Origin of the sequence: Mesorhizobium sp. B3-1-8 (assembly GCF_006439495.1) — a bacterium.
In the GTDB taxonomy this organism is placed as follows: domain Bacteria; phylum Pseudomonadota; class Alphaproteobacteria; order Rhizobiales; family Rhizobiaceae; genus Mesorhizobium.
Genome location: NZ_VFTK01000007.1, coordinates 114,224 through 205,487, shown reverse-complemented (window position 1 = coordinate 205,487; position 91,264 = coordinate 114,224). Strand labels below are relative to the sequence as shown.

At 63.5% G+C, this 91,264-nt stretch carries 88 protein-coding genes (1 of these 88 only partly in view); 51 read left to right on the top strand and 37 right to left on the bottom strand.

Going from position 1 to position 91,264, the window contains the following annotated elements:
• Positions 1-127 precede the first annotated feature (127 nt).
• From FJ424_RS09300 to FJ424_RS09285, 4 genes are all read right to left on the bottom strand, one after another.
• The gene (locus FJ424_RS09300; RefSeq protein WP_140652923.1) at positions 128-499 is read right to left on the bottom strand and encodes a VOC family protein; all 372 of its coding nucleotides are present in this window, start codon (positions 497-499) and stop codon (positions 128-130) included.
• Positions 500-895: 396 nt separating this feature from the next.
• The gene (locus FJ424_RS09295) at positions 896-1,501 is read right to left on the bottom strand and encodes an ImmA/IrrE family metallo-endopeptidase (RefSeq protein ID WP_140652925.1); all 606 of its coding nucleotides are present in this window, start codon (positions 1,499-1,501) and stop codon (positions 896-898) included.
• Positions 1,498-1,863, bottom strand: coding sequence for a helix-turn-helix transcriptional regulator (locus FJ424_RS09290; RefSeq protein WP_140652927.1), 366 nt, complete (start codon positions 1,861-1,863; stop codon positions 1,498-1,500). The genes FJ424_RS09295 and FJ424_RS09290 overlap by 4 nt, the downstream gene beginning before the upstream one ends.
• A 78-nt stretch (positions 1,864-1,941) precedes the next feature.
• Entirely contained in the window at positions 1,942-5,718 is a 3,777-nt protein-coding gene (locus FJ424_RS09285) for a vitamin B12-dependent ribonucleotide reductase (RefSeq protein ID WP_140652929.1), read from the bottom strand.
• Between the two features lie 714 nt (positions 5,719-6,432).
• Here FJ424_RS09285 and gltX point away from each other — a divergent pair.
• Positions 6,433-7,806, top strand: coding sequence for a glutamate--tRNA ligase (gene gltX, locus FJ424_RS09280; RefSeq protein WP_140652931.1), 1,374 nt, complete (start codon positions 6,433-6,435; stop codon positions 7,804-7,806).
• Here gltX and FJ424_RS09275 read toward each other — a convergent pair.
• Positions 7,724-8,950, bottom strand: coding sequence for a DUF2865 domain-containing protein (locus FJ424_RS09275; RefSeq protein WP_140652933.1), 1,227 nt, complete (start codon positions 8,948-8,950; stop codon positions 7,724-7,726). The two genes, gltX and FJ424_RS09275, sit on opposite strands and share 83 nt — an antisense overlap.
• Positions 8,951-9,253: 303 nt before the next feature.
• Here FJ424_RS09275 and FJ424_RS34295 point away from each other — a divergent pair, with 303 nt between their 5' ends.
• Positions 9,254-9,400, top strand: a complete 147-nt coding sequence (locus FJ424_RS34295; protein ID WP_140653160.1) for a DUF1287 domain-containing protein — start codon at positions 9,254-9,256, stop codon at positions 9,398-9,400.
• Positions 9,401-9,417: 17 nt separating this feature from the next.
• Here the strand turns inward: FJ424_RS34295 and FJ424_RS09265 are convergent, their stop codons facing one another.
• Positions 9,418-11,742, bottom strand: coding sequence for an NADP-dependent malic enzyme (locus tag FJ424_RS09265; protein ID WP_140652935.1), 2,325 nt, complete (start codon positions 11,740-11,742; stop codon positions 9,418-9,420).
• Positions 11,743-11,904: 162 nt separating this feature from the next.
• Positions 11,905-12,684 (bottom strand): SDR family oxidoreductase, encoded by a 780-nt coding sequence (locus FJ424_RS09260; protein ID WP_140652937.1) that lies wholly within the window; start codon positions 12,682-12,684, stop codon positions 11,905-11,907.
• Positions 12,685-12,805: 121 nt separating this feature from the next.
• On the opposite strand from FJ424_RS09260, the gene FJ424_RS09255 reads away from it, so the two are divergent.
• Both FJ424_RS09255 and FJ424_RS09250 read left to right on the top strand, forming a co-directional pair.
• On the top strand, positions 12,806-13,636 hold the full coding sequence (locus FJ424_RS09255) for a UDP-2,3-diacylglucosamine diphosphatase (protein WP_140648087.1): 831 nt from the start codon (positions 12,806-12,808) through the stop codon (positions 13,634-13,636).
• 198 nt (positions 13,637-13,834) lie between these two features.
• The gene (locus FJ424_RS09250; protein ID WP_140652939.1) at positions 13,835-15,049 is read left to right on the top strand and encodes an MFS transporter; all 1,215 of its coding nucleotides are present in this window, start codon (positions 13,835-13,837) and stop codon (positions 15,047-15,049) included.
• On the opposite strand, the gene dgcA is transcribed toward FJ424_RS09250, so the two are convergent.
• Entirely contained in the window at positions 15,020-16,003 is a 984-nt protein-coding gene (gene dgcA / locus FJ424_RS09245) for an N-acetyl-D-Glu racemase DgcA (RefSeq protein ID WP_140652941.1), read from the bottom strand. The genes FJ424_RS09250 and dgcA overlap by 30 nt on opposite strands.
• 77 nt (positions 16,004-16,080) lie before the next feature.
• On the opposite strand from dgcA, the gene FJ424_RS09240 reads away from it, so the two are divergent.
• From FJ424_RS09240 to FJ424_RS09225, 4 genes are read left to right on the top strand one after another with little or no spacing between them, the layout of a single operon-like run.
• Positions 16,081-17,265 (top strand): ABC transporter permease, encoded by a 1,185-nt coding sequence (locus tag FJ424_RS09240; protein ID WP_140648090.1) that lies wholly within the window; start codon positions 16,081-16,083, stop codon positions 17,263-17,265.
• Position 17,266: 1 nt separating this feature from the next.
• Positions 17,267-18,079: an ABC transporter ATP-binding protein gene (locus FJ424_RS09235; protein WP_140652943.1), complete on the top strand. Its 813-nt coding sequence runs from the start codon at positions 17,267-17,269 to the stop codon at positions 18,077-18,079.
• A gap of 14 nt (positions 18,080-18,093) precedes the next feature.
• A complete protein-coding gene (locus FJ424_RS09230; RefSeq protein WP_140648092.1) occupies positions 18,094-19,467 on the top strand; it encodes an MlaD family protein in 1,374 nt (457 codons plus the stop codon).
• Entirely contained in the window at positions 19,448-20,158 is a 711-nt protein-coding gene (locus FJ424_RS09225) for an ABC-type transport auxiliary lipoprotein family protein (RefSeq protein ID WP_140648093.1), read from the top strand. Before FJ424_RS09230 ends, FJ424_RS09225 begins: the two co-directional genes overlap by 20 nt.
• An 81-nt stretch (positions 20,159-20,239) precedes the next feature.
• On the opposite strand, the gene FJ424_RS09220 is transcribed toward FJ424_RS09225, so the two are convergent.
• Positions 20,240-26,542, bottom strand: a complete 6,303-nt coding sequence (locus FJ424_RS09220) for a kinesin (RefSeq protein WP_140652945.1) — start codon at positions 26,540-26,542, stop codon at positions 20,240-20,242.
• A gap of 301 nt (positions 26,543-26,843) precedes the next feature.
• Here FJ424_RS09220 and FJ424_RS09215 point away from each other — a divergent pair, with 301 nt between their 5' ends.
• From FJ424_RS09215 to FJ424_RS09205, 3 genes are all read left to right on the top strand, one after another.
• Entirely contained in the window at positions 26,844-27,212 is a 369-nt protein-coding gene (locus FJ424_RS09215; RefSeq protein WP_140652947.1) for an Hpt domain-containing protein, read from the top strand.
• Between the two features lie 213 nt (positions 27,213-27,425).
• Complete coding sequence (locus tag FJ424_RS09210) at positions 27,426-27,746, top strand: 2Fe-2S iron-sulfur cluster-binding protein (RefSeq protein ID WP_140642970.1); 321 nt, start codon at positions 27,426-27,428, stop codon at positions 27,744-27,746.
• 90 nt (positions 27,747-27,836) lie between these two features.
• Positions 27,837-28,868, top strand: coding sequence for an NAD(P)/FAD-dependent oxidoreductase (locus FJ424_RS09205; RefSeq protein ID WP_140652949.1), 1,032 nt, complete (start codon positions 27,837-27,839; stop codon positions 28,866-28,868).
• Between the two features lie 59 nt (positions 28,869-28,927).
• On the opposite strand, the gene FJ424_RS09200 is transcribed toward FJ424_RS09205, so the two are convergent.
• Together FJ424_RS09200 and FJ424_RS09195 are read right to left on the bottom strand one after the other, a co-directional pair.
• Entirely contained in the window at positions 28,928-30,412 is a 1,485-nt protein-coding gene (locus tag FJ424_RS09200; protein WP_140652951.1) for an MDR family MFS transporter, read from the bottom strand.
• Between the two features lie 222 nt (positions 30,413-30,634).
• On the bottom strand, positions 30,635-31,255 hold the full coding sequence (locus FJ424_RS09195; RefSeq protein ID WP_140652953.1) for a DUF922 domain-containing protein: 621 nt from the start codon (positions 31,253-31,255) through the stop codon (positions 30,635-30,637).
• 84 nt (positions 31,256-31,339) lie between these two features.
• Between FJ424_RS09195 and folP the strand changes: the two genes are divergently transcribed.
• From folP to folK, 3 genes are read left to right on the top strand one after another with little or no spacing between them, the layout of a single operon-like run.
• A complete protein-coding gene (gene folP, locus FJ424_RS09190) occupies positions 31,340-32,194 on the top strand; it encodes a dihydropteroate synthase (protein WP_140653162.1) in 855 nt (284 codons plus the stop codon).
• 2 nt (positions 32,195-32,196) lie between these two features.
• Positions 32,197-32,556, top strand: coding sequence for a dihydroneopterin aldolase (gene folB, locus FJ424_RS09185; RefSeq protein WP_140642958.1), 360 nt, complete (start codon positions 32,197-32,199; stop codon positions 32,554-32,556).
• Entirely contained in the window at positions 32,540-33,052 is a 513-nt protein-coding gene (gene folK, locus FJ424_RS09180) for a 2-amino-4-hydroxy-6-hydroxymethyldihydropteridine diphosphokinase (protein ID WP_140652955.1), read from the top strand. Before folB ends, folK begins: the two co-directional genes overlap by 17 nt.
• A gap of 10 nt (positions 33,053-33,062) precedes the next feature.
• On the opposite strand, the gene FJ424_RS09175 is transcribed toward folK, so the two are convergent.
• Both FJ424_RS09175 and FJ424_RS09170 read right to left on the bottom strand, forming a co-directional pair.
• Positions 33,063-33,611, bottom strand: coding sequence for a DUF924 family protein (locus FJ424_RS09175; RefSeq protein ID WP_140652957.1), 549 nt, complete (start codon positions 33,609-33,611; stop codon positions 33,063-33,065).
• A 10-nt stretch (positions 33,612-33,621) separates the two neighbouring features.
• A complete protein-coding gene (locus FJ424_RS09170; protein WP_140652959.1) occupies positions 33,622-35,457 on the bottom strand; it encodes a monovalent cation:proton antiporter-2 (CPA2) family protein in 1,836 nt (611 codons plus the stop codon).
• A 366-nt stretch (positions 35,458-35,823) separates the two neighbouring features.
• Between FJ424_RS09170 and FJ424_RS09165 the strand changes: the two genes are divergently transcribed.
• Positions 35,824-36,090 (top strand): hypothetical protein, encoded by a 267-nt coding sequence (locus tag FJ424_RS09165; RefSeq protein ID WP_140652960.1) that lies wholly within the window; start codon positions 35,824-35,826, stop codon positions 36,088-36,090.
• Positions 36,091-36,164: 74 nt separating this feature from the next.
• On the opposite strand, the gene FJ424_RS09160 is transcribed toward FJ424_RS09165, so the two are convergent.
• From FJ424_RS09160 to FJ424_RS09145, 4 genes are all read right to left on the bottom strand, one after another.
• On the bottom strand, positions 36,165-36,719 hold the full coding sequence (locus FJ424_RS09160; RefSeq protein WP_181175520.1) for a hypothetical protein: 555 nt from the start codon (positions 36,717-36,719) through the stop codon (positions 36,165-36,167).
• A gap of 99 nt (positions 36,720-36,818) precedes the next feature.
• The gene (locus FJ424_RS09155; RefSeq protein WP_140652964.1) at positions 36,819-37,901 is read right to left on the bottom strand and encodes a TIGR01620 family protein; all 1,083 of its coding nucleotides are present in this window, start codon (positions 37,899-37,901) and stop codon (positions 36,819-36,821) included.
• A complete protein-coding gene (locus tag FJ424_RS09150) occupies positions 37,898-39,370 on the bottom strand; it encodes a YcjX family protein (protein WP_140652966.1) in 1,473 nt (490 codons plus the stop codon). Before FJ424_RS09150 ends, FJ424_RS09155 begins: the two co-directional genes overlap by 4 nt.
• Positions 39,371-39,433: 63 nt before the next feature.
• Positions 39,434-39,937, bottom strand: a complete 504-nt coding sequence (locus FJ424_RS09145; RefSeq protein WP_140652968.1) for a histidine phosphatase family protein — start codon at positions 39,935-39,937, stop codon at positions 39,434-39,436.
• A 248-nt stretch (positions 39,938-40,185) separates the two neighbouring features.
• On the opposite strand from FJ424_RS09145, the gene dksA reads away from it, so the two are divergent.
• Positions 40,186-40,602: an RNA polymerase-binding protein DksA gene (gene dksA, locus FJ424_RS09140; RefSeq protein ID WP_095765270.1), complete on the top strand. Its 417-nt coding sequence runs from the start codon at positions 40,186-40,188 to the stop codon at positions 40,600-40,602.
• Between the two features lie 117 nt (positions 40,603-40,719).
• Here dksA and FJ424_RS09135 read toward each other — a convergent pair whose 3' ends face one another.
• The gene (locus FJ424_RS09135; RefSeq protein WP_140652970.1) at positions 40,720-41,430 is read right to left on the bottom strand and encodes a flagellar biosynthetic protein FliO; all 711 of its coding nucleotides are present in this window, start codon (positions 41,428-41,430) and stop codon (positions 40,720-40,722) included.
• Positions 41,431-41,641: 211 nt separating this feature from the next.
• Here FJ424_RS09135 and FJ424_RS09130 point away from each other — a divergent pair, with 211 nt between their 5' ends.
• Together FJ424_RS09130 and FJ424_RS09125 are read left to right on the top strand one after the other, a co-directional pair.
• Positions 41,642-44,224, top strand: coding sequence for an ATP-binding protein (locus tag FJ424_RS09130; protein WP_140652972.1), 2,583 nt, complete (start codon positions 41,642-41,644; stop codon positions 44,222-44,224).
• A 77-nt stretch (positions 44,225-44,301) separates the two neighbouring features.
• Positions 44,302-45,009 carry a purine-nucleoside phosphorylase gene (locus tag FJ424_RS09125; RefSeq protein ID WP_140652974.1) on the top strand — a complete coding sequence of 236 codons (708 nt, stop codon included), beginning with the start codon at positions 44,302-44,304 and terminating at the stop codon, positions 45,007-45,009.
• Here the strand turns inward: FJ424_RS09125 and FJ424_RS09120 are convergent.
• Positions 45,006-45,311, bottom strand: a complete 306-nt coding sequence (locus FJ424_RS09120; RefSeq protein WP_140652977.1) for a ribbon-helix-helix domain-containing protein — start codon at positions 45,309-45,311, stop codon at positions 45,006-45,008. The genes FJ424_RS09125 and FJ424_RS09120 overlap by 4 nt on opposite strands.
• Positions 45,312-45,651: 340 nt before the next feature.
• Here FJ424_RS09120 and FJ424_RS09115 point away from each other — a divergent pair, with 340 nt between their 5' ends.
• The 3 genes from FJ424_RS09115 (at position 45,652) to FJ424_RS09105 (ending at position 48,295) form a co-directional block, all read left to right on the top strand.
• Positions 45,652-46,047: a VOC family protein gene (locus FJ424_RS09115; RefSeq protein WP_140642927.1), complete on the top strand. Its 396-nt coding sequence runs from the start codon at positions 45,652-45,654 to the stop codon at positions 46,045-46,047.
• A 79-nt stretch (positions 46,048-46,126) separates the two neighbouring features.
• Positions 46,127-46,675, top strand: a complete 549-nt coding sequence (locus FJ424_RS09110; RefSeq protein WP_140652979.1) for a gluconate 2-dehydrogenase subunit 3 family protein — start codon at positions 46,127-46,129, stop codon at positions 46,673-46,675.
• A gap of 48 nt (positions 46,676-46,723) precedes the next feature.
• Complete coding sequence (locus FJ424_RS09105; protein WP_140652981.1) at positions 46,724-48,295, top strand: GMC family oxidoreductase; 1,572 nt, start codon at positions 46,724-46,726, stop codon at positions 48,293-48,295.
• A gap of 58 nt (positions 48,296-48,353) precedes the next feature.
• Here the strand turns inward: FJ424_RS09105 and FJ424_RS09100 are convergent, their stop codons facing one another.
• Positions 48,354-48,737: a hypothetical protein gene (locus FJ424_RS09100; protein ID WP_140642919.1), complete on the bottom strand. Its 384-nt coding sequence runs from the start codon at positions 48,735-48,737 to the stop codon at positions 48,354-48,356.
• Between the two features lie 307 nt (positions 48,738-49,044).
• On the opposite strand from FJ424_RS09100, the gene urtA reads away from it, so the two are divergent.
• The 6 genes from urtA to FJ424_RS09070 all read left to right on the top strand — a co-directional run bounded on the left by urtA (position 49,045) and on the right by FJ424_RS09070 (position 55,405).
• Positions 49,045-50,355, top strand: coding sequence for an urea ABC transporter substrate-binding protein (gene urtA, locus FJ424_RS09095; RefSeq protein ID WP_140652983.1), 1,311 nt, complete (start codon positions 49,045-49,047; stop codon positions 50,353-50,355).
• Between the two features lie 118 nt (positions 50,356-50,473).
• Positions 50,474-52,090, top strand: a complete 1,617-nt coding sequence (gene urtB, locus FJ424_RS09090; RefSeq protein ID WP_140653164.1) for an urea ABC transporter permease subunit UrtB — start codon at positions 50,474-50,476, stop codon at positions 52,088-52,090.
• Positions 52,087-53,310, top strand: coding sequence for an urea ABC transporter permease subunit UrtC (urtC, locus tag FJ424_RS09085; RefSeq protein WP_140652985.1), 1,224 nt, complete (start codon positions 52,087-52,089; stop codon positions 53,308-53,310). Before urtB ends, urtC begins: the two co-directional genes overlap by 4 nt.
• Before the next feature lie 7 nt (positions 53,311-53,317).
• Positions 53,318-54,064 (top strand): urea ABC transporter ATP-binding protein UrtD, encoded by a 747-nt coding sequence (gene urtD / locus FJ424_RS09080; RefSeq protein WP_140642910.1) that lies wholly within the window; start codon positions 53,318-53,320, stop codon positions 54,062-54,064.
• 72 nt (positions 54,065-54,136) lie between these two features.
• Positions 54,137-54,832 (top strand): urea ABC transporter ATP-binding subunit UrtE, encoded by a 696-nt coding sequence (gene urtE / locus FJ424_RS09075; RefSeq protein WP_140652986.1) that lies wholly within the window; start codon positions 54,137-54,139, stop codon positions 54,830-54,832.
• Between the two features lie 396 nt (positions 54,833-55,228).
• Positions 55,229-55,405, top strand: coding sequence for a hypothetical protein (locus FJ424_RS09070; RefSeq protein WP_095765283.1), 177 nt, complete (start codon positions 55,229-55,231; stop codon positions 55,403-55,405).
• A 44-nt stretch (positions 55,406-55,449) separates the two neighbouring features.
• On the opposite strand, the gene FJ424_RS09065 is transcribed toward FJ424_RS09070, so the two are convergent.
• A complete protein-coding gene (locus FJ424_RS09065) occupies positions 55,450-56,487 on the bottom strand; it encodes a DUF1254 domain-containing protein (RefSeq protein ID WP_140652988.1) in 1,038 nt (345 codons plus the stop codon).
• 112 nt (positions 56,488-56,599) lie between these two features.
• Between FJ424_RS09065 and FJ424_RS09060 the strand changes: the two genes are divergently transcribed.
• On the top strand, positions 56,600-57,499 hold the full coding sequence (locus tag FJ424_RS09060) for a LysR family transcriptional regulator (protein ID WP_140652990.1): 900 nt from the start codon (positions 56,600-56,602) through the stop codon (positions 57,497-57,499).
• A 20-nt stretch (positions 57,500-57,519) separates the two neighbouring features.
• Here FJ424_RS09060 and FJ424_RS09055 read toward each other — a convergent pair whose 3' ends face one another.
• The 11 genes from FJ424_RS09055 to FJ424_RS09005 all read right to left on the bottom strand — a co-directional run bounded on the left by FJ424_RS09055 (position 57,520) and on the right by FJ424_RS09005 (position 66,852).
• Positions 57,520-58,671 carry a GGDEF domain-containing protein gene (locus FJ424_RS09055; RefSeq protein WP_140652992.1) on the bottom strand — a complete coding sequence of 384 codons (1,152 nt, stop codon included), beginning with the start codon at positions 58,669-58,671 and terminating at the stop codon, positions 57,520-57,522.
• Positions 58,672-58,775: 104 nt separating this feature from the next.
• Positions 58,776-59,033 (bottom strand): hypothetical protein, encoded by a 258-nt coding sequence (locus FJ424_RS09050; RefSeq protein ID WP_140642900.1) that lies wholly within the window; start codon positions 59,031-59,033, stop codon positions 58,776-58,778.
• A gap of 216 nt (positions 59,034-59,249) precedes the next feature.
• Positions 59,250-60,053, bottom strand: coding sequence for a DUF72 domain-containing protein (locus FJ424_RS09045; RefSeq protein WP_140652994.1), 804 nt, complete (start codon positions 60,051-60,053; stop codon positions 59,250-59,252).
• Between the two features lie 26 nt (positions 60,054-60,079).
• Positions 60,080-60,538: a GNAT family N-acetyltransferase gene (locus FJ424_RS09040; protein ID WP_140652995.1), complete on the bottom strand. Its 459-nt coding sequence runs from the start codon at positions 60,536-60,538 to the stop codon at positions 60,080-60,082.
• Positions 60,535-60,945: a DUF302 domain-containing protein gene (locus tag FJ424_RS09035; protein WP_140652997.1), complete on the bottom strand. Its 411-nt coding sequence runs from the start codon at positions 60,943-60,945 to the stop codon at positions 60,535-60,537. Before FJ424_RS09035 ends, FJ424_RS09040 begins: the two co-directional genes overlap by 4 nt.
• Positions 60,945-63,866 (bottom strand): excinuclease ABC subunit UvrA, encoded by a 2,922-nt coding sequence (gene uvrA, locus FJ424_RS09030; RefSeq protein WP_140652999.1) that lies wholly within the window; start codon positions 63,864-63,866, stop codon positions 60,945-60,947. The genes FJ424_RS09035 and uvrA overlap by 1 nt, the downstream gene beginning before the upstream one ends.
• 795 nt (positions 63,867-64,661) lie before the next feature.
• Complete coding sequence (locus FJ424_RS09025) at positions 64,662-64,943, bottom strand: hypothetical protein (protein WP_140653166.1); 282 nt, start codon at positions 64,941-64,943, stop codon at positions 64,662-64,664.
• Positions 64,944-65,019: 76 nt separating this feature from the next.
• A complete protein-coding gene (locus FJ424_RS09020) occupies positions 65,020-65,622 on the bottom strand; it encodes an ATP-dependent Clp protease proteolytic subunit (protein WP_140642887.1) in 603 nt (200 codons plus the stop codon).
• A 20-nt stretch (positions 65,623-65,642) separates the two neighbouring features.
• Complete coding sequence (locus tag FJ424_RS09015) at positions 65,643-66,116, bottom strand: SRPBCC domain-containing protein (protein WP_140653001.1); 474 nt, start codon at positions 66,114-66,116, stop codon at positions 65,643-65,645.
• Complete coding sequence (locus tag FJ424_RS09010) at positions 66,113-66,427, bottom strand: metalloregulator ArsR/SmtB family transcription factor (protein ID WP_140642883.1); 315 nt, start codon at positions 66,425-66,427, stop codon at positions 66,113-66,115. Before FJ424_RS09010 ends, FJ424_RS09015 begins: the two co-directional genes overlap by 4 nt.
• A 44-nt stretch (positions 66,428-66,471) precedes the next feature.
• Positions 66,472-66,852, bottom strand: a complete 381-nt coding sequence (locus FJ424_RS09005; protein WP_246677190.1) for a cupin domain-containing protein — start codon at positions 66,850-66,852, stop codon at positions 66,472-66,474.
• Positions 66,853-67,046: 194 nt separating this feature from the next.
• Here FJ424_RS09005 and FJ424_RS09000 point away from each other — a divergent pair, with 194 nt between their 5' ends.
• Genes FJ424_RS09000 through FJ424_RS08990 form a run of 3 tightly spaced genes read left to right on the top strand, consistent with a single transcriptional unit; the run spans position 67,047 to position 68,460 of the window.
• Positions 67,047-67,562, top strand: a complete 516-nt coding sequence (locus FJ424_RS09000; protein ID WP_140653002.1) for a single-stranded DNA-binding protein — start codon at positions 67,047-67,049, stop codon at positions 67,560-67,562.
• Between the two features lie 34 nt (positions 67,563-67,596).
• Positions 67,597-67,995 (top strand): DUF2306 domain-containing protein, encoded by a 399-nt coding sequence (locus FJ424_RS08995; protein WP_140653004.1) that lies wholly within the window; start codon positions 67,597-67,599, stop codon positions 67,993-67,995.
• Positions 67,996-68,025: 30 nt separating this feature from the next.
• Positions 68,026-68,460, top strand: coding sequence for an OsmC family protein (locus FJ424_RS08990; RefSeq protein ID WP_140653005.1), 435 nt, complete (start codon positions 68,026-68,028; stop codon positions 68,458-68,460).
• Between the two features lie 50 nt (positions 68,461-68,510).
• Here the strand turns inward: FJ424_RS08990 and FJ424_RS08985 are convergent, their stop codons facing one another.
• From FJ424_RS08985 to FJ424_RS08975, 3 genes are all read right to left on the bottom strand, one after another.
• Complete coding sequence (locus tag FJ424_RS08985; RefSeq protein WP_140653007.1) at positions 68,511-69,140, bottom strand: MarC family protein; 630 nt, start codon at positions 69,138-69,140, stop codon at positions 68,511-68,513.
• A gap of 94 nt (positions 69,141-69,234) precedes the next feature.
• A complete protein-coding gene (locus tag FJ424_RS08980) occupies positions 69,235-69,612 on the bottom strand; it encodes a VOC family protein (protein ID WP_140642871.1) in 378 nt (125 codons plus the stop codon).
• A 32-nt stretch (positions 69,613-69,644) separates the two neighbouring features.
• Positions 69,645-70,175, bottom strand: coding sequence for a hypothetical protein (locus FJ424_RS08975; RefSeq protein WP_140653009.1), 531 nt, complete (start codon positions 70,173-70,175; stop codon positions 69,645-69,647).
• 85 nt (positions 70,176-70,260) lie between these two features.
• Between FJ424_RS08975 and FJ424_RS08970 the strand changes: the two genes are divergently transcribed.
• Positions 70,261-71,088 (top strand): AraC family transcriptional regulator, encoded by an 828-nt coding sequence (locus FJ424_RS08970; protein ID WP_140642866.1) that lies wholly within the window; start codon positions 70,261-70,263, stop codon positions 71,086-71,088.
• A gap of 385 nt (positions 71,089-71,473) precedes the next feature.
• A complete protein-coding gene (gene gyrA / locus FJ424_RS08960; protein ID WP_140653011.1) occupies positions 71,474-74,263 on the top strand; it encodes a DNA gyrase subunit A in 2,790 nt (929 codons plus the stop codon).
• A 51-nt stretch (positions 74,264-74,314) separates the two neighbouring features.
• On the opposite strand, the gene FJ424_RS08955 is transcribed toward gyrA, so the two are convergent.
• Positions 74,315-74,467 (bottom strand): hypothetical protein, encoded by a 153-nt coding sequence (locus FJ424_RS08955; protein ID WP_095765297.1) that lies wholly within the window; start codon positions 74,465-74,467, stop codon positions 74,315-74,317.
• A gap of 191 nt (positions 74,468-74,658) precedes the next feature.
• On the opposite strand from FJ424_RS08955, the gene coaD reads away from it, so the two are divergent.
• The 7 genes from coaD to tgt all read left to right on the top strand — a co-directional run bounded on the left by coaD (position 74,659) and on the right by tgt (position 79,241).
• Entirely contained in the window at positions 74,659-75,159 is a 501-nt protein-coding gene (coaD, locus tag FJ424_RS08950) for a pantetheine-phosphate adenylyltransferase (protein WP_140642862.1), read from the top strand.
• A gap of 77 nt (positions 75,160-75,236) precedes the next feature.
• Complete coding sequence (locus tag FJ424_RS08945; protein WP_246677191.1) at positions 75,237-75,767, top strand: peptidylprolyl isomerase; 531 nt, start codon at positions 75,237-75,239, stop codon at positions 75,765-75,767.
• 31 nt (positions 75,768-75,798) lie between these two features.
• Positions 75,799-76,311, top strand: a complete 513-nt coding sequence (locus FJ424_RS08940; RefSeq protein ID WP_140653014.1) for a peptidylprolyl isomerase — start codon at positions 75,799-75,801, stop codon at positions 76,309-76,311.
• A 10-nt stretch (positions 76,312-76,321) separates the two neighbouring features.
• Entirely contained in the window at positions 76,322-76,771 is a 450-nt protein-coding gene (locus tag FJ424_RS08935; RefSeq protein ID WP_140653015.1) for a DMT family transporter, read from the top strand.
• Complete coding sequence (gene queA, locus FJ424_RS08930; protein ID WP_140653017.1) at positions 76,771-77,859, top strand: tRNA preQ1(34) S-adenosylmethionine ribosyltransferase-isomerase QueA; 1,089 nt, start codon at positions 76,771-76,773, stop codon at positions 77,857-77,859. The genes FJ424_RS08935 and queA overlap by 1 nt, the downstream gene beginning before the upstream one ends.
• Positions 77,849-78,118 (top strand): hypothetical protein, encoded by a 270-nt coding sequence (locus FJ424_RS08925; RefSeq protein WP_140653019.1) that lies wholly within the window; start codon positions 77,849-77,851, stop codon positions 78,116-78,118. The genes queA and FJ424_RS08925 overlap by 11 nt, the downstream gene beginning before the upstream one ends.
• Positions 78,111-79,241 (top strand): tRNA guanosine(34) transglycosylase Tgt, encoded by a 1,131-nt coding sequence (gene tgt / locus FJ424_RS08920; RefSeq protein WP_140653021.1) that lies wholly within the window; start codon positions 78,111-78,113, stop codon positions 79,239-79,241. Before FJ424_RS08925 ends, tgt begins: the two co-directional genes overlap by 8 nt.
• A gap of 84 nt (positions 79,242-79,325) precedes the next feature.
• Here the strand turns inward: tgt and FJ424_RS08915 are convergent, their stop codons facing one another.
• Positions 79,326-79,745 carry a DUF4864 domain-containing protein gene (locus tag FJ424_RS08915; protein WP_140653023.1) on the bottom strand — a complete coding sequence of 140 codons (420 nt, stop codon included), beginning with the start codon at positions 79,743-79,745 and terminating at the stop codon, positions 79,326-79,328.
• 216 nt (positions 79,746-79,961) lie between these two features.
• On the opposite strand from FJ424_RS08915, the gene FJ424_RS08910 reads away from it, so the two are divergent.
• The 11 genes from FJ424_RS08910 to FJ424_RS08860 all read left to right on the top strand — a co-directional run.
• The gene (locus FJ424_RS08910; protein ID WP_040995065.1) at positions 79,962-80,198 is read left to right on the top strand and encodes an Lrp/AsnC family transcriptional regulator; all 237 of its coding nucleotides are present in this window, start codon (positions 79,962-79,964) and stop codon (positions 80,196-80,198) included.
• A 167-nt stretch (positions 80,199-80,365) separates the two neighbouring features.
• Positions 80,366-81,778 carry a circularly permuted type 2 ATP-grasp protein gene (locus tag FJ424_RS08905; protein ID WP_181181547.1) on the top strand — a complete coding sequence of 471 codons (1,413 nt, stop codon included), beginning with the start codon at positions 80,366-80,368 and terminating at the stop codon, positions 81,776-81,778.
• A 130-nt stretch (positions 81,779-81,908) separates the two neighbouring features.
• Complete coding sequence (locus FJ424_RS08900) at positions 81,909-82,850, top strand: alpha-E domain-containing protein (protein WP_140642842.1); 942 nt, start codon at positions 81,909-81,911, stop codon at positions 82,848-82,850.
• A gap of 21 nt (positions 82,851-82,871) precedes the next feature.
• Positions 82,872-83,666, top strand: coding sequence for a transglutaminase family protein (locus FJ424_RS08895; RefSeq protein ID WP_140653025.1), 795 nt, complete (start codon positions 82,872-82,874; stop codon positions 83,664-83,666).
• Between the two features lie 134 nt (positions 83,667-83,800).
• Positions 83,801-84,532: a peptidase gene (locus FJ424_RS08890; RefSeq protein ID WP_140642836.1), complete on the top strand. Its 732-nt coding sequence runs from the start codon at positions 83,801-83,803 to the stop codon at positions 84,530-84,532.
• Positions 84,533-84,630: 98 nt separating this feature from the next.
• The gene (locus FJ424_RS08885; RefSeq protein WP_140653027.1) at positions 84,631-86,043 is read left to right on the top strand and encodes a pyridoxal-dependent decarboxylase; all 1,413 of its coding nucleotides are present in this window, start codon (positions 84,631-84,633) and stop codon (positions 86,041-86,043) included.
• Positions 86,044-86,168: 125 nt separating this feature from the next.
• Entirely contained in the window at positions 86,169-86,936 is a 768-nt protein-coding gene (locus FJ424_RS08880) for a DeoR/GlpR family DNA-binding transcription regulator (protein ID WP_140653029.1), read from the top strand.
• Positions 86,937-87,062: 126 nt separating this feature from the next.
• Entirely contained in the window at positions 87,063-88,589 is a 1,527-nt protein-coding gene (gene glpD, locus FJ424_RS08875; RefSeq protein ID WP_140653032.1) for a glycerol-3-phosphate dehydrogenase, read from the top strand.
• 39 nt (positions 88,590-88,628) lie between these two features.
• On the top strand, positions 88,629-89,708 hold the full coding sequence (locus tag FJ424_RS08870) for an ABC transporter ATP-binding protein (RefSeq protein WP_140653034.1): 1,080 nt from the start codon (positions 88,629-88,631) through the stop codon (positions 89,706-89,708).
• Positions 89,709-89,718: 10 nt separating this feature from the next.
• Positions 89,719-90,786 (top strand): ABC transporter ATP-binding protein, encoded by a 1,068-nt coding sequence (locus tag FJ424_RS08865; RefSeq protein WP_140653036.1) that lies wholly within the window; start codon positions 89,719-89,721, stop codon positions 90,784-90,786.
• Positions 90,787-91,264: the 5' portion of a sugar ABC transporter permease gene (locus FJ424_RS08860; protein WP_140653038.1), read on the top strand. The gene runs 389 nt beyond the window's last position; only the first 478 of its 867 coding nucleotides appear in the window; it begins with the start codon at positions 90,787-90,789; its stop codon lies off the right edge, out of view.

Here is a 91,264-nt window from a genome sequence, read left to right as displayed (position 1 = left end):
CAACGGTTCAGAATTCTGCGCCGTTGCGCCCTACGATAAAGGTCACGGCATGAATCCTCGGGTCTGCGCGCGTCGCTGCGCTCCTTGCTCCGCCCTGGAATGACGAAGCGGAGGGTTCTCTGCCACACTATGCCTCGTTGATCATCGCCTCGATGTTGTAGCCGTCGGGATCGAGCACGAAGCAGGCGTAGTAATGCTCCGCATAATCCGGACGCGGCCCGGGCGCGCCATTGTCCGCCGCGCCGGCATCGAGCGCCGCGCGGTAGAACGCATCGACCTCGGCCTTGCTCTTCACCCGGAAGGCGACATGCAGATGGGTGAGCGGCGGCTTCTCGCTCGTGCTCTGGATCTCGAACAGGCAGCCATTGCCGACATCAAAGGCCCAGAAGATGCCTTCCTTGCCGAAGGCGAGGCTGTAGCCCAACAACGCAAAAGCCTGTTCGTAGAAGAGCTTGCTCCGTTCGAGGTCGGTCACCTCGATGGTGATGTGGTCGATCATACGCTACATGATTTGTCAGGTATCAGAGAGGGTGGGCGGCTGTCAGGCTACCCACCCATATGCAGTTTTCGGCTATTTTTTCCGAGATGGCTCGTTTCTTGTGTCACCGTACCCGGGTTTTGGGACCCGCTCTACAGTGGTCGTGTTAGGCCGGCGTTCGGCCTCTTTGACCGGAACAAACTGACCGGATTTGGAGTCTCGGCCAACATCGAAGGTTTTGCGCTCTTTGCTCGACATATCCGCTTCCTCATAGCTGTCATGCGCCGGAGCTATCTCGACTCCAAGGAAGATGTTCCCCTATAATGACCTTGCTACAGGAGAGGGAAATCAACCTCTTCGCCCCGCGTGGGCTTCGGCTTTTTCGCGGTATCTGAAGCCGGCTCTTTGGAGTCGGCTTCAGTGTTTTCCATCTTTGAACGTGTCAATCGTGCTACGAATTTCGGGCACAATGATTCGCTTCTCTGAAATCTTTAGCTGATCAAGTCGTATTTCCGCTGCTTTCCGGCTTACCGAGAAAAAGTCCACCACTTCCGAAATATTTTTGAAGTCGCGAATTAGCCATTGTGGCATCAGAAATGCCGCTGCAAATGCATTTGCTTGCCATTCCGCACTCGCAAATGCCGGAAGCTCTTTCATTTTCGAATATTTGACGGGCGCGCGTTCCATTGGAACGGCAGCCTCGTGCTGGACTAAATGCCCGAGTTCATGAGCAGCGGTCCACCGTCCTCGACCGCCATAGTTGGAAGCGTCGATATATGTACTCTCCGAGAGGACGATCTTTGGCGGTGCAAATTCCGTGTAGCCTTCTGCACCTTTCATCGCACTATCGGGCTTAACGAGGAGCGCGAAATGGCCAAACAATTTGGGTATTTCGTTTTCCAGTAAGCCTACCATGTCCGGCGCTTGGCAATCCATTGAGACCCCAAGTGCTTGCCGCCAAGCAGCAGCTGATTGCTCCACATCGATACGGCTCTTAGCCGGAACATAGTAGTCGTGACTCATTTATCGTCTCCATTAAGGGACATATTTAGCTTTTTGATATCTGACGGCGACATCTTATTGATTGTTCGGAATAGTCTTCTGGCAAGTGCCGCGCGCTCTCTATCTACAGGTACAAACCGAATTACATTCGACCTAGCATCTGCGAGAAGCTGCAAGTGCTTTCTTGTTACATTGTCCAACCTGAGCCAATCGCAAAATTTCTGGACATATCCTTCAGGGGGTTGCTTCTCCCCCGTTTCAACTGACGAAATGAATGAAGGAGAGCAAGAGAATTGCTTAGCTTGGTCAATCATTCTCATCTTGGCGGTGATGCGGATATCTCGGCATGCCGATCCAAAGGGGGTCAGGTTTTCATTAGGCATTCTTATCTCCCAATATTTTCACCTGGAGGTGAAATTTCTTTTCAAAAGAAAGCCCGGCCATAGGCCGGGCCAAAATTCTCAGCTGCACCCGCTCGTGGAACCACACGTGTCGCACTTCTCGCAGGTGCCGTTCCGGACCATGGTGAAGTTGTGGCACTCGGAGCATTCGTTGCCGGTGTAGCCCTGGAGCAGCGACTGCTGGCGCCTTGTTGCGGCGAGCTTCTTCGCCTCGGCGGCTTCGTTGGCGGCGGCGTCGGTGAAGAGTGCATCGGTGCCGCCGGCGGCCTCGGCTTCCTCTTCCACCATATCCTCGGCCAGTTCCCTGGCGCGCTCCTCATAGTCGCGCTTGTAGGCGATGGCCTCGTCGCTGGCCGGCTTCAGCGCCAGCACGTTGGAGCCTGAGAAGGCGGTGGGCGCCGCGCGGGCAGGGGCGGTCGACGGCCCCGAGCCGCCGAAACCCTTCGGGTCTGAGCCAGCAGCTGACACCAGCTTCACCGGCGAGGCGCCGCGATAGAGACCCTTGGAGAAGGGCGTCGCCTTGCCTTCGGTGATGCCGCGGCCGAGCGCGGTCTTGTCGAAGTCCGACTGGTCGACATGGGCGAGGTCGTGGCGGCCGAGATAGGAGACGGCGAGCTCGCGGAACACATAGTCGAGGATCGACGTCGCGTTCTTGATCGCGTCATTGCCCTGCACCATGCCGGCCGGCTCGAATTTGGTGAAGGTGAAGGCCTCGACATATTCATCGAGCGGCACGCCGTATTGCAGGCCGAGCGAGATGGCGATGGCAAAATTGTTCATCATGGCGCGGAAGGCGGCGCCTTCCTTGTGCATGTCGATGAAGATCTCGCCCAGGCGGCCGTCGTCAAACTCGCCGGTGCGGAGATACACCTTGTGGCCGCCGACGACGGCCTTCTGCGTGTAGCCCTTGCGGCGGTTCGGCAGTTTTTCGCGGTCGCGGTAGAGCCGCTCGATGACGCGCTCGACGATCTTTTCCGTCACCTGCACGGCGCGCTGCGCGGCGGGCGCGGCGATCAGCTGCTCGACCACCTCGTCCTCGTCGTCCTCGCCGTCGGCGAGCAGCGAGGCATTGAGCGGCTGCGACAGCTTCGAGCCATCGCGATAAAGCGCGTTCGCCTTCAGCGCCAGCTTCCAGGACAGCATATAGGCGTTCTTGGCGTCCTCGACCGTCGCCTCGTTCGGCATGTTGATGGTCTTGGAGATAGCGCCCGAGATGAAGGGCTGCGCCGCCGCCATCATCAGGATGTGGCTGTTGATCGAGAGCGAGCGCTTGCCGATCTTGCCGCAGGGGCTCGCGCAATCGAACACCGGCAGATGCTCGGCCTTGAGGAAGGGCGCGCCTTCCAGCGTCATGGCACCGCAGACATGAATGTTGGCGGCGTCGATGTCCTTCTTCGAGAAGCCGAGCGCGGGCAGCATCTCGAAGGAGATGTCGCCGAGCTGCTCGTCGGTGAAGCCGAGCGTCTCCTTCACCCAGTCGGCGCCGAGCGTCCACTGGTTGAACACGAACTTGATGTCGAAGGCCGACTTCAGCGCCGCATTCAGCGCCGCGATCTTCTCGTCGCTGAAGCCCTTGGCCTTGAGCGAGGACGGGTTGATGCCGGGCGCCTGGTTGAGGTTGCCGTGGCCGACCGCATAGGCCTCGATCTCGGCGATCTGGCTTTCGGAGTAGCCCAGCGTGCGCAGCGCTTCCGGCACAGCGCGGTTGATGATCTTGAAATAGCCGCCGCCGGCGAGCTTCTTGAATTTCACCAGTGCGAAGTCGGGCTCGATGCCGGTGGTGTCGCAATCCATGACGAGACCGATCGTGCCGGTCGGCGCGATGACAGTCGCCTGCGCGTTGCGGTAGCCATGCTCCTCACCGAGCTCGATGGCGCGGTCCCAGGCGGCGCGGGCATGCTCGGCCAAAGCCTGCTGCTTAAGGTCGGAGGCAACCAGCGGCACCGGGTTGACGGCGAGCTTCTCGTAGCCGTCCTTGTCGCCGTAAGCGGCGCGGCGGTGATTGCGCATGACGCGCAGCATGTTCTGTGCGTTGCGGTCATAGTCCGGGAAGGCGCCGAGCTCGGCGGCCATCTCGGCCGAAGTCGAATAGGCAACGCCGGTCATGATGGCGGTAAGCGCTGCACAGATGGCGCGGCCCTCGTCGGAGTCGTAAGGGATGCCCGAGGTCATCAGCAGGCCGCCGATATTGGCGTAGCCGAGGCCGAGCGTGCGGTATTCGTAAGAGAGCTTGGCGATTTCCTTGGACGGGAACTGCGCCATCATCACCGAGATTTCGAGCACGACAGTCCACAGGCGAACGGTATGCTCGTAAGCGGCGATGTCGATCGTGCCGTCTTCGCGGCGGTAGGGCAAAAGGTTGATCGAGGCGAGGTTGCAGGCCGTGTCGTCGAGGAACATGTATTCCGAGCACGGGTTGGAGGCCCGGATCGCACCGGCGGAGGCGCAGGTGTGCCAGTCGTTCATCGTCGTGTTGAAGTGCAGGCCCGGATCGGCGGAAGCCCAGGCGGCGTAGCCGATCTTTTCCCACAGGTCGCGCGCCTTCAGCGTCTTCAGCACCTTGCCGTCCTTGCGGGCGGTAAGCTGCCAGTCGCCATCGGCCTCGACGGCGCGCAGGAAATTGTCCTTCAGCGACACCGAGTTGTTGGAGTTCTGGCCGGAGACGGTGAGATAGGCGTCCGAATCCCAGTCGGTGTCGTAGGTCTTGAACGACATCGAGGTGTAGCCTTGCTTGGCGAACTGGATGACGCGGTAGATGTAGTTCTCCGGCACGGCGTCCTTCTTGGCCGCCTTGATCTCGCGCTTCAGCGCGGTGTTCAAAGCCGGATCGAAGCAGTCGTCGCCATGGCCTTCGCAATTGACGCAGGCCTTCATGATGGCTTCGAGATGCTTCTTGACGATCTTGGAGCCGGTCACCAGCGAGGCGACCTTCTGCTCTTCGTTGACCTTCCAGTCGATGAAGTCCTCGATATCCGGGTGGTCGGCGTCGACGATGACCATTTTCGCCGCACGGCGCGTCGTGCCGCCCGACTTGATGGCGCCCGCCGCGCGGTCGCCGATCTTGAGGAAGCTCATCAGGCCGGACGAGCGGCCGCCGCCGGACAGCTTTTCGCCTTCGCCGCGCAACATCGAGAAGTTCGAGCCGGTGCCGGAGCCGTATTTGAACAGGCGCGCCTCGCGCACCCACAAATCCATGATGCCGCCCTCGTTGACGAGATCGTCCTGCACGCCTTGGATGAAGCAGGCATGCGGCTGCGGATGCTCGTAGGAGGACTTCGACTTGGTCAGCTTGCCGGTGAAGGGGTCGACATAGAAGTGGCCCTGGCTCGGGCCGTCGATGCCGTAGGCCCAGTGCAGGCCGGTGTTGAACCACTGCGGCGAGTTCGGCGCGACGCGCTGTGTGGCGAGCATATAGGCGAGCTCGTCGCGGAAAGCGCGCGCGTCATCCTCGGATTTGAAGTAGCCGCCCTTGTAACCCCAATAGGTCCAGGTGCCGGCGAGGCGATCAAAGACCTGACGGGCGTCGGTTTCCGAACCATAGCGCTCAGCCTCGGGCAGCTTGGCGAGCTCAGCCTCGTCGGCCACCGAGCGCCACAGGAAGGAGGGGACGTCGTTCTCCTCGACCTTCTTCAGGCGCGCCGGCACGCCGGCCTTGCGGAAATATTTCTGCGCCAGGATGTCGGCCGCGACCTGGCTGAACTGCGCCGGCACATCGATATTGTCCAGGCGAAACACCACCGAGCCGTCGGGATTCTTGATCTCCGACAAAGCCTTGCGGAATTCGATCTCCGCATAGGCAGACTGATCTGGCTTGGTGAAGCGACGCTCGATGCGCATTGGTCCCGTTCCTTTGTGTCTATATATAGCGCTTTTCCCCAGGGATTGCTGCCCCACATGGCGAAAAGCGCAGTCCGCCGTTTGCCGGCACTGCAAGCAGCGCCGGCACTCTCCTCGTCGCAAGTGCCGGCACGCAGACAGCAAGACGCTTTCCCAAGCATCCGCCCGGGCTGCAGGCCGACCCTCGCGGGTCCCTAAACTGAAACTTTTGTCGATTCCCTCCGTAGAGGGAGGTTCACACTATCTAGCGTCGAGCCTGCCTGCAAACACTAAATATAGTGTTAACACATCATTTTTTCCAGACCGACAATTCTCCCTTTCGCCCACCCAAGCCCTAAAGGATCCCCACGCCTCCGCCGGCCTCGTGAACAGGCGGAAATCCGGGCAAAACGCACAAAATCCGGGAAAAAAGACCGGGCTCGAAACTCTCCGGTCGCGCCCGCAACAGGAGCGCATGGCCTATAAAAAGCGACTCGTTCCGACCCGTCAAGGATTCGTTTTTGTAGCTTTTGTGACCCCAACATCTTGTGTGTCACATATGTGGATAACGGGGACATAGGAAGCTTGGGTTCGCAGGCACTTGACGCGGTTTATCAGTCTGCCGCGAAGCCGTGTCGGGCCGTCGGCTTTTCATTTTAGCTGGCTTGCACTATCTGTTGCGTTCGCGCGGGGGCGCGCCTTGTCAACACCAAAAGCATCCGCTACGCCCCGCTCATGACAGTTACTGTACGTTTTGCCCCATCGCCGACCGGCCGCATCCATATCGGCAATGCGCGCACCGCGCTGTTCAATTGGCTTTTCGCCATGAACAACAAGGGCCGTTTCATCCAGCGCTTCGACGACACCGACATTGCCCGCTCGAAGCAGGAATATGCCGATTCCATCCTGTACGACCTGCATTGGCTGGGCATCTTCCCGGATGTCACCGAGTACCAGTCGCGTCGCTTCGAGATTTATGACGCTGCGGTCGAGCGGCTGAAGGCGGCGCGGGTGCTCTATGCCTGCTACGAAACGCCTGAAGAACTCGACCTGCGCCGCAAGGTGCGCCGCACGCGCGGCCTGCCGCCGGTCTATGGCCGCGAGGCGCTGACGCTGACGCCGGAGCAGGTGGGCGAATACCAGTCGGATGGCCGCCGGCCGCATTGGCGTTTCCTGCTGCCCAACTTCACCAGCGATCCGCTGCAGCCGGAGCGCACCGACGTGCATTGGAATGACCTGGTCCGCGGCGAGGAGACCGTCGACCTCGCTTCGCTGTCGGATCCCGTCCTGGTGCGCGAGGACGGCACTTATCTCTACACGCTGCCTTCGGTGGTCGACGACATCGATATGGGCGTCAGCCACGTCATTCGCGGCGACGACCACGTCACCAACACCGGCGTGCAGATCGCCATCTTCAAGGCGCTCGGCGCCGAGCCGCCGGTCTTCGGCCACCACAATCTGCTCACCACCGTGTCGGGCGAGGGGCTGTCGAAGCGCACCGGCGCGCTGTCGATCGAAAGCCTGCGCGAGGACGGCATCGAGCCGATGGCGGTGGCTTCGCTGGCGGTGCTGGTCGGCACGTCGGAAAATGTCACCGCCGCGCATGATCTCAACGAGCTTGCCGGCCATTTCGACCCGGCGGCGACGTCCAAGTCCGCCTCCAAATTCGACCCGGACGAGCTCTTCGTGCTCAACCGCGCGCTGATCCATCATATGCCGTTCGAGGAAGCGCGCGACCGGCTGATGGTGCTGGGCATTTCCGGCGACAAGGCCGAGCCGTTCTGGATGGCCGTGCGCGGCAATCTCGATCGCCTGTCGGACGCGGTCGCCTGGTGGCGAATCCTGAGCGAGGGCCCGCAGGAGCCGGCCGAGTTTTCCGGCGAGGACCGTGATTTCCTCAATCTGGCTTTCGAGCTTTTGCCGGAGGAACCGTGGAACGGTACGGTGTGGAAGGACTGGACCGGCAAGATCAGGGAAGCAACCGGGCGCAAGGGCAAGCCGCTGTTCATGCCGCTGAGGCTCGCCCTTACCGGGCGGACTTCGGGGCCGGAGCTTTCAGATCTATTGCCGCTGATGGGTCGGGAAGGAACGCTGGCCCGACGACCCTGACCTTGCGCTGATCCGGCGGCAGCGCCGAGACCGGCGACACCGGCACCTTGGTGGTCAGCCTCTTGATCGCAGCCTGGTCCAGCCCGCCCTCGGCATTGGCGAGCGTTTCCGGATCAGCGCCGGGATCCGGCTTGGACGCCGGCACGGGAATGAAGGGCGCTGCCTCGCCGTCGGGCTGCGACTGTTCGGGGTTGGGCGGGTTGCCGCCGATGATCGTGAAGTTGCCGGCTTGCGCGTTGCAGCCGCAGGTCGGCGGCCGTGAATAATTGGCCTGCTTGTAGAGATAGGCGGTCGGCAGCTCGCTGTAGGGTTGACCGGTCGCCGACGAGGTCATCGAGCCAGAGTCGTCGTCCATTCCACGCGAATAGAAGACCTGCATTTCGGTGCCCGGGCAGCTCGATTCGCAATTCTTCTGGTCGCGCTCGAAGTCGCCGATGGAAGCCGCGTTGGACATCGGGAAGAAATAGCCGTCGCAGGTGCGCACGCACATGGTGTGGAACTCGCCGCCCAGTCGCGGCAGGTCCATGCCGTCCGGCTGGTTGATGACGCGGCGGATGTTGCGCTCGCCGGGATCATCGGAAGGCACCTCCGAGTCCGGCATATCGGGGGCGTCGGGCGTTTCGAGCTGCTGGTCCTGGCGGCCGAAAAGCTGCTCGAACAGATTGCCGCCGCCATTGTCGCGGGCCGCCTCCCGAAGCGGGGCGCGGCGCGGCGCGATCTCGTCGTCGCGGCAGCCATTGGCGTCGAGCGCCGCGAGGATACGGCTGCGGTCGCGCCGCGTGCCACCGGCGGCCAGCCGCTCGCGCTTGGCCTGCAATGTGTCGAGGTTGGCGTTCATGCGCTGGATCGAGGCATTGATTGCGGCGCATTGGCTGACATTGCGCGAAAACAGCGTGAAGCCGCAATTGGCGTCGCCCGCCCGGCTCCGGGCCTTGGCAAGCTGCTCGCGCTGGCGCTGGATGGCATCGTCATATTTGCGCACGATGTCCGGCCGTCCGCCGTCACCGCGTGTCGCGGCGAGTTCGGCTTCGAGCTGCCTGCAAGCGCGCGGGGCCGCCTCGGACTCGGTCACGGCGACGACCGAGCCTGCAAGCGCTGCAAGCAGCGCCATCAGGTGGGTCAGCTTCAACCCCGCGCCTTTCATCCGAAACCCCAAATCGCCTGTTCGACCCGAAGCTACGCTGCCGTGGTTAATCGACTATGCCAGAGTCGGAGCCACCGAGCTCAAGGACAATTCGGCGCGAAACGTTTTCAACCGGAAACACAACCTTCCGTCGCCGGCCGCAAACGGTGAGAGCCTAAAAAAGACGCTTTCGCGCGGGACCAATTGCGCGAATTCGGCTTGCAAGAGAGGGGCCGTGCATGATCCCGATTACCCGTCGAAGCGCGCTGCAGCTCGGCCTTCTGTTCCTGGCCGTGCCGTACGCGATGGCCAGCAAAGCCACGCCTGAGGCGATGGCGAAGATCGCCACGCCGCTCGGCCGAGGCACCGGAACGGCCGCTGGTCATCCACAATATCGGCCGGGGCGCCCGCGAGGAGGACACGCTCTTTGTTTTCAGGCGGACGGGACATTTCCGCTTCGCGCCTGCCTAGGGAGGCCTCAACACACCCTAACCCAGATCGACCACCGCCTGCGCCTTGTGCGCCGCCTCGACCACGGCGAGCGCGGTCATGTTGACGACGCCGCGCGAGGTCACCGACGGCGTCAATATATGCGCGGGCTTGTCCGTGCCGAGCAGGATCGGACCGACATGCAGCGCGTCCATCATGGCGCGCAGCGCCGTCAGCGTGATGTTGGCCGAATCGAGGTTCGGGAAGACCAGCAGATTGGCTTCGCCCTTCAGCCTGGAATGCGGATAGACGCGCTGGCGCAGATGCTCCGAAAGTGCTGTATCGGCATGCATTTCGCCGTCGCACTGCAAGCCGGGCGCGATGCGGCCGAGGATTTCCGCCGCGCGGCGCATCTTCAGCGCGCTCGGGGAATCGCGCGAGCCGAAATCCGAATGCGACAGAAGCGCTGCCTTCGGCTCGATGCCGAAGCGCTGGATTTCCTCCGCCGCCAGCACCGTCATTTCGGCGATCTCCTCCGCGGTCGGGTCGACCGAGACATGTGTGTCGGTGAGGAAGACGATGCCGCGCTGCGAGATCAGCATCGACAGCGTCGACAGGTCATGATCCTTGATGCCGGCGCGCGGCCCGATGATCAGCGTGACATTGCGCAGATGCCGCTCGAAGCGGCCTTCGAGGCCGCAGACCATGGCGTCCGCGTCGCCGCGCTTCAATGCCAGGGCCGCGATCACCGTGTTGTCGGTACGCACCATGGTGCGGGCGGCTTCCGTCGTCACGCCGCGGCGGCCGGCCAGCTCGATCAGGAGGTCGACATAGTGGCGATAGCGCGGATCGTCCTCCGGGTTGATCAGCGCGAAATCGACGCCCGGCCGGATGCGCAGACCGTAGCGTTTCAGCCTGACCTCCACCACATGCGGGCGGCCGATCAGGGTCGGTTCGGCGATGCCTTCCTCCAGCACCACCTGCGCCGCGCGCAGCACGCGCTCGTCCTCGCCGTCGGCATAGATGACACGCTTGGCGCTTGAAGCCTTGGCCGAGGAGAACACCGGCTTCATCACCAGGCCGGAGCGGAAGACGAAGCGGTTGAGCTTGTCGATATAGGCGGCGAAGTCGGCGATCGGTCGCGTCGCGACGCCGGTGTCGCAGGCAGCCTTGGCCACCGCCGGCGCGATGCGCAGGATGAGGCGCGGATCGAAGGGTGAGGGAATCAGGAAATCGGGGCCGAACATCGGCGTCTCACCGGAATAGGCGCGCGCCGCGACATCCGATGGCTCCTCGCGCGCAAGGGCGGCGATGGCGCGGACCGCCGCCATCTTCATCTCCTCGTTGATGGCGCTGGCGCCGCAATCGAGCGCGCCGCGGAAGATGTAAGGAAAGCAGAGCACGTTGTTGACTTGATTGGGAAAATCCGAGCGCCCGGTGCAGATCATGGCGTCCGGTCGCGCGGCTCTTGCCGCTTCCGGCATGATCTCGGGATTAGGGTTGGCCAAAGCCAGGATCAGCGGCTTCGGCGCCATATGCTGCAGCAACTCCGGCTTCAGCACGCCGGCGGCGGAAAGGCCGAGGAAGACGTCGGCGCCGGGGATGACGTCGGCCAGCGTGCGCGCCTCGGTATCCTTCACATACGGGTCTTTCCAGCGATCCATCTCCTCGACGCGACCCTTGTGGGCGACGCCGAAACGGTCGGTGACCCAGATGTTTTCGACCCTGGCGCCAAGCGAGACCAAAAGGTTGAGGCAGGCAAGCGCTGCGGCACCCGCGCCGGAGGTGACGATCTTGATGTCGGAGATTGCCTTGCCGGCCAGTTCCAGCCCATTGAGCACCGCGGCTGCAACGATGATCGCGGTGCCGTGCTGGTCGTCGTGGAAGACCGGGATGCCCATGCGGGCTTTCAGCCGCTCCTCGACTTCGAAACATTCGGGCGCCTTGATGTCCTCGAGGTTGATGCCGCCGAAGGTCGGTTCGAGCGCCGCGACGGTCTCGACCATGCGGTCGATCTCCGGCGCGTCGATCTCGATGTCGAAGACGTCGATGCCGGCGAATTTCTTGAACAGCACCGCCTTGCCTTCCATCACCGGCTTGGAGGCGAGCGGACCGATATTGCCGAGCCCAAGCACGGCGGAGCCATTGGAAACGACGCCGACGAGGTTGGCGCGCGCGGTGTAGTCGGCGGCGGTTGCCGGATCGTCGCGGATCTCGAGACAGGGCGCGGCGACGCCCGGCGAATAGGCAAGCGCGAGATCCCGTTGGTTGCCGAGCGGCTTCGTCGCCTGGATTTCGAGCTTTCCCGGCGTCGGGTGCTTGTGGAAGAAGAGGGCGGCCTCGTCGAGGTCCGACCGGGCCGTTTTCTTGCTCTCGCCGTCCATCCGGCCCTCCCTCTGTTCCTGATTTGGAGCCTTTTAGCATGCGCCGACGAGTTTTCGCGACGGCAAATCGCGGACCCCGGCCTTCACAATGCCGGAGCAAAAATAATCAACCGATTCCAGACGGTTGGCTCGGAAGCCTCAGGCGTATTGGATTGGCGGCGGTCAAAACGCGCTGACGTAGAGACCGCCGTCGACCGGGATGTTCTGGCCGGTGAGGTAGCCGGCATGGACGGAGCAGAGGAAGGCGCAGATCTGACCGAATTCCTCCGGCGTGCCGAGACGTTTTGCTGGCACGTCGGCGCTGATGCGGGCCTTGCGCGCGGCGGCCGCGGCCGGATCTTCCTCGGTGCCGGCCTCATGCGGGCCGCGCAGCCGGTCGGTATCGAGCTTGCCGGGCAAGAGGCTGTTGATGGTGACGTTGCGGTCGATCACCGTGCGCGCCACGCCGGCGAGGAACGAGGTCAGGCCGGCGCGCGCGCCGGACGACAGGTCGAGGCCGGGGATCGGCACATAGACCGACAGCGAGGTGATGTTGACGATGCGGCCGAAGCCGCGCTTGGCCATGCCGTCGATCACCGCCTGGACGAGTTCGATCGGCGTGACCATGTTCTGCGTAACGCCCTCGAGGATCTTTGTGCGGTCGAGCTCGCGAAAATCGCGCAGCGGCGGGCCGCCATTGTTGTTGACGAGGATGTCGGGATCGGGGCAGGCGGCGAGTATCGCTTTCTGCACGTCCGGCTTCGACACGTCGCCGGCAACTTCGATGACCTTGACGCCGAACCGGTCGCGGATGTCCTTGGCGGTCTTGGCCAAGAGTTCGGCGTTGCGGCCGTTGACGACGAGATCGACGCCGGCTTCGGCAAGTGCAATGGCGCAGCCGCGCCCCAGTCCCTTGCTCGAGGCGCAGACGATGGCCTTCTTTCCGCGAATGCCGAGATCCATGACGGTTTTCTCCTGATTGACTTGCGCGCAAGCTAGCGCCTGGGCTGGACCAACCGCAACCGTCATACGGTTGTTGCATGAATCGGGGCATAGGCACGCGAAAGCAAAGGGTAAAATCGTCATGTCAGACCCAGAGCCCCGCACTTTCCGCGCCCTGTTCATTTCCGACGTGCATCTCGGCTCGAAAGCGGCCAAGGCCGATTTCCTGATCGACTTCCTGCGCTATCACGACGCCGAAATCATCTATCTGGTCGGCGATATCGTCGACGGCTGGCGGCTGCGGCGCAGCTGGCACTGGCCGCAGAGTCACAACGACGTGGTTCAGAAGCTGCTGCGCAAGGCGCGCAAGGGCGCTTCGATCACCTACATCGCCGGCAATCACGACGAGTTCGCCCGCCAGTTCCAGGGCGTGCATTTCGGCGGAATCGTCGTTGCCGACCGTGCCATCCACGAGACCGCCGACGGCCGGCGCCTGCTGGTTATCCACGGCGACCAGTTTGACACGGTGGTGCACAACCAGCGCTGGCTCGCCTATCTCGGCGACTATGCCTATGACACGGCGATGGTGATCAATCGGGTGGTGACCAAGCTGCGCCACCTGCTCGGCCTGCCTTACTGGTCGTTCTCGTCATGGGCGAAGGTCAAGGTCAAGAAGGCGGTGAACTTCATCGGCTCGTTCCAGACCGTGCTTTCAGAAGAGGCACGGCGCTCGCATGTCGACGGCGTGATCTGCGGCCACATCCATCACGCGGCGATCGAAAGCTATGGCGACGTGCAATACATCAACACCGGCGACTGGGTGGAAAGCTGCACGGCGGTGGTCGAGCATTTCGATGGCCGCATGGAGATCCTGACTTGGGCGCATGTCCTACCTGAGACCACGGCAGGCAGCGACGTGCTGGTGCCAGTCGACATCATCGACCTGAAAGGCAGGGCGGCTCAGGCGGCTTGAATGCAGCTGCCTTTTCGCGGTTCTGCCTGCTTCCCTGGTCGCGCTGACATGGGGCGCGAGCCGCGCTCGCCCCCAGGCCCCGTCCGTCAACAGCTTTGCTCTTGATCGATTGTTCCAGCCAGTTCCGCCGCGCTTTGCCTCATGTTAGGGATCGAGACACGTTGCATGGAGTTGAATGCAGCGATATTGGATCGATTCATGTCGCTGCCGCCGCTATCGCCCGAACAACTTGTCAAGCCAAGCCATTTCGAACTGCGCATGAGCCTGATCTTCGCGACCCTGTTCGTGTCGCAGGGCACCCATCTGCCTTATTTTCCGCTCTGGCTGCAGGCGAAAGGTTTTCATGCCGAGCAGATCGCGGTCATCCTGGCGGCGCCAATGTTCCTGCGTGTCGTGACGACGCCGGTGCTGACCGCGTTCGCCGACCGCGCGAATGACCGCGCGAATGTCTATATCGCATTGGTCGCCGGCTCGATGGTCGTCTCCGCCGGCTATTTCCTGCCGGCCACCTACGCCATAGTGCTCGCCGTGTCGCTTTTGCTGACGATCGTCTGGACGCCGCATTCGCCGATGGCCGATTCGCTGGCGCTGTCAGGCGTGCGGCGCTTCGGCTCGAATTACACGGCGATGCGCAAATGGGGCTCGATCTCGTATCTCGGCGCCAATGTCGTGGGTGGCTTCATCCTGGCGGCCACGGGTCCGCGGGCGGTTCCGGTCATCATCTTCATTGCGCTCGGCGCGGCCCTGGTCGCGGCGCTGCTGTCGCCGCGCATGGGGCGGCCACGCAAGGCCTCGCCGCTTTCGGCAACCGAGATCCAGCATAAGGCGCCGAGCCTGTTCAACGCCTATTTTCTCTATTTCACGCTCGGCGTCGGCATCATCACCGCCAGCCACGCCTTCCTCTACGGCTTCGTCTCGATCTACTGGAAATCGATCGGTATCGGCGACTCCGTCGTTGGCCTGCTATGGGCTTGGGGCGTGGTCTCCGAAGTCTGCATGTTCCTGTTTTTCAACCGTATTTTTGCGTCCATCTCGGTCGTCAGGGTGATGGTGATCGCCGGTATCGGTTCGATCGTGCGCTGGATCGCCTTTCCGCTGGTCTGGCCGCTCGGCCTGGGCGTCGCCGGCTTCTTCCTTGTCCAGACGCTGCATTCGGTGTCGGTGGCGATGGTGCTGATTGGCCTGCAGAAGATGATCGGCGAGACGGTCTCCGAAGAGCGGACGGGCGCTGCGCAAGGCATCGCCTATTTCTTCAACGGCTTCTTCATGGCGGCGGTGACGCTCGCTTCCGGCCCGCTCTATGAGCGGCTTGGCGTCGACGGTTTCCTGGCGATGATCCCGATCGCGATCATCGGCATGGTGCTGATAGGTCTCGCTTCCCGCTCAGCCCCAAAGTACCCGCTCAGGGGGTGAAACCAGCGATCCCCGGTAGACAAGGCCGGGCTCGCGATCGCGCGCAAGCAGCAGCGGGCCATCGAGATCGACGAAGTCCGCGTCTTGCGCCAGGAGCACCGCCGGCGCCATGGCGAGCGAGGTGCCGACCATGCAACCCACCATGATGCCGAAGCCAAGGTCGCGCGCGCGGTCGCGCAGCTTCAACGCCTCAGTCAGGCCGCCGGATTTGTCGAGCTTGATGTTGACGGCGTCGTAGAGGCCGACCAGCGCATCGAGGTCGTTTGCGGCGTGCACGCTTTCGTCGGCGCAGACCGGCACCGGATGCGCGATCCGGCGCAGGATGTCGTCCTCGCCCGCCGGCAGCGGCTGCTCGACCAGCGCTATGCCGTGCTGCGCGGCGAAAGCGAGGTTCGCCTCGACATTTTCGTCGGTCCAACCCTCATTGGCATCCAGGATGATGCGGCTTTCGGGAGCGGCTTCCGTCACCGCGCGGATTCTGGCCATGTCATTGTCGCCGCCGATCTTGACCTTGAGCAAGGGCCGCGTGGCGTTGGCGCGCGCCTGCGCGGCCATGGCCTCCGGTGTGGCGAGCGACAGGGTGTAGGCGGTTTCCAGCGGCTCGGCAGGAAGGGCCCCGATCGCCGCCGCCACGGACGTACCGGTCAGCTTGGCTTCCAGGTCCCATAGGGCGCAGTCGATGGCGTTCCGCGCCGCGCCCGCGGGCATGGCCGCAAGCAGGGCGGTTCGGTCGATGCCAGCGACGATCGGATCGTGCATCGCCTCGATGGCCGCGCGCACCCCCTCCATGGTCTCGCCGTAGCGCTTGTAGGGCACGCATTCGCCACGGCCGGAACGTCCCCCGTCAGCGATCGTTACGGTGATGACTTCGGCCTCGGTTTTGGATCCGCGCGAGATGGTGAAGGTGCCGGCGATCGGAAATCGCTCCATTTCGACCGAAATGACACGCGCCATAATTTTCTTCTCCGGCTATGCGACACCAGTCTGCAGGCAAATCGACACGCCAGTCCGGTCACGCTAAACAGGACGCCATGTTGACCATCCGCAAACGCGACGCAAGCGGCGAGGCCAAGGACGCCGAGCATCGGCCACGCGTTGCCGTGGGCGAGGAAGGGGGCGTGCTGGGCTGCGCCTTTTCCGGTGTGTGGACGACGCGCACCGTGGCTCTGGTCGATGCCGACATGCGCAAGATCGAGGGGAAAAGCGGCGCAAAGCAGCTGATGCTCGATCTTTCCCACATCGAAAAGATGGACACAGCCGGCGCCTGGCTTATCGACCGACTGGCGAGCGCCTTCGAGAAGAAAGGCGTCGAGGTCCATTTGCAGGGGCAGAGCGAGATCGCCTCGATCCTGCTCGGCGCTGTCGGCGATGCGGTTCGCCGGGAGCCCGAATCGGGGCCGTCCGGGCCGCCCAACATCATCCTGCGCGCGCTGGAGCTGGTTGGCCGGCGGGTCTATGAGATGCGCGACGATTTCCTCGCTTCGATGAACATCCTCGGCGCCACGATCCGCGGCGCGCAGATGAAGCTTGGCCGCGGCCACGCGGTCAACCTGGCCGCGATCTTCAACCAGATCGATCGCATGGGCGTCGGCGCGATACCGGTGGTGGTGCTGATGTCGGCCATTGTCGGCGCCATCGTCGCCCAGCAGGGCGCCTACCAGCTCAGCTATTTCGGCGCCAACATCTTCGTCGTCGACCTAGTCGGGGTGCTGATCCTGCGCGAGCTCGGCGTGCTGATGACGGCGATCATGCTCGCGGGACGTTCGGGCAGCGCCATCACCGCCGAGATCGGCTCCATGAAGATGCGCGAGGAAGTCGACGCGCTGAAGGTGATCGGCCTCAATCCGATCGGCGTGCTGGTCTTTCCGCGGCTCGTCGCGTTGGTGATCGGGCTGCCGTGCCTCACCATCATCGCCAATTTCGCCGCGCTTGCCGGCGGCATCGTCGCCGCCTGGCTCTATTCCGATATTCCACCCGCCGCGTTCATCGACAGGCTGCGCGTCGCCATCGATCTCAGCACGATCTTTGCCGGCCTGATCAAGGCGCCGTTCATGGCCCTGATCATCGGTATCATTGCCTCGGTCGAGGGCATGAAGGTCGGTGGCAGCGCCGAATCGCTCGGTCTGCACGTGACCGCATCGGTGGTGAAGTCGATCTTCGTCGTCATCATCCTCGATGGGCTTTTCGCCATGTTCTACGCAGCGATCGGGTTCTGAGATGGCGAACGGCAACGGCGCAGCGACAGCGCAGGATACCAACGACGACGAAATCGTGCTTTCGGTGCGCAACGTCACCGTGGCCATCGACGGCAAGCTGATCCTCGACAAGCTCTCGCTCGACATCAAGCGCGGGGAGATTCTTGGCTTTGTCGGCGCTTCGGGCGCCGGCAAATCGGTGCTGTTGCGCACCATATTGGGGCTAATGCCGAAGCAATCGGGGACGATCAGCCTGTTCGGCGTCGATGTCGACAAGGCGAGCGACGCCGACCGCCTGCGCATCGACATGCGGCTCGGCGTCCTTTTCCAGCATGGCGCGCTGTTTTCGGCGCTGACGGTGCTGGAAAACGTGCAGGTGCCGATGCGTGAATATCTCGACCTGCCCAGGGCGCTTATGGATGAGCTCGCCTTGCTCAAGATCGAGCTGGTCGGGTTGCCGGCCGACGCCGCACAGAAGTTTCCGTCCGAGTTGTCCGGCGGCATGATCAAGCGCGCGGCTCTCGCCCGCGCGTTGGCGCTCGACCCTGACATCGTCTTTCTCGACGAGCCGACCTCCGGCCTCGATCCGATCAGCGCGGCCGAATTCGACGAGTTGGTCGTCAAGCTGCGCGACACCATGGACCTGACCGTCTACATGGTCACGCACGATCTCGACACGCTGTTCACCGCTTGCGACCACGTGGCGGTGCTCGGCAAGAAGCGGGTGCTGGTCGAAGGCACGATCGACGATATGCTGAAGAGCGAGGAACCGTGGGTGAAGTCCTATTTCCGCGGAAAACGCGCCCGGCAACTTGATCTTGCGGCGCGCGCATAGCCATAAGTGAGGCGATGGAAACAAGAGCCAACTACATTATTGTCGGCATCTTCACGCTGGGTGCGATCCTGGCGGCCTTTGCCTTCGTCTATTGGACCGCGGCGATCGGCGACAGAGGCGAAACGACAATGCTGCGCGTGCGCATTCCAGGTTCGGCCTCGGGCCTCGGCCGCGGCAGCTTCGTGCTGTTCAACGGCGTCAAGGTCGGTGACGTCAAACGTGTGTATATCGACGTCGACAATCCGACGGTGGCCATTGCCGACACCGAGATCGACCGCATGACGCCGATCACCAAGTCGACACAGGCCGATATTGGCCTTGCCGGCTTGACCGGCCAGGCCAATATCGAACTCCGGGGCGCCGACCCCAAGGAAGCGAAGCTGCTCGACGAGGCGGAAAAAGAGGGCAGGATCCCCGAGATAACCGCCAATCCGTCGGCGGTCACCAACCTTCTGCAGACGGCGCAGAACATCTTCACCCGCGCCGACAAGGTGCTGAGCGAGCTCGAAGGCTTCACCAAGGACGTTCGCGGCCCGCTGACGCAGACGGTCAAGAATGTCGAGACCTTCTCGGATGCGCTGGCCAAGAACTCCGACGGGATCGACAAGTTCCTGTCGGCGGTGAGCTCGCTTTCGGATCAACTGAAGAACGTCTCGGGCCGACTCGACAGCACGCTGAAGGCCGCCGAAGGCCTGCTCAATTCCGTCGACAAGGACCAGATCAAGAGCATCGTGGCCAATGTCGACACGGTGACGGCGAATCTGAAGGAGACCTCGAAGCAGTTCGATACAGTTATCGGCAACGTCAACACGGCAGTCGGCTCGATCAACGATTTCGCCAAGCAGACGCAAGGGACATTGGCCAAGGTCAACGGCGTGCTCGACGGCATCGATCCGGCCGACGTCAAGGCCGCTTTGGCCAACATCCAGAAGGCCAGCGCCAGCGCCGACAAGGCGGCCTCGGACATCGCCAAGGTGACCGACAAGATCGCCAACCGCTCCGACGATATCGACCAAACCATCAAAGACGCCCGCCAGCTCGCGCAGCGGCTCAACGACGCCTCGGTGCGCGTCGACGGCATCCTGGCCAAGGTCGACAAGATCCTCGGCTCCGGCGAGGCCGACGGCGTGATGGCCGATGCCAGGGCGACGCTGAAATCCTTCAAGCAGGTGGCCGACACGCTGAATGCGCGGCTCGGCACCATCACCGACAATCTGGCGCGTTTTTCCGGCCAGGGCCTGCAGAACGTCGAGGCGCTCGTGCAGGACAGCCGGCGCTCGATCAACCGCATCGAGGAAGCGGTGACCGACCTCAGCCGCAATCCGCAGCGCATTCTGTCCGGTGGCGACGGCGAGGTTCGGCAGTTCGATGGAAGGACACGGCGTTGACTTCGGCTGCCGCGACCGCCAAGAAAATGAACCGCGAATGCGGGTTGATCGTAAGATCCGGGGACAACGGGGATCACGCGTGAAGTCGGTCAGGGTGGGAGCGGGTCGTCTGAGATTGTCCGCGGCAGCGTTGCTGGTGCTTTCGGTTGCCGGTTGCGCGGCCCTGGGCGGCAAGCCGGCGCCGCTCGACACGTTCGAATTGTCGGCGCCGTCGGTCGACATGCATGCCCACAGCCGCCGCCAGATCCTGATAGCCCAGCCGTCGGCGCTCAAGGCGCTGGACAGCCAGAACATCGTCATCAGGCCTTCCGACCGATCGATCCAGTTCCTCAAGGGCGCGCAATGGGCGGACCGGCTGCCATTGATCGTGCAGGCGAGGCTGGCCGAAACCTTCCAGCGCTCCGGCAGCTTTGCCGGCGTCGGCAAGCCGGGTGAGGGGCTGGCGATCGACTACCAGATCATCGTCGAGGTACGCTCCTTCGAGGTGCGCGTCGATGGCGGCGAGCATGCCGATGTCGACCTGTTCGTACGCATCCTCAACGATCGCGATGGCGAGGTGCGCGCCTCAAAGAACTTCACCGCGAGCGCGCCGGTCTCCGGCAGCGGCAACGCTGCCTATGTCGGCGCGCTGGACAACGCCTTCGGCCAGGCGGCGACCGACATCGTCCGCTGGACGGATTCGACGATCTGAGCGCCGGACAGGCAATCAAACTCCAACATAAAAAAAAGGCGGGCCCCGGCCCGCCTTTTTGTTTCAGTCCGCCGATCGGCTTCAGTGCAGGCGGCCGCTTGCATGGGCCAGCATGGTGTAGACCTTGCCGGTGTCGGACGTCAGATAGGTCTGCGCCATGATGTTGTCGCGGTCGTTGCGCGAGACATCCTTGAGCAGCTTCTCGAAATCCTCGCAGTAGCGATCGACCGCGGCGCGGAATTCCGCCTCTGCCTGGTACTTGCGACGGATCTCGTCAAAAGTCTGCTGGCCCTTCAGCGTGTAGAGGCGGCGCGTGAAGACGTCGCGCTCGCCGCGCCGGTAGCGGTTCCAGAGCTCGATCGAAGCGTCATGGTCGATGGCGCGGGCGATGTCGACGGAGAGCGAATTGAGCGACTCCATGACATGCAGCGGCGAGCGCTGGGCAGGGGTCGCGCGCGGCGCTTCCGCCGGCGCTGCCGGCCGCAGCTCCTCCTCGCGCGAAGCGTTGGTCAGGAGGTCGCGCACCCAGCCGCCCTGCGGCGGCTTGCTGTTCGGGTCGCGGCGCGGCGCCTCGGCAGGACGTTCGAGGTCGAGCGTGCCGCGCAGCGTGGTCTCGGCGAGCGGCGCCTGAGGGGCGCGAGCCGTGGGCTGCGGCTGGGGCTGAGGGGCCGGCGGACGGCGCAGCGGCGGCTCGGCGGCGCGGGCCGGCGCCTGCGGAGCAGGCCGCAGACCGCGCGGTTCGCCCTGTTCGCTGCTGCCGCTGCGGCCGGATTTCGCAACGATATCCGACAGTTCCTTGAGCGCATTGATCTGCTCGGCGACGGCGCGACGGATGGCCGAGGTCGATTCCTTGGCCTCTTCCGGCATCTCGATGACGCCCTTCTTCAGCTCGGCGCGGGTCAGGTCGAGCTCGCTCTTGATCGAGCCCGCGGTGCGGCGCATCTCCTCGGTCGCGTCGGCAAAGCGACGCGTCGCCGAATCGACGACCTCGGCGATGGCGGTGCGGATCTTTTCCGCCGATTCCATCGTGCGGCCCTCCGCGGTCTGCATCGTCTGGCCGACAAGGCTTTCGAAGGAACGCATCACCTTCTCGAGGTCTTCCGACTTCTTGACCAGGCCGACGGCGAGGTCTTCCAGCGAGGACTGACGCTCCAGCGTGTGCTCGAGATTGCTCTGCGCGGAGCTGAGCAGGTTAGAGGCGCTGGAGAGCAGGCGGCTGTGCTCGTCGAACTTGGTCGCGATCGAGGCCACCTCACGCAGCGTTGCCGAGGACAGATCGGTGAGCCGCGTCGTGTTGGAATCGACGAGACGCGCGGAGCTGGCGAAGGTCTGGGCGGCCTTCTCCGTGGTCGTGGCGAAGCTCTGCGTGCTGCCGGAGAGCCGCTCCTCGACCTGGCCGAGGTTGACGGCAGCCTGCTCGATCAGCTGGCCGAGCTGCGCGCTGGAGGTCGTCATGCGGCCGATGAGATCGGCCACGCTGTCGGCAAGCGAGGAACGCGCGCCTTCGACGGCCGACAGGGTCTCGGCCGTGCGGTTGGCCAGCGCGTTGACGAGGTTCGTGTTCTCGCTGCGCAGCTTCTCGGCCGCCCGTTCGGTGACCTCTTCCATGCTGCGCTGCAGTTCGGAGCCGCCCTGGGCGAAGCGCTCGACCAGCGGCTTGGCCGTCTCGTCGAGGATTTTCGCCATCTCGGCCGAACGCGCCGCCAGCATTGTGTTGAGCTCGCGGGTGTTGGCGCCGATCGTGCGCGCGGCCTCGTTGGTGCTCTGGCCGATATGCTGGCCGACCGCCGTGAAGGTCTCGGCGATGACATTGGCGCGCGAGATGAGCTGGGCCTCGGCGCTGGAGACCTGCTCGTTGAGCTTCTGGCCCATGGTCTCGGCGGTGTAGGCGAGCCGGTTTTCCACGCTCGCGACCTGGTCCTCGACACGGGCGGCCGCGGCAGAGGCGCTTGCGGCCAGCCGCTCGTCGGCGCCGGCCAGCGCCTGCTCGATCTCGCGGGCATGCACGGCAAGCTCCTGGCCGGTCTGGCGGGCGCGGTCTGCGACACGCTGCTCGGTGGCGGCGAAGGCGCTGACGATCGTGTCGGCATGCTCGCCGATGGTCGAGCTACTCGAGGCAATGCGCGACACCAGGCGGTTGTCGGCGTCGTCGAAGATGCGGCCGATCTCGCCGGCACGAGCGGAAAGCGCTTCCGAACCCTCGGCGATGCGCGACATGAGCTGCTGGTCGGCGCTGTCGAAGATGCGGCCGAGATCGGAGGCGCGGGCGGCCAGCGCTTCGGCCGATTCCGTGATGCGCATCGAGAGCCGCTCGTCGGCGCCCTCGAAGTTGCGCAGGATGTCGCCGGCGCGGGCGGCCAGCGACTGCGCCGTTTCGACGGCGCGGGCAACCAGCTTCTGGTCGGCCGTGTCGAAGGTGTTGGCGATCTCGCCGGCGCGCGTCGCCAGCTTGTCCGCGGTTTCCTCGGCGCGGGCCATCATCGCGCTCGACGCATCGTCGGCGCGCGCCATCAGCATGTTGGACGTATCCTGGGCACGCTCGTGCAGGCGGCGGTCCGCCGCCTCGAAGGCCTGGGCGATGTCCTCGGCCCTGGAAAGCAGCGCGGCGGACGTCTGCTCGGCGCGTTCGGCGATCTTGCGGTCCGCGTCGCTGAAGGCAGCACCTGCCTGCTCATGCAGGGCACTGGTGACTTCCATGACCTTGTCGCGCAGCGCGCCCGCCACGAACACTGCGGTCTTTTCCAGCACGCCGCGGACATTGTCGACGCCGGTCGACAGCGCGCGCTCCATGGTGCCGGCGCGTTCTTCGATCACACCGGTCTGCCGGCTGAAGGCCTGCTCGATCTTCTCGACGTCGGCGGCAATCGCCGCCGAGATGTCGCTGCTCCTGGCGGCGATCTGGTCGATATGCCCGGAAACCGAACGATCGACGTCCTTGCGCGCGTCGGCGAGCTTGACGAGATCGTCCTCCAGGGCCCTGGCAAGCATGTCGCGGCCCTCGGACAGCTTGCCGACATGGCCGGCGATGACGTCGTCGATCTCCGAGCGGCTCTCGGTCAGCTTCTGGAGATCGGCTTCGAGGGCGCGCCTGAGGATATCGCGGCCTTCGGCGAGCTTCTCGACCTGGCCGGCGACAAGGCCGTCGATGCCGGAACGGCTCTCGGCGAGCTTGGCGAGGTCGGCTTCAAGTGCGCGCGTGAGGATGTCGCGGCCTTCCGAAAGCTTCTCGACCTGGCCAGCGACGAGGCCGTCGATCGAGGCGCGGCTTTCGGCCAGCTTGGCAAGGTCGGCTTCCAGCGCACGCTTGAGGATGTCACGGCCCTCGGCGAGCTTTTCGACCTGGCCGGACACCAGGCCGTCGATGCCAGCGCGGCTCTCGGCGAGCTTGGCAAGATCGTCCTCAAGCGCCTTGGACAACGACGTGCGGTTCTGCGACAGCTGGTCGGCATGGGTCTGCATGAGGCCGCTGGCATTGGCCATATCGGCTTCGAGCGCACGCGAAAGCTCGGCGCGATGGTCGGTGATCTTCTGCGAATGATCGACGATCGCGCCCTGGATGGTGTTGAGGTCGGCTTCCAGCGCGCGCTTGAGGATATCGCGGCCCTCGGCGAGCTTCTCGACCTGGCCGGCGACCAGCCCATCGATGCTGGAGCGGCTTTCGGCCAGCTTGGCGAGATCGTCCTCCAGCGACTTCGACAGCACCGAACGATCCTGGACGAGCCTGTTCTGGTGGTCGGCAATGGCGCCGCTCACATTCTGGAGGTCGTCCTGCAGAGCCCTCGACAAGGTCGAGCGATCCTGCGCGAGCCTGTCCTGGTGATCGGCGATGGCGCCGCTGACGGCTTGCAGGTCGGCTTCGAGCGCTTTCGACAGCTGCGAGCGATCTTCCAGCACCTTGTCCGAATGTCCCGCAATGGCACCCTTGATGGTGTTGAGGTCGGCCTCCAGGGCGCGCTTGAGGATATCGCGGCCTTCGGCGAGCTTCTCGACCTGGCCGGCGACAAGACCGTCGATCGAGGCGCGGCTTTCGGCCAGCTTGGCGAGGTCGGCTTCCAGCGTCTGCGAAAGCAGGCCGCGGTCATCGGCGAGCTTGCCGGCGTGGCTGTCGATGAGGCCGCGGATGCCGCTCAGATCGTTTTCAAGCGCGCGGCTGAGTTCGCCGCGGTCCTCGGCGAGCTTGCTCGAGTGCGTCTCGATCAGGGTCCTGATGCCGATGATGTCGGTTTCGAGCGCCTTGGCGAGCACGGCGCGACCTTCGGCGATCTTCTCGACCTGACCGGCGACAATGCCGTCGATCGAGGCGCGGCTGTCCTGCAACTTGCCGAGATCGGCCTCCAGAGCGCGTGCCAGGATGTTGCGGCCCTCGGCCAGCTTCCCGACATGGCCGGCGACCATTTCGTCAATCATTGTACGGGCTTGGACGAGCCTGCCAGAGTCTTCATTCAAGGCCTGGGACAGGCGATTGCGGCCTTCCTCGAGCTGCTCCAGATGGCCGCCCAGCGACGCATCGATAGCTGCGCGCGACTCGTTGACCTTGCGCAGATCTTCTTCGAGCGCGCGCGAGATCAGGCCGCGGCCTTCCGCCAGCTTCTGCACCTGGTTGGTGACGGCGGAATCGATCGCCGCGCGGCTTTCGGCGAATTTCGCCAGGTCCGCCTGCATGGCGGTGGCCATGCGTTCGCGGCTCTCCGAGAGCGCGCGGCTGTGGTTCTCGACCGCTTCCTCGATGCCGACACGGGCATTGGCCAGCCGCTGGATGTCGGAATCGAAGGAGCGCGACACCACATGCCGGGCCGCTTCCATGCGCCCGGCGAAGTCGGTGGCGCGGGCTTCGAGCATGGAGGAGGTCGACGAGATGATGTCGGCCATATCGGCGCCGATCTGGGTCTTGCCCTGATCGATCATCGCCGACAGCGTGTCCTTGCTCTCCGCGAAGGCGTGGGCGATTTCCTTCGCGCGCTCCACCATCGTCTCGTTGATCTGGCGGGCGCGCGCCTCGAGGGCGGCATTGAGCTTCTGCGTGCCGGTGTCGAGCGCCTCGGCGCGGGTCTGGAATTCGCTGATCAGCGCCTGGCCGCGTTCGGCAAGCGTCCGTTCGATACCGCTGAGGCTCGTCTCGAATTCCGAGCTCAAGGTGCGCGCCGCGCCGCCGAGCAGCGAGACCATGCCATTGGTGCGGTCATCGAGCAGGTCGGTCAGCGAGCGGGTGAGGCCGTCCGTGGTGTCGGTCAGCTTGGCGATACGGGTGTCGAGAAGGCTCGCGAAAGCCTCGCCGGAGGTCGAAAGACGGTCCCTGATGTTGTCCAGGCGCGATTCCACGGAATCGAAGATCGACGTCGAGCTTTCATTGATGCGATCGATCAGCGTGTCGCCGGAATTGTTGATCGTCATCGACAGCTTGGTCGATGCGTTGAGGATCGAGTCGCGGATGATATCGCTGGCCGAGCCGATCTCGTCGCGCAGCGTCTCGTGAGCGCTGGCAATGGAGGCGCGCACGCGCTCGGCATGGGTGACGACCGCCTCGCGCTCGCTGCCGAGACCATCGACCAGCGAACGGATGCGGGCCTCGTTCTCGGAATAGGAGCGCTCGATCTGGCTGACTTCGCCGTGGACAAGCGTTTCGAGCTCGACCGCGCGGGCCAGGGTACGCTCGATGCCTTCGCCCATGGCCGCCACCTCGCGGCGAACGGCCTGGCCAATCATCATGACACGGTCCTGGGCGAGGTTTTCGGGCTCCGCCAGGCGGAAGGCGACCTCGGTCATGGATTGCGCGGCAATACGCATTTCCTGCGCGCGCCGGATCATGGCGGCGAACGCCCAGAACAGGATGACCGGAACGATCGCGGCAACCGCCAGGCCAATCAGCTCGGGACGGGCGAAGAACTGGTCGAAGGTGCGGATCTTCCAGATGCCGGGGCCGAACAACAGGTTGGCCAGGCCGCCGGCGCCGGCGATCCAGGCCAGCGAGATAAAGGCGATCACCCAGTAGACGGTGCTCGACGCACGGCGGTTGAGGCTGTGCAGCAGCGTCTTGTAGTCTTTCTGGCGGTCGTCATTGGCGGGCGTGAAGCCGGCGGGAGGCGTAAGGCCGGACGGCTGCCCATTACGCGGCTCGACTGGGCGCAACTCGGCCGGCTTGGCCGCGGGCGCCCTGGGAGACTGGGAGTTGGCAGGCTGGGGATTGTTTGCCGGCTCCGTCCTCTGGCTGCGGCCTTCGCGCGCCAGTTCATCGGCCGCCGCCGAAATCTGCGCTTCGAGATCCTCCATCGACGCCGCCATATCGAGGCCGCCGTCGTCGCCGTTAAGGTCAAGGTCAAGCGCCTTTTCCAGTTCCGCGGCTACGTCATTCTCGAGAGACTTGGTCGTCGTTGGTTTCTTAGCCATGCCTTCGCTACCCTGTACTAGCTGCCGCGGGACTTATGATTTTGGCCTGATTCTGGCCCGATTCTGGCTTGTCTATCCCGAGCAGGAGGCTGAAAAATGGACCTTCGTATCGTAATGACACACAGGGGTAAAGAAAACATGCATTCCGGGCGATACGTAAAACTTTAAATATAAGGTTAACGGAGACGTGATCCGGCTGCCTCCGTGACAACATTTTTCCCCTGCAATCGTTAACCCGTTGGCGACCGGAAGCGCCTATTTTCGTGGGCACGTCTGCCCGCTTGATGGAGTTGCAGTGCGTATGCGTGGCGAAAGTGGTATTGCGTTTTCCATGCCGGGGGGAGATGCCTCCGGAACGGCCGGAGCCCGACCGGTCGACCTCGGCCATCTGGCGCGCCAGACGATGGGCGACCGTGACCTCGAACGGGAAGTGTTGGCACTGTTTGTGCAACAGTCGCTGTCCGTCCGCGACCAGATCGCGGATGCCGACGCCAGGCAAAGGGTGCTTCTGGCGCATGGCCTGAAAGGCTCGGCGCGCGGCATCGGCGCCTTTGCGGTGGCCGATTGCGCGGCGATCATCGAAGGGCAGCCGGAAGACGTCCGGGCGCTCAGGCGGCTCGGCACGCTGATCGAGGAAGTGCGCGACTTCATCGCCGGCATCAGCCGCTAGAGCCGGACGATTTCAGGTCGAATCGACCTGAAATCTGAATCCGTCTCTAGATCAAAGAGATAGAGCATGATGTCGCCCGAAAACCGCTTCACACTTTTCGGCATCATGCGCTAGCGCTATCTTTCTGAAAAACGTCATTTCGTGGCGCTTTCGCGCCGCAGTTGACTTGTCCGGTAGAGTGATTATCTCGGCTGCGACTCCTCAGGTGACTTAATGACCAAGCTGACTTACATCGCCCATGACGGGACCCGATTTGACGTGGAAGCCGAAAACGGCTCGACGGTCATGGAAAACGCGATCCGCAACGCGGTTCCGGGCATCGAAGCCGAATGCGGCGGCGCCTGTGCCTGCGCGACCTGCCATGTCTATGTCGACGAAGCGTGGACGGCAGAGGTCGGCGAGCCGGAGGCGATGGAGGAGGACATGCTGGACTTCGCCTATGAGGTCCAGCCAAACTCGCGCCTCTCCTGCCAGATCAAGGTGCGCGACGCGCTGGACGGGCTGATCGTTCGGGTCCCCGAACGCCAGGGTTAAGCCGATTTTCCAATTTTCTTTCGCGCTGGCTGCTTGGCAGCAGCCGATAGGTCATGCAGTCTCGCGGCATTCCCAATTGGGGCGCAGCGCATGAGCGAGACCATCAAGACGGACGTTCTTATTGTCGGGGCAGGGCCGGTCGGCCTGTTTGCCGTGTTCGAGCTCGGCCTGCTCGACATGAAATGCCACCTCATCGACATTCTCGACCGTCCCGGCGGACAATGCGCAGAGCTCTATCCGGAGAAGCCGATCTACGACATTCCCGGTTTGCCGACGATCTCCGCGCAAGGCCTGGTCGACAAGCTCATGGAGCAGATCCATCCGTTCAAGCCGGATTTCACCTTCAACCGCATGGTGTCGAGCCTGGAAAAGCTCGAGGACGGAACCTTTCGCGTCGCGACCGACGAAGGCGAGATGTTCGAAGCCAAGGTGGTGGTGGTCGCCGCCGGCGGCGGCTCGTTCCAGCCCAAGCGTCCGCCCATTCCGGGCATCGAGGCCTATGAAGGCAAGAGCGTCTTCTATTCCGTCCGGCGCATGGAGGAATTCCGCGGCCATGACCTCGTCATCGTCGGCGGCGGCGATTCGGCGCTCGACTGGACGCTCAACCTGCAGCCGATCGCCAAAAGCGTGACGCTGGTGCATCGCCGTCCGGAATTCCGGGCCGCGCCCGACAGCGTCAACAAGATGTATGCCATGCAGGAGATGAAACAGCTCGAGTTCCTGGTCGGCCAGGTCAGCGGCCTTGCCGGCGCCGACGGCCAGCTTGCGTCGGCAACCATCAAGGGCGGCCCGGACGGCGACGTCGAGGTGCCGTGCACCCGCATGCTGCCGTTCTTCGGCCTCACGATGAAGCTCGGGCCGATCGCCGAGTGGGGCCTTAACCTGCACGAGAACCTGATCCCGGTGGACACCGAGAAGTTTCAGACGTCGGTCCCGGGCATCTTCGCCGTCGGCGACATCAACTGGTACCCCGGCAAGCTCAAGCTGATCCTGTCAGGCTTCCATGAGGTGGCGCTGATGGCACAGGCCGCCAAGCGCATCGTCAGCCCGGGCGAGCGGATCGTTTTCCAGTATACGACCTCGTCGACCAGTTTGCAGAAGAAGCTCGGCGTCCACGACTAAGGTGAATTGATATTCAGGTGACGCCGGCCCTGCGAACGGCAGCACCTGAATCTCAACACCTATTCCGCCAGCACAGGCGCGGCGTGCTCGTCGCGGCCGCGCAGTTCCTTTTCCGGCATCAGGAAGAGCACGGCAAGCGCCAGAACGAGCATGATGCCGGCGGCGACGAAAATCATCACGAACGGCAACGCCGATGCCAGCTGGATATGCGTCTGCGAGCCTTCGGCGGAGAGCGGCAGGCCGTAGCCGAGCGCAACGGCGCCAAGCAAGGCGACACCGAGCGCGCCGCCCAGCGTGCGCAGGAAGGTCAGCACGCCTGTCGCGACCCCCAGATGCGCGCGATCGACGGCATTCTGGACCGAGACGGTGGCGACCGGGAATGTCGTGCCGCTGCCCAGCCCGATCAGAGTGGTCAGGATTTCCACCTCGAGCAGCGAGGCGTGTTCCGCAATGGCACTGAGCACGCCAATGCAGACGATGGCCAGGCTGACGCCGATCATGGCGATGCGCTTGTAGTGGACGAAGCGCGGGATCGTGCGGCCGCTGAAGGTCGCGCCGGCGACCGTGCCCAGCAAGAGGCCGAGCATCGCGGTGCCGGATTCGCTGACCGAAAGCCCGACGACCGATTGCAGATAGACCGGCAGGTATACCGATGCGCCGATGTTGGCGGCCTGCAGCAGGAACATCGATATTGTGCCGGCGAGCACGATCGGGTTGCTCAGGACTTCGAGCGAGATCAAAGGCTCGGCCGCCTTGAGCACCCTCAACGCGAAGAAGGCCCAGAATACGACCGAGCAGGCGACCAGCCCAAGGATTTCGCGGGAGAACCAGGGATAGGCGCTGCCGCCCCAATTGAGCGCCAGGAGCAGCAGCGACGTGGCGATAACCAGCAGCACCGCGCCCAGGCCGTCGATGCGGTGGTTCTTGGCCGCGATCGGCAGCTTCCTCAGCGGGTTGTTGATGATGGCCATGGCCAGGAAGCCGATCGGCAGGTTGATCCAGAAGATCAGCGACCAGTGCAAATGTTCGGCGAATACGCCGCCGAGCAGCGGGCCGGCGACGCTGGCGACCGCCCAGGTTCCGGAGATCCAGGCCGCATAACGCGCTCGCTCGCGCGGCGGCACGAGATCGCCGATGACCGTCTGGGCGAGCGCGAAGAGACCGCCGCCGCCGGCGCCCTGGATGGCGCGGCCGATGACCAGCACCAGCATGTTGGGCGCAAGCGCGCTGACCAGCGACCCGAGCAGGAAGACGAGGATGGCAGCGTAGATGACGGGGCGGCGTCCGTAGACGTCGGAAATCTTGCCGTAGAGCGGCGCCATCGCGGTCGCGGTCAAGAGATAGCCGGTGACGATCCACGGCAGATATTCGGCATGGCCGAGCGCGCGCGCGATCGTCGGCAGAGCAGGGGCTACGATGGTCTGATCAAGGGCCGCCAGCAACATCGACAACAGCACGCCGCCGATGATGGCATTTTTCTCGCTCTCGCTCATCATCGGCGCGGCTTTCGGCGCCATCGCCTGGTTCTCGACGGTCTGGTCCATGCGTCATTCTTTCAAAGACTGATGCTCAGTGCGCCAAAACGGCTGCGGCCGACCCGTCGTGCCTGGCGTCTGTCATTTCTCTTCACCGTTCGAGGCCCTGGGGGCTGCTTCGAACCCGCTATATGTCATTCGATATAGGCCGATTTCGACCGCCGCTCGAAAGTTTTTCCAGTCTGGCACCATGCTTGGACGAAATTGGCCCGGGATGGGCTGGCTCTCAAGTCAAGGCGGTGGCAGTTGGCCGGCTTCGACGCGTTCCATGCGGTAGCGCATCAGCCGAAGGATACGGCTTTCGAAATTGACGCTCTCGACGCGGTCGAAGCGCAACTGGTCCTGATCGTGCCTGGCGAGCTCGGCTGCCTGGATCGCGGCGGCCTTGGCCTTCGCCTGTTTACAAGTCTTCTGCACGGGGGCGGCCTTCAACGCATCCTCGAGCGCGCGCGCATGATTCTTGGCGATCTCGACATGGCGCTCCTCATGCCGCTTGATGTCGGCCGACAGCGTGTCCCAGAACAGCCTGACGTCGGGATCGGCTTTGCGCGGGCGCCGCCATTCGGGAAGGATCACCTTGACCTTCACGGTGACGGCGGCATCGGTGATGCGGCAAGAGTCCGCGCCCTGCGCGTAGCTGATGCGGGTGGTGAAGGCCATCTGCGTGGCGCCTGGATGCCGCGAGCCGGTGCTCTTCACCTTGGGGCCGTTTCTCGACAGCTGGTTCTGGATATCGTCGAGCGTGCGGCCGCCGACGCTGAAATAGCTGTAAGTCTTGACCAGGTTGGCCGCGCCCGCCGGCGTGGCGGTCAAAGCGAGCATCAGGGCGCAGAGAAGGGATCGGTTCATCATATTGCCTCTTCACGCACCTTGCTTTAGGGCCGTCACCAGCGCAACGGAATTGATTTCGCGCGGATCACGCATGGTTGATGGATGATGACGACAAGGCGATGGCAGCTGGCGCATGGGCGCTATCTCGACCTCGGTCCGAAGGCGGTCGTCGTCGGCATCCTGAACGTCACGCCCGACAGTTTTTCGGACGGCGGCCTGTTCATCGCGCCTGAAAAGGCGCTGGAGCAGGCGCGCCGTATGGTGAAGGAGGGCGCCGCCGTCATAGACGTCGGCGGAGAGTCGACGCGGCCGGGTTTCGCCCCGATCATGGCCGAGGAAGAGCAGGCGCGCGTGCTGCCCATCATCTCGGCGCTCGCCGCTTCCGGCGAGGCGCTGATTTCGGTCGACACCTATCGCGAGGAAACCGCGCGGCTTGGCGTCGCCGCCGGCGCCCATATCGTCAACGACGTCTGGGGGCTGCAGCGCGAGCCGGGCATCGCGCGCGTCGCCGCCGAGACCGGGGCCGGGCTCGTCATCATGCATACCGGGCGCGAACGGCACAAATCGCCCGACGTGATCGAGGATCAGTTGCTTTTCCTGCGCAGATCGCTTGAGATCGCGCGCGCCGGCAATGTCGCCGACAGCCAGATCGTGCTCGATGCCGGCTTCGGCTTCGCCAAGGAAACGGCGGAGGAAAACCTCGACCTGATGGCGCGATTTTCCGAGCTCCGGGCGCTCGGCTACCCGTTGATGGCCGGAACCTCGCGCAAGCGCTTCATCGGCGCCGCGACCGGGCGCGAGCCCGCCGAACGGGCAGCCGGCACGGCTGCCACCAGCGTCATCCTGCGCTTGAAGGGAGCCGACCTGTTTCGCGTCCACGATGTCGCAATCAACGTGGATGCGCTGGCGGTGACCGATGCTATGCTTCAACGCGAAACCGAGCTTCCTCCCGGACACTGATCATGTACGTCATCCGTATGAAGAACTGCGCCTTCTTCGCCCGCCACGGCGTGCTGGACGAGGAGGAGACGCTTGGCCAGCGTTTCTATGTCGATGCCGAGCTGACGGTCGAGCCCAGCCGTCCGCTGACGGAGGATTCCATCGAGGATACCGTCAATTACGGCGTCGCCTTCGCGGTCATCGAGAAGATCGTGACCGGACACCGCCGCTTCCTGATCGAGGCGCTGGCGCTGGAGGTCGCGAAGGCGCTGACGGCCAGGTTTTCGCAGATCAGGAAGGCCGAGATCACCGTGCGCAAACCAAACGCGCCGGTGCCCGGCGTGCTCGATTATGTCGAGGTGACCGTTGTCTGGCCAGAATAGCGCTGTCTACCTCAGTCTCGGCGGCAACCTCGGCGAGCCGGCGAAGTCCATGGGCGCGGCATTGCGCATACTGGACGGCGACGACGCGACGCGCGTCACCGCCGTCTCCTCGCTTTATCGCACGCCGCCTTGGGGCAAGCTCGACCAGCCGGATTTCCTCAATGCCGCCGCCGCGATCGAGACGGCTCTCTCGCCGCGCGCGCTGCTCGACCTTTGCCTCGATGTCGAGAGGCGGTTGAAGCGCGTGCGCGAGGAGCGCTGGGGGCCCCGCCTGATCGATATCGACATATTGGTTTTCGGCGACCGAGTGATCCACGAGACCGGGCTCGAAGTGCCGCATCCGCGCATGCTGGAGCGCGCCTTCGTGCTGGCGCCGCTGGCGGAGATCGCGCCAGGGCTTTCGGTCGGCGGCAGGAGCGTGTCGGAGCGGCTCGGCGCCGTCGATATTTCCGGTATCGAGCGGCTGCCGTCCGGCCGCGAATGGTGGCTTGGGTAAAACCGACTGGTTAGCCGGAAAAACCGCCGCCGTCCAAAAATGCCTGCTCCTCGGCGGTCGTCGCGCGGCCAAGCATGCGGTTGCGGTGCGGAAAGCGACCGAAGCGCCGGATGATCTCCAGATGCTCTTCGGCGTATTTGAGGTAGTCGGGCGCTTTGGCGGTTGTGAGTTGCACTGACCGTTCCTGGTCGGCCAGCAATTCGGAATGCTCGAAGGGCAAATAGAGGAAGACGCGAACCAGTTCTTCCAGTTCCAGGTCCTGACCGGCGGCGATTGCCTTGTCGGCGAAGTATCTCGCCAGCGGATCGGTCGCGAACATGTGGCCGGTGCCACGGAAGCAGTTGCGCGGGAATTGGTCGAGCAGGATCATCAGCGCCAGCGACCCTTCGGCATGCGCATTCCAATGGTCGCATTCGCGCCGCGCGGCGGCGTAATGCAGCTCCAAAAAGCGATTGCGGAAATCCGTGTCGAAGGCGTCGTTCTTCTCGAACCAGGCGTCCTCGCCGCCATCGCGCCAGAATTTGGTGACCGAAAGCGCCCACGGATCGAGTTCTGCCATGCGTTGCCCCTTAGTTCTTGGTCTCTGCCTGGTTCAGCACGACGGCCGTTTCCTGGTTCAACGCTCGGCCGGCGCGGCGCGGCTGGGTGAGCGGCGTCGGGATCGGCGTGCCGATATTGCCCTTGAGGAAACGCTGGCCAGCGCGCACGCCCTCGGCCAGTTGCGTCTCGAAGCGCGCTTCGTCGCGGCGCCGCACATCCTCGATGACCTCGGCGACTTCTTCCGGATCGACGCCCAGCGCCTCTAGCGCGGAGCCGCCGAAGACCAGCGCCGATTCGAAGGTTTCGCGCAGCTGATAGTCGACGCCGGCCCGCACGAGCTGCAGCGCCGTGCCTCGATCGAAGGCGCGCGCCAGGATGGTGACCAGAGGGAATTCGGCCTTGATCAACTGGGCGATGCGCACGGCGGCATCCGGCTTGTCGACGCAGATCAGCACGGCGCGGGCGCGCCCGACGCCGGCCGCATGCAGGATGTCCAGCCGCGTGCCGTCGCCGTAATAGACCTTGAAACCGAAATCGGCCGCCGCCTGGATCATCTCCACCTCGTTGTCGATGATCGAGACGTCCATCCCGCGCAGCAGAAGCGGCTGGCTGGCGATCTGGCCGAAACGGCCGAAGCCGATGATCAGCACGCTGCCGGTGAGGCCGTCGGCGATGTCGACGCCGTCGAGGGACTGCTCGTCGCGCGGGGTCAGGTAGCGCAGCGCTATGATCACCAAGGGCGTCAGCACCATGGAGATGATGACGATGGCGGTCAGCGTGGCGTTGGCCTGGCCATCGATGATCCCGACCGCGGCGGCGGACGAATAGAGCACGAAGGCGAACTCACCGCCCTGCGCCATGAAGACGGCGCGTTCGAGCGCCTCGCGGTGGCTGCTCTTCAGAATGCGCGCGACGGTGTAGATGCCGACCGCCTTCATGACCATGTAGGCGACGACATAGATGGCGACGAGCCGCCAGTTCTGGGCGACGACGCCAAGGTCGAGCGACATGCCGACGGCGAGGAAGAACAGGCCGAGCAGGATGCCGCGGAACGGCTCGATATCGGCTTCGAGCTGGTGGCGGAAGGTCGATTCCGACAGAAGCACGCCGGCAAGGAAGGCGCCCATCGCCATCGACAGGCCGGAGAGCTGCATGGCCAGGGCCGATCCCAGCACCACCAGAAGCGCGGCGGCGGTCATGACTTCGCGGGCGCGGGCGTCGGCCAGGATGCGGAAGAGCGGATTGAGCAAGTAACGGCCGGCCACGACCAGTCCAACGATCGCGGCGATGCCGATGCCGACCTCGGTCAGTCGCTCCGAAAGGCTGGTTTCGGCGCCGCCGGGCGCGAGGAACGCGACCAGCGCCAGGAGCGGCACGATCATCAGGTCTTCGAGCAACAGGATGGAGACGATGCGCTGGCCTTTCGGCGTGGCGATCTCACCGCGCTCCTCGAGCAGCTGCATGACGATCGCCGTCGAGGTCAGCACGAAGCCGGCGCCGGCGACGAAGGACTGCGCGATGGGAAAGCCTCCGGCCAGTCCGACCAGCGTCAGAAGCACGGCGCAGACGCCGACCTGCAAGGCACCAAGGCCGAAAATCTCGCGACGCAGCCCCCAGAGCCGCGACGGCTGCATCTCCAGGCCGATGATGAACAGGAACATGACGACGCCGAGCTCGGCGACGTGGAGGATCGCTTCCGATTCGGAAAAGATGCGCAGGCCGAAGGGGCCGATGACCACGCCGGCGGCGAGGTAGCCGAGGATCGAGCCCAGCCCCATGCGCTTGAAGATCGGCACGGCGACGACGCCCGCGGCGAGCAGCGCCACCACCTGCACCAGATCGCTGCTCGACGCCTCAACTGCCATGCCTGTCATCCCGTTCTCTAAGGCGCGTCCCTCTGAAACGGATTCAGGCGACGCGCTTTAGGTTTTTGATTTGATGCATGTCGTTGTCCCAGAACCGCTGCACACTTCTGGGCGACATGCATCAGAAGCACTCCTTGCATGCCCCGGGAGCGAGAGGCAAGGGCGCGGAAACTGGCTGGAAGAGCAGGGGCACGCCGTAGGATACGAAGCAGCAGGTTCCGCGGCGAACGCCTGTTGCAACCGCGTTACACAAGTTGACACGGCCCGGTCGTTGCGTAACGCCACAATCAGAGGTTATGGCACGTTCGGCTTCGGCCATCGGAGGCAGCGGCGATGGGCGGCTGCCTTTTTGAGGAGATGATTGATATGAAGAAGTTTTTGCTCGTTGCCGTCGGTGTTGCGGCGTTGGCCGGTTCGGCTTGCTCCAAGGGGCCGGAATGCACGCAGGAAATCGCTGCCAAGAAGGCGCAGGACATGGCCGCCGCGCTCCAGGAAGCCATCACCAAGGATCCGGGCAAGGCGGCCGATCTGACCGCCAAGGTGCAGGCCGTGACGACCAAATATCAGGGCGCGACGACGCTCGACGAAGCCTGCAAGGCCTATGACGAGCTGACCGCCACCATCAAGGGTTGAACTCAACCATCGACAATGCGAAGGCGGTGGTCACGCGGCCGCCGCCCTTTTCTTGCAGATGTTGGCGCGCCGGATCAGTTCTTGGCGATGGCACCGACTTCGACCGGATCGATGCGCTTCAGGCTCATGCCGATCACCGGCACCAGCTGATTGTTGACGCGCACGGCCACCGTCACGGTCATCGAATTGCCGTCGGGGACACGCGCCTGCATGACGCCGTTCAACTGCTTGCGGTTGATGGTGAAGACGACTTTCTGGGCGTCGACGACATTGCCGCCGACAATGTCCATGCCGCTTTCGGTCGAGCCGCCCATGAAGGTGCCCCTGTAACCATCGCGCCCCTTGCGTTCGACGCTGGCCGACATCTTTTGCGTGAACACGCCGACCCTGCAGCCGCCGTCAAGCGTCATGCCGAGCTTGCTGGCGGGCGTCGAGCCATTGAAATCGCAGGTGAATTTGGTGCCTTTGTACTTGCCGGCGATGATCTCGCCAGGGCCGACCCATCTGCCTTCGACGGAGCGGAAAAACTGCTTGTCCGGCTCTGCGCCAAAGGCCTTTTCCACGAGGCCGAGCGGCGCGGCAATCGCAATGGTGGCAGGCAGGACGCAGGACAGGATTACGCTTCTCATCGACGACACCCGGCACGAAAGAGTCTATTCTTGGGACCGCGCTGACCATGCAGAAGATTGGTTAATGCTTCGTCACCCGCGGCGGGTCACGCGTTTACCTTATCGGTCGTCTTGGCTGTTCTTTCGCGCCGCGAACGACGTCAGCGCCGAGAGGAAATCGCCGAGGCCGGGGCGCTTGACTGCGATGAACGGCAAGGGGCGGGCGGTTTCCATCGCGGCGATGCCGATGCGCGCCGTCATCATGCCGTTGACCACGCCTTCGCCGAGCTTTGCCGAGAGTTTTGCGGCCAGGCCATGGCCGACGATCTGCTGCACGAAACTGTCGCCCACCGCGATCGAGCCGGTCACCGCCAGATGCGCGAGCACGCCGCGCGCCAGCCGGAAGAAGCCGAGCGTGCCTGGGCGGCCGCCGTAGAGTTCGGAGAGCCGCCGGATCAGGCGTCCGGCCTCGAACACGACATAGGCGATGTCGACCAGAGCGCGCGGGCTGACGGCCGTGATCAGGGATACGCGCTTCGCGGCCTCGAGGATCATGATTTTCGCGCGGGCATCGAGAGGCGACAGGATCTCGGTCTCGGCAAGCCGCACCAGATTGGCGCCGTCGATGATCTCGCTGCGCAATTCGGCGAGCGAGCGGCGCCCGGCGGCGGTCTCGGGTTTTGCCGCGACGAAGGCCGAGAGTTCGTCGACCAAGGCACGCGCCGCCTTGGGATCGTCGCGCGCCACGGCATCCAGGGCCCGCTTCTGCATCTTTTCGACTTCGGCCAGGCGGGCGATGGCGAGGAATTCGCGGACCAGGATGACGAGCAGCGAGAGCAGCGCAATCGCCGCCATGCCGGCCGCCAGCCAGCCAAGCCATTGGGCGCGCGCGAACAGGTCGCGGATCAGCCGGTCGGCCCACAGGCCGACCGCCAGCGAGACGAGCACGCTCAGAGCACCGAGAAACAGCCGGGCAAGCAGCGAGCGCCTTCTCGGCGCCGTCGCCGGCGGCGGGACGGCAGCCTCGATGTCCGGCTCGTCGAAGACATCGACCTCCGAGGGGATCACGACCGCCACATCAGCCCGCGCGGCACGTGGCCTGCGCGCCGGCTGCTCCTCGGCGACGCGGTTTCGCTGTGGTTGCGGCGGTGCCTCGGTCTCGGGCTCGATGCGGAAGGCCGCCGGTTTGCGGGGCGCGGTCATGCCAGATGATCTCCGATCAGGAACTGCAGCGCGCGGTCGAGCCGGATATGCGGCAAGGACAGCGTGACGCCTTCGGCGGTGCGTTCGAGTTTCGGCGGGCGGAAACGCACGAAGCGGATCGCCGGTTCGGTGCTGTCGGGCGGCGGTCCGGAATTGTCGAACACCGCATCGATCTTTTCCGGCAAATCGCCCGGGAATATGGCGGTTTCGGTCTTTCCGTCGAATGTCTCGCCATTGATCTTCTCGCCCTTCAGCGGGGCGCCGATGATGACGGGCAGCGTCTCGCGGCCCTGCTTCACCGTGCCTTCGCGGGTCGAGCGAACCGCGGCCATGGCGACGACGTCGACGGCGGCGCCGCTGAAATTCGCGCGCGCCACGGCGCGGTCGGTCAGCCGGCGCACGATCGCCTGCAGCCGGTCATGGCTTTCGTGGTGCAGATGGTCCGCCTTGGTCGCGGCGACCAGGATGCGGTCGATGCGGCGCGAGAAGAAGTCGGTGAGGAAATTGCCCCGCCCGGGCCGGAAGCAGGACAGGATCTCGGTGACGGCGCGCTCCAGATCGGCCATGGCGGCCGGTCCGGCATTCAGCGCCTGCATGGCGTCGATCAGCACGATCTGCCGGTCGAGGCGGGCGATGTGCTCGCGAAAGAACGGTTTGACGACATGCGTCTTGTAGGCCTCGTAGCGGCGTTCCATCATGGCCTGCAGCGATCCGGAGCGCGGCCGGCCTTGCGACAGCGTCATCAGCGGCGCGAAGGTCAGCGCCGGCGAGCCTTCGAGATCGCCCGGCATCAGGAAACGGCCGGGCGGCAGCGTCGACAGCGCGCGTTCGTCGAGCTTGCAGGCCTTGAGATAGGCAGCGAAGCTTTCAGCCAGTCGCCGCGCCGTCATCTCGTCGGCGTCGGCATCGGCATCGATGGCGGAGGCCAGTTCGCGCCATGCCTGCGACAGGTCCGAGCGGGCGGGCAGGGCGGCCAGTTCGACCGCCTCGCGCGAAAAGTCGGCAAAGGATTTGCCAAGCAGCGGCAGGTCGAGCAGCCATTCGCCAGGATAGTCGACGATATCGATGGATAGTTTTCCGGTTGAAAACAACCGGTTCCAGCCCGAAGCCGACTCATATTCGATGGTGAGCCGCAGTTCTGAGATGGCGCGCGTGGAGTCCGGCCAGACGCGGTCGTTCACCAAAGCCGCGACATGATCCTCATACTGGAAGCGCGGAACGGCATCGTCCGGCTGCTCCTCGAGGAAGGCACGGGCGATGCGGCCGGATTTCTGCGCTTCGAAGAGCGGCAGGCGTCCGCCATGGATGAGATTGTGAACGAGGGCCGAAATGAACACCGTCTTGCCGGAGCGGGAAAGGCCGGTGACGCCAAGACGCAATGACGGAGAGAAGAGCCCGGCGGCGCGGCCCGACAACGTGTCGAGCGCAATCCTTGCCTCGTCGGTGAAATTGGTCAGCGATGATGCCAAATCAGGCCTCTGGTTGCGCGTCAGCGCCCGATATAGGCCCTGGACCGCGCGTTTGAAATGGCCTCAGAGGTCGGCGGGCGTGAGAAAGGCTTCGAGATAGCCGTTGCCCTGCGCCGCTTCGGCAAGGTTGCCGGGAAAGCGCACCACGGCAAGGCCGGAGGTCGGAAAACCGTGATTCATCATGCCGCGCGCCGCCTGCTCGCCATCTCCGGACACCGCCATGGCCAGGTCTTCGGTCATTGGGTTGTGACCGATCACCAGCAGCGAGTTGGCGCCGCCATTCTTGCGGATGATGTCGAGGTAGCCGGCCGCATCCTCGCTGTAGAGCGTGTCGAAGAACAGGACCCGGCCGGTGTCGGTGCGCCCCGCCAGGCCTTCCAGCGTCTGCCTCGCCCGCTTGGCGTTGGAGCAAAGGGTGACGTCCGGCACGTAGGTGCGGGCCCGCATGGCCTCTCCGATCGCTTCGGCATCGGCCATGCCCGATTCGTCGAGCGGGCGGTCGAAATCGCGCACGCCGGGAAGCGCCCAGCCGGCTTTGGCATGCCGCAACAGATAAAGTCTGCTCAACCGGACCCCCGTGACGCCGCCTTCTTGGCAAAGCGCGATTAGTCACCAGAACCAAGTCATGCACAATGGCCGGCGCCAGCAACTGCAACGAATCATGTGCGAATTCGTTTTGTGCCGTTGAAACAAAGTCATCGCGCGGGCTGCCGATGCGTGACTAACAATTGCGTGAAACTGTCGCCGATAGCGCTTGTGCAGGCTCTTGTCCCCGAATATATAGGCGCCAAATTTGGGGTTGTTGGGTGAGTCGAATGAACGATATCGTTACCGCCAATTACGTACCCTCCGAAGACGAGCCGTTCATGAACGAACGGCAAAAATCGTACTTCCGTCAAAAGCTTATCACCTGGAAGAACGACATTCTCCGCGAAGCGCGCGAAACCCTCGAAATCCTGCAGCAGGAAAACGCCAACCACCCCGACCTAGCCGATCGCGCCTCCTCCGAAACCGACCGCGCCATCGAATTGCGCGCCCGCGATCGCCAACGCAAGCTCATCTCGAAAATCGACTCCGCGCTCCAGCGCATTGACGAAGGCACCTACGGCTATTGCGAGGAGACCGGGGAACCGATCGCGCTGAAGCGGCTCGACGCACGTCCGATCGCGACACTGTCGATCGAGGCGCAGGAGCGCCACGAGCGTCGCGAGAAGGTCTATCGCGACGACTGACGATCTAGCTGGGCAAGAACATCGAAAATGGCCGGGATTTCCGGCCATTTGTTTTTCAGCGCCCCATTTGTCTTTGCCGACAGGGGCGTGAAGAGGCTCGCTTGCGCCGGTGGCCGGTCAGCGCTTGTGGCTGCCCAACTCGCCAAGGAGCTTGGTCATTTCGTCATCGAGCGAAGGTTTGGCCGCGGGCTTGGCGATTGCCGGCTGGGAATGCTGGTCGTCGAGAGAGGTCTCGAGTTCGTGCATCAGCGTGGCGTCGATGGAGTCGTTTGAGGGCGGTGGCGCATATCTGGTGCTGCCGTTCGTCGTCCCGTAGCCAGGCAGCGGCATGACCTTGGCCGTCGGCTGGCTCGGCGCCGCCGGCTTGATGGGCGCGGGCGCCGGCGCGCGCGGATGTGTGGCGGCAGCCGGCTGGGCGGCAGGCGGCGCCGGCGGCCTGGCGGGGGCGGGCGCCGGTTGCGGCGCGCGCGGGCGTTGCGCAGCTCCTGTCTGCTGCTGACCGCCGTCGCCCGTCAATGCCGGGCGGCGCGGCGCCGCCAGCCTGATGTCGCGCTCGACCACGACATCGGTCGGCCCACCGATCAAGATCAGGTGCTCGATGTCGTCGCGGCGCACCAGGACAAGCCGGCGATGGCTGTCGACAGCGGTGGCATCCATCACGGCAAGCCGCGTCTTGCGGTTCCTGCCGCCGGCGACGAAGGTGCCGAAGGTCAGGTTGCGGACCACCTTGATGGCGAGCAGGACGACAACCAGCAGGATGAGGGCCGCTACCGTCCACAGGATTGCAGCGACGTAACCCGGGCCCGCTACATTATCCAGCCACTGCATCAGTGCACCCCAATCGCCATCTTTGAAGTGAGGGGACACTAGACCGTTGGGACCAGCGACCGCAAGTTCACATCACCTATCGTGAACAGTTTGAAACATGAATCGTTGATTTTATCGGACATTTGCCGCCGGGGCCTTTTCCGTTACAGGAGAATGTGATTCAACCGGCCGTCCGCGCCCGTCGGACACCGGAATCACGAGCAGGGGGAACATGGCCAAGGAAGCGCGCGGCGATTTCTATCCGGTACCGATCGTCGACCAGAACACGCGTCCGGGCGCCGTCACCAGGCTCATCGTCTTCATCGTCGTCTTGACCGGCGCCGCGATCGTCTTCGGACTGTTCCGCGAGCGTCTCGGCGATCCTTTCCTGCTCGGCATGCTCGGCGTGCTCGCAATGATCGGCGTCGGCTTCCTGTTCGCGACCGCGATCGGTTTCGTGCAGATCGCGCCGCGCTCGACCGGCGACGAATTGTCGAAAGCCTTCGTCGACTCGATGTCGCAGGGCCTTGTGGTCACCGACACCAAGGGCCGCGTCGTCTACGCCAACCGCGCCTATGCCGATATGACGGGTGCCGCCTCGGCCGCCGATCTCAAGACCGTCGAAGGGCTGCTTTCGGATGTTCCCGAGGCCTCGATGACGATCTACCGGTTGGCGTCGGGCCTGCGCGACGGCCAGGCCGGCGACGGCGAGTTCCGGCTGGCGCAGTCGATCAAGCCGGGTGCCGAGCCCGGCGCGCGCTGGTACCGCGCCCGCGCCCGCGCCTTCAGCATGCCCGGGCAAAGGCTGCCGATGCTGGCCTGGCAGCTCGCCGACATCTCGCAGGAACGAGCGGAGCAGGAGCGTTTCTTCCTCGACCTGCAGAAAGCCATCGACCATCTCGACCATGCGCCGGCCGGGTTCTTCTCGGCCGACCAGGAGGGCCGCGTCACCTATATCAACGCCACGCTCGCCGAGTGGCTGGGCATCGACCTTGCCTCCTTCACGCCGGGCGCCATCACGCTGCCGGAAATCATCGCCGGCGACGGCATGGCGCTGGTCCGCTCGGTCAAAGCCGACCCCGGTACCACCCGCAACGCCGTCATCGACCTCGATCTCACCACCATGAGCGGCCAGGCGCTGCCGGTACGCTTCATGCACCGCGTTTCCGCGAGCCGCGAAGGCGTGAACGGCCCGACCCGCACGATCGTGCTCAACCGCACCCAGGGCGAGGACGCTTCTGCGGAACTCAGAGCCTCCGAGGTTCGCTTCACCCGTTTCTTCAACTCGACGCCGATGGCCATTGCCGGCGTCGATGCGAACGGACGCATCCTGCGCACCAACGCCCCGTTCCTGCAGCTGTTTTCGTCCGTGGTCGACCGCGACGCGGTCGACCGGCGGGTGCGGTTCGAGACCATCGTTCACGAGCGCGACCGGCCGGCTTTCGCCACAGCCTTCGAGAAGGCCCGGCAGCGGCAGGCCAATATCGAGCCGATCGACTCCGTGCTGCCCGGCAACGAGGAGCGCCACATCCGCTTCTACGTCAACGCCGTCGCCGACAGCGCGGGCAGTGAAGGCGCCGAGGAATCGGCGATCGTCTACGCGGTCGAGACCACCGAGCAGAAGGCGCTCGAGGGGCAGATGGCGCAGAGCCAGAAGATGCAGGCGGTCGGTCAACTCGCCGGCGGCATCGCGCATGACTTCAACAACGTGCTGACCGCCATCATCATGGCGTCCGATCTTCTCTTGACCAACCACCGGCCGTCGGACCCGTCCTTCCCCGACATCATGAACATCAAGCAGAACGCCAACCGGGCGGCCTCGCTCGTGCGGCAATTGCTGGCCTTCTCGCGCAAGCAAACGTTGCGGCCGGAAGTGCTCAACCTGACCGATGTTCTGGCCGATCTCAGGATGCTGCTCGCCCGGCTGGTCGGCAACGACATCAAGCTGAAGATCGACCACGGCCGCGACCTGTGGCCGGTCAAGGTCGATATCGGCCAGTTCGAGCAGGTGGTGGTCAATCTCGCCGTCAATGCGCGCGACGCCATGCCGAGTGGCGGCGATCTCACCGTGCGCACCCGCAATGTCACCGCCGACGAGTGCAAGTCCTTCGCCTATCGCGAACTGGCGCCGGCCGACTATGTGCTCGTCGACGTCGAAGACACCGGCAGCGGCATCGCGCCCGACGTGCTGAAGAAGATCTTCGAGCCGTTCTTCACGACCAAGGAAGTGGGCAAGGGCACCGGCCTCGGCCTGTCGATGGTCTACGGCATCATCAAGCAGACCGGCGGCTTCATCTTCTGCGATTCCGAGGTCGGCAAGGGCACGGTGTTCCGTATCTTCCTGCCGCGCCACATCGCCGAGGTGAAGAAGCAGGCAGAGCTCGGCGAGGCGCCGGCCGCGGCGGCGGCCCCGACCAAGCCGGCCGATACGGCCAAGGATCTTTCCGGCTCGGCCACCGTGCTTCTGGTCGAGGACGAGGACGCCGTGCGCATGGGCGGCGTCAGGGCGCTGATCTCGCGCGGCTACACCGTGCATGAGGCGTCTTCCGGTGTCGAGGCGCTGGAAGTGTTCGAGGCGCTCGGCGGCAAGGTCGACATCGTCGTCTCCGACGTGGTGATGCCGGAGATGGACGGGCCGACATTGCTCGGCGAACTGCGCAAGCGCCAACCGGACATCAAGTTCGTGTTCGTTTCGGGCTATGCCGAGGACGCGTTTGCGAAGAACCTGCCGGCCGACGCGCATTTCGGCTTCCTGCCGAAACCGTTCTCGCTCAAGCAACTGGCGACGATCGTCAAGGACGTGCTGGAGTCCTAAAGAAGCTAGCGCTTGCACATTGCGGCAGCCCTGCCCATGATGGTCGTCGGATGGGTCTATCATGGGGATGGTAGCGCGTGACGCCGCATATCGAAGCGGGCCGGGGGGACTATGCCGAAACGGTGCTGTTGCCGGGCGATCCCGAGCGCGCCCAATGGTTGGCGGAAACTTTTCTGGACGCGCCGCGCTGCGTGAACCGTCGAAGAGGCGCGCTAGGCTTCACCGGACGGTTCCGCGGCAAGCCGGTCAGCATCCAGGCAACCGGCATCGGGGTGTCGTCTTTCCTGATCTATGCCTTCGAGTTGCTGGATTGTTACGGCGCCAAGACACTGATACGCACCGGCACCTGCGGCGGTTTGTCGGAAGATGTGCCCCTGCGCGGCGTCGTCATCTCCAGCGAGGTGCGGGCCGAGGGAGCAATCAGTGGGCAAGTCTTCGGGCTTTATCAGCCGGCCGGGCCGGATCCGGCGCTGCATGCGCTGGCGCTTCGACGCGCGGCCGATCTCGGCATCGCCTGCAGCTCGGGACTGACCGTTTGCAGCGACGTGTTCCACCATCCCGATGGCCGCGCCCGGTTCGACGAGCCGATCGCGCTGGGGGCGTTGGCCGTCGACATGGAGACCAGCGCCCTCTACAGGATTGCGGCGCAGTTCGGCGCGCGAGCGCTGTCGCTGCTCACCGTTGTCGATCATATCGCCACCGGCGAGCTGACCGATTATTCGGAGCGCCAGGCTCTCTTCACCGACATGACCCGGCTGGCGCTCGAAGTCGCGGCCGGGAGCTAGGCGGCTTCCTGCTTCAACGCAGCCTGCTCCTCGGCGTTGGGGCGATGGCCCCGCAGATAGAGCGCGCAGGTGGTGCGCAGCATGGAAGCGAAGTTCGGAATCTGGCCGTTGATCTCGATCGCCTCGTCATAGAGCTTCGAGATGAATTTCGGCGTCGTCAGTCCCTGGCTGTCGGCGATCTCGTCAAGAAGACCCCAGAATGTCGCCTCGAGCTGGATGCTGGTCGAATGGCCGTCGATGCGGATCGACCTGTTGATCTGCCGGTAGCCTTCCGGATCCTGTCCGGCAAAGACTCTGCACATCGGTACCTCCCGTTCTTGTTTGTCTTGGGCGCCGATTGAGTTGCTGGCGCCTTTTTGAACACTGCCTGCGTTTGTCATTTTCGATCCGATGGCCGGCAACGGCAATCGGACTTTCGTCCTTGAAGCGCGCCGCTTGAAACCGTTTCGGCGCGCCCCGCTTCAAGCCTTTGTTTGCTGCATGCCGGTCCCCAAAACCGCGGCAGCCTTTGGACAGCATGCAGCTAAAACTGGAGCGACACTAGCCGTTTTCCAGTTTCGTGCGTGGTAATCGGCTGCCACCACCTTTTTTCGCCGGCGCGCATAATCGTTTGCGTAAGCACCAGAAGCTGCGGAGACCGATTTGGCGAAGGCGATCCATTCCATGATCCGGGTTCTCGACGAGGCGCGGTCCGTCGATTTCTACAACAAGGCCTTCGGCCTCGAGATCGCGCAGCGGCTCGATTTCGAGACCTTCACGCTCATCTATCTCAGCAATGGCAGTTCGCTGTTCGAGGTGGAGCTGACGGTGAACAAGGGGCGCACCGAACCCTATGCGCTCGGCGACGGCTACGGCCATCTCGCTGTCTCGGTCGCCGATCTCGACAGCGAGCACGACCGGATCGGCGCGCTCGGTCTCAATCCGAAGAAGATCGTCGAGTTCAACCGCGACGGAGCGCTGATCGCCCGCTTCTTCTTCATCGAGGATCCCGACGGTTACAAGATCGAGGTCCTGCAGCGGGGAGGGCGCTTCCAATAGGGGATATTCGCCGCGGAGGGGCGCGGCGCCAGCAACGGCACTCCCTCAGGGGGTGCGAACAGCAAGCAGGGAGGAAATCATGGTTACAGTCTACGAGAAGAAGCCGGGCTACGAGAAGAAAGCCGGGCTTTCGCGGCGCGAGCTTCTCAAGCGCGGCGGCGCTGGTGCGCTGCTCATCATCGCCGGCAGCGCCGTCATCAGCCCCGAACACGCCTGGGGTCTCGAAACCTCGGCGCTGAAGCCCGAGACGATGGCGACGCTGATCCAGGTGGCGCGCGACATCTATCCGCACGACCAGGTGCCGGACAAATACTACGCCATTGCCGTCAAGGGCCACGACGAGACTGCAGCCAAGGACCCGGCCCACAAGGAGCTGATCGAGAAGGGCATCGCCGAGCTCGACAAGAAGGCCGGCAAGGGCGGCTATCGCGGGCTTGGCTGGGAAGAGGAGCGGGTCGCGCTGCTCACCGGCATCGAGAAGACGCCCTTCTTCCAGGCGGTGCGCGGCGGCCTCGTCGTCAGCCTCTACAACCAGAAGGAGGTGTGGCCGATCTTCGGTTACGAGGGCGAGTCCTACTCCAAGGGCGGCTACATCGCGCGCGGCTTCAACGACATCGAGTGGCTCTGAGCCGCTCTGTCCCGAACCGCATTTCGACAGATTTCATGGGAGGAAACCATGGCAGCATCATTTGATCTCAAGAACGACGGCGTGGTCGTCATCATCGGCTCCGGCGCCGGCGGCGGCACGCTCGGCAACGAACTTGCGCAGAAAGGCATCGACGTCGTCATCCTCGAGGCGGGCGCCCGCCACGAATATGAGGACTTCATCAACGACGAGTGGGATTCCTTTGCCCAGCTTGCCTGGAAGGACAAGCGCACCACCTCTGGCGACTGGCGGGTCGCCAAGGATTTCCCGAACCTGCCGGCCTGGATCGTCAAGTCGGTCGGCGGCTCGACGACGCACTGGGCGGGCGCCTCGCTGCGCTTCCAGGAACATGAGTTCAAGACGGCCTCGACCTACGGCAAGGTCAAGGGCGCGAACCTGCTGGACTGGCCGGTGACGCTGGCCGAGATGGAGCCTTATTACGCCAAGGCCGAAGCCAAGATGGGCGTGACAGGCACCAACAACTGGCCGCGGCTGCCCGGCAACAACAACTTCAAGGTGCTCAAGGCCGGCGCCGACAAACTCGGCTACAAGGAGTGCCACACCGGCAACATGGCCATCAATTCGGTGGAGCGCGACGACCGCAACTCCTGCCAGCAGACCGGCTTCTGCTTCCAGGGCTGCAAATGGGGCGCCAAATGGTCGACGCTCTACACCGAGATCCCGAAGGGCGAGACGACCGGGCATCTGGAAGTCCGGCCGAACTCGATGGCGATCAAGATCAACCATGACGCTTCCGGCAAGGTGACCGGCGTCGTCTATGCCGACAAGGACGGCAAGCTGCAGGAGCAGAAGGCCCGAATCGTCGCGGTCGCCGGCAATTCGATCGAGAGCCCGCGCCTGCTGCTCAATTCGGAATCGTCCAAATTCCCGCATGGGCTTGCCAACTCATCCGGGCAGGTGGGCAAGAACTACATGCGCCACACCACCGGCTCGGTCTATGCCATCTTCGACAAGCCGGTGCACATGTATCGCGGTACAACCATGGCCGGCATCATCCGCGACGAGGCGCGCCACGATCCCTCGCGCGGCTTCGTCGGCGGCTATGAGATGGAAACCTTGTCGCTTGGCCTGCCATTCATGGCGGCCTTCCTCAACCCAGGCGGCTGGGGCCGTTCCTTCACCACGGCGCTCGACCATTACGACCATATGGCGGGCCTGTGGATCGTCGGCGAGGACATGCCGCGCGAGGAGAACCGCATCACGCTGCACAAGGATGAGAAGGACGAGCACGGCATGCCAATCGCCGACGTCCATTTCGACGACCATCCGAACGACGAGGCAATGCGTGACCATGCCTACAAGCAAGGCCAGGCGCTCTACGCCGCGGTCGGCGCAACGCGGACCTTCCCGACACCGCCTTATCCGTCGACCCACAATCTCGGCACCAACCGGATGAGCGAGAAGCCGGAGGATGGCGTCGTCAACAAGCACGGCCAATCGCACGATATCAAGAACCTGTTCGTTTCCGACGGCAGCCAGTTCACCAGCGGTGCCGCGGAGAACCCGACGCTGACCATCGTGACGCTGGCGATCCGCCAGGCCGACTACATCGCAGCCCAGATGTCGGCAAAGACTATCTGACCTCCCGACTGCCTGCTGGCGCGGGACCCGTGAGGGTTCCGCGCCTTTTTTATGCGGGCTATCTTCTGGTGCAGGTCGATGCCGTGAAGGCACCGTCCTGCTGCTTCATGATGATGTCGAAGGAGGGACCGCTTGGGTCGTCCAGCGTCGCCTGGGTCATGGAGATCGAATTGCCGCCGCTGGTGTAGCCGCCGAGCGGACCAAGCCAGGTGATCTCGCCATTGGGATTCATCTGGTAGTTATAGGTTCCCGAAGCGCCAAACGTCACCGGCCCACTATAGACATTGCCCTTGATGGTGATGTCGCCGAGATTGAGGAACAGGCCGAGCAGGTAGACCTCGCAGTGATAGGCGCCGTCCGGCAATTTGCCATCGGTGAAATCGGCGCGAGCGCCGCCGGCGGCGGAGACAAGAAGCAGGAAACTCAGGATCGTTCGGGCCATGACGTCGCTCGTTTGCGCGGCGACCTTGCCCCATTTTGCCATAGGCCCGCAACAGGGCTGATCAGCCCGGCTTTGCCCTCATGGTGAAAGTTTAGGCATTTTTACCGTTTGGGCAAAATCTAGGCAGCATTGCGTAAATTTTTCTCAACCCGCTGCATTGCAGTGGATGCGAAAAGTTTCCCGGCTACCGGATAACCGCCTGTAATCTCTTCGTTATCCTGAAATTCCGTCGACCGCATTCCCGTCTGGCACGTCGCTTGCACAGTGTATGTTGCGATGCAAACAATCACGCTTGGGAGTGTGTCATATGAGGGGTAACTTCGCGAAAATTACAAAAATCCTGTCGGCGGGCGTCGTCGCTGCCGGCCTGCTAGCCTCGGCTTCCGCCAAGGCGGCTGAAGACACGATCAAGGTCGGCATCCTCCATTCGCTGTCGGGGACCATGGCGATTTCGGAGACGACGCTCAAAGACGTCATGCTGATGCTTATCGACGAGCAAAACGCCAAGGGCGGCCTGCTCGGCAAGAAACTGGAAGCGGTGGTCGTCGATCCGGCGTCCAACTGGCCGCTCTTCGCCGAAAAGGCGCGCGAGCTGATTTCCAAGGACAAGGTCGCGGCCGTGTTCGGCTGCTGGACCTCGGTGTCGCGCAAATCGGTGCTGCCGGTGTTCTCGGAACTCGACAACATTCTGTTCTACCCGGTCCAGTATGAGGGCGAGGAGAGCGAGCGCAACGTCTTCTACACGGGTGCGGCGCCGAACCAGCAGGCCATCCCTGCTGTCGATTACCTGATGAGCGCCGATGGCGGTTCGGTGAAGCGCTGGGTGCTTGAAGGCACCGACTACGTCTATCCGCGCACCACCAACAAGATCCTCGAAGCCTATCTGAAAGCGAAGGGCGTGCCGGCCGAGGACATCATGGTCAACTACACGCCGTTCGGCTTCTCCGACTGGCAGACCGAGGTTTCGGCGATCAAGAAATTCGGTTCGGCCGGCAAGAAGACGGCCGTGGTCTCGACCGTCAACGGCGACGCCAACGTGCCGTTCTACAAGGAGCTCGGCAACCAGGGCATCAAGGCCGAAGACATTCCGGTCATGGCCTTCTCCGTCGGCGAGGAAGAACTGGCCGGTCTCGATACCGGGCCGCTCGTCGGCCACCTCGCCGCCTGGAACTACTTTGAAAGCGTCGATACGCCCGAGAACAAGAAGTTCATCGACGACTGGCACAAGTTCATCAAGAACGACAAGCGCACCACCAACGACCCGATGGAAGCCCACTACATCGGCTTCAACATGTGGGTGAAGGCGGTCGAGAAGGCCGGCACCACCGATCCGGACAAGGTCATCGACGCCATGGTCGGCGTGTCGGTGCCGAACCTGACCGGCGGCTATTCGACGATGATGCCCAACCACCACATCACCAAACCGGTGCTGATCGGCGAAATCCAGGCCGACGGCCAGTTCGAGACCGTCTCGCAGACGCCTGGCCTGGTGATGGGTGACGAATGGTCCGACTACCTGCCTGATTCCAAGGACCTGATCTCCGACTGGCGCGCGCCGCTCAGCTGCGGCAACTTCAACGTCAAGACCGGCAAGTGCGGCGGCAAGGGCACAAACTGATCCTCCCAGGTCCTTCGGGTCGAGGAGTGGCCCCACGATCCGAGACCGCTGCCCGGGCAGGTTCCTCAACCCGCCCGGGCAAGATCACCGAAACCAGGAAAGCTGCTTGAAGACGACAATGCTGCTGCTGCGCGCAATTGGTCTGATGTTGCTGCTGACGATGGCTGGACTGACGCCGTCGAAGGCGGCCGAGGCCGATCTTCGCGCATCGATCGCCAAATTCGCGACGGCAACCGGCTTCTCGGCTACCGAGGCCGTCGTGCACGAGCTTGCCGCGAGCGGCGATCCGGCCGTCGAGCGACCCCTTTCGGCGCTGGCCGACGGCAATCTCTACATTCGCAAGGGCGACTCACAGGTCTTTGTCGGCAAGGAAGCGGGAGACAGCATCGAATTGCTCGATCCCCTAAGCGGCGAAAAGACGGCCGACGCCGCCAAGGCCGATCTCACCAAGATCAAGGTCAACAACGGGCTCCGCCGCACGATCCGCGATGCCTTGGGCACGTTGACCTTGCGCGCCAAGGACGCGAGCGTGCGCCTTGCCGCGGCGATGACGATGTTCAAGACGCCAGACGCGGCGAACATCGAGCCGCTCGATGCCGCGATTGCCGCCGAGACCGATCCCGCCGTCAAGACGATGTTCGATGAAGCGCACGCCGCGTCCATCCTGGTCTCGGATAAGCCGGAGGCGGACAAGCTCGCGGCGATCTCGGTGATCGCGACCCGCGGCGACCGCGACGCGCTCTCGCTGCTCACCTCCGTCGAGGCCAATGCGCAGAGTGCGGTCAAGGATGCGGCGACTGCCGCGATCGGCAAGATCAATTCGACGCTGGCGCTGTGGGATGCCGGGCAGAACATCTGGTACGGCATCTCGCTCGGGTCGGTGCTGCTGCTCGCCGCGATCGGGCTCGCCATCACCTTCGGCGTCATGGGCGTCATCAACATGGCGCATGGCGAGATGGTGATGCTCGGCGCCTACACCACTTTTGTCGTCCAGCAGGTGATCCGCACCTCGTTCCCCGGCCTGTTCGACTGGTCGCTGGTCATCGCGCTGCCGCTCGCCTTTCTCGTCGCCGCGCTGGTCGGCCTCGCCATCGAGCGCGGCATCATCCGCTTCCTCTACGGCCGGCCCCTGGAAACGCTTTTGGCCACCTGGGGCGTCTCGCTGATCCTGCAGCAGGCGGTGCGCACCATCTTCGGCCCGACCAACCAGGAGGTCGGCAATCCGTCCTGGATGTCGGGTTCGTTCGATGTCGGCCAATTGGCGATCACCTGGAACCGGCTGTGGATCCTGGTGTTCGCGCTCGCCGTGTTCGGCGTGCTGCTCTATGTCATGAAGCGCACGTCCTGGGGGTTGCAGATGCGCGCCGTCACCGCCAACCGGCGCATGGCCGCCTCGATGGGCATCAAGACGCCATGGGTCGACGCGCTGACCTTCGCGCTGGGCTCGGGCATCGCGGGCATTGCCGGCGTGGCGCTCAGCCAGATCGACAATGTCTCGCCCAATCTCGGCCGCGGCTACATCATCGACAGTTTCATGGTCGTGGTCTTCGGCGGCGTCGGCAATCTGTGGGGCACGCTGGTCGGCGCCTTCTCGCTCGGCATCGTCAACAAGTTCCTCGAGCCCTATGCCGGCGCGGTGCTCGGCAAGATCGTCGTCCTGGTGCTGATCATCCTGTTCATCCAAAAACGTCCGCGCGGCCTGTTCGCGCTGAAGGGCAGGGCGGTGGAAGCATGATCGTGAAGCGCTTCTTTTCGGCCGACCGCCGCATCGCCGTCACGATCCTCGCGCTGCTCGCCGCAGCCATCGTCGTGCCGCTGCTCAACCTGGCAGTCTCGCCGCAAAGCGCCTTCTACATCCCGCCCTACATCGTGGCGTTGGTCGGCAAGTATCTCTGCTACGCGCTGCTGGCGCTCGCGCTCGACCTGGTCTGGGGCTATTGCGGCATTCTTTCGCTCGGCCACGGCGCCTTCTTCGCACTCGGCGGCTATGCGATGGGCATGTATCTGATGCGCCAGATCGCTTCGCGCGGCGTCTATGGCAACCCCATCCTGCCGGATTTCATGGTGTTCCTGAACTACAAGGAGCTGCCGTGGTTCTGGCACGGCTTCGACCATTTCTGGTTTGCGGCGCTCATGGTGCTTGCGGTACCGGGCCTGCTCGCCTTCGTCTTCGGCTGGTTCGCCTTCCGCAGCCGCGTCACCGGCGTCTATCTGTCGATCATCACCCAGGCGATGACCTATGCGCTGCTGCTCGCCTTCTTCCGGAACGACATGGGCTTCGGCGGCAACAACGGCCTGACCGATTTCAAGGACATACTCGGCTTCAGCGTGCAGGCCGACGCGACGCGCTCGGCGCTGTTTGCGGCGAGCGCCGTCACGCTTGCGCTTGCCGTCTTCGTGACGGCGACGATCGTTCGCTCCAAATACGGCAAGCTGCTGATGGCCGTGCGTGACGCCGAGAGCCGCACCCGCTTCCTCGGCTGGCGGGCCGAGAACGTCAAGCTCTTCGCCTTCACCGTCTCGGCCATCATGGCCGGCATAGCCGGCGCGCTCTACGTGCCGCAGGTCGGCATCATCAATCCCGGCGAGTTCGAGCCGTCCAACTCGATCGAGGTGGTGATCTGGACCGCCGTCGGCGGGCGCGGCACCATCGTCGGCCCGATCATCGGCGCGCTGTTGGTCAACGCCGGCAAATCCTGGTTCACCGGCGTGATGCCGGAATTCTGGCTGTTCGCCCTGGGCGGGCTGTTCGTCGCCGTCACGCTGCTTTTGCCCAAGGGCATCGTCGGCATGTGGGACGGCTGGCGCGGCAGAGCGAAGGCGCTGCGCGCGGCTTCGCTTGCGGCGGAAGCCGGCGCCGATCCGCAGGCGCCCGAACCGAAGATCGTGCGCTCGGCGGCGACGACACCGGGCGCCTGGTCGGCCACCGGCCCCGAGCCGCAGCCGGCGGAGTGAGCGATCCATGAGCAAGTCCAACACCATCCTTTATCTCGACGGCGTGTCGGTCTCCTTCGACGGTTTTCGAGCCATCAACAATCTGTCGCTGGTGCTCGACAAGGGCGAGATGCGAGCGATCATCGGGCCCAATGGCGCCGGCAAGACGACGATGATGGACATCGTCACCGGCAAGACACGGCCCGACGAGGGCGAAGTGTTCTTCGACGGCCAGGTCGATCTCACCCGGCATGACGAGGCCGAGATCGCCATGATGGGCATCGGCCGTAAATTCCAGAAGCCGACCGTCTTCGAAAGCCACAGCGTCGAGGACAATCTCATGCTGGCGCTGAAGGGGCCGCGCTCGATCTTCCCGGCGCTGTTCCATCGCCGCTCGACAGCCGAGACACGGCGCGTCGACGACATACTCGGCATCATCCGTCTCGGCGACAAGCGCGACGAGTTCGCCGCCAATCTGAGCCACGGCCAGAAGCAATGGCTGGAGATCGGCATGCTCTTGGCGCAGGACCCCAAGCTTCTCCTCGTCGATGAACCGGTCGCCGGCATGACCGATGCCGAGACCGAGGAGACCGCTCGCCTGCTCAAGGATATCGCCCGCGACCATTCGGTGGTGGTCGTCGAGCACGACATGCATTTCGTGCGCGAGCTCGGCGTCAAGGTCACCTGCCTGCACGAAGGCTCGGTGCTGTCGGAAGGCACGCTCGATTTCGTCTCGGCGGACGAGCGCGTCGTCGAAGTTTATCTAGGGCGGTGAAGGATGATCTGGCGGATTCCATTCCATCGTTTCGATTTCGCTTTTTTGAAGCGCTGGACAAGGGGCTGAACCATGCTCGAAGTCTCCAATGCCACGCTGCATTACGGCGCCGCCCAGGCGCTGCGCGGCGTTTCGCTGAAGGCCGGTGCCGGCAAGATCACCTGCGTGCTCGGCCGCAACGGCGTTGGCAAGACCAGTTTGATGAGATCGATCGTCGGCCATCACCGGCTGACGAGCGGAAGCGTTGCCTTCGAGGGGAAGGCGCTCGACCGGAGCGCGGCGTATGATCGCGCCCGGTCGGGCATCGCATTCGTGCCGCAGGGCAGGGAGGTTTTTCCGCTGCTGACGGTGCGCGAGAACCTGGAATCGGGTTTCGCGCCGCTCAGGCGTGCAGACCGTAGTGTTCCGGCACATGTCTTCGAGCTGTTCCCGGTCTTGAAGCAGATGCTGTCGCGCCGCGGCGGCGACCTTTCCGGCGGGCAACAGCAGCAACTCGCCATAGGCCGGGCGCTGGTGATGCGGCCCAGGCTCCTGGTGCTCGACGAGCCCACCGAAGGCATCCAACCTTCGATCATAAAGGATATCGGCCGCGCCATCCGGTATCTCCGCGACCAGGCGGGGATCGCGGTGCTTCTGGTCGAGCAATATCTCGACTTCTGCCGGGAGCTTGCCGACGAGGTCAACATCATGGATCGCGGCCAGATCGTGCATACCGGTCCGGCCGAGGACCTCGACCGGGCGGATGTGCGGAAGTTCCTGACAGTGTAGCGCCGGTCGTCATCCTTTAGCGAAGCAGCGACGCCGCGCACCGATGCCGGATGATGCGGTGGTGCAGAATAATAGCCGTTCAACCTCGCTCCTACCGTCCTACGTTTTTGCACCGTTAGTGACGCTTCGAAGTAACGGAATGGATCCTCAGGTCTTCGCTTCGCTTCGCGTTACTACGCCCAAGGAGGACGAAGTGTTCGACGGCTCTGGTGCGTCGAATACCGCATGCTAATCTTTTCTTGGCCTTGGTGAGTCGGCCGCTTTCCGTATCAGTCGCGAATGAGGGGGAAGGCGCGCGGACACCGTCCGCAAGTTCCACGCAAGCAAGCCTGCTTAGCTTTCCCCGCAGTGATTGTCGGTCAACGCGTCCAAAAAGAATCTTGCCAGGGGACGGCGATGGAACGTTTTGTCGAGGACTACCAAAAGCGGCGTCTCACCGAGCGCGTCGATATCATGACCGCGATCAACATCCTGATGTCGCAAGGCTATGACGAGGATCATCTCCTGGATGAGATCACCAAGGTTTTCTACGTCGATCTCGACGCCTTCAACGAAGTGATCTCACACCATTGACGGCTTGCGTTCAATCTCGACTGCAGATGAAACGAGTGCCAACCTCAACTCTCAGGTCGCGCCAACGGAAATAACCACCTGCCGTCGATGATTTCTGCCCGCGGTCGAAAGAGACGCACCGTGTAGTTCCAACCGGGTGTGATCGGCAGACAATTCAGGACCTGGCCGTCGCACCCGCCGAACTGGATGCTGACGGCACCGTCAGCCCCTTTTTTCGCAGTGAGGCTGTTCACCGAATAGGCGTTATCCTTGTTGGGCTGGAGATAGCCTTCCTTGTTGTAGACGGTGAGTGACCAGAAGCCGTCGACAGGCACTTCCCCAACCGTCAATTTGTGGATCGTGGCGCCGTCATTCCGCGCAGGCGTCGTCGGAAGATAGAGAGAGTCCTTCTCGGGAGCCCCGCCCCAAAGCATAGCGCTTCCGATCAGATGCTTGACGGGGTCGACCTGATCTTCAGTGGCGCCAAACATGCGGCGCGTGTCGGAAACTGTCGTTCCCAACTGCAAGAGCGCCGCCTGCACTTTCTTGAGGCTTGCCTCGTCCCAGTTGGGGACGTCAAACGTGCCTGTCCCCTCCTGAGAGAATTGCACCGTATCCTGCAGCGCGTGAACCTGTTCGATATCTGCCTTATTCGTGTAGTTGACAAGGAAACGCACGACGGCAATCGCATAGCGAGTGCCGATCGTATCCCGGGTTAGCGTGTAACTGCCGGCATCGTAGAAGGTGGCCCGGCTGTATTGATCTTCATTGACGACCTGTAGCCCCATGAAGCGCCTGCCCGCGTCCGGGAGCGTAATGGTCGCCGGCCCGGCGTCGAGATCGACAATCACAAACGAGTACAGCGTGTCGCGGTTGGGGCGAACGATGCCTTGCTGCACGGGAGGGGCGAGCTCGCGGCCATGCCGGAATTTCCCGAAGCCGCCGCTCTTGACCACCCCGGCGAAATAAACATCGGTCTGCGCGCGGTTGTAGTTTTCGAATGTGACGGCTTGGGCTGTCGAAGGACTTGCCTGTGCCCACGTGACGGAACTCGCTAGCAACAATGACATGCCTATCAAAATCCTGATGCCGGCCTTCTTCATAGTGCCCTCCGGGTCGGAGATCTTACGATCCCGGGTTTGCTACGCCGGCCAGATGTGGAAGTGAACAGTCAGCCTTGACAGTCATCCTATCAAATATGGTAGGCCATGCCGCATGGATTTGAACGCTACGCGGATGTTTGTTGCGGTCGTCCAGGCGGGCAGCCTGTCGGCGGCAGCGACTCGTCTCGGAATGCCCCTTCCAACACTGAGCCGCCGTGTCCGGGAACTGGAGCGGCAGCTCAACGTGCAGTTGTTGGCCCGCTCGGCACGCGGCACCAGACTGACTGACGCTGGCATGAGGCTGTACGAGCACGCCGCTCGCGGTGTCGAGGCATTGCTGGAGGCAGAGCAGGCTGTGGTGAGCGACCAGGCCCAGTTGAGAGGACGTTTGCGGCTGTCTTTTCCGCCGACGGTCCAGCCATGGTGGGATTTGCTCACCGCCTTCCAGCATCGCTATCCGGACATACAGATCTATGTCTACTCAACCGAACGTCGGCTGGACCTGATCGAGGACGGTATCGATATTTCCCTACGGGTCGGCGCGATCGTTCACGAGGGCATGGTGGCGCGACAGATGATGTCCGTCCGCAATATTCTCGTCGCCAGCCCAAAGTTGGTCGAGCGTTTCGGTATGCCGGCCGATCCCGATGCGCTTCATCGCTTGCCGTGCGCGGTGTGGGCCTCGCGCGTCGATACTCCTGTCCGCTGGCAATTGGGCGACCATGTCATTGAACCGAACGCGATTCTGTCCACAAATGACTATCAGCACCTGTTTAGTCGTGCGCTCGGCGGCGATGTTGTGACAGAGTTGCCGCCGTTCCTGGCGGCTGCGCCCATTCGCGAGAAGCGCCTGGTGAGGCTGCTACAGCAATATCCCTTGCCCGAGTGGTCAATCAATCTGCTGTATCCGCCACAGCGCCACCGATCGACTATCGTCAGGGCATATCTCGACTTCTGCCAGAGCTACCTCCCGAAGATCGTGCAAGCCTGCGAGATCGATGCCGACGAATAGGTAACGGTTGCGAGCGACAGCTAGCCCGCGCGGCGCAGTGCTGCTGCGAGCACGCGGTTGCGGCCGTCTCGCTTGGCGGCATAGAGCGCCTTGTCGGCGGCCCTGAGCACTTTGTCGAAGCTCATGCCGTCCGTGCTGCCGAAGGCGAAGCCGGCGCTGACCGTGCAGCGCAATGGCCCGGTCTCTGTCTCCACCGTGCGCGCGGCGAAGGCGGCCCTGACGCGTTCGGCCGTCGCCTCGGCTGTCTCGGGCAAGGTGCGCCTCAACACCATGGCGAATTCCTCGCCGCCCATGCGGGCAACCGAGTCGCTCGGGCGCAGATCGGCGGAGAGCACTTCGGCAAAGACCTTCAGCACCTCGTCTCCCGCAGCGTGACCGAACTGGTCGTTGACCGCCTTGAAGCCGTCGAGGTCAAACACCACCACAGCCGTGAAAGCGCCGACAGGTGTCTTGCCGTGAAGGTCGAACAACGCGCGGCGGTTGAGCAGCCCGGTCAAGGCATCGGTCTGCGCCTCGCGCTGATGATGGCGGGCTAGCCGCCCCTGGTTGAGCGCCAGCGACAATGCGCCGATGCCGGTCATGGAGGCGATGACGATGACAAGGCTCAGATCCTCCGCCCAATTGCTCGGCGCATGGCCGAGGACGAGCTTGCCGTCCCATGCCAGCACGGCCGCGCACAGCACGAAGGATGCGGCCGTCAACGAATAGAGCAGCGCCACGCCGATGAGGTGGACGGGGGCCTCCGCGCGACTCCGCCAATATTGATACGCGGTGCCGAACAGCAGCAGCGCGGCCAGGGCGTTTTCCAGCATGAAGCCCAGCCCGTCATAGCCGATCGCCATGGGCGGCAAGGCGAGAGCATAGGAAATGCCGACGCCAAGCGCGATAAACGGCAAGGGCGAGCGTCTTGTCCTGAATTGATGGGCAGCGCCAAGCATCACGGAGAAGCAGAGCAGCAGCAGCGCCAGCGTCAGCACGCCAAGGGCCGTTCCGGGTCTCTTAATATAAGCCTCGTAGGCAAAGACCTCGGCCACGACTACCAGCACGCTGATCGCCCAAGTCAGCAGGAATTTGTCGGAACGGGCGGTCAGCCATGTTCCGAACAGTGTGAGGCTGAGGCAGGCTGCGGAGAAGCCGACGGCCAGCAGCAATGAATTGTAGTCGAGAAGCATGCACTCGCCCTTGCCGCCGCCGGGTCTCTGCAACCTGTCGTGCGTGCATTAGTGCGGCAAGGAAGTATCGATTACGTTACGATAGCGGTGAAGATGCCATTAATTCAGAAGACCGCCACCAACAATAGCAGGATGATGCCGACCCCCATCATCAGCAGACCCGGCCAGTTCTGTGAGAGGCCGAGGAAACCGAGGCCGCGCCGGCGTGGCTCAAGCGTCGGGCCAGGCGTTGTGAGGTTTGGCATCGGGCGATCGGAGGCTGCAGGTGCTGGATCGCTAAGTTTCCCGCGCCTGAGGACCGCACCCGCCATGTACACAATGCCGGCGACAATGAGCAATGCCCCGATGAGGATGACAGCCATATCACCTCGCTTTCTTCGGGCTCTCCCGATGCCGGAGCCCGGGCCATTGTTCCGCGACGCTCAACCGCTATGGAAACCTGCTCCCGGCGAGAAAGGCAAAACGGTCAAGACGCCCCGTAAGTTCCGACGAAGCTGCCGGAGGCAAGGCGCAGCCGACACCAGGCAGGCAGGATCCGATGCTCAAACAAAAGGATATGGCCGCAGTGAAGGCTCGCCTCAATCGGTTACCCGCTTCATCAGCGCCATGGCGCCGAATGGCGCGCGCACCTTGCCCTCGGTGATGAAGTAGGCGAATACGTCGCGCGGCTTGACCGGCGCATCGGTCTCGGGATCGGCGCGCGGCAGGTCGGCGGGTTGCTTGCCTTGTGCCCATGTCTTCACCCGTCCCGCCCATTCGTCCAGGCCTTTCGGCGTGTAGCAGTCGGGGTTGTCGTCGCTGCCGGTCTGCAGCCGCGCATAGACGAAGTCGCCGGTGACATCGGCGATCGCCGGATATTTCGCGTGGTCGGCATAGACGATCGCGGCGTTGTATTTTCGGGCGAGCGCTGGAAACTCCGGCACGACGAAGCTGTCGTGGCGCACCTCCAGCGCGTGGCGCAGAGGCACGCCGTCCTGCTTCTCGGGCAGAAGTTTGAGAAAAGCTTCGAAATCGTCGGCGTCGAATTTCTTGGTCGGCGCGAACTGCCAGAGAATCGGGCCGAGCTTCTCGCCGAGCGCGGCGACGCCGGAGCCGAGGAAGCGCATCATCGACTCTCCCGCCTCGCCAAGCACGCGGCGGTTGGTGATGAAGCGGTTGCCCTTGAGCGAGAAGACGAAGCCGTCCGGCGCGTCGTTGGCCCATTTGACGAAAGTCGGTTCCTTGAAGCTGGAATAGTAGGTGCCGTTGACCTCGATGCTCGGCACTTGGCGGCTGGCATAGTGCAACTGCTTGGCCTTGGCGAGCTTCTCCGGATAGAAGGAGGTATCCCAGGGCTCAAAAGTCCAGCCGCCCATGCCGGAGCGGATCTTTCCTTGGCTCATCGTCTTCCTCCTCCGTTGAAATGCGATCAGGCCGCTCGGTCGACCGGCTTAGCCATATCGACCAGGATCCATCCTGATCGGTATGGGTTGGGCCGGCGACCCGTTTCGCGATAGCCATAGGCCGCATAGAGCGCGATATTCCGCTCCATGCGGGAATTGGTGTAGAGCCGCACCTCCGGCACGCCCCATGACCGCGCCTGCTCGTCGGCGAAGCTGAGCAACGCAATGCCCAACTTTCTGCCCTGGAAGGCCGGCGAAACCGCGACGCTGAAGATCATGGCGTGGTCGGGATGACGCTCGATGACGATCAATCCGGCGAGCTGTGAGCCTTCTTCCAGCAGCCAGATTTCGCCGCGCTCGATGCGCGGCGCATAATCCTCGGTGACCGGAACCGGCGGTCCGCCGAAGATGGACGTGTAAGGCGCATAGGCTTCGGCGGTTAGCGCGACGACGGCGGCGAGATCGTCGGGGCGGGCCAGTCTCATGATTGGTCCACTCCGGCAGCGGCCGCGACAACCTTTTTCATGCTTGCCGCAATCGTCGCAACGGCGTCGCGGCTGGCGTTGCCAAGGCCATGGCGCTCCGCTAGCCACTGCGCGTCGTTGTAGGACAGCCAGACCTTGCCCTGCTCGTCCTCCCAGGCCAGTGCCTTGATCGGCAGGTCGATGCCGGCTGTTTGCTTGTCCTGCATCAACGGCGTGCCGCCTTTCGGATGGCCGAAGATAAGCAATTCGGTCGGGCGCAGCGGCGCACCGATCTCACGCGCGCCGGCGGCATGGTCGATCCGTGCGAAGACGCGCAATCCGGCGCGCGTGGTGGCGTCAACGAGCCTATCGATCGTCTCTGTGACGCCGAAGCGGCTTTCGACGGAGATCAGGCCGTTCCCTGCCATCACTCTGCCGCTTCGCGTTTGCCTCCGGGGCGCCGCTCCAGAAGCTCCTTCAGGAACTGGCCGGTGTAGCTGCGCTTTTCGCGCACGATCGCTTCCGGGGTGCCCGACGCCACCAGCTCGCCGCCGCCGTCGCCGCCCTCGGGGCCGAGGTCGAGCACCCAGTCGGCGGTCTTGATCACCTCGAGATTGTGCTCGATGACCACCACCGTGTTGCCCTGGTCGACCAACTCGTGCAGCACTTCGAGCAGCTTCGCGACGTCGTGGAAGTGCAGGCCGGTGGTCGGCTCGTCCAGGATGTAGAGCGTCTTGCCGGTCGCCTTGCGCGACAATTCCTTGGCGAGCTTGATGCGTTGCGCCTCGCCGCCCGACAGCGTCGTCGCCTGCTGGCCGATATGGATGTAGCCCAGGCCGACCTGCTTCAGCGTCTCCAGCTTGTCGCGCACGCCCGGCACCGCCGAGAAGAAATCGACGCCTTCCTCGACCGTCATGTCGAGCACGTCGGCGATCGACTTGCCCTTGAACAGGACGTCGAGCGTCTCGCGGTTGTAGCGCTTGCCGTGGCAGACGTCGCAAGTGACGTAGACATCGGGCAGGAAGTGCATCTCGATCTTGATGACGCCGTCGCCCTGGCAGGCCTCGCAGCGGCCGCCCTTGACGTTGAAGGAGAAGCGCCCCGGCTGGTAGCCACGCGCCTTGGCTTCGGGCAGGCCTGCGAACCAGTCGCGGATCGGCGTGAAGGCGCCGGTATAGGTGGCTGGGTTGGAACGCGGCGTGCGGCCGATCGGCGACTGGTCGATGTCGATGACCTTGTCGAGGAATTCTAGCCCTTCGATGCGGTCGTGCTCGGCCGGATGCTCGCGCGAGCCCATGATGCGGCGCGAGGCCGCCTTGAACAGGGTCTCGATCAGGAAGGTCGACTTGCCGCCGCCCGACACGCCGGTGACCGCGGTGAAGGTGCCGAGCGGGATTTCCGCCGTCACATTCTTCAGATTGTTGCCGCGCGCGCCGACAACCTTGATGCGCCGGTTTTTCTTCGCCTCGCGCCGCACGCCAGGCGTCGCCACTTCGAGCGCACCCGACAGATATTTGCCGGTGATCGAATTGGGATTGGCCATCACCTGCTGCGGCGTTCCCTGAGCGATGATCTCGCCGCCATGGATGCCGGCGGCGGGGCCCATGTCCACGACGTAGTCGGCATGCAGGATGGCGTCCTCGTCATGCTCGACCACGATCACCGTATTGCCGATATCGCGCAGATGCTTCAGCGTTTCGAGCAAGCGTGAATTGTCGCGCTGGTGCAGGCCGATCGACGGCTCGTCCAGCACATAGAGCACGCCTGTCAGGCCGGAGCCGATCTGGGAGGCCAGCCGGATGCGCTGGCTCTCGCCGCCCGACAGCGTGCCGGAATTGCGCGACAGCGTCAGATAGTCGAGGCCGACATCATTGAGGAAACGCAGCCGCTCGCGGATTTCCTTGAGCACGCGGACCGCGATCTCGTTCTGCTTGTCGTTGAGCTGCGCCGGCAGATCGGTGAACCATTGATCGGCCTTGCGGATCGACTGCTCCGTGACCTCGCCGATATGTTTGCCGCCGATCTTCACCGCCAGCGCTTCAGGCTTCAGCCGGTAGCCGTTGCAGGCCGGGCAGGGGGTGGCCGACATGAAGCGCTCGATCTCCTCGCGCATCCAGGCCGATTCCGTTTCCTTCCAGCGCCGGTCGAGATTGGGGATGACGCCCTCGAAAGTCTTGGTCGTCTTATAGGAGCGCAACCCGTCGTCATACTGGAAGGTGATCTCGCGCTCGCCCGTACCGCGCAGCACGGCTTCCTGCGCCTCCGTGCTCAGGTCCTTGAACTTGTCGCCGAGCTTGAAGCCATAAGCCTTGCCCAGCGCTTCCAGCGTCTGCGCGTAATAGGGCGAGGTCGACTTCGCCCACGGGCTGATGGCGCCGTCGCGCAGCGAAATGTTCTCGTCCGGCACCACGAGGTTGGGATCGATGGCGCGCTGGCTGCCGAGGCCATCGCAGGTCGGGCAGGCGCCGAACGGGTTGTTGAAGGAGAACAGCCTCGGCTCGATCTCCGGAATGGTGAAGCCGGATACCGGACAGGCAAACTTCTCCGAGAACAGGATGCGCTCATGCGTCTCGTTCTTCGACTTGTTGACGGAATCCTCGCCGGTCAGGCTGGCGTCGAGCGGCCGGTCGGCGAACTCGGCCACGGCAAGGCCCTCGGCAAGCTTCAGCGCGGTCTCCATCGAATCCGCAAGCCGGGTTGCCAGATCGCCGCGCACGACGATGCGGTCGACGACGACGTCGATGTCGTGCTTGTACTTCTTGTCCAACGCCGGCACGTCGGCGATCTCGTAGAAGACGCCGTCCACCTTGACGCGCTGGAAGCCCTTCTTCTGCAGCTCAAGCAGTTCCTTGCGGTACTCGCCCTTGCGGCCACGCACGATCGGCGCCAGCAGGAACAGGCGCGTGCCTTCGTCGAGCGCGAGCACCCGGTCGACCATCTGGCTGACCGTCTGGCTCTCGATCGGCAGGCCGGTGGCCGGCGAATAGGGAATGCCGACACGCGCGAACAGCAGGCGCATGTAGTCGTAGATTTCGGTGACCGTGCCGACCGTCGAGCGAGGATTCTTCGAGGTGGTCTTCTGCTCGATCGAGATGGCGGGCGACAGGCCGTCGATCTGGTCGACGTCCGGCTTCTGCATCATCTCCAGGAACTGGCGGGCATAGGCCGAAAGGCTTTCGACATAGCGGCGCTGGCCCTCGGCATAGATGGTGTCGAAGGCGAGCGACGACTTGCCGGAGCCCGACAGTCCGGTCATCACGATCAGGCTGTCGCGCGGCAGGTCGAGATCGACGTTCTTGAGATTGTGTTCGCGCGCCCCGCGAATGGAAAGGTATTTATGGTCGGCCATCGCCGGTCGCCGCCTCAAGTCTGGAATGTGGTGGATTGGCGGGTTTTCCCCGGCCATCCCTTATGTAGGTGGTTTCGCCGCCAAGTCGAGTGACGCCACACATCTCGACAACAAGCGTTTAACCGCCTTTCGCGCGAGCGGGCAAGCGGAAAGAACAAAGGCCGAACACGCTCCTGACAAAACTGTGGAAACAGAGAGCGCCTGCGCCGCGTCCGAACCGGTTCACGAAGGCGCTAGACTTACCTGAACGTAACCTCCGCGATCACATTTTTCGGTAACCGGCTATTCAACGGTTGACGTGTCGGACTGGGGGGAGCAGTCTCGAAAGCGTCAACGAAGCCGGCCGTCTTTCGATGGCCTCGCCGCCCAACTGGCGGCCTGCGAGACGCCGCAGGCGATAGCGATTAGCGCTTCGAACGACATTGTCGCAACGGACCCAGGAGCGGAGCATGACGCCACCGGACAGTCCTTTGAGGCTCCACACGGAGATGGAGCCGCGGCGGGCATAAGTGCCAGGGCAGACTTGAAACGCCAGCCCGACAAACCGTGACTTGCCGATTCCCTACAATTAGAGACGATAGTCGGATCGTCGGTTGAACGCCGCGTTGCATCCGAAACAGAACGCCGGCAGTCCACTCCCGGCTAAAGTTGGATTTCAGATCCATGAAGCCCCATCCATCTGCGCAGCAGGGATGGGGCTTACATTTTTGCGCTCTTGCGTTCTTTGGCCTGCGCCACAGGCGCCGACTGTGCTGAGGGCACCACCCAATCCGACAAATTTCCGGGGCAGGACGCTCAGTGGTTCGGCAGCTTCATGCCGCCCGTGGCCATATCGATGGTTATGCTGCCGCCGATCCTGACATCGGTGTTGCCGATCCTGAACGAGCCGTCGTTGCCGGCCGGCAGGGCGTCGTCGGGTTCCGGTTGCGGCGCCGGCTTGGCGATACGGTAGTCGCCGCTGACGCCGGGCAGCTTCTGCGATGAGCTGTCGTCGGCAACCGCGGCACCGGCCGTCAGCGCGCCGGCAAGCGCGGCGGCGGCAACGCACAAATGTCTGGTTTGCAACAGCTTGGGCATGCCCGAACTATAGAGGCGCGGCTGGAGCGGAGCCAGACGCAGGGCGATCAATTTGCCGCGCGTCCGGCCCGCGATATCAGGCAGCTTTCTTGCGCGTGTCGTAGACGTGGTCGACGAGACCCCAGTCCTTCGCTTCCGCGGCGCTCATGAAATAGTCGCGGTCGAGGGTGCGCTCGACCTCCTCATAGGTCCGGCCGCAATGCTTGGCGTAGAGCTCGGTCATATGCTGCTTGGTGCGCACGATGTCCTCGGCATGGCGCTGGATGTCGGAAGCCTGGCCCTGGAAGCCGCCAAGCGGCTGATGCAGCACGATGCGGGTGTTGGGCAGCGCGATGCGCCGTCCCGGGTTGCCGGCCATCAAAAGGAAGGAGCCCATCGAGGCGGCAAAACCCATGCACACCGTCGACACCGGGCAGGAGATGTATTGCATGGTGTCGTAGATGGCGAAGCCGCTGGTCACCATGCCGCCGGGCGAGTTGATGTAGATGGAGATCTCCTTGTCGGGATGATCGGATTCCAGCGACAGGAGCTGCGCGCAGACCAGCGCCGAGACGCTGTCGTTGATTTCCCCGTTGATGAAGACGATGCGCTCGCGCAGCAGCCGCGAAAATATGTCGAAGGCGCGTTCGCCGCGGCTCGACTGCTCGATCACCATCGGCACCAGATTGGCAATGCTCATCGCTTTTCTCCTCGATCTGATCAGGCCGCGCGCAGCATCATGCAGGGCGCATTGGCGGCGATTGGATTTTTGCGCGCATCGAGCGAAAGCCCGCAGCCGGCGCCCGAGATGGCGACGAGAGGCTGCGCTGCCTGCGCGAAGCCGTCATGGACGATGCTGAGATGCGTGCCGCCGGAAGCGGTGCGCGCCAGCGTGAAGGTGACGATGCTGTCGAAGGCCGGGAGTTCGCCATCGTCCGCGCCAGGCCGCTCGCGCCAGGAATAGCGCAGCAGCCTGCCGGGCTCGGCCTCGAGCACCTCGCATTCGATCGGCGCATCCGGGCCGGCAAAAGCGAAGCGGCTGCCGGCTTCCGCCTTCATGTCGTTCGGCATCATCCAGGCGGCGAGCAGCTCCGGCTCGGTCAGTGCCCGCCAAACTTTTTCCGGCGGCTCGGGGAGGTCGCATTCGAAGCTGAGCGGCGCCTCGGCCGCTGTCGGGTTCCCTGCTTTGGTCATTGGTCCATCCCCTTCAGAACCGTCTTCAACTTCTCGATGCGTTCCGGCCAGAAGGCGCGGTAGCGTTCGATCCAGCCGAGCAGCGGGTCGAGCCCTTGCGGATCGGCGCGGTAATAGGCGTTGCGGCCGGCGCGCCGCTCGACCACCAGGCCGGCGCCGCGCAACACGGCAAGGTGCTGCGAGACCGCCGGCTGCGACACGCTCATGCCGGCGCGCAGTTCGCTCACGCTCATCTCGCCGGCAGTCAGCCGCTCGTAGACGGCGCGTCGCGTCGGGTCGGCCAGAGCGCGGAAAATCTCTGCTTCGATCATGATAGAAGCATAAGTCGATACTTATTGATTTGGCAAGTGTTGTTTTAAGATGTCCAGCGTCTCACCGGCGCCGCGGCTCCGTCGAAGCTTGCCTCGAACACCGGCGATGCGAGCACGGCTTGGATGTGAAGCGTGCCGGAACCGACGTTTCGAAAGCCATGTTTGCAGTGCGCGGGAATGATCAGCGAGTGCCCGGCCGTGAGCACGGCGCGTCGGTCGTCGATCCACATTTCGGCTTCGCCGGCAATCACCGTCAGCACTTCCTCGACCGTGTGCGCGTGCGTCGGCGCGCCGGTACCTGATCCGACCCACTGCTCGAATATACAAAGGCCGGTCGCGCCATTGACGGCGGCAACATGCATGCGGGTTTCGACTCCGGCTCGCCACGTTTCGCGCGGCTGATCCTCATGCGAAACAATGTTCATTCCGATGTCCCCCTTGTTTCCTGCGCAGGAATACTACCTGTTGCTGACATTCCTTGACAGAGGCTGCGGCCAGGACTAGAACGAAAAGAGAACAAAAACCTTGTGGGAAAAGCCAGCCTGTGCGGGCGGCGGCGACCCACAGGCTGTAAAGTGAGCGACTTAAAATTTGTTTCGGATGAGCGCGGAGAAGTAAGATGGCGGGTAGCGTCAACAAGGTCATTCTGGTCGGCAATCTCGGAGCGGATCCTGAAATCCGCCGCCTGAATTCCGGTGATCCGGTCGTCAACATTCGCATCGCCACGTCGGAAAGCTGGCGCGACAAGAACTCGGGCGAGCGTAAGGAAAAGACCGAGTGGCATAACGTCGTCATTTTCAACGACCAGCTCGCCAAGGTAGCCGAGCAGTATCTGAAGAAGGGCATGAAGGTCTATGTCGAGGGTCAGCTGCAGACCCGCAAATGGCAAGACCAGACCGGTGCCGACAAATACACCACCGAAGTCGTGCTGCAGAAATTCCGAGGCGAGTTGCAGATGCTCGACGCGCGCGGCGAGGGCGGCGGCGGCCAGGTCGGCAATTATTCCGGCGGCGGCAACAGCCGTGGCTCGGATTTCGGCCAGTCCGGTCCGAATGAAGGCCGTGGCGGCGGCGGTTCCAGGGGCGGCGGTGGCGGCGGCTCGTCGCGCGAGCTGGACGACGAGATCCCGTTCTAAGCGTCTCGAAACGGTCGTCTGAGGGGAAGGCGCGATGTCGCTCGGACCGCTTCTGTCGGCGCCTCCTCCCATTCCATGGCATGCATTCGCGGCCTTCGCCGCGCTCGCCGTGGGCGGCGCCCAGCTGGCGCTGCCCAAGGGCAATACGCGGCACCGGGTGATGGGTTATGCCTGGGTGACGCTGATGCTGGTCATCGCCATATCCAGTTTCTGGATCCAGCAAATCCGGCTCGTCGGTCCGTTCAGCCCGATCCATCTGTTGTCGATCCTGGTACTGGTCACCGTGCCGCTGGCGGCTTGGTATGCGCACACGCATAAGGTAACCGCGCATCGCGGCGCCATGATCAAGCTCTATCTGTTCGCGCTGGTCGGCGCCGGCATCTTCACGCTTCTGCCCGGCCGGATCATGCATGCCGTCGTGTTCGGACGGTAGGGCGGCAGGAACCTCATAAGGAAGATCAACGTGAAAGCACGCATCAAATGGGTCGAGGAACGCACCTTCGTCGGCGAATCCGGCAGCGGCCACAAGGTCGTGCTGGGCACGGCGAACCGGCCTGATGGCAAGACGCCGGGACCGAGCCCGATGGAGCTGGTGCTGATCGGCACCGGCGGCTGCTCGGCCTATGACGTCGTGCACATCCTCGAGAAAGGACGCGAGGCGGTCGAGGATTGCGTGGTCGAGCTCGACGCCGACCGGGCCGAGGCCGATCCAAAAGTGTTCACGCGCATCCACATGCATTTCATCGTCAAGGGCCGTGCCCTGTCGCACGACAAGGTGAAACGCGCGATCGACCTGTCGATCGAGAAATACTGCTCGGCCAGCGCCATGATGGCGAAGACGGCGACCATCACGCATGATTTTGAAGTGGTCGAAACGGCGGCAGTAGGCAGGCAGTAGGCAGTAGGCAGTAGGCAGTAGGCAGTAGGCAGTAGGCAGTAGGGTACTGCTCAAGCGGCCATCAGCGCCCTGACGCCGTCGGCCACGAACTGCACCGCCAAGGCCGCCAGGATGACACCCAGAAGCCTGGTCAGGATCGAGCGGCCGGTCTGGCCGAGGATGCGGTCGATGCGTTCCGACAGCACGAACACCAGAAACGTGATCACCAGGCAGATCGCTATGATGCCGACCAGCGCTGCCTGCGCGCCAAAACCCTGGAAGGATCCCGATAAGAGCACGGTTGCCGAAATGGCGCCGGGGCCGGCGATCAGCGGGATCGCCAGCGGGAAGGCGGCGATGTTGTGGATCATGTCCTTGGTGATGGCGACGTCGCCGATCTTTTCCTTGCGGTCCTGGCGGCGCTCGAAAACCATCTCGAAGGCGATGAAGAACAAGAGAAAACCGCCGGCGACGCGGAAGGCCGGCAGCGTGATGCCGAACACCGACAGGATCGAGGCGCCGGCGATCGCAAACAGCGCCATGACCAGGAAGCCAATCACCGAAGCGCGCACCGAGACCTGCTGACGCTCCTCGCGGTTCATGCCGCGCGTCACGGCGAGGAAGAGCGGCGCCAGCCCCGGCGGGTCGATGGTCACCAGGATGGTGACGAAGGCGTTGAACAGGCTGTCGAAACTCGGCATCGCTGGTCCCCTCCCGCCGGGCGAAGCCCAGACTCTGCAATTGGTAGAGCAAAGCCCAGGCGCTGGAAACAGCGCGGAAGGGGAAAACAGCCGGCTATTCGGGCCTGCCGCAAAAGGCTTCCAGGCGGTAGCCGTCCGGGTCGATAACGAAGGCGGCGTAGTAGTTGTCCCCATAGGCCGCCCGGAGCCCGGGCGCGCCGTTGTCCTTGCCGCCTTCATGCAATGCCGCGGCGTGAAAGGCGTCGACGCTGGCGCGCGTCGACGCCGAGAAACAGAAATGCAAGCCAGACTCCGCTTCGGCCGGAACCGGCCGTTCGGCGTCGTTCACCCAAAGCTGGACTGTTTGGGCGCCATAACCGAGGGAGCCGGGCGACTGGCTGAGACAGGAATAACCGAGCGGCTCGAGCGCGGCATCGTAGAAGCGTTTCGAAGCGCCGGCGTTGCGGACACCGATCGAGACATGGTCAAGCATTGTTTCCTCCATGATTACAATTGGTTGATCGCTCAGGCTGGAGTCGTGCGGCGGGCCAGGAATTCCACCTCCATGCGCCAGGTCAAGCCGTGGTCATGCGAGCGTTCGCCGAGCCAGCGAAACGAGTTCCCGGTGATGCGCGAAAAGCTCCAGCGCACCGACGCGCCGGTGCCGTCGGCGCCGACCTGGACGATGGTGTCGTCCTCGGCGCGGCCGAGCTGCCGGCTGTAATACTGGTTGCGCGGATCGCTCCAGAAGATGTGCCAGGCGTCGGCACCGGGATCGTAGACGCGCAACGTCGTGCCGTAGAAGGTCCATGGTCCGAGCGACGGGGAGGGGCCGGCGTCGCGCGCGGGCAGGATCCAGACGTCCTGCACGGCCCTGCCTTCGAGAACCCAGCCGAAATGCACCTCGCCGCGCCCGGTGAGCCTGGTGCCATCTTCGAGAATGCGCGTGGCGTCGAAGGTCCAGGCGCCGATGAAGCGGCCGTAGAGCTTCAGTTTTTCGGCAAGATCCGGATTGGAGCCGTCGCTGTGCAGGGCCTCGGCAAAGGGATCGGTCATTGTTGCTGCCTCGTTTGTCAGGAGAGGGCGAGCAATAGCGGCATGGCTGGGTTCTTCGCTTGGGAAAAATTGCTATCCTTCAGCCATGACCACCGCGCAGAAAACTCTGGCTTGCGGACATGGCTGGCAGGTGTTCGACGTGATCTGCACGGCAGTCGCCGGCGACAGGCCGTTCGAGGAAGAGCATCGGAGCTTCTGCGTCGCCGCGGTGACCAGGGGCACGTTCCGCTATCGCACGAGCCAGGGCACGGCAATGCTGGCGCCGGGCGCCATCCTGCTCGGCAACCCCGGCGCCTGCTACGAATGCGGGCATGAGCACGGCGCCGGCGACCGCTGCCTCTCCTTCCATTTCTCGCCGGCCTATCTGGAGCGCGTCGTGGCCGAACTGCCGGGCGCGAAACGGCTCGGCTTTGCCGATCCGCGCCTGCCGCCCCGGCCGGCGCTGGCGCCGCTACTGGCCGAGGCGGAGGCGGCGCGAGAAACCGGTGACGACGGAGCGTTCGAGGAACTCGGCCTGCGCATGGCCGGCGCGGTGGCCACCGCTGCGACAGGTTTCTCCGGACCTACCCGGATACCCAGCCGTCGCGACCAGAAACGCGTTGCCGAGGCGGTGCGGCTGATCGAGCTCAATGCCGAACGGCCGCTGTCGCTGACCGAGCTTGCCGACGGCACGGCTACCAGCCCTTATCATTTCTTGCGCATTTTCCGGCACGTTGCCGGCATGACGCCCTACCAGTTCCTGCTGAGGACGAGGTTGCACCGTGCCGCGGTGCAACTGCGCACGTCAAATGCCGCGATCTCGACGATCGCTTTCGACGCCGGTTTCAACGATCTGTCGACCTTCAACCGCCGGTTCCGGCGCGAGATGGGGAAAGCTCCCGGCGCCTATCGCGCCCGCCGCACGGGCCGATGAGGTCTGTCGCTGTCAGCCGGATTTTTCGTCAGTCCGATGTCGGGCCGCACCAGCCCGGCAGGTAATCCGCGTCCTTACCTTTGGCCAGAACGAGCGCTTGCTTCATCGCCTTGTCGAAGTTCTTCACGGTCCCTGACACTCCAGCCGCCCAGCGTCCGCAAAGGCAACCATGAGGCCAGGTTCATTGCGCTTGCGGTTTTTGCCCGATCCATCGCCGACCTTGCCGCACGACGGCGAAAACGACTGTGGCCATATCGTCGCAATCAGCGGTATCCATTTGAAATTACCATCAAAATTGTCTCTGGAAAAGTCCGGCCGACATTGGAGTTTCGGCAAGGTTTCCTATATAAGCATGCAGTGATTCCCGACTGGATTGTGACCTGATTTGACCGACCAGAAGACACCGCGCGGGCCGGACGGCGGCCCCACCGGCATCGAGCCGATTTCGATCATCGAGGAGATGCAGCGCTCCTATCTCGATTACGCCATGAGCGTAATCGTCAGCCGCGCGCTGCCCGACGTGCGCGACGGCCTCAAGCCCGTGCATCGCCGCATCCTCTACGCCTCGCATGAGAGCGGCTACCACTGGAACCGCAAATATGTGAAGTCGGCCCGCCCGGTTGCCGACGTGATGGGTAAATACCATCCGCATGGCGACGCTTCGATCTATGATGCGCTTGTGCGCATGGCGCAGGACTGGTCGTTGCGCGTGCCGCTGATCGACGGTCAGGGCAATTTCGGCTCGATCGACGGCGATCCGCCGGCGGCGATGCGCTACACCGAGTCCAGGCTTACCAAGGTCGCGCATGAGCTCTTGGAGGACATCGACAAGGAAACTGTCGATTTCCAGGATACTTACGATGCGTCCGGCAGCGAGCCCAAGGTGTTGCCGGCCCGTTTCCCGAACCTTCTGGTCAACGGCTCCGGCGGCATCGCCGTCGGCATGGCCACCAACATTCCACCGCACAATCTCGTCGAGGTCTGCAACGGCGCCATCGCTCTCATCGACAATCCGGCGATCGACCTGACGGCGCTGATGGAGATCGTGCCCGGTCCGGATTTCCCGACCGGGGGCATCGTGCTTGGCCGTTCGGGCATCTACAACGCCTATTCGACGGGCCGCGGCTCGATCGTCATGCGCGGTCGCGTCGAGATCGAGCAGCGCGGCAATGACCGCGAATCCATCGTGGTCACCGAGATTCCTTATCAGGTTAACAAGGCCTCGATGATCGAGAAGATGGCCGAACTGGTGCGCGACAAGCGCATCGAGGGCATTTCTGACATCCGCGACGAGAGTGACCGCCAGGGCTACCGCGTCGTCGTAGAGTTGAAGCGCGACGCCGTGGCCGACGTCGTCCTCAACCAGCTCTACCGCTTCACGCCGCTGCAGACTTCGTTCGGCGCCAATGTGGTGGCGCTCAACGGCGGCAAGCCGGAAGTGCTGACGCTGATCGACATGCTGAAGGCCTTTGTCGGCTTCCGCGAGGAAGTCGTCAGCCGCCGCACGAAGTATCTGTTGCGGAAAGCGCGCGAGCGGGCGCATGTGTTGGTCGGCCTAGCGATTGCCGTGGCCAATATCGACGAGGTGATCAAGCTGATCCGCACCGCGCCGGATCCGCAGACGGCGCGTGAGCAGTTGATGGAGCGGCGCTGGCCGTCACACGACGTCGCTCCGCTGATCCAGCTGATCGACGATCCGCGCCACCGCATCAACGAGGATGGAACCTATAATCTGTCCGAGGAACAGGCGCGCGCCATCCTTGACCTGCGCCTGCAGCGCCTGACCGCGCTCGGTCGCGACGAGATCGCCGATGAATTGAACCAGATCGGCGCTGAAATCGTTGATTTCCTTGATATTTTGTCGTCGCGCGCGCGCATACAGCAGATCGTCAAGGATGAGTTGGTCGCGGTCCGTGACGAGTTCGGCACACCGCGCCGCACCGAGCTGACCGACGGCGGTTCGGATATGGAAGACGAGGACCTGATCCAGCGCGAGGACATGGTCGTCACCGTCAGCCATTCCGGCTACATCAAGCGTGTGCCGCTCTCGCTCTACCGGGCGCAGCGCCGCGGCGGCAAGGGCCGCTCCGGCATGTCGACCAAGGAAGAGGATTTCGTCACCCGCCTGTTCGTCGCCAACACGCACACGCCGGTGCTGTTCTTCTCCTCGCGCGGCATCGTCTACAAGGAGAAGGTCTGGCGGCTGCCGATCGGCAACCCGCAATCGCGCGGCAAGGCGCTGATCAACATGCTGCCGCTCGAGCAGGGCGAGCGCATCACGACGATCATGCCGCTGCCGGAGGACGAAACCAGCTGGGGCGAGCTCGACGTGATGTTCGCGACCACACGCGGCACCGTGCGCCGCAACAAGCTGTCCGACTTCGTCCAGGTCAACCGCAACGGCAAGATCGCCATGAAGCTGGAGGAAGAGGGCGACGAGATCCTCGGCGTCGAGACCTGCACCGACAATGACGATGTGCTTCTGACGGCGAATTCCGGCCAGTGCATTCGTTTCCCCGTCTCCGATGTGCGTGTCTTCCAAAGCCGCAATTCCGTCGGCGTGCGCGGCATAACCATGGCCGAGACCGACCGCATCATCTCGATGTCCATCATCGAGAATGTCGATGCGTCGCCCGCCGAGCGCGCCGCCTATCTGAAGCGCGCCGCGGCCGAGCGCCGGCTTGCCGCCGGCGGCGCGGCCGAGGAGGAGGAGATTGCGCTCACCAATGAGGAAATCGGCGAGGAAGCCGAGCTTTCCGAGGAGCGCTACGAGTTCCTCAGGGCGCATGAAAAACTTGTGCTGACGGTGACCGAGTATGGCTACGGCAAGCGCTCGTCTTCCTACGATTTCCGGCTAACGGGCCGCGGCGGCAAAGGCATCCGAGCCACCGATGTGTCGAAGGTAGCTGAGATCGGCCGGCTGGTTGCGACCTTCCCGGTCGGCAATGACGATCAGATCATGCTGGTTTCGGATGGCGGCACGGTCATCCGCGTGCCGGTCAACGGCATACGCTTTGCCAGCCGGGCCACCAAGGGCGTGACGATCTTCAACACGGCCGAAGGCGAGAAGGTCGTGTCGGTGGAGCGGATTTCGGAGCCGCAGGCCGACGATGAGGTCGAGGAGGTGTCTTCGAGCGAGACTGGCGCGGACGACGATATGGGCGGGAGCGAATAGGCTTTCACCCGGCTTAACAGGCCCTTTGGGCCGGCTCGGTCATGGTGGAGATCAGTGGCGACGATAAACGTTGCGATGGGCGAAACCATCGAGCCGCTTGGTGTTGGCCTTGACGCGCACCCGCGCTGCTTCCTGATGCAACCCGAATGCGGTCGCGATCAGCATCACGATGGTCATTGCAGTGGCAAGCATGTAGATCAGCATTTGCGTGTTCTCCTGGACTTACAACGATGACATGGGGATTTGGTTTCACCCCTTGAAGCGGCAACTTGGTGAACGCTGCGTGAAATGTTCGTGATCGCCGCATTCATCTGTCGTTCATCGGCGCGGAAAGGTTCACGGCCGGGCAATCGATGGGATTTGCCTTTGTTCGAGAGGCTCGCTAGAAGCCTGCCATGACCGAACGCACCGCCCTTTATGCCGGCTCCTTCGACCCGCTGACCAACGGCCATCTCGACGTGCTCAAGGCCTCGCTGGCGGTGGCCGACACCGTCTATGCGGCGATCGGCACCCATCCGGGCAAGAAGCCGTTGTTTTCCTTCGAGGAACGCGTGGAGCTGATCGAGGCGGCAACCAAGGCCGAGTTCGGCCGCGACGGCGGTCGCATCAAGGTCGTTTCCTTTGACGGCCTTGTCATCGACGCGGCCCGCAAGCACGGCGCCTCGATCATGATCCGGGGGCTGCGCGACGGCACCGACCTCGATTACGAAATGCAGATGGCGGGCATGAACGAGACGATGGCGCCGGAGTTGCAGACGGTTTTTCTGCCCGCCAGCCCGTCCGTGCGCACCATTACCGCCACACTTGTGCGCCAGATTGCGTCGATGGGCGGCGACATCCGTCCTTTCGTGCCAGCGGCCGTCGCCGGCGCGCTCACCGCCAAGTTCACCAAATAGACTTCCCGGAGATTCCTATGCAGCTGAAGAAGCTCGCTTCGTTCCTCGTCGTGCTTGCCGGCCTTTTCGCGGCATCCATGCCGGCCGTCGCCGCCGACAAGGAAAACACCATGATCATCACGCTGAAGGACGGCGACGTGACCATCGCGTTGCGTCCCGACCTGGCGCCCAAGCACGTCGCGCAGATCAAGAAGCTGGTGCGCGACGGCGCCTATGACAACGTCGCCTTCCATCGCGTCATCGACGGCTTCATGGCGCAGACCGGCGATGTCAAATTCGGCAATATGAAGAAGGGCTTCAACCCCGAAGCCGTCGGCACCGGCGGTTCCGATCTTCCCGACCTGCCGGCCGAGTTCTCGCAGAGCGAGCAGTTCGCGCGCGGCGTGGTCGGCATGGCCCGCTCGCAGGACCCGAATTCGGCCAACTCGCAATTCTTCATCATGTTCGCGCCCGCGCCGAACCTCGACGGCCAGTACACCATCGTCGGCAAGGTCGTCGGCGGCATGGATCTCGTCGACAAGATCAAGAAGGGCGACGAGGCCGACAACGGCACGGTCACCGACCCCGACCGCATGATCAAGGTTCGCATCGCCGCCGACGGCAAATAACTCCCTCAATTTTCAAAAGGATTTTTGTGACATGGCTGAGATCAAGGACCGCGAGAACGCGCTCATCCTGGAAACGACCAAGGGACAGGTCGTCATCGAAATGTATCCTGAATTGGCGCCCGGCCACGTCGCCCGCATCAAGGAGCTGGCGCGCGAAGGCGCCTATGACGGCGTGGTGTTCCACCGCGTCATCGATGGCTTCATGGCGCAGACCGGCGACGTCAAGTTCGGCAATTCGAGCAAGCCCACCTATGCGCCGTCGCGCGCGGGCATGGGCGGCTCCGACAAGCCGGACCTGAAGGCCGAATTCTCCAACGCCAATCACGGACGCGGCGCCTGCTCGATGGCTCGGGCACAGAACCCGAATTCGGCGAATTCGCAGTTCTTCATCTGCTTCGACGATGCCGCCTTCCTCAACCGCCAGTACACGGTGTGGGGCCAGGTCATCGAAGGCATGGAGAATGTCGACAAGATCAAGCGCGGCGAGCCTGTGCAGGATCCCGACAAGATCGTCTCGCTGAAAGTCGCGGCAGACGTCAAGTAGGGGCGGAACGATGATGGGCGCTGTCTGGTCCCTGCTCGGCATCCTGTCCGGCGCCTTCATCGCCATCCAGGCGCCGATCAATTCGCAATTGGCAAAGGGCCTCGGCCTTCCCGTGGCCGCCGCGGCGTTCTCGTTCCTGTCCGGCGCCATCGTGCTCGGCATCATCTCCATCTCGGTGGTGAAGCTGCAGGGCATCGAGCTCGACTGGAAGGCGCCGGCGCCATGGCTGTTCGTCGCCGGCGGTATGCTCGGCGGCTTCTATGTGACGCTGTCGACGATCCTCACGCCACGTATCGGCGCCGCGGCGCTGATGGCCTTCCTGGTCGCCGGCCAGCTGATCGCCGGCATGCTGATCGACCGCGCCGGCTTCCTTGGCGTGGCGGTGCGCGAAATCTCGCTTGGCCGTGTCGCCGGCGCCGTGCTCTTGCTTGCCGGGGCGCTGCTCATCCGGCTCTACTGATGCGCGTCGACCTGTTCGACTTCGAGCTGCCGGAAGAGCGCATCGCGCTTCGCCCGGCTGAGCCGCGCGACAGCGCCAGGCTCCTGGTCGTCAAACCGGGCGAGACGCCGCAAGACCGCCTTGTCGGCGAATTGCCGTCGCTGCTTCGCGAAGGCGACGTGCTGGTGTTCAACGACACCAAGGTCATCCCGGCACAGCTGAAGGGCATGCGCAGGCGCGGCGAGGCGGTGGCGCAGGTCGAGGCGACGTTGCACATGCGGATGGCGCCGGATCGCTGGCAGGCCTTCATGCGGCCGGGCAAGCGCATCGCCGCCGGCGACCGCATCCATTTCGGCCATGACGGCAATTCCTGCTTCCTCGGCCAGCTCGACGCCACGGTGCTCGAAAAGGGCGAGGCGGGCGAGGCGCTGCTCGGTTTCGACCTTTCCGGACAGTTCCTCGACGAGGCGCTGCATGCCGTCGGCCATATTCCGCTGCCGCCCTATATCGCCTCGAAGCGCGACGACGACGAGCGCGACCGCGCCGACTACCAGACCATCTATGCCCGGGAAGAGGGCGCGGTCGCTGCCCCCACCGCCGGCCTGCATTTCACGCCGGAGCTGTTTACCGCGCTGGACGCCAAGGGCATCGAGCGCCGCTTCGTCACGCTGCATGTCGGCGCCGGCACTTTTTTACCGGTGAAGGCCGACGACACGGCCGACCACAAGATGCATGCCGAGACCGGCTCGGTGAGCCCGGAAACGGCGGCGGCGCTCAACGCGGCCAAGGCACGGGGAGGGCGGATCGTCTGCGTCGGCACGACGTCGCTGCGCTTGCTTGAGAGCGCAGCGCGCGATGATGGCAGGATCGAGCCCTGGTCCGGTCCCACCGACATCTTCATCACGCCCGGCTATCGCTTCCGCACGGCCGACATGCTGATGACCAATTTCCATCTGCCGCGCTCGACGCTGTTCATGCTGGTCTCGGCCTTCAGCGGGCTGGAGACGATGCGTTCGGCCTATGCGCATGCCATCGAGAACCGTTACAGGTTCTATTCCTATGGCGACGCCAGCCTGCTTTACCGGGCGGAGACCAGCGATGGACGATGATCTCGACGGCATGGACCGCGATAGGCTGATCGCGGAGGTGAAGAAGCTGCGCGCCGGCATCCGCGCGCATCGCGACGCGACCGGGCATGATCTGTGCTGGCATCACCCCGATCTCTGGGACCTTTTGCCGGAAAAGACCGAACCTGCGATCGCCGTGCCGCCATGGCCGAAATTCATGCGCGGCTGCATCCGCTACCGGCAGTCGCTGGACGAGCAGGCGCCGGCCGCGCCGCTGCACGACAAGGAATTCAATGGCTGAGACTTTTTCCTTCAAGGTGCTTGCCACGGACGGCAAGGCCAGGCGTGGCCTGGTCTCGATGCCGCGCGGCGAGATCCGCACGCCGGCCTTCATGCCGGTCGGCACCGGCGGCACCGTCAAGACCATGTATATGGACCAGGTGCGCGGGGTCGGCGCCGACATCATCCTCGGCAATACCTACCATCTGATGCTGCGGCCGGGCGCCGAGCGCGTGGCCCGGCTTGGCGGGCTGCACGAGTTCGCGCGCTGGCCGCATCCGATCCTGACCGACAGCGGCGGCTTCCAGGTCATGTCGCTGTCGAAGCTCAGGAAACTGACCGAACAGGGCGTCACCTTCCGCTCGCATATCGACGGCGCGCCCTACGAGATGTCGCCGGAGCGATCGATCGAGATCCAAGGACTGCTGGATTCCGACATCCAGATGCAGCTCGACGAATGCACCGCACTTCCGGCCAAGCCCGAGGAGATCGAGCGCGCCATGGAATTGTCGCTGCGCTGGGCAGAGCGCTGCAAGGCGGCGTTCGGCGACCAGCCGGGCAAGGCGATGTTCGGCATCGTCCAGGGCGGCGACAGCGCGGCCTTGCGTGTGCGCTCCGCTCAAGCCCTGAAGGAGATGGACCTCAAAGGCTATGCCGTCGGCGGGCTGGCGGTCGGCGAGCCGCAGTCGGTGATGCTGGAGATGCTCGACATCACCTGCCCGGAACTGCCGGCCGACAAGCCGCGCTACCTGATGGGCGTCGGCACGCCGGACGATATCCTGAAATCGGTGGCGCGCGGCATCGACATGTTCGACTGCGTGATGCCGACGCGGGCCGGCCGCCATGGCCTTGCCTACACGCGGCGCGGCAAGGTCAATCTCAGGAACGCCCGCCATGCCGACGATCCGCGGCCGCTCGACGAAGAAAGCGACTGCCCGGCCGCGCGCGACTATTCGCGCGCCTACCTGCATCACCTGGTGCGCTCGCAGGAAGCGCTCGGCGCCATGCTGCTGACCTGGAACAACCTGTCCTATTATCAGAGGCTGATGCAGGACATCCGGGCGGCCATCGAGGCGCAGGCTTTTGAGACGCGGGCGGCGGAGATCACCGAGGGCTGGGCGAGGGGCGATATCCGGGCGCTATGACGCCGCATTGTTCTGGCGCAATTACGGACGGAAGGCCACGGCGAAGACGCCGAGCCCAACCGCTCACACTTTTCCTGGAATTGTTCAGGTGCTGACCGAAGTCGAGGTGCGCAGGCTGCAGCCGGTGATCTTGAAACTGCCGTCCGCCTGCTGCTGCAGCGTGTAGACCGCCTCATAGTCCTTGCCGTCGGGTCCGACGATCAGCACCTGCTGGACGATCGAACCCGGCCCGGTCTGCTCGACCTTGCCGAAGGAATAGGACTGGGGCTTGCGCACCGGCGCGTAGCCGTTCGTCACCATGTTAATGAAGGTATCCACGGTCGGAAAGATCTGCTTCACGTTCGGCGCGGCGAAGCTGTAGGCGGTGGCGCCGTCATCGGCGATGAAGGCTTTCAACTGGCTGTCGATGACTGCCTGCGCGGTCTTGATCTCGGCATCGCCGGCAAAGGCAAGCGAGGCTATCCACATCGGAACAAGAGCTAGTGCGAACAATATGCGGCGCATGGCCTGCCTCCCGGAACTCGCTTGGCGAATGCAATCTAACATACGCGCTTCGATGCCCGGCGGTTTCATCCCTTCGCAAGATTTCGCCGTTTCGACGCCGGAGCGCCCTGCCTAGGCGGTCGTCAAGAACGGCGCGCGCCGGCTGATGCTTGAAAGCCGGGCAGCAGTCTGCCACAAGGGCCGCTTATTCATGAAGCAGGCTGGCAGGACCGGGCAATGAAGGCATTTTTCGTGCAGATCAAGTGCGACCTGGGCAAGTCCTATGAGGTCGCCAGCGCGCTTGCCGATGCCGAGATCGCCTCCGAGATCTACTCGACCGCCGGCAATTACGACCTGCTCGCCAAATTCTATATCGACGACGAGGAAGATGTTGGCCACTTCGTCAACGAGCGGGTGCAGATTCTGCCTGGAATCAAGGACACCTTCACGATCGTGACCTTCCGGGCGTTTTGACGGACCTGGCGATGCCCCGCCGGGAAGCAGCAACTGACCCGGCCTTGCCGCTCATGCCTTAAATTTAGGCAATTCGCATAGAGCGGCCACCATCGCGTCCTAAATCACCGATTGCGCTTGATTTTCTCCGGCGAGGCCAGTGAAATGGTCCAGAGGGGAGTACGCGATTGGCAGCGTTCGACGAAATGCTTCCGGAAGTCTCCGGATTGAGAAGACCTTATGAGGCTTACGATCGCTGGCTGAAGGAGCAGGACCCGGCCAGGCTTACCCAGAAAATGCAGGACGCCGAGCGCGTCTTCCGCAAGACCGGCATCACCTTTGCCGTCTATGGCGAGCAGGAGGCGTCCGAGCGGCTGATCCCTTTCGACATCGTCCCGCGGATCCTCTCCGGCCAGGAATGGCGCCGGGTGACGCAAGGCATCGAACAGCGCGTGCAGGCGCTGAACGCCTTTCTCGACGACATCTACCACCGCCAGGAGATTCTGCGCGCCGGGCGCGTGCCGAGGGAGCTTGTCGCGAAGAACGAGGCCTTCCTGCCCGAGATGATCGGGGTGAGGCCGCCGGCCGGCGTCTACACCCACATCATCGGCGTCGATATCGTCCGCATCTCTGAGAACGAGTTCTATGTGCTGGAGGACAACGCCCGCACGCCGTCCGGCGTCTCCTACATGCTGGAGAACCGCGAGACAATGATGCAGCTCTTTCCAGAGCTGTTCCAGAAGATCAAGGTGCGGCCGGTCGAGAACTACCCGCAGCTTTTGCGCCAGTCGCTCGCCGCGGTGCGGCCGCAAAGCAGCAAGGGCGCGCCGACCATCGCGGTGCTGACGCCGGGTTCCTACAACTCGGCCTATTTCGAACACGCCTTCCTCGCCGACCAGATGGGCGTGCAACTCGTCGAAGGGCAGGATCTGCGCGTCGTCGACGGCCATGTGGCGATGCGCACGACCGAGGGCTACAAGCAGATCGATGTGCTCTACCGGCGCGTCGACGACAACTTCCTCGATCCGCTGACCTTCCGGCCGGATTCCGCGCTCGGCGTGCCCGGCATCATGGATGTCTACCGCGCCGGCAACATCACCATCGCCAACGCGCCGGGAACCGGCATCGCCGACGACAAGGCGATCTATTCCTACATGCCGGAGATCGTCGAGTTCTACACCGGCCGCAAGGCGATCCTCGGCAACATTCCGACCTGGCGCTGTTCGGAGCCGGACAGCCTCAAATATGTGCTCGAGCACATCGGCGAGCTCGTCATCAAGGAAGTGCACGGCTCCGGCGGCTACGGCATGCTGGTCGGCCCGGCGGCGACCAAGAAGGAATGCCAGGAGTTTGCCAAGAAGCTGCAGGCGAAGCCCTCGAACTACATCGCCCAGCCGACCCTGGCGCTGTCGACCTGCCCGATCCTGACCGAGAAGGGCCTGTCGCCGCGCCATGTCGACCTCAGGCCTTATGTGCTGGTTTCGGATCGTATCCAGATCGTGCCGGGCGGCTTGACGCGTGTCGCGCTGAAGCAAGGCTCGTTGGTGGTGAACTCTTCGCAAGGCGGCGGCACGAAAGACACTTGGGTGCTGGATGATTGAGATGAGTGAGTAGGGAATAGTCAGTAGTCAGTAGTCAGTAGGGGAAAGAGCAATGCCACATTCGGTCGAAGTTCGAAAATTCACTACTCACTACTCCCTATTCCCTATTCGCTAACCCGAAGGGCCTGACATGCTTCTCGGCCGCACCGCAAACGGTCTCTACTGGATGAACCGCTATATCGAGCGGGCCGAAAACATGGCGCGCCTGGTCGACGCGGGATTGCGCATGGCGCTGACGCGCACGCAGAGCGCTTCGGAGGAATGGAACTCGGTGCTGCTCAGCGCCGGCTCGGACATCGCCTTCAGCCGGAAATACCAGGACTACACCGCCGCCAACGTCTCCGACTTCCTGCTGCGCGACACTTCGAACCCGTCGAGCACGATGTCGTCGATCGAGACGGCGCGCAACAATGCCCGCATGGTGCGCACGGCGCTGACGCGCGAGACCTGGGAAAGCATCAACGAAGCCTGGATGTCGCTGAAGCGCATGCTGGCGAGGCCGATCGACGAACGCGACCTGCCGACGGTGCTCGATGCCATCAAGCGCGAGACGGCGCTGATCCGCGGTTCGTTCTACGGCACGATGCTGCGCAACGAGATTTTCGACTTCTCGCAGCTCGGCACCTATGTCGAGCGCGCCGACAACACGGCTCGCATCCTCGACGTGAAATATTACGTGCTCTTGCCTTCGCTGTCCTGGGTCGGCTCGACGCTGGACAACTACCAATGGGAGTCGATCCTGCGCTCGGTGTCGGCACACCGCTCCTATCGCTGGGTTTACGAAGCCGACTACAAGCCGACAAACATCGCCGACTATCTGATCCTCAACGTGCGCATGCCGCGCTCGTTGACCTTCTGCTACCGCTTCCTTGGCGAGCATCTGAAATTCCTCGCCGACGATTATGGCGAGCGCCATGCCTGCCATGCCACGGCCGAGAAGATCCAGGCATTGCTCAAGAGAGGGTCGATCAAGGACATATTCGACCACGGCTTGCACGAGTTCCTGGCCGAGTTCATTCGCGACAACACCAGGCTGGGCGACGAGATCGCCCAGGATTACCGGTTCTACTGAGCACAGCCGAGGGCGAGCGCTATGCGGCTCAAGATCACCCATCGCACCGAGTACCGCTACGATCAGCCGGTGCAGTATCTGCTGCAGCGGCTGCGCCTGCTGCCTTCCAGCGGGCGTACGCAGACCGTCGACTCCTGGGCGATCAAGGTCGAGGGCGCGCGCGAGGAGGTGCGCTTCACCGACCATTTCGGCAACGACATGCGGCTGGTGAGCGCCGAGAGCGGCCAGAACTCGATCACCGTCGAGGCCGCCGGAGACGTGACCACGCATGATACGGCGGGGGTGACGGGCCCGCATCAGGGCTTTGCGCCGCTCTGGCTGTTCGCACAGCAGACGCAGCTCACCACTGCCGGCGAGCGCATCCGCGAATTGGCCGGCGCGGTCGGACAGGGCACCGAGATCGAGCGACTGCACCGGCTGATGGGCGCTATCGGCGAACGCGTCGCCTACAGGCCAGGCACCACCAGCGTCTTGACGCCGGCGGAGGAGGCGCTCGCGTTGAAATCCGGCGTCTGCCAGGACCATAGCCATATCTTCATCGCCGCGGCGGGCGCGCTTGGTTTTCCCGCCCGCTATATCAGCGGCTACCTGATGATGGATGCTGCCGTCGAGCAGGCGGCAAGCCATGCCTGGGCCGAGGCCTATGTCGTCGGGCTCGGATGGGTGTCCTTCGACCCGGCGAACGGTATCTCTCCCGACGAACGCTATGTGCGGGTGGCGACGGGGCGCGACTATCGCGATGCCTCGCCGGTGTCGGGGATATTGCTGGGGCAGGCGCAAGAGAAGCTTGCCGTGACCGTCACGGTAGAGCAGTAATCTGCGCCGCAATCGCCAGACCGGTTCAGCGTTTGATAGAATCACCGAACCGCTCTATCTCTTTGTTTTCACGCAATTCCAGACGGAAAACCGCTACACGTTCTTCCTGGAATTGCTTTCGCAGAAGAGCGACCATGACCTATTGCGTCGGCCTCAAGATCGATCGCGGGCTCGTGTTCATGTCGGACACGCGCACCAATGCCGGCATGGATTCGATATCGACCTTCAAGAAGATGCATGTGTGGGAACAGCCCGGCGAGCGCGTCATCGTGCTGATGTCGGCGGGCAACCTTGCCACGACGCAGGCCGTCGTCAGCCTGCTCGACGAGCGCAACAAGGCGGTCGGCGACCGCCATGGGAAACTGCTCGAGACCCCATCCATGTACCAGACGGTGCGGCTGGTCGGCGATACGGTCAAGGAAGCGATCGCGCATGCGTCGCCCGACGGCGAGAAGGCGGACGCCTATTTCAATGCTTCCTTCATCCTCGGCGGCCAGATCAAGGGCAGCCCGCCCAGGCTGTTCATGATCTATCCGGAAGGCAATTTCATCGAATCGACCGACGACACGCCCTTCTTCCAGATCGGCGAGACGAAATACGGCAAGCCGATCATCATCCGTGCCTATGACCGGACAATGAGCCTGGCGGAGACGGTGAAGCTGCTGCTGGTATCCTTCGACTCGACGCTGAAATCCAACCTTTCGGTCGGGCTGCCGCTCGATCTTCTGTTCATGGAACAGGATGCGTTCAAGGTGGGGCTGAACCGGCGGATCGGCCATGACGATCCTTACTACCGCACCATTTCGGACGGCTGGTCCAGCGCGCTGAAACTGGCCTTTTCAAATCTGCCGGATTTTCCGGGGTAGGGCCTTTCGATCCAGCCGTTGCCTTAATATATTTAACATGTTAAGCAAAATTGAGAGCGGTTCGGTTAGCCGACATGGGCGGCTGCTGGGAGGAAATTATGGACAATGAGGAATTCCGCGACTGGTCGAGGCGGGCAGCCGATTGGGGCGCCGATTACCGCGCCGGCCTGCGCGAGCGTCCGGTGCGGCCGGCGATCGCGCCGGGCGAGATTTTCAGGAGCATCGAGGTTTCGCCGCCCGAAATGCCCGAGCCGATGGACAAGATCTTCGCCGACTTCGAAGAAAAGATCGTGCCGGGCATGACGCATTGGCAGCACCCGCGTTTCTTCGCCTATTTCCCGGCCAATGCGGCGCCGGTGTCGGTCGTGGCGGAATATCTGGTCTCGGCGATGGCCGCGCAATGCATGCTGTGGCAGACCTCGCCGGCGGCGACCGAGCTCGAGACGCGCGTCGTCGACTGGATGCGCCAGGCGCTCGGCCTGCCCGAGGGCTTTTCCGGCGTGATCCAGGATTCGGCCTCGTCGGCGACGCTTGCCGCGGTGCTCACCATGCGCGAGCGGGCGCTTGACTGGCAGGGAAACAAAAAAGGGTTGGCCGGGCAGGCAAAGCTTCGCGTCTACTCCTCCGACCAGGTCCATACCTCGATCGACCGCGCCATCTGGGTCTCCGGCATCGGCGAGGAAAACCTCATCCGCATCCCGGTCGGCGGACGTTTTCGCGCCATGGACACAGCGGCGCTCGAGGCTGCGATCGTTGCCGATCGCGAGGCCGGCCTGCTGCCGGCCGGCATCATCGCCTGCGTCGGCGGCACCAGCACCGGCGGCACCGACGACATCGCGGCGGTAGCCGCCGTCGCGAAGCGGCACGGGCTCTACCTGCACGTCGACGCCGCCTGGGCCGGATCGGCGATGATCTGCCCGGAATACCGGCAATTCTGGACCGGCGTCGAAGGCGCCGATTCCATCGTCTTCAATCCGCATAAATGGCTGGGCGCGCAGTTCGACTGCTCGATCCAGTTCGTGCGTCAGCCGGAAGACCTGGTGCGCACGCTGGCGATCAAGCCGGACTATCTGAAAACCCGAGGCCATGACGGCATCATCAACTATTCGGAATGGTCGGTGCCGCTCGGGCGCCGCTTCCGCGCGCTCAAGCTCTGGTTCCTGCTGCGTGCCCACGGTCTCGAAGGGTTGCGCAACATGATCCGCAACCATGTCGCCTGGAGCGAAGGGCTTGCCGCGCGGCTGGCCAGGGAGGCGGATTTCGAGCTCAGCAGCGAGCCGATGCTGTCGCTTTTCTCGTTCCGGCATCGCGCGGCACCAGGCATCGATGCTGACGAGCACAATCTGCGTCTGGTCGACGCCATCAACACCGATGGCCGCATCTATCTCACGCAGACGCGGGTCGACGGGCGCGTGGCGATCCGCTTTCAGGCGGGGCAGTTCGAGGCGACGGCAGCCGATGTCGACGCGGCGTTCGACGTCATTACCGAGATTGCCCGGCGTCCATCCTGAGGCAGCAGGCGTGTTCCGCACTGGTTTGCCTTTTGCAATCAGGTGATTTTCGTTAGCCGGCTTATGCCTTTTCTTCGCTTTCGTTTTCCGATATAGACGGAAAAAACGAAAATGGAGGACGCGCGATGTTTCTTTCGCCACGCCATGCCGAGATCATCCAGATGGCGAAAGACCATGGCCGGGTGCTGGTCGACGACCTGGCGACGCATTTCAATGTGACGCCGCAGACCATCCGCAAGGACCTCAACGATCTGTGCGATCAGCGGCTGCTGACCCGCATCCATGGCGGTGCGCTGTTCCCGTCCGGCATCGAGAACATGGAGTACGAGGCACGGCGCAAGATTGCCGCCGACGAGAAGGAGGCGATCGGCAGCGCGGCGGCGCGGCTGATTCCTGACAATGCCTCGCTGTTCATCAATATCGGCACCACCACCGAGGCCGTCAGCAAGGCGCTGCTCGACCATAACGGGCTTATGGTCATCACCAATAACATCAACGTTGCCAATAGGATGCGCATCTATCCCACGATCGAGGTTGTGATCGCCGGCGGCGTCGTGCGCGGTTCCGACGGCGGCATCGTCGGCGAGGCGGCCGTCGATTTCATCCGTCAGTTCAAGGTCGATTACGCCGTCATCGGCGCCTCGGCGATCGACCATGACGGCGCGCTGCTCGACTTCGATTTCCGCGAGGTGAAGGTTGCGCAGGCCATCATCGCCAATGCCCGCCACGTTATCCTGGTCTCCGACCGGACGAAATTCGAGCGCACGGCGCCGGTTCGGATCGGCCATCTTTCGCAGGTGAATACCTTCATCACCGATCGTTGCGAAATCCCGTCGATACGCAAGATTTGCGAGGAGACCGAGGTCCGGCTTATCGAGACGGCGCTCGAATAGCCGCGCATCACAGCCGGCTCACGCAGCTGTGATATTTCGTTTGACATTCGGTTTGAGTTCGAAATAATTCCGCCACGGTTTCGTAAAACACAAAAATGGTGCAATGCGAAATCGTTGGAGGATTCTTTGGACGCATCTCCGATCCATGACATTTTCGTCATCGGCGGCGGCATCAATGGCTGCGGCATAGCCCGCGACGCCGTTGGTCGTGGGTTTTCGGTATACCTCGCCGAGATGAACGATCTCGCCAGCGGAACCTCGTCGGGCTCGACCAAGCTCATCCATGGCGGCCTTCGCTACCTCGAATTCTACGAGTTCCGGCTGGTGCGTGAAGCGCTGATGGAGCGCGAGGTTCTGTGGAAGAACGCGCCGCATATCATTTGGCCGATGCGCTTCGTTCTGCCTTATGCCAAAGGCCTCAGGCCCGCCTGGCTGATCCGGCTGGGATTGTTCCTTTACGATCATATCGGCGGGCGCAAGCTGCTGCCGGCGACGAAGACGCTGGATATGGCCCGCGATCCGGCAGGCAAGCCGCTCAAGCCATTGTTCCGCAAGGCTTTCGAATATTCGGACGGTTGGGTCAACGACGCACGCCTGGTGGCGCTGAACGCTCGTGACGCGGCAGACCGGGGCGCCATTGTCCACACCCGCACCAAGGTTGTCGGCGCGCGGCGCGACGGTGCGCTTTGGACCGTAAAAGTGCAGAATGTGCTTACCGGTGAAATCGAGGAGGTTCGCGCGCGGCTTCTCGTCAACGCCGCCGGCCCTTGGGTCGATCACGTGCTCTCGACTGCCATCGGCCAGAACGACGTCCACAATGTCCGCCTCGTGCAAGGCAGCCACATCGTCATCCATAGGAAGTTCGACGATCCGCGCGCCTATTTCTTCCAGAACAAGGATGGCCGCATCATCTTCGCCATTCCTTACGAGGAAGAATTCACCCTAATCGGCACCACCGACCGCGACTATCCGGGCGATCCCCATGACGTGAAGATCTCCGACACCGAGATCGACTATCTGTGCGCCGCGGCAAGCGAATATTTCGCGCAGCCGGTGGAGCGCTCCGACATCGTCTGGACCTATTCGGCGGTGCGCCCGCTCTATGACGACGGCGCCTCCAAGGCGCAGGAGGCGACGCGCGATTATGTGCTGAAGGCCGATGGCGGGGAGGGCGCAGCCCCCTTGCTCAACGCTTTCGGCGGCAAGATCACGACTTTCCGCCGGTTGGCGGAATCGATGCTTGAGAAGATCGAAGGTTTTCTCGGCAAGCGCGGCAAGCCGTGGACGCATGACGCGCCGCTGCCCGGCGGCGATTTCGCCGCGACCGGCTTCGATGCCCAGGTCGCCAGGCTGAAGAACGCCTATCCGTTTCTCGACCAGCGGCTGGCGCGCCGCTTCACCCGGCTTTACGGCACGCGGGCGGAGAAATTGCTCGGGCTCGCCAAGTCGAATGCCGATCTCGGCCGCAATTTCGGCGCCGACCTTTTCGAGGCCGAGGTGCGCTATCTGGCCGAAAACGAATGGGCGGTCACTGCCGAGGACGTGCTGTGGCGCCGCACCAAGCGCGGCCTGCATTTCAGCCGCGAGCAGACGGCCGCATTGGAAGAATTCATGCGCGGACTGAGCAGCCGCCATGTCGCGGCGGCGGAATGAGGATCGACCGCTGATGCGCAAGGCCTGGGAGGAGGCGTGATGCTGGAACTGAGGAACGTGACGAAGACCGTCGGCGCGCAGGAGCATATCCGCGACGTGTCGCTGACGCTTCAGCACGGCTCGCTGAACGTGCTCCTCGGGCCGACGCTTTCCGGCAAGACCAGCCTGATGCGACTGATGGCAGGCCTCGACGCGCCGACTTCCGGCTCGGTCTGGTTCGACGGCAAGGACGTCACCGGGCAGAAGGTGCAGAAGCGCAATGTCGCCATGGTCTACCAGCAGTTCATCAATTACCCGGCGATGACCGTCTACGAGAACATCGCCTCGCCGCTGCGGGTGGCCGGCCTCGATCAGGCGAAGATCGACAAGGAGGTGCGCAACGCGGCGGCGCTTTTGAAGCTCACGCCCTATCTCGACCGCACGCCGCTCAACCTGTCCGGCGGCCAGCAGCAGCGCACCGCGCTTGCCCGCGCCATCGTCAAGAATGCCAGCCTGGTGCTGCTCGACGAGCCTTTGGCCAATCTCGACTACAAGCTTCGCGAGGAATTGCGCGCCGAGCTGCCGAAAATTTTTGCCGCCGCCGGCACCATCTTCGTCTATGCGACGACAGAGCCGCACGAGGCGCTTTTGCTCGGCGGCAACACGGCGACGCTTTCGGAAGGCCGCGTCACGCAATTCGGCCCGACGGTCGAAGTGTTCCGCAAGCCCGTCGATCTGGTGACGGCGCGGACCTTCGCCGATCCGCCGCTCAACACCATCGTGCTCTCCAAGAAGGGGTCGGATTTCCTGCTCGAAGGCGGCGTCAAGTTGCCGGTGCCGACGGAACTCAACGGCATTCCTGACGCCAGCTACACGATCGGCTTCCAGCCGCATCATTTGTCGCTGGAGCGGCCGAACGCTTCCGCTGTGCCGGTGCGGGCGAAGGTCACCATCACGGAGATCACCGGCTCGGAAAGCTTCGTCCATCTCGATTTCGCCGATGCGCGCTGGGTCATGCTTGCGCATGGCATTCTCGATTTCGAGACGGACGACGAGGTCGAGGTGTTCATCGATCCGCGCCACATCATGGTGTTCGACCAGAACGGCCGCGCCGTGACGGCGTCGAAGCTGGCGGCGTGAGGAGCAAACGATGGCGCGCATCGAGGTCAACCATATTCGTCATTCCTACCTGCCCAACCCGCAGAAGGATTCCGATTTCGCGCTGAAGGAAGTGCACCACACCTTCGAGGATGGCGGCGCCTACGCGCTGCTTGGGCCGTCGGGCTGCGGCAAGACCACTCTGCTCAACATCATTTCCGGCTTGCTGCATCCCTCGCACGGCAAGCTTTTGTTCAACGGCCGTGACGTCACCAATCTGTCGACGCAGGAACGCAACATCGCGCAGGTGTTCCAGTTCCCGGTCATCTACGACACCATGACCGTCTACGACAATCTGGCTTTCCCGCTGCGCAACCGCCGCGTGCCGGAGACGGACGTCGACCGCAAGGTGCGCGAGACGCTCGACATGATCGATCTCGCTTCGCTGGCAAAGAAGAAGGCGCGCGGGCTCACCGCCGACCAGAAGCAGAAGATCTCGCTTGGACGCGGCCTGGTGCGCTCGGACGTCAACGCCATCCTGTTCGACGAGCCGCTGACGGTGATCGACCCGCATATGAAGTGGGTGCTGCGCTCGCAGTTGAAGCAGCTGCACCGGCGCTTCGGCTACACAATGGTCTATGTCACGCACGATCAGACCGAAGCGCTGACTTTCGCCGACCGGGTGGTGGTCATGTATGACGGCGAGATCGTCCAGATCGGCTCGCCGGCCGAGCTCTTCGAGCGCCCGCGACACACTTTCGTCGGCTATTTCATCGGCTCGCCGGGCATGAACGTGCTGCCGGTTGCGCTGGAAGGCAGAACGGCGACGCTCGGCGCGCAGCGCATCGAATTGCCCGGCGTGCCCAAGGCCGAAGCCGGCGCCGTCGAGCTCGGCATCCGCCCCGAATATGTGCGGCTCGTCCGCGAGGGCATGGCGGTGCAGGTCTCCAAGGTCGAGGACGTCGGCCGCCACAAGGTCGTGCGCGCCAACCTGGAAGGCAGGGAGATTGCCGCGGTGATCGGCGAGGACGACGAAGTCCCGGCCGAGCCGAAAGTCCGCTTCGATCCGGCCGGCATCAACATCTATGCCGATTCCTGGCGCGTCGAGATGGGGGCGTAGATGGACAAGACCTGGAACAACAAGGCCTGGTTCCTTGTGCTGCCGGTGCTGGTGCTGGTGGCGTTCTCGGCTGTCATCCCGCTGATGACCGTCGTCAACTATTCGGTGCAGGACACGTTCGGCAACAACGTCTTCTTCTGGGCCGGCACCGAATGGTTCGAGGAACTGCTGCACTCCGACCGCTTCTGGGAAGCGATGGTGCGCAACCTGATCTTCTCCTTCATCATCCTGGCGATCGAGGTGCCGCTCGGCATCTTCATCGCGCTCAACATGCCGAAGAAGGGCTGGGGGGTGCCGGTCTGCCTGGTGCTGATGGCGCTGCCGCTGCTCGTACCGTGGAACGTCGTCGGCACGATCTGGCAGGTCTTCGGCCGCAACGACATCGGCCTGCTCGGCTATTACGTCAATGCGCTTGGCATCGACTACAACTACGTCCAGGATCCGATCGACGCCTGGGTCACCGTCATCATCATGGATG

What these genes read in the sequence shown, in the direction of transcription:
- FJ424_RS09300 (WP_140652923.1), bottom strand. Translation starts at nt 499, where the DNA reads ATGATCGACCACATCACCATCGAGGTGACCGACCTCGAACGGAGCAAG.
- FJ424_RS09295 (WP_140652925.1), bottom strand. Translation starts at nt 1,501, where the DNA reads ATGAGTCACGACTACTATGTTCCGGCTAAGAGCCGTATCGATGTGGAG.
- FJ424_RS09290 (WP_140652927.1), bottom strand. Translation starts at nt 1,863, where the DNA reads ATGCCTAATGAAAACCTGACCCCCTTTGGATCGGCATGCCGAGATATC.
- FJ424_RS09285 (WP_140652929.1), bottom strand. Translation starts at nt 5,718, where the DNA reads ATGCGCATCGAGCGTCGCTTCACCAAGCCAGATCAGTCTGCCTATGCG.
- gltX (WP_140652931.1), top strand. Translation starts at nt 6,433, where the DNA reads ATGACAGTTACTGTACGTTTTGCCCCATCGCCGACCGGCCGCATCCAT.
- FJ424_RS09275 (WP_140652933.1), bottom strand. Translation starts at nt 8,950, where the DNA reads ATGAAAGGCGCGGGGTTGAAGCTGACCCACCTGATGGCGCTGCTTGCA.
- FJ424_RS09265 (WP_140652935.1), bottom strand. Translation starts at nt 11,742, where the DNA reads ATGGACGGCGAGAGCAAGAAAACGGCCCGGTCGGACCTCGACGAGGCC.
- FJ424_RS09260 (WP_140652937.1), bottom strand. Translation starts at nt 12,684, where the DNA reads ATGGATCTCGGCATTCGCGGAAAGAAGGCCATCGTCTGCGCCTCGAGC.
- FJ424_RS09255 (WP_140648087.1), top strand. Translation starts at nt 12,806, where the DNA reads ATGTCAGACCCAGAGCCCCGCACTTTCCGCGCCCTGTTCATTTCCGAC.
- FJ424_RS09250 (WP_140652939.1), top strand. Translation starts at nt 13,835, where the DNA reads ATGTCGCTGCCGCCGCTATCGCCCGAACAACTTGTCAAGCCAAGCCAT.
- dgcA (WP_140652941.1), bottom strand. Translation starts at nt 16,003, where the DNA reads ATGGCGCGTGTCATTTCGGTCGAAATGGAGCGATTTCCGATCGCCGGC.
- FJ424_RS09240 (WP_140648090.1), top strand. Translation starts at nt 16,081, where the DNA reads ATGTTGACCATCCGCAAACGCGACGCAAGCGGCGAGGCCAAGGACGCC.
- FJ424_RS09235 (WP_140652943.1), top strand. Translation starts at nt 17,267, where the DNA reads ATGGCGAACGGCAACGGCGCAGCGACAGCGCAGGATACCAACGACGAC.
- FJ424_RS09230 (WP_140648092.1), top strand. Translation starts at nt 18,094, where the DNA reads ATGGAAACAAGAGCCAACTACATTATTGTCGGCATCTTCACGCTGGGT.
- FJ424_RS09225 (WP_140648093.1), top strand. Translation starts at nt 19,448, where the DNA reads ATGGAAGGACACGGCGTTGACTTCGGCTGCCGCGACCGCCAAGAAAAT.
- FJ424_RS09220 (WP_140652945.1), bottom strand. Translation starts at nt 26,542, where the DNA reads ATGGCTAAGAAACCAACGACGACCAAGTCTCTCGAGAATGACGTAGCC.
- FJ424_RS09215 (WP_140652947.1), top strand. Translation starts at nt 26,844, where the DNA reads ATGCGTGGCGAAAGTGGTATTGCGTTTTCCATGCCGGGGGGAGATGCC.
- FJ424_RS09210 (WP_140642970.1), top strand. Translation starts at nt 27,426, where the DNA reads ATGACCAAGCTGACTTACATCGCCCATGACGGGACCCGATTTGACGTG.
- FJ424_RS09205 (WP_140652949.1), top strand. Translation starts at nt 27,837, where the DNA reads ATGAGCGAGACCATCAAGACGGACGTTCTTATTGTCGGGGCAGGGCCG.
- FJ424_RS09200 (WP_140652951.1), bottom strand. Translation starts at nt 30,412, where the DNA reads ATGGACCAGACCGTCGAGAACCAGGCGATGGCGCCGAAAGCCGCGCCG.
- FJ424_RS09195 (WP_140652953.1), bottom strand. Translation starts at nt 31,255, where the DNA reads ATGATGAACCGATCCCTTCTCTGCGCCCTGATGCTCGCTTTGACCGCC.
- folP (WP_140653162.1), top strand. Translation starts at nt 31,340, where the DNA reads ATGACGACAAGGCGATGGCAGCTGGCGCATGGGCGCTATCTCGACCTC.
- folB (WP_140642958.1), top strand. Translation starts at nt 32,197, where the DNA reads ATGTACGTCATCCGTATGAAGAACTGCGCCTTCTTCGCCCGCCACGGC.
- FJ424_RS09175 (WP_140652957.1), bottom strand. Translation starts at nt 33,611, where the DNA reads ATGGCAGAACTCGATCCGTGGGCGCTTTCGGTCACCAAATTCTGGCGC.
- FJ424_RS09170 (WP_140652959.1), bottom strand. Translation starts at nt 35,457, where the DNA reads ATGGCAGTTGAGGCGTCGAGCAGCGATCTGGTGCAGGTGGTGGCGCTG.
- FJ424_RS09165 (WP_140652960.1), top strand. Translation starts at nt 35,824, where the DNA reads ATGAAGAAGTTTTTGCTCGTTGCCGTCGGTGTTGCGGCGTTGGCCGGT.
- FJ424_RS09160 (WP_181175520.1), bottom strand. Translation starts at nt 36,719, where the DNA reads ATGAGAAGCGTAATCCTGTCCTGCGTCCTGCCTGCCACCATTGCGATT.
- FJ424_RS09155 (WP_140652964.1), bottom strand. Translation starts at nt 37,901, where the DNA reads ATGACCGCGCCCCGCAAACCGGCGGCCTTCCGCATCGAGCCCGAGACC.
- dksA (WP_095765270.1), top strand. Translation starts at nt 40,186, where the DNA reads ATGAACGATATCGTTACCGCCAATTACGTACCCTCCGAAGACGAGCCG.
- FJ424_RS09135 (WP_140652970.1), bottom strand. Translation starts at nt 41,430, where the DNA reads ATGCAGTGGCTGGATAATGTAGCGGGCCCGGGTTACGTCGCTGCAATC.
- FJ424_RS09130 (WP_140652972.1), top strand. Translation starts at nt 41,642, where the DNA reads ATGGCCAAGGAAGCGCGCGGCGATTTCTATCCGGTACCGATCGTCGAC.
- FJ424_RS09120 (WP_140652977.1), bottom strand. Translation starts at nt 45,311, where the DNA reads ATGTGCAGAGTCTTTGCCGGACAGGATCCGGAAGGCTACCGGCAGATC.
- FJ424_RS09110 (WP_140652979.1), top strand. Translation starts at nt 46,127, where the DNA reads ATGGTTACAGTCTACGAGAAGAAGCCGGGCTACGAGAAGAAAGCCGGG.
- FJ424_RS09105 (WP_140652981.1), top strand. Translation starts at nt 46,724, where the DNA reads ATGGCAGCATCATTTGATCTCAAGAACGACGGCGTGGTCGTCATCATC.
- FJ424_RS09100 (WP_140642919.1), bottom strand. Translation starts at nt 48,737, where the DNA reads ATGGCCCGAACGATCCTGAGTTTCCTGCTTCTTGTCTCCGCCGCCGGC.
- urtA (WP_140652983.1), top strand. Translation starts at nt 49,045, where the DNA reads ATGAGGGGTAACTTCGCGAAAATTACAAAAATCCTGTCGGCGGGCGTC.
- urtB (WP_140653164.1), top strand. Translation starts at nt 50,474, where the DNA reads ATGCTGCTGCTGCGCGCAATTGGTCTGATGTTGCTGCTGACGATGGCT.
- urtC (WP_140652985.1), top strand. Translation starts at nt 52,087, where the DNA reads ATGATCGTGAAGCGCTTCTTTTCGGCCGACCGCCGCATCGCCGTCACG.
- urtD (WP_140642910.1), top strand. Translation starts at nt 53,318, where the DNA reads ATGAGCAAGTCCAACACCATCCTTTATCTCGACGGCGTGTCGGTCTCC.
- urtE (WP_140652986.1), top strand. Translation starts at nt 54,137, where the DNA reads ATGCTCGAAGTCTCCAATGCCACGCTGCATTACGGCGCCGCCCAGGCG.
- FJ424_RS09070 (WP_095765283.1), top strand. Translation starts at nt 55,229, where the DNA reads ATGGAACGTTTTGTCGAGGACTACCAAAAGCGGCGTCTCACCGAGCGC.
- FJ424_RS09065 (WP_140652988.1), bottom strand. Translation starts at nt 56,487, where the DNA reads ATGAAGAAGGCCGGCATCAGGATTTTGATAGGCATGTCATTGTTGCTA.
- FJ424_RS09060 (WP_140652990.1), top strand. Translation starts at nt 56,600, where the DNA reads ATGGATTTGAACGCTACGCGGATGTTTGTTGCGGTCGTCCAGGCGGGC.
- FJ424_RS09055 (WP_140652992.1), bottom strand. Translation starts at nt 58,671, where the DNA reads ATGCTTCTCGACTACAATTCATTGCTGCTGGCCGTCGGCTTCTCCGCA.
- FJ424_RS09050 (WP_140642900.1), bottom strand. Translation starts at nt 59,033, where the DNA reads ATGGCTGTCATCCTCATCGGGGCATTGCTCATTGTCGCCGGCATTGTG.
- FJ424_RS09045 (WP_140652994.1), bottom strand. Translation starts at nt 60,053, where the DNA reads ATGAGCCAAGGAAAGATCCGCTCCGGCATGGGCGGCTGGACTTTTGAG.
- FJ424_RS09040 (WP_140652995.1), bottom strand. Translation starts at nt 60,538, where the DNA reads ATGAGACTGGCCCGCCCCGACGATCTCGCCGCCGTCGTCGCGCTAACC.
- FJ424_RS09035 (WP_140652997.1), bottom strand. Translation starts at nt 60,945, where the DNA reads ATGGCAGGGAACGGCCTGATCTCCGTCGAAAGCCGCTTCGGCGTCACA.
- uvrA (WP_140652999.1), bottom strand. Translation starts at nt 63,866, where the DNA reads ATGGCCGACCATAAATACCTTTCCATTCGCGGGGCGCGCGAACACAAT.
- FJ424_RS09025 (WP_140653166.1), bottom strand. Translation starts at nt 64,943, where the DNA reads ATGCCCAAGCTGTTGCAAACCAGACATTTGTGCGTTGCCGCCGCCGCG.
- FJ424_RS09020 (WP_140642887.1), bottom strand. Translation starts at nt 65,622, where the DNA reads ATGAGCATTGCCAATCTGGTGCCGATGGTGATCGAGCAGTCGAGCCGC.
- FJ424_RS09015 (WP_140653001.1), bottom strand. Translation starts at nt 66,116, where the DNA reads ATGACCAAAGCAGGGAACCCGACAGCGGCCGAGGCGCCGCTCAGCTTC.
- FJ424_RS09010 (WP_140642883.1), bottom strand. Translation starts at nt 66,427, where the DNA reads ATGATCGAAGCAGAGATTTTCCGCGCTCTGGCCGACCCGACGCGACGC.
- FJ424_RS09005 (WP_246677190.1), bottom strand. Translation starts at nt 66,852, where the DNA reads ATGAACATTGTTTCGCATGAGGATCAGCCGCGCGAAACGTGGCGAGCC.
- FJ424_RS09000 (WP_140653002.1), top strand. Translation starts at nt 67,047, where the DNA reads ATGGCGGGTAGCGTCAACAAGGTCATTCTGGTCGGCAATCTCGGAGCG.
- FJ424_RS08995 (WP_140653004.1), top strand. Translation starts at nt 67,597, where the DNA reads ATGTCGCTCGGACCGCTTCTGTCGGCGCCTCCTCCCATTCCATGGCAT.
- FJ424_RS08985 (WP_140653007.1), bottom strand. Translation starts at nt 69,140, where the DNA reads ATGCCGAGTTTCGACAGCCTGTTCAACGCCTTCGTCACCATCCTGGTG.
- FJ424_RS08980 (WP_140642871.1), bottom strand. Translation starts at nt 69,612, where the DNA reads ATGCTTGACCATGTCTCGATCGGTGTCCGCAACGCCGGCGCTTCGAAA.
- FJ424_RS08975 (WP_140653009.1), bottom strand. Translation starts at nt 70,175, where the DNA reads ATGACCGATCCCTTTGCCGAGGCCCTGCACAGCGACGGCTCCAATCCG.
- FJ424_RS08970 (WP_140642866.1), top strand. Translation starts at nt 70,261, where the DNA reads ATGACCACCGCGCAGAAAACTCTGGCTTGCGGACATGGCTGGCAGGTG.
- FJ424_RS08955 (WP_095765297.1), bottom strand. Translation starts at nt 74,467, where the DNA reads ATGCTGATCTACATGCTTGCCACTGCAATGACCATCGTGATGCTGATC.
- coaD (WP_140642862.1), top strand. Translation starts at nt 74,659, where the DNA reads ATGACCGAACGCACCGCCCTTTATGCCGGCTCCTTCGACCCGCTGACC.
- FJ424_RS08945 (WP_246677191.1), top strand. Translation starts at nt 75,237, where the DNA reads ATGCCGGCCGTCGCCGCCGACAAGGAAAACACCATGATCATCACGCTG.
- FJ424_RS08940 (WP_140653014.1), top strand. Translation starts at nt 75,799, where the DNA reads ATGGCTGAGATCAAGGACCGCGAGAACGCGCTCATCCTGGAAACGACC.
- FJ424_RS08935 (WP_140653015.1), top strand. Translation starts at nt 76,322, where the DNA reads ATGATGGGCGCTGTCTGGTCCCTGCTCGGCATCCTGTCCGGCGCCTTC.
- queA (WP_140653017.1), top strand. Translation starts at nt 76,771, where the DNA reads ATGCGCGTCGACCTGTTCGACTTCGAGCTGCCGGAAGAGCGCATCGCG.
- FJ424_RS08925 (WP_140653019.1), top strand. Translation starts at nt 77,849, where the DNA reads ATGGACGATGATCTCGACGGCATGGACCGCGATAGGCTGATCGCGGAG.
- tgt (WP_140653021.1), top strand. Translation starts at nt 78,111, where the DNA reads ATGGCTGAGACTTTTTCCTTCAAGGTGCTTGCCACGGACGGCAAGGCC.
- FJ424_RS08915 (WP_140653023.1), bottom strand. Translation starts at nt 79,745, where the DNA reads ATGCGCCGCATATTGTTCGCACTAGCTCTTGTTCCGATGTGGATAGCC.
- FJ424_RS08910 (WP_040995065.1), top strand. Translation starts at nt 79,962, where the DNA reads ATGAAGGCATTTTTCGTGCAGATCAAGTGCGACCTGGGCAAGTCCTAT.
- FJ424_RS08900 (WP_140642842.1), top strand. Translation starts at nt 81,909, where the DNA reads ATGCTTCTCGGCCGCACCGCAAACGGTCTCTACTGGATGAACCGCTAT.
- FJ424_RS08895 (WP_140653025.1), top strand. Translation starts at nt 82,872, where the DNA reads ATGCGGCTCAAGATCACCCATCGCACCGAGTACCGCTACGATCAGCCG.
- FJ424_RS08890 (WP_140642836.1), top strand. Translation starts at nt 83,801, where the DNA reads ATGACCTATTGCGTCGGCCTCAAGATCGATCGCGGGCTCGTGTTCATG.
- FJ424_RS08885 (WP_140653027.1), top strand. Translation starts at nt 84,631, where the DNA reads ATGGACAATGAGGAATTCCGCGACTGGTCGAGGCGGGCAGCCGATTGG.
- FJ424_RS08880 (WP_140653029.1), top strand. Translation starts at nt 86,169, where the DNA reads ATGTTTCTTTCGCCACGCCATGCCGAGATCATCCAGATGGCGAAAGAC.
- FJ424_RS08870 (WP_140653034.1), top strand. Translation starts at nt 88,629, where the DNA reads ATGCTGGAACTGAGGAACGTGACGAAGACCGTCGGCGCGCAGGAGCAT.
- FJ424_RS08865 (WP_140653036.1), top strand. Translation starts at nt 89,719, where the DNA reads ATGGCGCGCATCGAGGTCAACCATATTCGTCATTCCTACCTGCCCAAC.